Origin of the sequence: Nonomuraea sp. NPDC049750, assembly GCF_040659625.1 — a bacterium.
GTDB lineage: Bacteria > Actinomycetota > Actinomycetes > Streptosporangiales > Streptosporangiaceae > Nonomuraea.
On the sequence record NZ_JBFANB010000001.1, the window covers coordinates 405573 to 520621 of the forward strand.

102 protein-coding genes, 2 tRNA genes and 2 riboswitches (1 of these 106 only partly in view) are annotated in these 115049 nt (G+C 68.7%); of the genes, 32 read left to right on the forward strand and 72 right to left on the reverse strand.

Annotated elements, in window-relative coordinates; translation table 11 throughout:
* Positions 1-107: 107 nt before the first annotated feature.
* Together AB0J16_RS01920 and AB0J16_RS01925 are read right to left on the reverse strand one after the other, a co-directional pair.
* Entirely contained in the window at positions 108-857 is a 750-nt protein-coding gene (locus AB0J16_RS01920) for a class I SAM-dependent methyltransferase (RefSeq protein ID WP_358533511.1), read from the reverse strand.
* Between the two features lie 11 nt (positions 858-868).
* Entirely contained in the window at positions 869-1678 is an 810-nt protein-coding gene (locus tag AB0J16_RS01925) for a sugar phosphate isomerase/epimerase (RefSeq protein WP_357938832.1), read from the reverse strand.
* Positions 1679-1733: 55 nt separating this feature from the next.
* Here AB0J16_RS01925 and AB0J16_RS01930 point away from each other — a divergent pair, with 55 nt between their 5' ends.
* The 5 genes from AB0J16_RS01930 to disA all read left to right on the forward strand — a co-directional run bounded on the left by AB0J16_RS01930 (position 1734) and on the right by disA (position 6017).
* Positions 1734-2432 carry a class I SAM-dependent methyltransferase gene (locus AB0J16_RS01930; RefSeq protein WP_358533514.1) on the forward strand — a complete coding sequence of 233 codons (699 nt, stop codon included), beginning with the start codon at positions 1734-1736 and terminating at the stop codon, positions 2430-2432.
* Positions 2433-2684: 252 nt separating this feature from the next.
* Positions 2685-3059: a MerR family transcriptional regulator gene (locus AB0J16_RS01935; RefSeq protein ID WP_358533517.1), complete on the forward strand. Its 375-nt coding sequence runs from the start codon at positions 2685-2687 to the stop codon at positions 3057-3059.
* The gene (gene trxA / locus AB0J16_RS01940; RefSeq protein ID WP_357653951.1) at positions 3056-3361 is read left to right on the forward strand and encodes a thioredoxin; all 306 of its coding nucleotides are present in this window, start codon (positions 3056-3058) and stop codon (positions 3359-3361) included. The genes AB0J16_RS01935 and trxA overlap by 4 nt, the downstream gene beginning before the upstream one ends.
* Positions 3362-3474: 113 nt before the next feature.
* Entirely contained in the window at positions 3475-4893 is a 1419-nt protein-coding gene (gene radA, locus AB0J16_RS01945) for a DNA repair protein RadA (RefSeq protein WP_358533520.1), read from the forward strand.
* Positions 4894-4934: 41 nt separating this feature from the next.
* A complete protein-coding gene (disA, locus tag AB0J16_RS01950; protein WP_357938822.1) occupies positions 4935-6017 on the forward strand; it encodes a DNA integrity scanning diadenylate cyclase DisA in 1083 nt (360 codons plus the stop codon).
* Positions 6018-6179: 162 nt separating this feature from the next.
* Here disA and AB0J16_RS01955 read toward each other — a convergent pair whose 3' ends face one another.
* On the reverse strand, positions 6180-6875 hold the full coding sequence (locus tag AB0J16_RS01955) for a hypothetical protein (RefSeq protein WP_358533522.1): 696 nt from the start codon (positions 6873-6875) through the stop codon (positions 6180-6182).
* Between the two features lie 78 nt (positions 6876-6953).
* On the opposite strand from AB0J16_RS01955, the gene AB0J16_RS01960 reads away from it, so the two are divergent.
* Positions 6954-7829: an A/G-specific adenine glycosylase gene (locus AB0J16_RS01960; protein ID WP_358533525.1), complete on the forward strand. Its 876-nt coding sequence runs from the start codon at positions 6954-6956 to the stop codon at positions 7827-7829.
* 253 nt (positions 7830-8082) lie between these two features.
* On the opposite strand, the gene AB0J16_RS01965 is transcribed toward AB0J16_RS01960, so the two are convergent.
* The 5 genes from AB0J16_RS01965 to AB0J16_RS01985 all read right to left on the reverse strand — a co-directional run bounded on the left by AB0J16_RS01965 (position 8083) and on the right by AB0J16_RS01985 (position 14609).
* Positions 8083-9021 carry a TIM barrel protein gene (locus AB0J16_RS01965; RefSeq protein ID WP_358533527.1) on the reverse strand — a complete coding sequence of 313 codons (939 nt, stop codon included), beginning with the start codon at positions 9019-9021 and terminating at the stop codon, positions 8083-8085.
* A gap of 317 nt (positions 9022-9338) precedes the next feature.
* Positions 9339-11846 carry an ATP-dependent Clp protease ATP-binding subunit gene (locus AB0J16_RS01970; protein ID WP_358533530.1) on the reverse strand — a complete coding sequence of 836 codons (2508 nt, stop codon included), beginning with the start codon at positions 11844-11846 and terminating at the stop codon, positions 9339-9341.
* A 790-nt stretch (positions 11847-12636) separates the two neighbouring features.
* On the reverse strand, positions 12637-12969 hold the full coding sequence (locus AB0J16_RS01975) for an Lsr2 family protein (protein ID WP_357653944.1): 333 nt from the start codon (positions 12967-12969) through the stop codon (positions 12637-12639).
* Positions 12970-13490: 521 nt separating this feature from the next.
* Positions 13491-13979 carry an RDD family protein gene (locus tag AB0J16_RS01980; RefSeq protein ID WP_358533533.1) on the reverse strand — a complete coding sequence of 163 codons (489 nt, stop codon included), beginning with the start codon at positions 13977-13979 and terminating at the stop codon, positions 13491-13493.
* A gap of 108 nt (positions 13980-14087) precedes the next feature.
* Positions 14088-14609, reverse strand: coding sequence for an RDD family protein (locus AB0J16_RS01985; protein WP_358533536.1), 522 nt, complete (start codon positions 14607-14609; stop codon positions 14088-14090).
* Between the two features lie 3 nt (positions 14610-14612).
* Between AB0J16_RS01985 and AB0J16_RS01990 the strand changes: the two genes are divergently transcribed.
* The gene (locus AB0J16_RS01990; RefSeq protein WP_358533539.1) at positions 14613-15473 is read left to right on the forward strand and encodes a hypothetical protein; all 861 of its coding nucleotides are present in this window, start codon (positions 14613-14615) and stop codon (positions 15471-15473) included.
* A 22-nt stretch (positions 15474-15495) separates the two neighbouring features.
* On the opposite strand, the gene AB0J16_RS01995 is transcribed toward AB0J16_RS01990, so the two are convergent.
* Complete coding sequence (locus tag AB0J16_RS01995; protein ID WP_357653942.1) at positions 15496-16053, reverse strand: amino-acid N-acetyltransferase; 558 nt, start codon at positions 16051-16053, stop codon at positions 15496-15498.
* Positions 16054-16342: 289 nt separating this feature from the next.
* Positions 16343-16503: riboswitch (cyclic di-AMP (ydaO/yuaA leader) on the forward strand.
* 5 nt (positions 16504-16508) lie between these two features.
* Between AB0J16_RS01995 and AB0J16_RS02000 the strand changes: the two genes are divergently transcribed.
* On the forward strand, positions 16509-17552 hold the full coding sequence (locus tag AB0J16_RS02000; protein WP_358533542.1) for a C40 family peptidase: 1044 nt from the start codon (positions 16509-16511) through the stop codon (positions 17550-17552).
* Between the two features lie 63 nt (positions 17553-17615).
* Here the strand turns inward: AB0J16_RS02000 and AB0J16_RS02005 are convergent, their stop codons facing one another.
* Together AB0J16_RS02005 and lysX are read right to left on the reverse strand one after the other, a co-directional pair.
* Positions 17616-17828 carry a LuxR C-terminal-related transcriptional regulator gene (locus AB0J16_RS02005; RefSeq protein ID WP_357653940.1) on the reverse strand — a complete coding sequence of 71 codons (213 nt, stop codon included), beginning with the start codon at positions 17826-17828 and terminating at the stop codon, positions 17616-17618.
* A 578-nt stretch (positions 17829-18406) separates the two neighbouring features.
* Positions 18407-19888, reverse strand: a complete 1482-nt coding sequence (gene lysX, locus AB0J16_RS02010) for a bifunctional lysylphosphatidylglycerol synthetase/lysine--tRNA ligase LysX (RefSeq protein ID WP_358533545.1) — start codon at positions 19886-19888, stop codon at positions 18407-18409.
* A 147-nt stretch (positions 19889-20035) separates the two neighbouring features.
* On the opposite strand from lysX, the gene AB0J16_RS02015 reads away from it, so the two are divergent.
* Positions 20036-20506 carry a hypothetical protein gene (locus AB0J16_RS02015; protein WP_358533548.1) on the forward strand — a complete coding sequence of 157 codons (471 nt, stop codon included), beginning with the start codon at positions 20036-20038 and terminating at the stop codon, positions 20504-20506.
* Between the two features lie 64 nt (positions 20507-20570).
* Here AB0J16_RS02015 and AB0J16_RS02020 read toward each other — a convergent pair whose 3' ends face one another.
* The 4 genes from AB0J16_RS02020 to AB0J16_RS02035 all read right to left on the reverse strand — a co-directional run bounded on the left by AB0J16_RS02020 (position 20571) and on the right by AB0J16_RS02035 (position 25743).
* Entirely contained in the window at positions 20571-21353 is a 783-nt protein-coding gene (locus AB0J16_RS02020) for a type III pantothenate kinase (RefSeq protein ID WP_357938804.1), read from the reverse strand.
* Positions 21354-21356: 3 nt separating this feature from the next.
* The gene (locus AB0J16_RS02025) at positions 21357-23879 is read right to left on the reverse strand and encodes an L-aspartate oxidase (protein ID WP_358533551.1); all 2523 of its coding nucleotides are present in this window, start codon (positions 23877-23879) and stop codon (positions 21357-21359) included.
* A 116-nt stretch (positions 23880-23995) separates the two neighbouring features.
* On the reverse strand, positions 23996-24862 hold the full coding sequence (panC, locus tag AB0J16_RS02030) for a pantoate--beta-alanine ligase (protein ID WP_358533554.1): 867 nt from the start codon (positions 24860-24862) through the stop codon (positions 23996-23998).
* Complete coding sequence (locus tag AB0J16_RS02035; RefSeq protein WP_358533556.1) at positions 24853-25743, reverse strand: DUF2520 domain-containing protein; 891 nt, start codon at positions 25741-25743, stop codon at positions 24853-24855. The genes panC and AB0J16_RS02035 overlap by 10 nt, the downstream gene beginning before the upstream one ends.
* A 246-nt stretch (positions 25744-25989) precedes the next feature.
* Between AB0J16_RS02035 and AB0J16_RS02040 the strand changes: the two genes are divergently transcribed.
* Entirely contained in the window at positions 25990-26958 is a 969-nt protein-coding gene (locus AB0J16_RS02040; RefSeq protein ID WP_358533559.1) for an SAM-dependent methyltransferase, read from the forward strand.
* Positions 26959-27182: 224 nt separating this feature from the next.
* On the opposite strand, the gene AB0J16_RS02045 is transcribed toward AB0J16_RS02040, so the two are convergent.
* Both AB0J16_RS02045 and AB0J16_RS02050 read right to left on the reverse strand, forming a co-directional pair.
* Positions 27183-28373, reverse strand: coding sequence for a cytochrome P450 (locus AB0J16_RS02045; RefSeq protein ID WP_358533562.1), 1191 nt, complete (start codon positions 28371-28373; stop codon positions 27183-27185).
* A 9-nt stretch (positions 28374-28382) separates the two neighbouring features.
* A complete protein-coding gene (locus AB0J16_RS02050) occupies positions 28383-29108 on the reverse strand; it encodes a TerC family protein (RefSeq protein WP_358533565.1) in 726 nt (241 codons plus the stop codon).
* A gap of 102 nt (positions 29109-29210) precedes the next feature.
* Positions 29211-29326: riboswitch (SAM riboswitch) on the forward strand.
* A 69-nt stretch (positions 29327-29395) separates the two neighbouring features.
* Between AB0J16_RS02050 and AB0J16_RS02055 the strand changes: the two genes are divergently transcribed.
* Positions 29396-30655: an aminotransferase class V-fold PLP-dependent enzyme gene (locus AB0J16_RS02055; RefSeq protein ID WP_358534812.1), complete on the forward strand. Its 1260-nt coding sequence runs from the start codon at positions 29396-29398 to the stop codon at positions 30653-30655.
* Positions 30656-30743: 88 nt separating this feature from the next.
* Here the strand turns inward: AB0J16_RS02055 and AB0J16_RS02060 are convergent, their stop codons facing one another.
* Entirely contained in the window at positions 30744-31328 is a 585-nt protein-coding gene (locus AB0J16_RS02060; RefSeq protein WP_358533568.1) for a DoxX family protein, read from the reverse strand.
* Positions 31329-31448: 120 nt separating this feature from the next.
* Here AB0J16_RS02060 and AB0J16_RS02065 point away from each other — a divergent pair, with 120 nt between their 5' ends.
* Positions 31449-32594, forward strand: coding sequence for an NADH-quinone oxidoreductase subunit D (locus AB0J16_RS02065; RefSeq protein WP_357938789.1), 1146 nt, complete (start codon positions 31449-31451; stop codon positions 32592-32594).
* A complete protein-coding gene (locus AB0J16_RS02070) occupies positions 32591-33697 on the forward strand; it encodes an acyltransferase (RefSeq protein WP_358533571.1) in 1107 nt (368 codons plus the stop codon). Before AB0J16_RS02065 ends, AB0J16_RS02070 begins: the two co-directional genes overlap by 4 nt.
* Positions 33698-33776: 79 nt before the next feature.
* On the opposite strand, the gene AB0J16_RS02075 is transcribed toward AB0J16_RS02070, so the two are convergent.
* From AB0J16_RS02075 to dacB, 11 genes are all read right to left on the reverse strand, one after another.
* A complete protein-coding gene (locus AB0J16_RS02075) occupies positions 33777-34232 on the reverse strand; it encodes a DUF3180 domain-containing protein (RefSeq protein ID WP_358533573.1) in 456 nt (151 codons plus the stop codon).
* Entirely contained in the window at positions 34229-34732 is a 504-nt protein-coding gene (gene folK, locus AB0J16_RS02080; protein ID WP_358533576.1) for a 2-amino-4-hydroxy-6-hydroxymethyldihydropteridine diphosphokinase, read from the reverse strand. The genes AB0J16_RS02075 and folK overlap by 4 nt, the downstream gene beginning before the upstream one ends.
* Before the next feature lie 22 nt (positions 34733-34754).
* Positions 34755-35120: a dihydroneopterin aldolase gene (folB, locus tag AB0J16_RS02085; protein ID WP_358533578.1), complete on the reverse strand. Its 366-nt coding sequence runs from the start codon at positions 35118-35120 to the stop codon at positions 34755-34757.
* Positions 35110-35553 carry a nuclear transport factor 2 family protein gene (locus AB0J16_RS02090; protein ID WP_214641971.1) on the reverse strand — a complete coding sequence of 148 codons (444 nt, stop codon included), beginning with the start codon at positions 35551-35553 and terminating at the stop codon, positions 35110-35112. Before AB0J16_RS02090 ends, folB begins: the two co-directional genes overlap by 11 nt.
* Complete coding sequence (gene folP, locus AB0J16_RS02095) at positions 35550-36356, reverse strand: dihydropteroate synthase (protein WP_358534814.1); 807 nt, start codon at positions 36354-36356, stop codon at positions 35550-35552. Before folP ends, AB0J16_RS02090 begins: the two co-directional genes overlap by 4 nt.
* 213 nt (positions 36357-36569) lie before the next feature.
* Complete coding sequence (gene folE, locus AB0J16_RS02100; protein ID WP_358533581.1) at positions 36570-37148, reverse strand: GTP cyclohydrolase I FolE; 579 nt, start codon at positions 37146-37148, stop codon at positions 36570-36572.
* Positions 37145-39142, reverse strand: a complete 1998-nt coding sequence (ftsH, locus tag AB0J16_RS02105) for an ATP-dependent zinc metalloprotease FtsH (RefSeq protein WP_358533583.1) — start codon at positions 39140-39142, stop codon at positions 37145-37147. The genes folE and ftsH overlap by 4 nt, the downstream gene beginning before the upstream one ends.
* Positions 39143-39367: 225 nt before the next feature.
* Positions 39368-39919: a hypoxanthine phosphoribosyltransferase gene (hpt, locus tag AB0J16_RS02110; protein WP_225293318.1), complete on the reverse strand. Its 552-nt coding sequence runs from the start codon at positions 39917-39919 to the stop codon at positions 39368-39370.
* A gap of 10 nt (positions 39920-39929) precedes the next feature.
* Positions 39930-40922 (reverse strand): tRNA lysidine(34) synthetase TilS, encoded by a 993-nt coding sequence (gene tilS / locus AB0J16_RS02115; protein WP_358533586.1) that lies wholly within the window; start codon positions 40920-40922, stop codon positions 39930-39932.
* Between the two features lie 6 nt (positions 40923-40928).
* On the reverse strand, positions 40929-42005 hold the full coding sequence (locus AB0J16_RS02120) for a zinc-dependent metalloprotease (protein WP_358533589.1): 1077 nt from the start codon (positions 42003-42005) through the stop codon (positions 40929-40931).
* A 173-nt stretch (positions 42006-42178) separates the two neighbouring features.
* A complete protein-coding gene (gene dacB / locus AB0J16_RS02125; RefSeq protein ID WP_358533592.1) occupies positions 42179-43600 on the reverse strand; it encodes a D-alanyl-D-alanine carboxypeptidase/D-alanyl-D-alanine-endopeptidase in 1422 nt (473 codons plus the stop codon).
* A gap of 72 nt (positions 43601-43672) precedes the next feature.
* On the opposite strand from dacB, the gene AB0J16_RS02130 reads away from it, so the two are divergent.
* Positions 43673-44164, forward strand: coding sequence for an inorganic diphosphatase (locus AB0J16_RS02130; protein WP_225293326.1), 492 nt, complete (start codon positions 43673-43675; stop codon positions 44162-44164).
* Between the two features lie 9 nt (positions 44165-44173).
* On the opposite strand, the gene AB0J16_RS02135 is transcribed toward AB0J16_RS02130, so the two are convergent.
* The 5 genes from AB0J16_RS02135 to AB0J16_RS02155 all read right to left on the reverse strand — a co-directional run bounded on the left by AB0J16_RS02135 (position 44174) and on the right by AB0J16_RS02155 (position 50132).
* On the reverse strand, positions 44174-45295 hold the full coding sequence (locus AB0J16_RS02135) for an NlpC/P60 family protein (RefSeq protein WP_358533594.1): 1122 nt from the start codon (positions 45293-45295) through the stop codon (positions 44174-44176).
* Between the two features lie 57 nt (positions 45296-45352).
* Entirely contained in the window at positions 45353-46021 is a 669-nt protein-coding gene (locus tag AB0J16_RS02140; RefSeq protein ID WP_357938768.1) for a hypothetical protein, read from the reverse strand.
* Positions 46022-46030: 9 nt separating this feature from the next.
* The gene (locus AB0J16_RS02145) at positions 46031-47467 is read right to left on the reverse strand and encodes a hypothetical protein (protein WP_358533596.1); all 1437 of its coding nucleotides are present in this window, start codon (positions 47465-47467) and stop codon (positions 46031-46033) included.
* 168 nt (positions 47468-47635) lie between these two features.
* A complete protein-coding gene (locus AB0J16_RS02150) occupies positions 47636-48436 on the reverse strand; it encodes a hypothetical protein (RefSeq protein WP_358533599.1) in 801 nt (266 codons plus the stop codon).
* Positions 48437-48521: 85 nt separating this feature from the next.
* Entirely contained in the window at positions 48522-50132 is a 1611-nt protein-coding gene (locus tag AB0J16_RS02155) for an ATP-binding cassette domain-containing protein (protein ID WP_358533601.1), read from the reverse strand.
* A 322-nt stretch (positions 50133-50454) separates the two neighbouring features.
* On the opposite strand from AB0J16_RS02155, the gene AB0J16_RS02160 reads away from it, so the two are divergent.
* Positions 50455-50910 carry a hypothetical protein gene (locus tag AB0J16_RS02160; RefSeq protein WP_358533603.1) on the forward strand — a complete coding sequence of 152 codons (456 nt, stop codon included), beginning with the start codon at positions 50455-50457 and terminating at the stop codon, positions 50908-50910.
* A gap of 116 nt (positions 50911-51026) precedes the next feature.
* Positions 51027-51488 (forward strand): hypothetical protein, encoded by a 462-nt coding sequence (locus tag AB0J16_RS02165; protein ID WP_358533606.1) that lies wholly within the window; start codon positions 51027-51029, stop codon positions 51486-51488.
* Between the two features lie 362 nt (positions 51489-51850).
* On the opposite strand, the gene AB0J16_RS02170 is transcribed toward AB0J16_RS02165, so the two are convergent.
* Positions 51851-53584, reverse strand: a complete 1734-nt coding sequence (locus AB0J16_RS02170) for a serine/threonine-protein kinase (protein WP_358533609.1) — start codon at positions 53582-53584, stop codon at positions 51851-51853.
* Between the two features lie 174 nt (positions 53585-53758).
* Here AB0J16_RS02170 and AB0J16_RS02175 point away from each other — a divergent pair, with 174 nt between their 5' ends.
* The 3 genes from AB0J16_RS02175 to AB0J16_RS02185 are packed head-to-tail and all read left to right on the forward strand — an operon-like array spanning position 53759 to position 56711.
* On the forward strand, positions 53759-54928 hold the full coding sequence (locus AB0J16_RS02175; RefSeq protein ID WP_358533612.1) for a DUF4185 domain-containing protein: 1170 nt from the start codon (positions 53759-53761) through the stop codon (positions 54926-54928).
* The gene (locus AB0J16_RS02180) at positions 54925-55938 is read left to right on the forward strand and encodes a DUF4432 family protein (RefSeq protein ID WP_358533614.1); all 1014 of its coding nucleotides are present in this window, start codon (positions 54925-54927) and stop codon (positions 55936-55938) included. The genes AB0J16_RS02175 and AB0J16_RS02180 overlap by 4 nt, the downstream gene beginning before the upstream one ends.
* Complete coding sequence (locus AB0J16_RS02185) at positions 55935-56711, forward strand: SDR family oxidoreductase (protein ID WP_358533616.1); 777 nt, start codon at positions 55935-55937, stop codon at positions 56709-56711. Before AB0J16_RS02180 ends, AB0J16_RS02185 begins: the two co-directional genes overlap by 4 nt.
* A gap of 237 nt (positions 56712-56948) precedes the next feature.
* Here the strand turns inward: AB0J16_RS02185 and AB0J16_RS02190 are convergent, their stop codons facing one another.
* From AB0J16_RS02190 to AB0J16_RS02205, 4 genes are read right to left on the reverse strand one after another with little or no spacing between them, the layout of a single operon-like run.
* Positions 56949-57332 carry a DUF6069 family protein gene (locus tag AB0J16_RS02190; protein ID WP_358533619.1) on the reverse strand — a complete coding sequence of 128 codons (384 nt, stop codon included), beginning with the start codon at positions 57330-57332 and terminating at the stop codon, positions 56949-56951.
* Between the two features lie 23 nt (positions 57333-57355).
* Entirely contained in the window at positions 57356-58030 is a 675-nt protein-coding gene (locus AB0J16_RS02195) for a VC0807 family protein (RefSeq protein WP_358533622.1), read from the reverse strand.
* Positions 58027-58638 carry a TetR/AcrR family transcriptional regulator gene (locus tag AB0J16_RS02200; RefSeq protein ID WP_358533625.1) on the reverse strand — a complete coding sequence of 204 codons (612 nt, stop codon included), beginning with the start codon at positions 58636-58638 and terminating at the stop codon, positions 58027-58029. The genes AB0J16_RS02195 and AB0J16_RS02200 overlap by 4 nt, the downstream gene beginning before the upstream one ends.
* A 55-nt stretch (positions 58639-58693) precedes the next feature.
* A complete protein-coding gene (locus AB0J16_RS02205; RefSeq protein ID WP_358533628.1) occupies positions 58694-59557 on the reverse strand; it encodes an oxidoreductase in 864 nt (287 codons plus the stop codon).
* A 110-nt stretch (positions 59558-59667) separates the two neighbouring features.
* Here AB0J16_RS02205 and AB0J16_RS02210 point away from each other — a divergent pair, with 110 nt between their 5' ends.
* A complete protein-coding gene (locus tag AB0J16_RS02210; RefSeq protein WP_358533630.1) occupies positions 59668-60273 on the forward strand; it encodes a TetR family transcriptional regulator in 606 nt (201 codons plus the stop codon).
* A gap of 3 nt (positions 60274-60276) precedes the next feature.
* Here the strand turns inward: AB0J16_RS02210 and AB0J16_RS02215 are convergent, their stop codons facing one another.
* The 11 genes from AB0J16_RS02215 to AB0J16_RS02265 form a co-directional block, all read right to left on the reverse strand.
* Positions 60277-61257, reverse strand: coding sequence for a hypothetical protein (locus AB0J16_RS02215; protein WP_358533633.1), 981 nt, complete (start codon positions 61255-61257; stop codon positions 60277-60279).
* A 2-nt stretch (positions 61258-61259) separates the two neighbouring features.
* Positions 61260-61649 carry a peptidase inhibitor family I36 protein gene (locus AB0J16_RS02220; protein WP_358533636.1) on the reverse strand — a complete coding sequence of 130 codons (390 nt, stop codon included), beginning with the start codon at positions 61647-61649 and terminating at the stop codon, positions 61260-61262.
* Between the two features lie 98 nt (positions 61650-61747).
* Positions 61748-62980 carry an enolase C-terminal domain-like protein gene (locus AB0J16_RS02225; protein ID WP_358533638.1) on the reverse strand — a complete coding sequence of 411 codons (1233 nt, stop codon included), beginning with the start codon at positions 62978-62980 and terminating at the stop codon, positions 61748-61750.
* Positions 62977-66024, reverse strand: coding sequence for a hypothetical protein (locus AB0J16_RS02230; RefSeq protein WP_358533641.1), 3048 nt, complete (start codon positions 66022-66024; stop codon positions 62977-62979). Before AB0J16_RS02230 ends, AB0J16_RS02225 begins: the two co-directional genes overlap by 4 nt.
* A complete protein-coding gene (locus AB0J16_RS02235; RefSeq protein WP_358533646.1) occupies positions 66024-66833 on the reverse strand; it encodes a carbohydrate ABC transporter permease in 810 nt (269 codons plus the stop codon). The genes AB0J16_RS02230 and AB0J16_RS02235 overlap by 1 nt, the downstream gene beginning before the upstream one ends.
* Positions 66830-67657 carry a sugar ABC transporter permease gene (locus AB0J16_RS02240; RefSeq protein ID WP_357653893.1) on the reverse strand — a complete coding sequence of 276 codons (828 nt, stop codon included), beginning with the start codon at positions 67655-67657 and terminating at the stop codon, positions 66830-66832. The genes AB0J16_RS02235 and AB0J16_RS02240 overlap by 4 nt, the downstream gene beginning before the upstream one ends.
* Before the next feature lie 11 nt (positions 67658-67668).
* Positions 67669-68916, reverse strand: coding sequence for an extracellular solute-binding protein (locus tag AB0J16_RS02245; RefSeq protein ID WP_358533650.1), 1248 nt, complete (start codon positions 68914-68916; stop codon positions 67669-67671).
* Between the two features lie 17 nt (positions 68917-68933).
* A complete protein-coding gene (locus AB0J16_RS02250; RefSeq protein WP_358533653.1) occupies positions 68934-69635 on the reverse strand; it encodes an FCD domain-containing protein in 702 nt (233 codons plus the stop codon).
* A 113-nt stretch (positions 69636-69748) separates the two neighbouring features.
* On the reverse strand, positions 69749-70765 hold the full coding sequence (locus AB0J16_RS02255; RefSeq protein WP_358533656.1) for a T3SS effector HopA1 family protein: 1017 nt from the start codon (positions 70763-70765) through the stop codon (positions 69749-69751).
* Between the two features lie 16 nt (positions 70766-70781).
* A complete protein-coding gene (locus AB0J16_RS02260; protein ID WP_358533658.1) occupies positions 70782-71141 on the reverse strand; it encodes a hypothetical protein in 360 nt (119 codons plus the stop codon).
* 9 nt (positions 71142-71150) lie between these two features.
* Positions 71151-84161: a hemopexin repeat-containing protein gene (locus AB0J16_RS02265; protein WP_358533661.1), complete on the reverse strand. Its 13011-nt coding sequence runs from the start codon at positions 84159-84161 to the stop codon at positions 71151-71153.
* A 132-nt stretch (positions 84162-84293) separates the two neighbouring features.
* Between AB0J16_RS02265 and AB0J16_RS02270 the strand changes: the two genes are divergently transcribed.
* From AB0J16_RS02270 to AB0J16_RS02285, 4 genes are all read left to right on the forward strand, one after another.
* On the forward strand, positions 84294-85283 hold the full coding sequence (locus AB0J16_RS02270; protein WP_358533664.1) for an LLM class flavin-dependent oxidoreductase: 990 nt from the start codon (positions 84294-84296) through the stop codon (positions 85281-85283).
* 230 nt (positions 85284-85513) lie between these two features.
* The gene (locus AB0J16_RS02275; protein ID WP_358533666.1) at positions 85514-86440 is read left to right on the forward strand and encodes an ATP-binding cassette domain-containing protein; all 927 of its coding nucleotides are present in this window, start codon (positions 85514-85516) and stop codon (positions 86438-86440) included.
* The gene (locus AB0J16_RS02280; protein WP_358533668.1) at positions 86437-87219 is read left to right on the forward strand and encodes an ABC-2 family transporter protein; all 783 of its coding nucleotides are present in this window, start codon (positions 86437-86439) and stop codon (positions 87217-87219) included. Before AB0J16_RS02275 ends, AB0J16_RS02280 begins: the two co-directional genes overlap by 4 nt.
* Positions 87212-88012, forward strand: a complete 801-nt coding sequence (locus tag AB0J16_RS02285; protein WP_358533670.1) for an ABC-2 family transporter protein — start codon at positions 87212-87214, stop codon at positions 88010-88012. The genes AB0J16_RS02280 and AB0J16_RS02285 overlap by 8 nt, the downstream gene beginning before the upstream one ends.
* Before the next feature lie 5 nt (positions 88013-88017).
* Here AB0J16_RS02285 and AB0J16_RS02290 read toward each other — a convergent pair whose 3' ends face one another.
* Positions 88018-88797: a DeoR/GlpR family DNA-binding transcription regulator gene (locus AB0J16_RS02290; protein ID WP_358533672.1), complete on the reverse strand. Its 780-nt coding sequence runs from the start codon at positions 88795-88797 to the stop codon at positions 88018-88020.
* 452 nt (positions 88798-89249) lie between these two features.
* Here AB0J16_RS02290 and AB0J16_RS02295 point away from each other — a divergent pair, with 452 nt between their 5' ends.
* Entirely contained in the window at positions 89250-90248 is a 999-nt protein-coding gene (locus AB0J16_RS02295) for a tagatose 1,6-diphosphate aldolase (RefSeq protein ID WP_358533674.1), read from the forward strand.
* A 15-nt stretch (positions 90249-90263) separates the two neighbouring features.
* Positions 90264-91307 (forward strand): class I mannose-6-phosphate isomerase, encoded by a 1044-nt coding sequence (locus AB0J16_RS02300; RefSeq protein WP_358533676.1) that lies wholly within the window; start codon positions 90264-90266, stop codon positions 91305-91307.
* Positions 91308-91317: 10 nt separating this feature from the next.
* Here the strand turns inward: AB0J16_RS02300 and AB0J16_RS02305 are convergent, their stop codons facing one another.
* On the reverse strand, positions 91318-92358 hold the full coding sequence (locus AB0J16_RS02305) for an NAD(P)-dependent alcohol dehydrogenase (RefSeq protein WP_358533678.1): 1041 nt from the start codon (positions 92356-92358) through the stop codon (positions 91318-91320).
* A gap of 101 nt (positions 92359-92459) precedes the next feature.
* On the opposite strand from AB0J16_RS02305, the gene AB0J16_RS02310 reads away from it, so the two are divergent.
* Entirely contained in the window at positions 92460-93092 is a 633-nt protein-coding gene (locus tag AB0J16_RS02310) for a TetR family transcriptional regulator (RefSeq protein ID WP_358533680.1), read from the forward strand.
* A gap of 92 nt (positions 93093-93184) precedes the next feature.
* Here AB0J16_RS02310 and AB0J16_RS02315 read toward each other — a convergent pair.
* The 5 genes from AB0J16_RS02315 to AB0J16_RS02335 all read right to left on the reverse strand — a co-directional run bounded on the left by AB0J16_RS02315 (position 93185) and on the right by AB0J16_RS02335 (position 95774).
* Positions 93185-93321, reverse strand: a tRNA-OTHER gene (locus AB0J16_RS02315).
* Between the two features lie 108 nt (positions 93322-93429).
* Positions 93430-94161 carry a hypothetical protein gene (locus AB0J16_RS02320; RefSeq protein ID WP_358533682.1) on the reverse strand — a complete coding sequence of 244 codons (732 nt, stop codon included), beginning with the start codon at positions 94159-94161 and terminating at the stop codon, positions 93430-93432.
* 156 nt (positions 94162-94317) lie between these two features.
* Entirely contained in the window at positions 94318-94725 is a 408-nt protein-coding gene (locus AB0J16_RS02325; RefSeq protein ID WP_358533684.1) for a PIN domain-containing protein, read from the reverse strand.
* Positions 94710-94961: a type II toxin-antitoxin system prevent-host-death family antitoxin gene (locus tag AB0J16_RS02330; RefSeq protein WP_358533687.1), complete on the reverse strand. Its 252-nt coding sequence runs from the start codon at positions 94959-94961 to the stop codon at positions 94710-94712. The genes AB0J16_RS02325 and AB0J16_RS02330 overlap by 16 nt, the downstream gene beginning before the upstream one ends.
* A 30-nt stretch (positions 94962-94991) precedes the next feature.
* Entirely contained in the window at positions 94992-95774 is a 783-nt protein-coding gene (locus AB0J16_RS02335) for an SDR family oxidoreductase (protein WP_358533690.1), read from the reverse strand.
* 51 nt (positions 95775-95825) lie between these two features.
* On the opposite strand from AB0J16_RS02335, the gene AB0J16_RS02340 reads away from it, so the two are divergent.
* On the forward strand, positions 95826-96416 hold the full coding sequence (locus tag AB0J16_RS02340; protein ID WP_358533693.1) for a TetR family transcriptional regulator: 591 nt from the start codon (positions 95826-95828) through the stop codon (positions 96414-96416).
* A 536-nt stretch (positions 96417-96952) separates the two neighbouring features.
* Here the strand turns inward: AB0J16_RS02340 and AB0J16_RS02345 are convergent.
* From AB0J16_RS02345 to AB0J16_RS02355, 3 genes are all read right to left on the reverse strand, one after another.
* A complete protein-coding gene (locus AB0J16_RS02345) occupies positions 96953-97414 on the reverse strand; it encodes a hypothetical protein (RefSeq protein ID WP_358533696.1) in 462 nt (153 codons plus the stop codon).
* Positions 97415-97812: 398 nt separating this feature from the next.
* Positions 97813-98568 carry a DinB family protein gene (locus tag AB0J16_RS02350; protein WP_358533699.1) on the reverse strand — a complete coding sequence of 252 codons (756 nt, stop codon included), beginning with the start codon at positions 98566-98568 and terminating at the stop codon, positions 97813-97815.
* Positions 98569-99118: 550 nt separating this feature from the next.
* The gene (locus AB0J16_RS02355; protein ID WP_358533702.1) at positions 99119-99532 is read right to left on the reverse strand and encodes a winged helix-turn-helix domain-containing protein; all 414 of its coding nucleotides are present in this window, start codon (positions 99530-99532) and stop codon (positions 99119-99121) included.
* 102 nt (positions 99533-99634) lie between these two features.
* Between AB0J16_RS02355 and AB0J16_RS02360 the strand changes: the two genes are divergently transcribed.
* From AB0J16_RS02360 to AB0J16_RS02370, 3 genes are all read left to right on the forward strand, one after another.
* The gene (locus AB0J16_RS02360; protein WP_358533704.1) at positions 99635-99874 is read left to right on the forward strand and encodes a hypothetical protein; all 240 of its coding nucleotides are present in this window, start codon (positions 99635-99637) and stop codon (positions 99872-99874) included.
* Positions 99871-100167 (forward strand): hypothetical protein, encoded by a 297-nt coding sequence (locus AB0J16_RS02365; RefSeq protein WP_358533707.1) that lies wholly within the window; start codon positions 99871-99873, stop codon positions 100165-100167. Before AB0J16_RS02360 ends, AB0J16_RS02365 begins: the two co-directional genes overlap by 4 nt.
* Positions 100168-100307: 140 nt before the next feature.
* Complete coding sequence (locus tag AB0J16_RS02370; RefSeq protein WP_358533710.1) at positions 100308-100502, forward strand: tyrosine-type recombinase/integrase; 195 nt, start codon at positions 100308-100310, stop codon at positions 100500-100502.
* A gap of 59 nt (positions 100503-100561) precedes the next feature.
* Here AB0J16_RS02370 and AB0J16_RS02375 read toward each other — a convergent pair whose 3' ends face one another.
* The 11 genes from AB0J16_RS02375 to topA all read right to left on the reverse strand — a co-directional run bounded on the left by AB0J16_RS02375 (position 100562) and on the right by topA (position 113858).
* Positions 100562-101080 carry a pyridoxamine 5'-phosphate oxidase family protein gene (locus AB0J16_RS02375; RefSeq protein WP_358533713.1) on the reverse strand — a complete coding sequence of 173 codons (519 nt, stop codon included), beginning with the start codon at positions 101078-101080 and terminating at the stop codon, positions 100562-100564.
* Positions 101081-101182: 102 nt separating this feature from the next.
* A tRNA-Thr gene (locus AB0J16_RS02380) sits at positions 101183-101259 on the reverse strand.
* Between the two features lie 55 nt (positions 101260-101314).
* Positions 101315-102766 (reverse strand): alpha/beta hydrolase, encoded by a 1452-nt coding sequence (locus AB0J16_RS02385; protein ID WP_358533716.1) that lies wholly within the window; start codon positions 102764-102766, stop codon positions 101315-101317.
* 290 nt (positions 102767-103056) lie between these two features.
* The gene (gene ricT / locus AB0J16_RS02390) at positions 103057-103902 is read right to left on the reverse strand and encodes a regulatory iron-sulfur-containing complex subunit RicT (RefSeq protein WP_358534816.1); all 846 of its coding nucleotides are present in this window, start codon (positions 103900-103902) and stop codon (positions 103057-103059) included.
* A 140-nt stretch (positions 103903-104042) separates the two neighbouring features.
* Entirely contained in the window at positions 104043-105104 is a 1062-nt protein-coding gene (locus AB0J16_RS02395) for a permease-like cell division protein FtsX (protein WP_358533718.1), read from the reverse strand.
* Positions 105101-105628, reverse strand: coding sequence for a SigE family RNA polymerase sigma factor (locus tag AB0J16_RS02400; RefSeq protein ID WP_357653870.1), 528 nt, complete (start codon positions 105626-105628; stop codon positions 105101-105103). Before AB0J16_RS02400 ends, AB0J16_RS02395 begins: the two co-directional genes overlap by 4 nt.
* A gap of 84 nt (positions 105629-105712) precedes the next feature.
* Positions 105713-106891, reverse strand: coding sequence for a DNA polymerase III subunit delta' (locus tag AB0J16_RS02405; RefSeq protein WP_358533721.1), 1179 nt, complete (start codon positions 106889-106891; stop codon positions 105713-105715).
* 9 nt (positions 106892-106900) lie between these two features.
* Positions 106901-108943 (reverse strand): dTMP kinase, encoded by a 2043-nt coding sequence (tmk, locus tag AB0J16_RS02410; RefSeq protein WP_358533725.1) that lies wholly within the window; start codon positions 108941-108943, stop codon positions 106901-106903.
* Between the two features lie 161 nt (positions 108944-109104).
* Positions 109105-109698: a helix-turn-helix transcriptional regulator gene (locus tag AB0J16_RS02415; RefSeq protein ID WP_358533728.1), complete on the reverse strand. Its 594-nt coding sequence runs from the start codon at positions 109696-109698 to the stop codon at positions 109105-109107.
* 199 nt (positions 109699-109897) lie between these two features.
* Positions 109898-111157 (reverse strand): metallophosphoesterase, encoded by a 1260-nt coding sequence (locus AB0J16_RS02420; RefSeq protein WP_358533731.1) that lies wholly within the window; start codon positions 111155-111157, stop codon positions 109898-109900.
* 13 nt (positions 111158-111170) lie between these two features.
* Positions 111171-113858, reverse strand: coding sequence for a type I DNA topoisomerase (topA, locus tag AB0J16_RS02425; RefSeq protein WP_358533734.1), 2688 nt, complete (start codon positions 113856-113858; stop codon positions 111171-111173).
* A 191-nt stretch (positions 113859-114049) separates the two neighbouring features.
* Here topA and AB0J16_RS02430 point away from each other — a divergent pair, with 191 nt between their 5' ends.
* Entirely contained in the window at positions 114050-114235 is a 186-nt protein-coding gene (locus tag AB0J16_RS02430; RefSeq protein ID WP_175590066.1) for a DUF5703 family protein, read from the forward strand.
* Between the two features lie 98 nt (positions 114236-114333).
* Here AB0J16_RS02430 and AB0J16_RS02435 read toward each other — a convergent pair whose 3' ends face one another.
* A protein-coding gene (locus AB0J16_RS02435; protein ID WP_358533737.1) for a chaplin family protein crosses the window boundary here: on the reverse strand, positions 114334-115049 show its 3' portion. It continues 1261 nt past the right edge of the window; the window shows 716 of its 1977 coding nt (coding positions 1262-1977); its start codon lies beyond the right edge, outside the window; it ends in the stop codon at positions 114334-114336.

Sequence of the window (115049 nt, forward strand, 5' to 3'; positions counted from 1 at the left end):
CTCGGCGGGCTCGGTCGCCTCACGCCGCCGTCTTCCCCCGTCGCTCTGGTCGCTTCGCTCCCGACGCTCCTCCTCCAGACGACGGCGCTCCCTCGCCGGCTCGGTGGTCACCTGCCGACCACCAGATAGACGCGCATCGGCACGTGCATGACGCCCTCTGCGAAGACCTTGCGCAGCTCCGTCCGCTGGCGCGCGACGAGTTCGTCGGCGGCCTCCGGGGACAGCGCCGCCATGTAGGAATGCGAGCGGAGATCCAGCAGGAAGTCCTCGATGCCGATCAGCCTGGTCCAGGCGATCCAGCGCTCCTCGACCACGTCCAGGGCGGCGGCGATGGGCGGCACGGACCACTCCTCCAGCGCCTGGCCCCAGTAGGTCGGGCACGCCTCCGCCAGACGTACCTCATAGGCGGCCAGCCAGTCGGCCTGGGCGGCGTGGGCGAAGTTCCAGCAGCCCACGATGGCCCCTTCGGGCCGCAGCACCCGCCTGGCCTCGGCGATCGAGACCACCGGGTCGAGCCAGTGCCAGGACTGGGCGTAGGTCACCAGATCGGCCACCCCGTCCGTCAGCGGCAGCGCGTTGCCATCGGCCAGCACCGCGACCGTGCCGCCGTCCTCGACCTTCGAGTGCAGGCGGGCCAGCATCTCCGCGCCCGCGTCCACCGCGATCACCCGTGAGCCCCGGGCCCGCAGCGCGCGCGTCAGGATGCCGGTGCCGGCGCCCACGTCGACCGCCATCGCACCGGCGAACTCGACGCCGGACACCTCCGACAGCGCGTGGTACATCTCGTCCGGGTATGTCGGCCGGGCCGCGTCGTAGGCGTCGGCGACGCTGTCGAACACCTTGCCCAGTTTCCTCATCGGTCCGACGCTCATCGGGCGGCTGCCAGGTAGAGGCGGGCGAAGGCGAGGGCCTCGGCCAGATCGTCGATCCGCTCCGTACGGCTGGCCGCCTTGCGGGTGTTGATCTCCAGCACGACCAGACCGCCGTAGCCGGACTTGGCCAGCCGTTCCAGCATGGGCGCGCACGGCTGGTTGCCCCGGCCGGGTACGAGGTGCTCGTCCTTGTTCGTCACGCCGAGGCCGTCGGCCAGGTGCAGATGCGCGAGACGGTCGCCGAGCTTGGTGGCCATCTCCATGGCGTCGGTGCCCGAGACGGCCGTGTGCGACAGGTCGAGCGTGACGTGCGGGAAGTCGTAGTCGGTCGGGTTCCAGTCGGGCGAGTAGGGGACCACGTCGTTGCCCCTGGCCTTGAGCGGGAACATGTTCTCCACCGCGAACGTGACCCCGGTCTCCTCACGCATGCGGGCCAGCCCGGCCTCGAAGTCGCGCGCGTATTCGCGCTGCCAGCGAAACGGTGGATGCACCACGACCGTCGAGGCGCCCAATCGTTCGGCCGCCTTCTGGGCCTTGACCAGCTTGGCCCAGGGATCGCGGCCCCAGACGCGCTGCGTGACGAGCAGACAGGGGGCGTGGATGGCCAGCACGGGGAGTTCGTAATGCTCCGAGAGCCGCTCGATCACGTCGATGTCCTGGCTCACGGGATCGGCGCCGACCATGATCTCGACCCCGTCGTAACCCAGGCGCGCGGCCAGCTCGAACGCGTCGGGGGTGCGTTCTGGATATACCGAAGCGGTGGACAATGCGATCTTCGCACTGGGCACTCGGATGACGTCAGCCACGTTGCCAGCCTAAGCCGGTGACGCCGATCTGGCGCGCGAGCCCTACGGTTGGACCATGCCACGGATCGCCAAAGGCGCCATCCCCAGCCCCAACATCTGGAACTCTCCCCAGGTCTACGAGCTGGAGAATCGCGCCGTCGACCCTGACGGCGCCGCCAACGCGGCGATGCGCGCCCTGCGCTCCTGGGACGGCGCCACGGTGCTCGACATCGGCTGCGGCACCGGCTACCACCTACCGGTCTTCGCGGCCGAGGCGGCGAAGGTGATCGGCGTCGAGCCCCACGGCGACCTGGTCGCGCTCGCCCGCCGCCGCTGCGCCACGCTCCCCTCCGTCGAGATCCACGCCGCCACCGCGCAGGCCCTGCCGCTGCCCGAGGCGTCCGTGGACGTCGCGGTGGCGCGGTGGGCCTACTTCTTCGGCCCCGGCTGCGAGCCCGGCTTACGGGAGCTCTCCAGGGTCGTACGGCGGGGCGGCACGGCCTTCGTCATCGACCTGGACGCCACCCGTGGGGCCTTCGGCAGGTGGTTCCAGCGCACGGTGCCCACCTACTCCGCCAGAGCGGTGGAGTCCTTCTGGGACCGCCACGGGTGGCAGCGGCAGCCACTCGACCTACGGATGGCCTTCTCCCGCCGCGCCGACCTGGAGGCGGTGCTACGCATCGAGTTCACCCCCGAGGTGGCCGCCCAGGCGATCGCGGAGACACCCGGCCTCGAACTGCCCTACCCGAACGTGCTGCGCTGGCGCTCGTACTGATCAGTGCGGCGCCCACGAACCTCCGCCGGGTGCCCGTCCTTCCGCTCCCCGGAGGGGGCGTCCCTCCCCCAGGGACCTCAGCCACCACCGGCCGCCCGCTTCCGCTCCCCCGGAGGGGGTATCCCTCCAAAAGGACACCAACCACCACAGACCGCCACAGGGACCAGGGCGGTCGTGTGACGAACCCACCTGGGGGTCACCGCACCACGACCGCTTGACATTGACGTCAGTGTCAACGTTTACCGTGGAGGCATGCGCATCGGAGAGCTGGCCGAACGGACCGGGGTGAGCACCCGATCACTCCGCTACTACGAGGAGCACGGCCTGCTCACGGCCAGACGCGGTTCCAACGGCTACCGCGACTACGCGGAGGAGGACATCAAGCTGGTGTCCGAGATCCGGGCGCTGCTGTCCGTGGGATTCACGCTGGAGGACACGCGGCCCTTCGTCGACTGCCTGCGCTCCGGCCACAGCACGGGCGGCTCCTGCAGCGAGTCGGTCGCCGTCTATCATCGCAAGCTGGCCCAGATCGACGACGAGATCCGCGTCCTGCTCGCCCGCCGCGCCGAGGTCGCCGCCCAGTTGGGCGCGGCGTGCCCTGGTTGCGTTCTTAGAGGAGAGAAATGATCGAGCTGAACACCGCGAACTTCGAGGAGAAGGTCCTCAAGAGCGACCAGCCGGTGCTCGTCGACTTCTGGGCCGAATGGTGCGGACCATGCCGCATGGTCGCCCCCGTACTCGCGGAGATCGAGGCCGAGCACGGTCTGACCATCGGCAAGCTCAACAGCGATGAGAACCCTGAGATCTCGGCCCGCTACGGCGTCATGGGCCTGCCCACGATGCTGCTGTTCGAGAACGGGCAGCCGGTCAAGCAGGTCGTCGGGGCCAAGCCGAAGCGCATGATCGAGGCCGAACTGGGCCTGGCCTGACCGCCCGCACCTGGTGAAGGGCCGCCCGCGCTTGGCGAGGGACCGCCCGCACCTAGTGAAAGACCGCCCGTACCTCGTGAAGATTGTCGGCGCGGCCCGCTAGCCTGCTCCGCATGGTCAAGTCTGCGCAGAAGCCCGGATACCGCTGCGCCGAGTGCGGGTGGCGCACCACGAAGTGGGTGGGCCGGTGCGGCGAGTGCCAGGCGTGGGGCACGGTCGATGAAGAGGGCGCGCGCGCCGGGGTGCACGTCGTCCAGGCCGGCGCGACGACCGCGCCGGCGATACCGATCGGCCAGGTCAAGGCCGAGATGGCGGCCGCGCGCACGACCGGGGTGAGCGAGCTCGACCGGGTGCTCGGCGGTGGGCTGGTGCCCGGGGCGGTGGTGCTGCTGGCCGGCGAGCCCGGCATCGGCAAGTCGACGCTGCTGCTCGAAGCGGCCGCCCGGATCGCCGAGCGCGACACCGTGCTGTACGTCACGGGCGAGGAGTCGGCGGCCCAGGTCCGCTTGCGGGCCGACCGCATCGGCGCCATCCGCGACCACCTCTATCTCGCGGCGGAGACCGAGCTGTCGGCGCTGGTCGCGCACGTCGACAAGGTCCAGCCCAAGCTGCTGGTCGTCGACTCGGTGCAGACGGTCGGCTCCGCGCAGGCCACCGGCGTGCCGGGCGGGGTGACGCAGGTGCGTGAGGTGGCCGCCAATCTCGTACGGCTGGCCAAGGAGCGCAACATGGCCACCGTGCTCGTCGGCCACGTCACCAAGGAAGGCTCGATCGCCGGTCCGCGCACCCTTGAGCACCTGGTCGACGTCGTGCTCAACTTCGAGGGCGACCGCCACTCCCGGCTGCGGATGGTCCGCGCGATCAAGAACCGGTTCGGCCCCACCGAGGAGGTCGGCTGCTTCGACCTGCACGAGCGCGGCATCGAGGGCATCACCGACCCGAGCGGGCTGTTCGTCTCGCGGCGCAGCCAGCCGGTGCCGGGCACCTGCGTGACGGTCACGGTCGAGGGCACCCGGCCGCTGCCGGCCGAGGTGCAGGCCCTGGTCGCCCGCACCGAGGCGCAGCAGCCCAGACGCAGCTCCTCGGGGCTCGACACCTATCGGGTGCAGATGATCCTGGCCGTCCTCGAACGCCGGCTCAACGCCAAGCTGGGGGGCTGCGACGTGTTCACCGCGACCGTCGGCGGCATCAAGCTGTCCGACCCGGCCATCGATCTGTCGGTGATGCTGGCGGTGGCCAGCGCGGCCGGTGACAAGCCGCTGCCGGCCGGTCTGGTGGCCATGGGTGAGGTGGGGCTGTCCGGCGAGTTGCGCCCGGTGAAGGACGTCCGGCGACGGCTGAGCGAGGCCGCCAGGCTGGGGTTCAAGCGCGGGCTGGTGCCCGCCGGCTCCCTTGATCAAGGCACCGGCCGCCGCAACGGGCAACGGGATGGGCAGCGGTCACTGGTGCCCGTCGGACCAGTGGCGTTCGCGGCGGGCTTCGAGGTGGTCGAGGTGGAGAACGTCTGGGACGCACTCACGCACGTCACATAGCGCGGCTAAGCTTGGCTTGACTATTTCGACACGGGGGTCAGGTGCCAAACGACAGGAGTCTCGACGACCGCCGTCGCGAAGCCCTGGCCTCCGTGGCCCCGGGCACACCACTGCGCGACGGCTTGGAGCGGATCCTGCGCGGTCAGACCGGCGGCCTGATCGTGCTCGGCTACAACAAAGTGGTCGAAGAGGTGTCCAGCGGCGGATTCGAGCTCGACGTCGAGTTCTCCGCCACGCGGCTGCGCGAGCTGGCCAAGATGGACGGCGCGATCGTCGTGGGCAACGGCCAGCGGATCGTCCGCGCCGCCGTGCACCTGGTGCCCGACCCCGGCATCCCGACCGACGAGTCGGGCACCCGCCACCGCACCGCGCAGCGGGTCGCCCGCCAGACCGGCCTGCCGATCATCGCGATCAGCAAGTCGATGCGGATCATCGCCCTCTACCTCGACGGCATCCGCTACGTGCTGGAGGAGTCGGCGGCCATCCTGTCGAAGGCCAACCAGGCCCTCGCCACGCTCGAACGCTACAAGCACCGCCTCGACGAGGTCTCCGGCACGCTGTCGGCCCTGGAGATCGAAGACCTGGTGACGGTCCGTGACGTGGCCGCCGTCGCCCAGCGCCTGGAGATGGTCAGGCGCATCTCCGACGAGATCAAGGGCTACGTGGTCGAGCTCGGCACCGACGGTCGGCTCCTGTCGCTGCAGCTCGACGAGCTGGTGGCGGGCGTCGACTCCGAGCGCGAGCTGGTCGTCCGCGACTACCTCCCGGCCCCCGCCGGCCGCCGACACCGGCGCCTCGCGGAGGCCATGCACGACCTCGACCAGCTCTCGGGCGAGGAGCTGCTCGACCTCTCGACGGTCGCCCACGTGCTGGGACACAGCGGTGACGAGACGCTCGACAGCCCGGTCAGCCCGCGCGGGTTCCGCCTCCTGGCCAAGGTGCCCCGCCTGCCCGCCACCGTGGTCGATCGGCTGGTCAACCACTTCGGCGGGCTGCAGAAGCTGCTGGCGGCCAGCATCGACGACCTCCAGGCGGTGGGCGGCGTCGGCGAGTCCCGGGCACGCAGCGTCCGCGAGGGCCTCTCCCGCCTCGCGGAATCCTCCATCCTCGAGCGCTACGTCTGACACGCCCGGCGCACGACATCAGACGCGCCCGGAACGCAACGCCCGTACATCAGACGCGTCCAGAACGCAACGCCCGTATGTCCCACACGCCCGCAGCGCAACGTCCGTACGTCTGACGCGTCTGGAGCGATCCCCGTGCGGCCGTGCTCGGTGGGGCACTCCTCAGCGGAGGTGGAAGACGCCCATCTGGCTTTTGAGCTTGCCCATGCGCACCACGGCCACGTAGGTCCCCGGCAGGGCGGCCGGCGGGTCCGTACGGCAGTCGCTGCTGGAGCGGCGCCGGTTCCAGTCGAGCGAGCGCACCCACGGAACCCCGCGCTGCAACTGCTTGATCTCGGTCGCCTCACCACTCACACAGTCGGAGGTCGACCAGATCCGATCCTCCCCGGAGGTGATGCGCACCTCCATGGAGCGCGGACCCACATCGGCCAAGCACATGACGGGGCCGGTGTTGACCAGGCTGATGAGGAAGCTGGGCTGGGCGCCCGCCGCGTAGACGTCCTGCTTGCCCTGCATGCTGAGCACCAGGTCGGCCTCGGTGCAGGGCTCGCCAGGCCGCTTGGGCCGGGTCATGGGCGTGAGCGTGACCTTGCTGGGGCTGGGTGCGGGCGACACCGACACCGACGCCGTGGGGGTGGCCGTGCCCATGGTGAGGGTGCGCAGGCCGTCGAGCAGCGGATCCGTCGAGGGCGACGCGCTCGTGGAGGTCTGCGCGCTGGAGGAACGCTGCGGCCCACTCCCCCCGCTGGAACACGCCCAAGCGACAACCGCCACCACGACGAGAACCGCTACCAGCACGCTCATGCGCCGTCGCCAGTAGACGTCTCCGCTGCCGTCACCCATCGTATCCGGATCCATACTCACAGCATGGTAATCCATTGGCCACGGAGGGTGACGACACGCCGCTGGTCGCCATCTCGGCATAGCCTAGGGCGCGTGGTTGAGCCGAACCTCCTACACGTCCCCGTTCTGGAGTGGTACGAGGACAACGCCCGAGACCTCCCGTGGCGTACCCCCGACGCGACACCCTGGGGTGTGCTCGTCAGCGAGATCATGCTGCAGCAGACCCCGGTCGTCCGCGTCCTGCCCATCTGGCACGAGTGGATGGACCGCTGGCCCACCCCGAAGGCCCTGGCGGCCGAGCTCCCCGGCGAGGCCGTACGCCACTGGGGCAGGCTCGGCTACCCGCGCCGGGCGTTGCGGCTGCACGCGTGCGCTAAGGCCATCACCGAGGAGCACGGCGGCGAGGTGCCGTCAGACCACGCGACCCTGCTGGCGCTGCCCGGCATCGGTGAGTACACCGCCGCCGCGGTCGCCAGCTTCGCGTACGGCGGGCGGCACGCGGTCCTCGACACCAACGTCCGGCGCGTGTTCGCGAGGGCGGTACGGGCCGAGGAGTACCCGCCGACGGCCACCTCCGCCGCCGAGCGCCGTCTGGCCGAGACCCTCCTGCCCGAACTCGGCGCCGCCCGCTGGGGCGTGGCCGTCATGGAGCTCGGCGCCCTGGTCTGTACGGCTCGCACGCCGCGCTGCGCCGACTGCCCGATCGCCCAGCTGTGCGCGTGGCGCCTGGCCGGCAAACCACCGCATGCCGGGCCCGCTCGCAAGGGTCAGACGTACGCGGGGACGGACCGGCAGTGCCGGGGCCGCCTGCTGGCCGTACTGCGCGCCGCCCACGGCCCGGTGCCCAAGGCGGCGCTCGACGTGGTGTGGGACGACCCGGTGCAACGGGAGCGCGCCCTGGACGGCCTGATCACGGACGGCCTCGCCGAACACCTCGACGACGGCACCTACCGCCTGCCCCACTCCTGACCGGCCCATCCGGCCCCGCCGCCTGGGGGGGATCGGACCGCCGGACCACGAGACGGTGGCGCGCCTCTGGCAACGGTTCCATCGGCGCCACGAACCAGGGCGCATAGGGCCCGCGTGCGGTCCAGCGGTCCACAGGTCACATGCGTTGCGCATAGGGCCCGCGTGCGGCGCAGCGGTCCACGGGTCACATGCCGGAGGCGTGGACAGCGAACCCACGGCGGGACCATGCCGTCGGCGGGCACCCGGCCGGGGGCTACGCGGCGAGTTGCAGGCCCAGACCGGTCAGGCTGGTGCGGGCCCAGTCGAGCTGTTCGGCCAGCAGGGACACCAGCGCCCCCGGCCCCTTGGCGCGGCCCGGCACCGCCAGGTTGTGCGTCTCGACCTCGATGTGGGCGCTCCCGCTCACGGCCCCCGATAGCATCGCCGCCATCGTGTCGTACAGCACCGCGCCCGTGCTGGGCGTATCCCCCGTGTGGTTGTGCACGTGCCCCAGCTTGACCACCGGCGCGCCCGCGGCGGCCAGGCCCCGCAGTGCCGCGCCGGGCTCCTCGTCGCCGCAGGTCAGGTGGCAGGCGTCGAGGCAGACGCCCAGGTGCTCGGAGTCGATCCCGCACACCCGCTCCAGCGCCTGCTCCGTCGTCTCCAGCACGCAGCCGGGCCAGGGCTCGAAGCCGACACGGATGGTCTTGCCGGTGACGCTGTAGATGCCGCGCAGCTCCCTGGCCAGCCGTTCGAGCCGCCGGGTGGCGATGGCGTGCAGGTCGGCGGGCCAGTCGTGGCGCCAGCCGATCGGGATGGTGGAGATGCTGCCGAAGCGTACGTCGTCGGGCAGCAGGAACGCGAGGATCTTGGCCAGCGCCATCGTGTAGCGGTAGCGCTCCGGCTTGGCCCAGTCGGGGCCGGGCACCTCCAGGTTGCGCCCGCCGGTGCCGTTGAGGCTCACCACCTCCAGGCCGCGCTCCTCCAGCGACCTGCGCAGCCGTACGAGCTCGATGCGGTCGGCCGTCAGGTGGTCGGCCACGCCGGGCGAGAGCCACAGCCCGACGCCCATGCGCTCGACCCCGAGCCGCTTGCGCACCGGCACCGCGTAGCGGGTCAGGTGGGCGATCAGGTTCTCCAGGTCCTCCGCCGGGTGTACGCCTGCGTTGTAGGCGAGGTGCACCAGCGTTCCGTCTTGGTGACGCAGACGCATTTAATCCTCCACGGCTTGCATGGTCGTTCCCGTCGCCCGCCTTGGGGATCATGCGGACCTGTCGAGCATGCCTGCTGCCGGGGGGCGCACGCGTCCGCCCTGAGTTGATTCCGTAGTACTCCCCAGGGAGCAGCCCTCACCCTGAAAACGCCGCCTTGGGGACGACTTGGGCGAGACTTGGCATTGCTCTACGCAGTGTAGTACTACTCCCGGTGGCGGTGTACCCAGGTTTCCAAAAATTCGGCAACGACGCAGAAAACGACGTAACCCCCGTGTGATCCCTCACACGGGGGTTACTGGGTCGTACTTGGACGCCGTCAGTTCTTGATCGGCGCCGCGATCGCCGCGGCCGAGTCGGGGACCTGGCTGGACGACGCGTCCTCACCGGTGAAGATGAACTTCGCGTTGTCGCCTTCGCCCTCGATGGTGACCTTGACGATCTGCCCCGGGCGGAGCTCGCCGTACAGGATCTTCTCCGACAGCGAGTCCTCGAGCTCGCGCTGGATGGTCCGGCGCAGCGGCCGGGCACCCATGACCGGGTCGTAACCACGGTCGGCCAGCAGCTGCTTGGCCTCGGGCGAGACGTCGAGCCCCATGTCGCGGTCCTTCATCCGGGCGTCGACCTGAGCGAGCATCAGGTCCACGATCAGGATGATCTCCGCCGGCGTCAGCTGGTGGAAGACCACGATGTCGTCGACACGGTTGAGGAACTCGGGCCGGAAGTGCTGCTTGAGCTCCTCCTGGACCTTGGCCTTCATCCGCTCGTAGTTGGAGTCGGCGTCGTTGGACTTGGCGAACCCGACCCCGATGCCCTTGGAGATGTCGCGGGTGCCGAGGTTGGTGGTCATGATGATGACCGTGTTCTTGAAGTCGACCACCCGGCCCTGGGCGTCGGTCAGGCGACCGTCTTCCAGGATCTGCAGCAGCGAGTTGAAGATGTCGGGGTGGGCCTTCTCGATCTCGTCGAACAGGACCACCGAGAACGGCTTGCGCCGCACCTTCTCGGTGAGCTGGCCGCCCTCCTCGTAGCCGACGTAGCCGGGAGGCGAGCCGAACAGCCGGGAGACGGTGTGCTTCTCCATGAACTCCGACATGTCCAGGCTGATCAGCGCGTCTTCGTCACCGAAGAGGAACTCCGCCAGCGCCTTGGACAGCTCGGTCTTACCAACACCGGACGGGCCGGCGAAGATGAACGAGCCGCCGGGACGGCGCGGGTCCTTCAGCCCGGCGCGGGTGCGCCGGATCGACCTGGACAGGCCCTTGATGGCGTCGTCCTGACCGATGATCCGCTTGTGCAGCTCGTCCTCCATGCGGAGCAGGCGCTGCGACTCCTCCTCGGTCAGCTTGAAGACCGGGATGCCGGTGGCCGTCGCCAGGACCTCGGCGATGAGCTCCTCGGTGACCTCGGCCACGACGTCCATGTCGCCGGCCTTCCACTCCTTCTCGCGCCGCTCGCGCTTGAGCTGGAGCTGCTTCTCCTGGTCACGGAGCGCGGCCGCCTTCTCGAAGTCCTGCGCGTCGATCGCGGACTCCTTGTCCCTGCGGACGTTGGCGATCTTCTCGTCGTACTCGCGCAGGTCCGGCGGAGCGGTCATCCGGCGGATGCGCATCCGCGAACCGGCCTCGTCGATGAGGTCGATCGCCTTGTCGGGCAGGTAGCGGTCGCTGATGTAGCGATCGGCCAGCTGCGCGGCGGCCACCAGCGCGCCATCGGTAATGGACACCCGGTGGTGCGCCTCGTAGCGGTCGCGCAGGCCCTTGAGGATCTCGATCGTGTGGCTGAGCGAGGGCTCGGCCACCTGGATCGGCTGGAAGCGCCGCTCCAGAGCGGCGTCCTTCTCCAGGTATTTGCGGTATTCGTCGAGGGTCGTGGCACCGATGGTCTGCAGCTCGCCACGCGCCAGCATCGGCTTGAGGATGCTGGCGGCGTCGATCGCGCCCTCGGCCGCGCCCGCGCCGACGAGCGTGTGCAGCTCGTCGATGAACAGGATGATGTCGCCGCGCGTGCGGATCTCCTTGAGCACCTTCTTCAGGCGCTCTTCGAAGTCGCCGCGGTAGCGCGAGCCCGCCACCAGAGCGCCGAGGTCAAGCGTGTAGAGCTGCTTGTCCTTCAGCGTCTCGGGCACCTCGCCCCTGACGATCTTCTGTGACAGGCCCTCGACGACGGCGGTCTTGCCGACGCCGGGCTCGCCGATCAGAACCGGGTTGTTCTTGGTCCTCCGGGAGAGGACCTGCATGACCCGCTCGATCTCCTTCTCACGGCCGATGACCGGATCCAGCTTGCCCTCGCGGGCGGCCTGGGTCAGGTTGCGGCCGAACTGGTCGAGCACCAGGGAGGTCGACGGGGCCGACTCCTGCGGGCCGCCCGCGGCGGCCGGCTCCTTGCCCTGGTAACCGTGGAGCAACTGGATGACCTGCTGCCTGACACGGTTGAGATCGGCTCCAAGCTTGACCAGCACCTGGGCGGCCACACCCTCACCCTCACGGATGAGCCCGAGCAGGATGTGCTCGGTGCCGATGTAGTTGTGACCCAGCTGCAAAGCCTCACGGAGCGACAGCTCAAGAACCTTCTTGGCCCGCGGGGTGAACGGAATGTGCCCCGACGGAGCCGACTGGCCCTGGCCGATGATCTCCTCGACCTGCTGACGCACTCCTTCAAGGCTGATGCCCAGGCTCTCCAGAGCCTTGGCGGCTACGCCCTCACCTTCATGGATCAAACCAAGAAGAATGTGCTCAGTGCCGATGTAGTTGTGGTTGAGCATCCTGGCCTCTTCTTGGGCCAAGACGACAACCCGCCTTGCTCGGTCGGTGAACCTCTCGAACATCTCGTCGCTCCTCACAGAGCGGTCAGTCAGGCCGGTAAATCCGGTCCCGTCATCCCGCATGCTAGCCCTGGCTCGGCGAACCGTGCCCACTGCCACTGACACGCTCTATAGCAGAGACGTTCCCCGGGAGCAGGGCGTTCACCCTCTATCCAACTACCGATCGGGGGTTACGTGTTCCCGATACGCCGCAAGCGAACGATGTTTAGGTGGCTTCCGTGAAGCGCCTGGAATTGGCCGCCACGGCGCCGGCAGATCAACATGGATCGGCTTGCGGGCAGTGCCGGGGAGAGGGCTCGCCCGTGCATCGCCGATGCCTCATCCGCGAGCCATACGCAAACATCCTATGTAAGGAAGCGCGCCCGCCGCCAATCGATCGTGGTACGGCACCCGCGGGTCGCGGAATCTCGGTCGTGCCACGGCACCCGGCAGGCCGCGAAAATCTCGATCCCCGGCACGGCGCGCGGGCCGCGAAATCCCGATCCCGGCACGGCACGCGCGCGCCGCGAAATCGCCGGTCCGGTCAGCGAGGTTACCGATCCGGGCCGTGGCGGTTACCGATCCAGACCGTCGCCGCACCGGGTTGCTCACACCGGGGCTGGAACGCACCATGCCAGAAAACCGCCCGGAATCGACCGAGCGGGCAGCCCAAAATGATCACATATGGGCGATTAGAAGATCGCCGTCACGAACCGTCCACCATTTGAGAGGCGGCTATAAATGATCATGCGCTTATGGCGTTCGCCGGGGTTCTTAGGCGAGCGGCATAAGCGCATGGTCAGGAGATGGCTCTCTAGTGAGCTTGTTCGTACTTCTCCACCACGGTAGAGGCGATTCGGCCACGCTCGCTCACCGGCAGACCGTGAGCCTTGGCCCACTGCCGGATCTCCGAGCTCTTCTCGCGGCTCATCGCACGCTGCCCGCCGCGACCGCGCCGACGCGTGGTCACGGCACCGGACCGACGAGCGTGCTGTACGAAAGGCGTGAGCGCGTCCCTCAGCTTCTTGGCGTTAAGGTCGCTCAGGTCAATCTCATAGGAGGAGCCGTCAATAGCGAAGCTGACCGTCTCATTGGCCTCGCCCCCATCGAGGTCATCGATGAGAATCTCCTGGATCTGCTTGGCCATCTACGCAATCCTTTCGCGGAGCATTGTTTCATTCGCCAGGGCAAACATATACCCGGAAAGGCGCGGAGACAATTCAGCGCTACAGAGATTCTGCTGAGCGGCGGCTCAGTTGCGGCTCAGTTGTGGTTCTCGGCCTGATCCTGGGGGTTTGGACGGCGTCCGGCGGCCTCGGATCGGACCAACTTCACTACGCCAAAGATGAAGGCGGCGCCCACCACCACCGGCGGGATCAGCGCTGACAATACGTCGGTAAGGGCCTGCATTCGTCCTCGCCTCCACAGCGGACGGGGGTTTCGATGGGCGCTTTATCCACAAGCGGCCTGGGCATGAGCGCCCCTCATGCCTCACGAGGTGGACAACCGCCCGCACCCGACCATAGTGGTACATGGATGCCGTCCATGTGCCATGTGCGCCAACATCCGGCAACCCGGACGCCCCATAGCCTAATGCCAGTCTCTCCAGGCTCCTTACCGGATCAAGCGAAAATTTTGCGGAAAGACTTCTGTCCAGGCCCACAAGGCTCAGCGGAGATCTTTGATCACCCGCGTTCCGGCGAGCCGGTCGTGCGGCCCACGCTGCAGCGGCTTGTCGATCAAGATGAGGATCCCGACGCCGAAGACGAAGATTCCAGCCAGCACATTGAGCACCGGAATGCCCATGACCATCGCCGCTCCCGGATAGACCAGGGCCCGTTTCAGCAGAGCACCGCGCCGAAGGCCGCTCGGTTCGAGGCGAATCTTCATGATCGCCTTGCCGAACGTACGGCCGCTCATGGAATGCGCGGCCCAGTCATAGACCGTATATCCCAGCCCACCGAGCAGCCAGGCGAACACGCCGGGCAGCCGGCCGTCGAACGTCTCCAGCAACCCGACAGTTCGGAAGCCGCCCCACAGCGCGACGAACAGAATGTAATAGAAGACACCGAAGACGAGGGCTTCAATGAGCCGGGCGGCCAGGCGTTCCCACCATTCCGCGGGGACGGCGTCACTCCACGGCGGCAACCCGGTCATAACCCACCTCGCCCCTTCGGCGAACCGACCGCTACCCATTTTGCTGCCGCCCGCACATACAAAACAGAGGCCGACCGGTGGCCAGCCTCTGTTTCGCGTCCGCGAAGACTACTTGATCTTCACTACCACCGTGTTGCTGAACTTGTCGGCGAACGTCTGCTGCAGCGGCTTGTCCCAGAGCTGGGAGGCGCCGTTCAGCGCGACGACGATCCCGCCGAGCAGCGCCCCGACCCACGGGATGAAGCCGAGGATGTATCCGCCCCACGTGCCACCGGCCCGCTTGAGCGCCACGTCGTTCGGCAGGCCGCCCGGAGGCAGCATGGTGCCCGTCGGCACGATCTTGATCCCCATGACCATCTTGCCGACCGTCTGGCCGCTCATCTTGGTCATGAAGAACTCGTAGGCGACATACACCGCCGTCATCACGATGGCCACCACGATGCCGTAGGCGGTCGGCCCCAGCAGACCGGTCGTCGTGCCGGTCGCGGAGTTGTAGCCGGCGAGCAGGATGGCCCCGAAAACGAGACCGATCACCCAGTTCGCGATGCCGAAGATGACACCGTCGATGATCCTCGCCACGAGCCGCTGCCACCACTCGGCGAGCGGGGCCGGGGCGCCGGGCGGTTGCACCCCATGTGGCTGCGGCTGCCCGTAGCCGGGCTGTTGGCCGTACTGGGGCTGCTGACCGTAGCCAGGCTGACCGTACTGCTGCTGCTGACCGTAGTCCGGCTGGCCGTACTGCTGCTGGCCGTAGCCGGGTTGCGACGGCTGCTGCTGGCCATAGCCCGGCTGGGACGGCTGCTGCTGCCCGTAACCGGGTTGCTGCCCATAGCCGGGCTGCTGGCCCGACGGGGGCTGCTGGCCGTACTGCTGCTGGCCGTAGCCGGGTTGCGACGGCTGCTGCTGACCGTAGCCCGGCTGGGACGGCTGCTGCCCGTAACCGGGCTGCTGGCCGTAACCAGGCTGGGATTGCGGTTGCTGACCGTAACCGGGTTGCGATTGCGGCTGCTGACCGTAGTTGGGCTGGCCGTACTCGGGTTGCTGACCCGAAGCCTGCTGCTGACCGTATCCGGGTTGCTGACCGTATCCGGGCTGCTGCTGGCCGTATTCCGGTTGCTGGCCGTAGCCGGGCTGCTGCCCGTACTGCGGCTGCTGTCCGTACTGCGGTTGCTGCGGCTGCTGGCCGTAGCCCGGCTGCTGCTGCTGACCGTACTGCGGCTGTTGGCCGTAGCCCGGCTGCTGTTGCCCGTAGTTGGGTTGCTGACCGTAGGCGTCGTCCGCCCGGTAGCCAACGACCGTCGCATCCGGGTCGGGCTCGCCATAGGGACGGCCCGCGTTGTGATGTCCGTATTCAGATCCGCCAGGCGCAGAGTTCTCGCCGGATTCGTCCTGTGGATACGGCGGCTGTCCGGTGCTCACCGTGTCACCTCGCTTCGAGTGCGCATGTGGCACGTGTCAGGACACATGCCTGTGCTGCCCAACGTATCGACATAGGTATCAACAATCACCTTTCCCATTAGTCAAGGTCCGCGTCACCCGATGTCAGGTGGAGAAGCATGCGGGTGTTCCCCAGGGTGTTGGGCTTGACGTGTTCGAGGTCGAGGAACTCGGCGACACCCTCGTCGTACGAGGCCAGCAGCTCCGCATAGACCTCGGGTGAGACCGGGGTGCCCTGTACGGGGCGGAATCCATGCCTCGCGAAAAAATCCACCTCAAAAGTCAGACAGAAAACCCGGCGCAGGCCGAGTTCCCGGGCCGTTTTGATCAAGGAAGAGACGATCCGGTGCCCGATTCCGAAGCCTCGGAACTCCGGATCAACGGCCACCGTGCGAATCTCCGCGAGATCCTCCCAAAGCACGTGCAGCGCGCCGCAGCCGACCACTTGGCCGCCGCGCTCGGCGATCCAGAACTCCTGCACGTCCTCGTACAGAGTGACGGTGGCCTTCTCCAGAAGCCGGGGCCCGGCGCCCGCGTAGGTGTCGACCAGGAGACGGATCGTCCTGACATCCGGCGTGCGGGCACGCCGGACGACGACTTCCGTGTCCGGGACTGTCACTTCGGCGACCTGCTCCATGGGTCTCCAGCGTACAGATCCGATTACGGCCTCCCCCTAACTCTGACGTCTCTCCCATCTCATGACATCTCGTGGTTGATCGAGCACGATGCGGGATGCCCTTGGCCGATAGGCTTCCATGCCTTGACGAACTTGGTGCAAAAAGGACATAAAGTTTGTTCAGCACCGACAGGCACGAGACCACCTCGTGACCCTTCGGTTGCGAAACCTCTACAGACTTGGCAGTTCTGGTTGAGCACGAACCCGGAGTGCACTAGTGTCCAGCGACGATGTCACCCACGCGAGCCAGCGTGGAGACGCGCCCAATCCCCGTAAGGGGAGCCGGGGACCCGCCGGTGGCGACCTCATCCCGACGCCACCACCCATGGGGTGAATCCGAGCGAGTCGTTCGGTAGGGCTGCTCCGGCCCGAACCCGTCAGCTAACCCGGTAGGCGCCGATGAGAGGAGCTGGTTGGTGAAGCAGACCCGCGATCGCGAGGGGACGCCGGTGGGCGCTCACGCCCGCGCTCCGGAGCTCCGGAAGGTCCCCACCCGGTTGGGTGTCATCGCGGCGACCATCGCCACCCTCCTCTTCGCCGTACCCGTCGGCTCCGCCGTCGCCGATCCCAAGCCCTCGCTGAAGGACCTGTCCGAGCAGGCCGAGGAGCTCCACACCCAGATCGAGACGCTGAGCGAGGAGTTCAACGGCCAGCGGGAGAAGCTCAAGAAAGCCAGGAAGTCGGCTGAGGCGGCCCAGAAGACGCTGTCCACCAGTGAGGCCGATCTGGCCGCCAAACACGCCAAGGCCGCGCTGCTGGCCCAGAACGCCTACATCAGCGGCGGCTTCGGTCAGGCGCTGGCATTCGGCACCTCCGACGACCCTGAGAGCTTCCTCGACCGGGCGGCCACCACCTACGCGCTGGAGCAGCAGCAGGGCTTCGAGGTCAACCAGGTGACCACGGCCAGGCAGGCCGCCGAGCAGGCCAGGGCCAGCGCCAAGACGCGCATCGACGAGGTCGAGAAGATCGTCGAGGGCCTCGGCACCAAGCGCGACAAGATCACCAAGCTCGTCGCCAAAGTCGAGAGCAGCCTCTTCAAGCGGGCGATCGGCGAGGCGGGCCGTCCCGGCACCCGGGCCACGCGGGTCGACCTGCCGGTCATCGGCGCCGGCAAGGCGGCCACGGCTGCCAGGTGGGCGCTCACGCAGCAGCTCAAGCCGTACGTCTGGGGCGCCGAGGGGCCGACCTCGTACGACTGCTCCGGCCTCGTGATGGCGGCCTACCAGCGGGTGGGCATCTCACTGCCGCACTACACCGGCGACCAGTGGACGGCCGGACGGCACATCTCCAAGGAGGAGCTGCGCGCCGGCGACCTGGTCTTCTTCTATGGCGACCTGCACCACGTCGGCATCTACATCGGCGGCGGCATGATGGTCCACGCGCCGCAGACCGGCGACGTCGTACGTATCGCGTCCATCGCCCGCCGTCCGTTCGCGGGCGCCGTACGCATCGCCGACTGACCTCCGGACACCACGACAAGCACTCTGACAGCTGGGGCCCGGGCGGCTGGGCCGGTCGAGCGGTCAGATGAGCTGGCGACGGGCGGCCCAGGCCACGGCCTCGATCGCGGTGGCGACGCCGATGCGGTCGCAGATACCCCGAAGTCTCCGGCGTACCGTGCGCCCGCTGATATCCAGTCGTCTGCCAACCCGATCAACCGTGACCCCCTTGGCAAGCTCCGCCAGCAACGCCAGATCCGCGTGGCTAAGCTCGACGCTCTCAGTGAGCACATACATCGGGAGCCCTCCCCCCAACAGCAGAACTCGAGACGTCTATGTCCGAGCAGAGCTGCAGCTCGTCTCGCAGACGGTAAACGCATTCTGGAAAGGTCGTCAAGCCAGCGAATACCGCCCTCTGACCATCGCCATTGACATGATCGGCGGTATGTGAAGTACTCGCCATATGTCGGCACACTTCGGGGCCCGATGAGGGATCACAGCCGTCCTTACAACGGCTCCAGCCCCGCTCCCCACGAGCACCGCGGACCTGCTGGGCGCCGAATCCAGGGAACGCGAATATTCTTCGCATTCAATATGCGAAATATCGGAAATGTAGCTGCTTGGGGCACCCATTTGTACCCTTGCGCGGCCGAGTCGGCAGCGCCCGCCAAAGACCATGAACGGTTCATGCGCCAGAGGGAGAAGCCACTCGGCGCAGGCGGCCAGGAGATGTCCGCTCCCCGCGTTTAGGGGCCGGCGAACTTCGCCGCCCGCGTTCTCCTACTCGCCGCAGGAGATCGGGCCGCTGTCAACCCGACAGCGGCCGGTACGGCCCGGCGTGGGAGCCGGGCCGACACCCTTCGGCGGCAGGCGGGTCAGTTGGTCGGCTTGACCAGCGGGAACAAGATCGTTTCCCGGATGCTCTTGCCGGTGAAGGCCATGATCATCCGGTCGATCCCGGCTCCCATGCCACCCGTGGGCGGCATGGCGTACTCCAGCGCCTGCAGGAAGTCCTCGTCGAGCTGCATGGCCTCCGGGTCGCCCCCGGCGGCCAGCAGCGACTGCTCCACCAGGCGCCGGCGCTGCTCGACCGGGTCGACGAGTTCGGAGTAGGCGGTGCCCAGCTCCGTGCCGAACCCGATGAGGTCCCACTTCTCGGTCAGCAGCGGGTTGTCGCGGTGCTGGCGGGTCAGCGGGGAGGTCTCCAGCGGATAGTCCATGACGAACGTCGGCTGGATGAGCGTGTGCTCGACGAGGGCCTCGAAGATCTCCTGGACGAGCTTGCCCTGGCCCCACTTCGGGTCCCAGTGGATCTCGCGGCCGTCGGCGAGTTTCCGGACCTGCTCCAGCGGGGTCTCGGTGGTGATCTCCTCGCCGAGCGCCTCGGACACCGCCCCGTACAGGGTGATGCGCGGCCACTCGGGGATGCCCAGGTCCACCTCGACGCCGTCATGGACGACCACAGAGGTGCCCAGGGCGGCCACGACGGCCTTCTGGTACATCCGCTGGGTCAGGTCGGCCATGTCGTTGTAGTCGAGGTAGGTGCCGTACGCCTCGATCATGGTGAACTCGGGGTTGTGCGTGGAGTCCGCGCCCTCGTTGCGGAAGTTGCGGTTGATCTCGAAGACCTTCTCGATGCCGCCGACCACGAGCCGCTTCAGGTAGAGCTCGATCGCGATGCGAAGGTAGAGCTCCATGTTGTACGCGTTGATGTGGGTCTTGAACGGCCGGGCCGCCGCGCCACCGTGGATCGGCTGCAGCATGGGCGTCTCGACCTCGAGGTAGCCCTCCTCGTGCCAGAAGTCGCGCACCGCGCGCACCGTGGCGCTGCGGACGCGGGCCATCTCCCGGGCCTCGTCGTTGACGATGAGGTCGACGTAGCGCTGGCGTACGCGGGCCTCGGGGTCGGTGAGGCCGACGTGCTTCTCCGGCAGCGGGCGCAGGCACTTGGCGGTGATCTGCCAGCGGTCGGCCAGGATCGACAGCTCGCCCCGGCGGGAGGTGATGACCTCGCCCTCCACGCCCACGTGGTCACCCAGGTCGACGTCGCGCTTCCAGGCCGCCAGCGACTCCTCGCCGACCTTGTCGAGCGAGATCATCACCTGCAGGTCGCCGCTGCCGTCGCGGAGTGTGGCGAAGCAGAGTTTGCCGCCCACACGGTTGAGCATGACGCGGCCCGCGACGCCGACCTTGTCACCGGTCGCGGTGTCCGGGTCGAGGGCCTGGTATTTCTCCCTGACCTCCGCGTTGGTCGCCGTGCGGGGAAAGGTCACCGGGTAAGGATCGACGCCCTCACTGCGAAGGCGGTCGAGCTTCTCCCTCCGGATGCGCATCTGCTCGGGAAGTTCGTCGCTCACAGCATCAAAGAGTAGGGGATATGGCGAACTGCAAGGGCTCGTCACCTCTCTGCAGGGTGGCTGCAAGAGCTCTCCCGTACCAATGACACATCGAGCTCAGGGGGGAACCGGCAAGGCGCCGGCCCAGGGGGAGCTCAAGGAGAGATCATGATGAAGAAGCTCGCGACCGGCCTCGCCGCCGTCGCCGCCACGAGCGCGCTGGCCTTAGCGCTGCCCTCGGCCGCCAGCGCCAGCACCGCGGACTCCGACTCCTGGGGTCCGGCCTACTCGCAGCACTACCAGGCCAAGGCCTCCGGCTGGGTCAGCGTGGATTGGGCCGACGACGACCACGAGTCGAACACGATCACCGTCAAGGGCAAGCTCTGGGACCTGGACAACCGCAGCTACGACGAGGGCGGCAAGTGCGCGTACGTGAAGTTCCAGGCCAGCGACTTCGACGACAACTGGTCGACGGTCTACACCAAGAAGTACTGCGGCTACCCGGCCTTCAAGCGCTTCTCCTTCGACAGCGACGACGTCTCCAGCCTCCGCGTGAAGGTCTGCCAGATCGACCTGCACGGCTCCTACCCGCGCAACTGCGGCAGCTGGGGCTACCTGTACACCGGCGAGTCCGAGTAACCGGCCAGGTAGAGACAGTCCACGAACGCAAGCGGCCCCCTCACCCGAGCGGGGGGCCGCTTGTTCATGTGGTGTTCCGGTTGTAGATCAGCCGCAGGCCGATCAGCGTCAGCCACGGCTCGTGCACGTCGATCGAGCGCGACTCGCCCACCACCAGCGCCGCGTGCCCGCCGGTGGCCACCACGGTCACCTCGTCGGGGTCGTCGGCCAGTTCGGCCGTCATCCGCTCGACGATGCCGTCGACCTGGCCCGCGAAGCCGTAGATGATGCCGGCCTGGAGCGCCTCGACGGTGTTCTTCGCGATGACCGAGCGTGGCCTGACCAGCTCCACCTTGTGCAGCTGGGCGCCCGCCGCCGCCAGGGCGTCGACGGAGATCTCGATGCCGGGCGCGGTGACCGCGCCGATGTACTCGCCCTTGGCCGACACCGCGTCGAACGAGGTCGCGGTGCCGAAGTCGACGATGACGCAGGGGCCGCCGTACTGGTCGATGGCCGCCAGCGCGTTGACGATGCGGTCGCTGCCGACCTCCTTGGGGTTGTCCATGCGGACGGGCACGCCGGTACGTATGCCCGGCTCCACGATCACCGCGGTGACGTCGCCGTAGTAGCGGCGGCACATCTCGCGCATCTCGTTGAGCACGCTCGGCACGGTCGAGCAGATCGCTATGCCGCTGACATCGGCTCCCTTGAGCAATGGAGACTGGGCGAGCAGCCCTTGGAGCACGACCGCGATCTCGTCGGCGGTGCGGCGGGCGTCCGTGGCCAGCCGCCAGTGCTCGATGACTTCCTCGCCCTCGAACAGGCCGAGCACCGTGTGCGTGTTGCCGACGTCGATCGTTAGCAGCATCGATTACCCCCGTAGATCCAGTGCGATGTCGAGGGCCGGCGCCGAGTGCGTGAGCGCTCCCACCGCAAGGTAGTCAACGCCAGTTTCGGCCACAGCACGGGCCGATTCCAAGGTCAACCCTCCACTAGCCTCAAGCTTCGCCCGATTTCTCACGATGTGGACGGCTTGGGCGGTCTCCTCGACCGTGAAGTTGTCGAGAAGGATCTCCTCGGCGCCTTCTTCGAGCACCGGGCCGAGCTGGTCGATCCGGTCCACCTCCACCTCGATCGGCAGCTCCGGATAGCGCTCTCTCACCGCGCGGAACGCCTCGGCCACGCCGCCGGCGGCCACCACGTGATTGTCCTTGATCAGCGCCGCGTCCGACAGGGACATCCGGTGGTTGACGCCGCCGCCGCGGCGCACCGCGTACTTCTCCAGCGCCCGCAGTCCGGGCAGCGTCTTACGGCTGTCACGTACCCTCGCCCGGGTGCCACTGACCGCCTCGACCCACCTGCCGGTCAATGTCGCGATGCCGGACAGGTGCGTGAGCAGGTTGAGCGCGGTGCGCTCCGCCGTCAGCAGGCCCCTGACCGGGCCCTCCACGGTCATCAGTACGTCGCCCGCCCGGACGCGCTCGCCGTCCTTGGCCCGCCGCTCCGTACGGGCCGCGCCCAGCCGGACGAACACCGCCTCGGCCACGGCCAGCCCGGCGACGATGCCGTCCTTGCGGGCCACCACGTCCGCGACCGCGCGCTGCTCCGCCGGAATGGTGGCCAGGCTCGTCACGTCGCCCGCCTCCTGCAGGTCCTCGGCGAGCGCCCGGTCGATCAGCGCGTCGATCTCCGCCGGATCCAGCCCGGCGGCGGCGAGCTCCTGCGCCAGTCGCGGCGGCGTGGTGTCGCCGTGCGGCGTGTACGTCACCTGGGGCCCCTCCTCGGTCAGGGTCACGTCCAGGTGACCCAGCCAGTCATTGTCGTCTCGGTCGGGGAAGTCCTCGCGCCAGTGCGAGCCGCGGGTCTCCAACCGGGCCCGGGCCGCGCCGACCAGCACGGTGGCGACGGTCAGCAGGTTCGTGGCCTCCCACGACTCGGTGCACGGCTGGACCTGGACCGGGGTCCAGCGGGCGTCGCGGAGCGCCCGCGCGGTCTCCGCGAGCGACTCGCGGCCGCGCAGCACGCTCGCTCCCCCGCTCATGCGGGCCTGGACCTTGGCACGGATCCTCGGGTCGGCCAGGCCCGTGGCCGCCTGGCTCGCGACCACCTCGCCCGGCACCTCTTTCGGCCGCACCGACGCGTGGATGTCCGCGGCGATGCGTTCGGCGAAGACCAGGCCCTCCAGCAGCGAGTTGGACGCGAGCCTGTTCGCGCCGTGCACGCCCGTGCAGGCGACCTCGCCGCACGCGTAAAGGCCCTCGATGGAGGTACGGCCGTGCAGATCGGTCCTGACCCCGCCGCTGGCGTAGTGCGCGGCCGGGGCGACGGGGATGGGCTCGGTGGCCGGGTCGATGCCGTGCTCGCGACAGACCGCGTAGATCGTGGGGAAGCGGGTCTTCCACCGCTGCGCGCCGAAATGGCGGCCGTCGAGGAAGACGTGGCTCTGCCCGCTCTCGCGCATCGTCCGCATGATGGCCTTGGCGACGACGTCGCGCGGCGCCAGGTCGGCCAGCTCGTGCACGCCGTTCATGAACGCGCGGCCCTCATGGTCGATCAGGAAGGCGCCCTCGCCCCTGACCGCCTCGGAGATCAGCGGCTGCTGCCCGGTCGACTCCTCGCCGAGCCACAGCACCGTGGGATGGAACTGGACGAACTCGATGTCACGCACCACGGCCCCCGCCCTGAGCGCGAGCGCGACGCCGTCACCGGTGGAGACGACGGGATTCGTGGTGGACGCGTACACCTGCCCCATGCCGCCGGTGGCCAGCACGACCGCCCGCGCGTGCACCGCGCCCACGCCGTCGCGGGCGCCCTCGCCCATGACGTGCAGCGTCACGCCCCTGGCCCGGCCGCGCGCGTCCGTCAGGAGGTCGAGGACCAGCGCGTGCTCGATGACCTCCACCGCGCCCGCCCTGACCGCCTCGGCCAGCGCCCGCTGCACTTCGGCTCCGGTGGCGTCGCCGCCCGCGTGCACGATCCTGTCGCGCCGGTGACCGCCTTCCCGGGTGAGCTGGAGCTCGCCGTCGGGGGTCCGGTCGAACCGGGCGCCGCGCTCCATCAGCCGCCGCAGCGCGCCCGGTCCCTCGGTCACCAGCGTCCGTACGGCCCGCACGTCGCACAGGCCCACTCCGGCGATCAGCGTGTCGCTCAGATGCTCGTCGGGACTGTCGCGCGGGTCGAGCACGGCCGCGATCCCGCCCTGGGCCCACCGGGTCGACCCGGACGAGAGCACGTCCTTGGTGACGACGAGGACCTTGGCCGCGGGATCCAGCTCGGCATAGCGCAGGGCCACGGTCAGCCCCGCGATGCCGGAGCCCACGACGACCACGTCCGCCTCGGCGATCCAGCCGGGATCGGGGGCCGTCAGTCGGAGGGGAATCGCCGGTGCACTCATGGAGTCTCCTCATTGAGGCGATTTCGTCAATATGACGATAACCCACGGGCGAAGGTGGCGCCTCCGGGGGGTGGCTCAGTCCTCCAGGTATGCGTAGAGCTGTGGCGATACCTCTGTCAGGCCGGATCGAGCGACAGGACGGCGTTGTCGATCAGCCGGGTGGTGCCGACTTTGGCGGCCACCGCCAGCACCGCCTCGCCCCGGTATGACTCGCTCACTTCGGCGAACGTGGCCGGATCGACGAGCACCAGGTAGTCGAGCGCGAGCCGGGGAGCCGCGCCCTTTAGCACGGCCAGCGCCGCCGCGCGAATCCTGGCCGGGACGGACTCCGCCGCCCCCTCCGGAAGGGCCACGGCCTGCGCCGCGCCCGCCTGTAGGGCCCTGGAGAGCGTCAGGGCGACCTGCCGCTCGTCGGCGGACAGGTAGCGGTTGCGGCTCGACAGCGCCAGGCCGTCGGGCTCGCGGACGGTCGGCGCGCCGACGATGTCGATCGGCAGGTCGAGGTCGGCGACCATCCTGCGGATCATGGCGAGCTGCTGGGCGTCCTTCTGCCCGAAGACCGCCACGTCGGGCTGGACGAGGTTGAACAGCTTGAGCACCACCGTGAGCACACCGTCGAAGTGGCCGGGCCGGACGGCGCCCTCGACGATCGTGCCCATCTCGCCCGACTGGACGCTGACCTGGCGGCCGGCGGGGTACATGTCATCGGCCGACGGGGCGAAGACGACGTCCACGCCTTCGGCCCGGCACGCCTCCAGGTCCGCGTCGAATGTCCGCGGATAGCGGGAAAAATCCTCGTTTGGCGAAAATTGCAGAGGATTGACGAAGATGCTGACCACGACGTGGTCGGCGCGTACGCGGGCCTCGCGGATCAGGGAGCGGTGACCCTCGTGCAGCGCACCCATGGTGGGCACCAGCGCGACGCTCCCCTCGCCGCGCGCTTTGACCAGGTCGGTGCGGTTCTTGGCGACGATCAGGTCCATATGTTGCCTCCGAGCGCGTCGAGCAGGCGCTCGGCCTCTTCGGGCTTCAGCAGCCCCGCGGCGAGCGCGCGGTCCGCCGTGAGCCTAGCGAGGGCGATGTAGGCGTCGGCCGCCTCGGGTGCCGCCAGGATCAGGGCGTCGACATGCTTGCGTACGGTGCCCGCGTCGCCCCGCACCACGGGACCGGTCAGCCCGGCGATGCCGAGCCGCAGCACGTTGTCGAGCGCCGCGCCGAGCAGCGGACCGAGCATGATGCCCGGATGCTCCACGCCGATGCCCCGCAGGAGCTCCTGCGACTCGGCGATGAGCGTGACCATGTGGTTGGCGGCCCCGGCCAGGGCCGCGTGGTAGAGGGCACGGTCGGAGTCGGCGATCCAGACCGGCTCGCCGCCCATCTCGATCACCAGCGCCTCGGCGATGGGCCTGAGCGTGTCGGGCGCCGTCACGCCGAACGAGATGCCGGTGATGCGGTTGAGGTCGTCGTCCCGCCCGGTGAACGTCATCACCGGATGGAGCGCGAGCGGCAGCGCGCCCGCCCTGGCGGCCGGCTCCAGCACCGACAGCCCGTACGCGCCGCTGGTGTGCACGAGCAGCTTGCCCTGCAGGTCCGCGCCGGTCGACGCCAGACCGTTGACCAGATCGGGCAGCGCGTCGTCGGGCACGGTGAGCAGGATCAGCCCAGCCGTCCTGACGACCTCCTCAGGCCGTGTCGGCCGCACGCCGAGTCGCTCCGCCGCCCACCGGTGCGAGGCGTCGGAGACCCCGCTGGCGGCGACCACGTGGTGTCCGGCCTGCGCCAGTGCGGCACCGAGCACCGAACCCACCTTGCCCGCGCCCAGCACGCCCACGGCCAGCCGCGCCGGCCGATCCCCTGCGTCCATGACGTCCACCCCTGTCGACCCTGATGGCACTGCCGCCCAGAGTAACGGCCGTTCGCGACTACGTACGTGACCAGGCTTTTGCCGCATGTTGAGTTACCCATAAAAGGGACAAGGGCATACAAAACATGCACCCCCTGTCGGAAGAGATGAGAGAGGGGTTCATCTCGTGGTGGCGGGCGCCGAGTTGACGACCCGACGCCCGCGTTGATCTACGGGGGGGGCTTACTTCGTGAGATAGTCCAGGGCATGTGGCTCACCTGGCGCGCCGCGATGCAGCACGCGCTGTACGGCGAGGACGGTTTCTACCTCCGCGAGCGCCCTTCAGGCCACTTCCGTACGTCGGTCAGCGCCTCGGCCGCCTTCGCCGACGCGGTACTGGCCCTGCTCACCCAGGTCGACGCCGACCTCGGCGCCCCTGACACCATCGACCTGGTCGACATCGGCGCCGGTGAGGGCGCCCTGGTGGCCCGCGTGCTCGAGGCCGCCGAGCCCGGACTGCGCGCCAGGCTCAACATCACCGCCGTCGACCTCTCACCCAGACCCGACGACCTGCCCAAGAGCATCGACTGGCGCCCCCGGATCCCCTCCGTCATCACCGGGCTGGCGATCGCCAACGAGTGGCTGGACAACGTCCCGCTCGACGTGGCCGAGCAGACGGCCGACGGGCCGCGGCTGGTTCTGGTCGACACCGAGACGGGCGAGGAACGGCTGGGCGACCCGGTGCCCGACTCCGACCGCGCCTGGCTCGACCGGTGGTGGCCGTCGCTGGGCCGCATCGGCTCGCGCGGGGAGATCGGGTGCCCACGCGACGCCGCGTGGGCGGCCGTGGTGAACCGGCTCAGGAGGGGTCGCGCGGTGGCCATCGATTATGCACACCCTGTGGATAACCGTCCGTGCCATGGCACACTCACCGGCTACCGAGATGGTGCGGTCGTCGCGCCCATCCCCGACGGCACCTGCGACATCACCGCTCACGTGGCGCTCGACGCGTGCGCGGAGGCCGGTCGGCGGGCCGGTGCGATATCCACAGGCTTGTCCACACAGCGCGATGCGCTAAGGGCTTTGGGGGTCACCGGCACGCGTCCGCCCATCGACCTCGCCCACGCCGATCCGACGGCTTATCTCCGGGCCCTGGCCCGCGCCTCGGAGGAGGGCGAACTGATCGACCCGAGGGGTCTCGGCGGCTTCGGCTGGCTCGTCCAGGAGCGCCGGTGACCCGTCGGCGAAGGACCGGCTACTTCCTCCCCAGGGACCCCAGCCACGACGCACCGGCTACTTCCGCTCCCCCGGAGGGGGTTCCTGCCCAGGGACGCCAGCCACGACGGACCGTCACAGAGACCGAGACAGCCTTCCCAGGGATCGGAAGCGGATCGTCCGTCAGGGCAGAGGTCCGTTGGAAGAAACCCACTCCCGGAGGGCGGACGGTCGTCGTGGCCGCGCTAACCCGTCGTCAGGTCGAGAGACTTCAGGCCGCGGATGACGTAGCCCGGCTTCCATTCCGGCTCGCTGACGAGTTCCAGCTTCGGCGCCCGCTCCAGCAGGGCGCCGAACGACTCGATCAGCTCGATGCGGGCCAACGGCGCGCCCAGGCAGAAGTGGATCCCCGCCCCGAAGGAGATGTGCGGGTTGTCCGGCCGTCCCACGTCGAGCCGGTCAGGGTCGGCGAACACCGTCTCGTCGCGGTTGGCCGAGCCGAACAGCAGCGCGACCTCGGCCCCGCGCGGGATCTCGACCCCGTGCACCTCGATGTCCTCCAGCACCCACCGCTCGAACATCTGTAGCGGCGTGTCCCAGCGCATCAGCTCCTCGACGGCCGTGGGCAGCAGGCTCCGGTCCTCGCGCAGGCGTACCAGCTCGGCGGGGTTCCTGAACAGGGACCACCAGCCGTTGCCCGTCACGTTCACGGTCGCCTCGTGACCGGCGTTGAGCAGCAGCACGCACGTACCGATCAGCTCGTCCTCGGTGAGCTCCTCGATCGCCGCGAGCGCGCTGATCAGGTCGTCGCCCGGCCGGACGGCCCGCGCGCGGGCCAGGTCCGCGAGGTAGGCGGCGAACTCCGCCGCCGCATTGGCGGCCACGTGCTGCGACTCCACGCTCGGGTTCAGCTCGTACATCCGGCAGATGTCGGCCGACCAGGGGCGCAGCAGGTGCCGGTCCGCCTCGGGCACGCCGAGCATCTCCGCGATGACGGTCACCGGCAGCGGCTCGGCCACCTCGGCGATCAGGTCGCCGCCGCCCTTCTCGACGAACGCCTCGACCAGCCCTTCGGCGATGGCCCTGACCCGGGGGCGCAGCGACTCGACCATGCGCGGCGTGAACGCCTTGGAGACCAGCCGGCGCAGCCTGGTGTGCACCGGTGGCTCGACGTCGAGCATGCCAGCCCTGGTCACCCGCCAGAACGGCTCCTGGAACGCCGGCTCCTCCGGCCTGCCGAACTCCTCGTGCGTGGCCACGTGGAGGTAGGAGCGGCCCAGGCGACGGTCTCTGAGCAGCGCGTTCACGTCCGCGTGCCGGGAGATGAGCCACTGCCCCGTCGGCTCGAAGTAGCTGACGGGGGCCTCACGCCTCAGCTCCGCGTACGCGCCGTAGGGATAGGCAACAAAATCCGGATTCCAGGGATCGAATCGCACTTTTTCATCTTATGAGGAGGCTTGCTTGGCGTGCCTGCTCCGCATCCGGATGTTGAGCAGCTCCACGATCACCGAGAAGGCCATCGCGAAGTAGATGTAACCCTTGGCGATGTGCTGGCCGAGTCCCTCGGCGATAAGCACCACCCCGATCAGCACCAGGAACGCCAGAGCCAGCATCTTGATGCTCGGATGCTTGTCCACGAACCTGCTGATCGGCCCGGACGCGAACAGCATCACCAGCACCGCCACGATCACCGCGGCGATCATCACGCCGAGCTCGTCCACCATGCCCACCGCGGTGATCACCGAGTCGAGCGAGAACACCACGTCCAGGATCATGATCTGCACGATCACCGACGCGAACGAGGTGACGGCCCGTCCCTTGCCGCCCTCCTCCTTCAGCTCCATGCTGTGCCCGATCTCGGTGACGCTCTTGGCCAGCAGGAACAGGCCGCCCAGCAGCAGGATCAGGTCACGCCCTGATATCCCGTGCCCGAAGACCTCGAACAATGGCGTGGTCAGCCGGACCACCCACGACAGTGCCAGCAGCAGGAGCAGCCGGCTGATCAGCGCCGCGCCCAGGCCCATGACGCGGGCCCGGTCGCGCTGCTCCGGCGGCAGCTTCCCGGCCAGGATGGAGATGAAGATGATGTTGTCGATACCGAGGACGATCTCTAGTGCGACCAGGGTGAAAAACCCGATCCAGATCTGAGGGTCGGCCACCCAGTCCAGCATTAGGTACTCCTCACAGCAGGGGTTTCAGTTACCAACGAGGCAGAGGCCGCATAAGTTCGCGGTTGCGATTCATGGCCGGGTGTCGGTTATAGTGCGGATGTAGGTCATGAGTGCCAGCGCACAGCCCCGGCTTGCTGGCCGGCAACCCTCGCGTCCGCGGCGGGGTGCCCCGGGTGAAGACCTGGTCCGCCACGAGGTGTGGTGGGCAAGCGCGGGCTCGCTGGGTGTTCCGGGGGTCCGATGGCCCCAGGAGGTTCGCCGTGTCCACGTTGACGATCTTCAGCTCCCTGCCCGCCCAGGCCACCGACGCGCCGGCTGCCGAGCGCGCCCATCCGATCCCCGCCGTGCTGGGCGCCGATCTGGAAGTGCCGGTCAAGGGTGGCAGGCTGGTGACGTACGCCAACCTCGACTACGCGGCGAGCGCCCCCTGTCTGGAGCCGGTCAGTGCCGCCGTCACCGCCGCGCTCCCGGCCTACTCCAGCGTGCATCGCGGCGCGGGCTACGCCTCCCAGCTCACCACCGCCCGCTACGAGCAGGCCCGCCACACGGTCAGGGCCTTCGTCGGCGCCCGCCCCGACGACGCCGTGATCTTCACCCGCAACACCACCGACGCGACCAACCTGCTGGCCCGCTGCCTGCCCGAGGGCACGACCGCGGTCGTCTTCGACACCGAGCACCACGCCTCGCTGCTGCCCTGGAAGCGGTCCGTACGCCTGGCGCCGCCCGCCTTCCCCGGCGAAGCCGTCCGCGCCGCCGACGAGGCGCTGGCCGGGATCGACGGCCCCAAGCTGCTCGTGGTCACCGCCGCCTCGAACGTCACCGGCGAACTCTGGCCCATCGCCGCCCTGGCGCACATCGCGCACCGCCACGGAGCCCGCATCCTGGTGGACGCCGCCCAGCTGGTGCCGCACCGGCGGCTCAACCTGACCGCGCTCGACCTCGACTACGTCGCCTTCTCCGGGCACAAGCTCTACGCGCCCTTCGGGGCCGGGGTGCTGGTCGGCCGCCGCGACTGGCTCTCCTCGGGCGAGCCGTACCTCAAGGGCGGCGGCGCCGTACGCTCCGTCGACGAGGACATCGAGTGGCACGAGGACGCCGAGCCTCGTCACGAGGCGGGCACCCCGAACGTCCTGGGCGCCATCGCCGTGGCCGCCGCCTGCGACGCGCTCAGCGCGACCGGCTGGACCGCTCTGGTACGCGAGGAGGAGCGGCTCATCGCCCGGCTCCGGTCCGGACTGGCCGCGATCGAGGGCGTGCGCGAGCTGTCGCTTTGGGGGCCGGACCAGCCGCGCGTGGGCATCGTCTCGTTCGTCGTCGACGGGCACTCGGCGCGCGAGGTGGCCGAGGTGCTGTCGGGCGAGTACGGGATCGGCGTACGTGACGGCAAGTTCTGCGCGCACCCGTTCGTCCGGCACCTGCTCGGCACCGCGGACGGCGGCTGTGAGGACGACACGGCGTCCGCGGTCCGCGCCTCGATCGGCATCGGCACCACGGAGGAGCACGTGGACCGCCTCGTAGACGCCCTCCGCGACCTCGCCGCCCGCTGAGGTCACGGAGGCGGCACGAGGCGGCACGACAGTCGCCGCGTCGCCGCCCGCTGAGGTCGCACGATGGCCTTCTCGCGGCCCGCTGAGGTCAGGCGCTCGGCGAACGTCCGCGCGACGGCTCGTCGATGTTCCTCATGTCATCGTCCCGGGCGGCCGGTTGCACCGGCATGGGGGCGGTGCCCGCCTCCGATGGGGCCTCCGGCCTGATGGAGGTGGCCGGCGCGTGGCCGGCGAGATCCTGCTCGGCCGCGCGGCGCTCGGCGCGCCGCCGGTAGCTGTTGTGCAGGATGCCGTCGATGCCGAGCCGGCCACCGCCCACCGCCACGAGCAGCAGGCAGGCCACGGCCAGCGCGCCGGCGAGCTCCCAGCCGCCGTTCTGCACCAGTACGCCGTGGGCGCCGTGGACGAAGATGATCGCGCCCAGCATGTCGACCACCAGCCCGAGGGCCGCCAGCCGGACCAGCAGGCCGATGATGAGCAGGATCCCGCCGACGGTCTCGACGAGGATGGCGAACCCGGCCGAGAGCTGCGGCAGCGGAATCCCCATCTGGTTGAAGGCGGCGGCCGTGACCGGTATCCCGATCTGCATCTTCTGCCACCCGTGGATCACGAAGATCACGCCGATCGCCACCCGCGAGATCAGAGCGGCAAGATCGAAAAGAATTCTTTGCACGGTTTTCTCCCCCCGTTCCCGACGTTCCTCCCCTGTCCAGTGGGCGGAATGCACCGATATAGGATTCCTTGACCTCTTCCTGTGCTGGATCACCACGACTGCCGGTGGCAGCATTGCCATATGACGGAACGCGTGGTCGGGATCGGCGTCGGGGCGAAAGAGCTGGCCACCGAGGACATGATCCTCAACATCGGCCCGCAGCACCCGTCGACGCACGGGGTGCTCAGGCTGCGGCTCACCCTCGACGGTGAGCGCATCGCCACGGCCGAGCCGATCATCGGCTATATGCACCGGGGCGCGGAGAAGCTGTTCGAGGTCCGCGACTACCGGCAGATCATCATGCTGGCCAACAGGCACGACTGGCTGGCCGGGTTCGCCAACGAGCTGGGCGTGGTGCTGGCCGCCGAGCGCATGCTGGGCATGGAGGTGCCGGTACGGGCCGTGTGGGCGCGTACGCTGCTGGCCGAGCTCAACCGGGTGCTGAGCCACCTGATGTTCCTCGGCTCGTACCCGCTGGAGCTGGGCGCGATCACGCCCATCTTCTACGCCTTCAACGAGCGCGAGCGCATCCAGGCCGTGATGGAGGAGATCTCCGGTGGCCGGATGCACTACATGTTCAACCGGGTCGGCGGGCTGAAGGAGGACCTGCCGTACGGCTGGCTGGACCGGGTGTCGGAGACCGTCGCCGAGACCCGGCGCCGGGTGCCCGACATCGAGAATCTCATTCTCAACAACGAGATCTTCCTGGCCCGTACCAAAGGCGTCGGCGTCCTGACCCGCGAGCAGATCCTGCAGTACGGCGTGAGCGGCCCCATCGCCCGCGCTTCCGGTGTCGACCTCGACCTGCGGCGCGACCAGCCGTACCTGGCCTATCCCGAGCTGCCGGTGAAGGTGGTCACGCGCGGCGCGGGCGACTGCCACGCCCGCTTCGAGATCCTGCTCGACCAGCTCAGAGTCTCGCTGGACCTGGCCGACGCGTGCGTCGACCGGCTGCGCTCGCTGCCGCCGGGCCCCATCAACCAGCGGCTGCCCAAGGTGCTCAAGGTGCCGGAGGGCCACACGTACGCCTGGACCGAGAACCCGCTCGGCATCAACGGCTACTACCTCGTGTCCAAGGGGGACAAGACTCCATGGCGGCTCAAGCTGCGCTCCGCGTCTTACAGCAACATCCAGGTGCTGCGGGAGATGCTGCCCGGCCATCTGGTGGCCGACATGGTGGCGATCCTCGGCTCGATGTTCTTCGTCGTGGGTGACATCGACAAGTGACCGACGTCGCGACTCCGCAGCGGGACAAATACGTCGACTGGCTGCGCGCTCTCAGTCTGATCGTGGTGGTGGTGTGGCACTGGGCGTTCACCATCCTGCAGTGGAAGCCCGAGGGGCCCGAACCGACCAGCCCGCTCGGCTTCACCTCGGGGCTGTGGATACTCACCTGGCTGCTTCAGGTGCTGCCGCTCTTCTTCTACGTCGGCGGCCACGTGCACCTGCTGTCGTGGAGCCGCGCCCAGGCCCGCGGCATCGGCATCGGCCGGTTCGTCTGGCGGCGCATCCGCGCGCTGGCCGCCCCCGCGCTCGTGCTGTCGGGCGTGTGGCTCACCATCGGCGCGGTCGTGACCTGGGTGTTCCATGTCGAGTGGATGTGGCGGGTGGTGCTGCTCGTGCTCAGCCCGCTCTGGTTCCTCGGCGTCTACCTGGTGCTGATCGCGCTGCTGCCCGTGGCGTTGTGGCTGCACCGCCACTACGACGTGCTGGCGCTCATCTGGCTGGGCGGCGCCGCCCTGGTGATCGATGTGCTCCGCTTCCGGTACGGCGTCGAGTGGGTCGGCTGGCTGAACATGATCATCGTCTGGGGACTGGCCCACCAGGCCGGCTTCTTCTACGACCGGATCGTCATCCTGCCCAGACGCTATGACGTGGGAGTCCTGTGGACCGGGCTGTTCGCCCTGTTCGGCCTGGTCTACTCGGGCATCTATCCGGGCTCGATGGTCGGGGTGCCCGGCGACAAGTGGTCGAACATGGCGCCGCCCACCTTCGTCATCGTGGCGCTGCTGCTCTTCCAGATCGGCCTGGTGGAGGTGTTGCGGCCGTCGATGGAGCGCGTCCTGGAGAAGCCTGGCTGGCGCCGGGTCAACGGCACCATCAACCGCTATGCCCTGCCGCTGTTCCTCTTCCACACCACGGGGATGGCGATCGCGCTGGGCCTGCTGTGGTGGTTCTTCGGCACGCTCGGCGGCGAGGTGCCACCGGACCTCAGATGGTGGCTGGAACGCCCGCTCGCCATCCTGGGCCCGCTGATCTGCACCCTCCCGGTCATCTACCTCTTCGGCCGCAAACGAGCCCCTGTCGAACGAGTGCCTGACAAGAGTTGACCATGGCCGCTAGCTTGGGGCCATTACGGCCGACATCGGGTTCCTGGCTACCTGGCCGCCTGGTGATTCGCGGCGCCGTCTACCTGGGCCGCTGATCCTCCGGGTCCTTCGGGATGCGGCAGGCGTGTTCCAGGAAGAGGGCGGCGGCGATCAGCACCACGAACGCCAGCAGCGAGCCCACCGCGATGAAGAACTCGAACCTCGGCGTCTCCCTGGTGAACAGCTGGACCGTGTGCAGGACGAACCCACCGAAGACGCCCGCGAACACCGCGCCCACATAGGCCGACGCCTTGCCCAAGGCCGCCAGCCGGGCCACCGCCAGCGGCTCGACCGGCTTGGTGTCAGGTTTGCGGTCGATCCGGGCCTTCGTCACCCACCCGCTGTAGGCCTCCCCGAGGGCCAGCAGCAGGACGGTGGGGATGGCGGTCCACGGCACGATGGGCAGGTCGGCGTAGAACTCCCTGACCACCATCCAGGCGACCAGCGCCACGACGACGATGATGCCGACCAGCAGGCCGGGGCGAGTGGGCCTCAATCCGGACTCTGGAGCTTGAGGTCAGCACGCAGCCGTACGCCGCTCTGGTCGAGGTCCGTGAGCAGGTCGGCGACCTGACCCTGGCCGGGCAGCACGCCGGCGGGGTCCACGTCCGCCCACGGGACGAGGACGAAGGCCCGCTCGTGCGCGAGCGGGTGCGGCAGCGTCAGGTCGGGGTCGTCGGAGACCGTGTCACCCACGACGATCAGGTCGATGTCGAGCGTGCGCGGGCCCCAGCGTTCGTTGCGCTCCCGCCCGAAGGCGTTCTCGACGCCCTGCGCCCGCTCCAGCAACGCCTGCGGCTGGAGCGAGGTCTCGGCGATGACGATCGCGTTGAGGTAGGGGCGCTGCCCGGCGGGGCCGCCGACCGGGTCGGTCTCATAGACGGGCGAGCTCGCGACGAACTCCAGCCCCGGTGCGTCGAAAAGGGTGTCGATGGCGTCCTGCAAGGTCTGGAAGCGCCGTCCGAGATTGCTACCGAGAGACAGTACGACGTTCACGTGCTACTCCTCTCGCTCACGTTCATTCGCGACTCCGTTGAATGGTGACGACCACGTCGTCGAACGGCAGCGGGATCGGTGCCGCGGGCTTGTGCACACTCACCTCGACCGACTTCACCAGGCCGGCGGCCAGGCACACGTCGGCGAGGCGCTGCGCGAGCGTCTCGATCAGCTCGACCGGCTCGCCTTCCACCACGGCGACCAGCGCCTGGGCGAGCTCGCCGTAGTGGACCGTCTTGCCGAGGTCGTCGGAGGCGGCGGCGGGGGCGGTGTCGAGGAACAGCGTCGCGTCGACCACGAACTCCTGCCCGAGCTCACGCTCGGCCGCCAGCACGCCGTGCCGGCCCCGGGCCCGCAGGCCCTTCAGCGCGATGCGATCAGACCTCAAGCTCGCCTTCCTCCTCGTCGTCGTCACCCTGGAGCACCGGCGAACCGTGATGCATCCACAGCCGCCAGCCCTGCGCCGTGCGCACGTAGACGTTACTGGCCACCACCTTGCCGGCGGCGAAGCTGGATTCGCCCTCCTCGCCGGCGGTGAGGATGTTCTCGACGCAGGTGAGCACGGCCACGTCACCCAGCACGGTGGTGTTGACGTCGGTCAGCACGAACTGGATGTAGGTGGTGTTGGCCATGATGAGCGCCCAGGAGCGCAGCACCTCGGACCGCCCCGAGAGCAGGGTCCAGCCCGGATGTACGCAGCTGACCTGCTCGTCGGCGGAGTCCTCGGCCCAGATCTCGGTCATCTTGTCGAGGTTGGCGTCCTCGATCGCGAGATAGAAGTCCTGGTTGACCGTCTCGATCGCGGCGGTGTCGACACTCATGTGTTGGCTCCGGGTCTCTTCCATGCGGCGGCCACGCGCACGGCATCGGCATTGGGACCTACTTCGTGCACTCGTACGCACCAGGCACCGGCGTGCGCGGCCAGCGCTGTCACGGCCACCGTGGCGTCGTCACTGCCGCTGAACGGGCGCGGCGTGCCGTCGGCGTCGGCGAGCAGCCGCCCCAGGAACCGCTTGCGCGAGGCCCCGATCAGCAGCGGATAGCCGAGCTCGGCCAGCTCCCCCATCCCGGCGAGCAGCTCCCAGTTGTGCGCGGGGTTCTTCGCGAAACCCAGCCCGGGGTCGAGCACAATCTGCTCCTCGGACACGCCCTCGGCCAGCACCAGGTCGACCCGCTTGGCGAGCTCCTCACGCACCTCGGTCACGACGTCGTGGTAGACGGCCCGGCGGTCCATGTCATGGCTGTGGCCGCGCCAGTGCATCACCACGTAATCGACGCCGGTGGCGGCCACCACGCGCGGCATCTCGGGATCGGCCAGGCCGCCGCTCACGTCGTTGACCAGCCTCGCCCCCGCCTCCACCGCCGCCTTGGCGACCTCGGCCCGCATGGTGTCGACGCTGACCGCCACTCCCTCGGCGCTGAGCGCGCTGATCACCGGCACGACGCGGGCCAGCTCCTCGTCGAGCGGCACTCTGGCGGCGCCGGGGCGGGTGGACTCGCCACCCACGTCGACGATGTCGGCCCCCTCACCGACCAGCTCCAGTCCGTGCCGGATAGCGGCCGCCTCGTCGAACCACAGGCCCCCGTCGGAGAACGAGTCCGGCGTGACGTTGACCACGCCCATGACGAGGCACCGCGCCTCTGCTCCGACAACCATGCCCCAAGCCTAGGCGGTCATGGTTGATGGGGTCTGTGGAGGGTGCCCACACGCAAATAACAATCCGATCAGTGCCATAGGCTCGTTGACTGGTGCTTATCAGGGCAGGGTCAACATCATCGGCTCGCTGACTCCTGCCTGTCAGTGCAGGATCAGCGCCCTGGGCTTACCGGCTGGTGCTTATCGGTGCAGGATCAGCGCCATCGCCTCGGCGCGGGTCTTGTCACTCGTACGGAAATCGCCGCGCACCGCCGAGGTCACCGTCTTCGCGCCCGGCTTGCGAACACCGCGCATGGTCATGCAGAGGTGCTCACACTCCACCACCACGATCACCCCGCGCGGCTCCAGCACGCGCATCAGCGCGTCGGCGATCTGCGAGGTCATCCGCTCCTGCACCTGCGGGCGGCGGGCGAAGACGTCCACCAGGCGGGCCAGCTTGGACAGCCCGGTCACCTGGCCGCGCTCGTTGGGGATGTAGCCCACGTGGGCCACCCCGTGGAAGGGCACCAGGTGGTGCTCGCAGGTGGAGTAGACCTCGATGTCCCTGACGAGCACCATCTCGTCGTGGTCGACGTCGAAGACCTTGTTGAGCACGCTCTCCGGCGTCTGTCCGAGGCCGGAGAACTGCTCGGCGTAGGCCCGGGCCACCCGAGAGGGCGTGTCGAGCAGGCCGTCACGGTCGGGATCCTCGCCGATGGCGTAAAGGATCTCGCGGACGGCCTTCTCGATCCGGCCCAGGTCTACGTCTTGCGAACTCACGCACTGTCTCCAGAGGGCAGGGCGTCCTGGTGACTGGCAGCGGCGAGCGAGCCGTTGGCCGACTGCTCCTTCGGGGTCAGGATCGGCGGGCGGTCCGAGGGGAGCCGCTTGCCGTAGCCCGCGTAGGACGGGCGGTGCTCCTTGACCACGACTGAGGCGAAGACCTCCAGCACCTGGTCGCGGGAGAGCGTCTCCTTCTCCATGAGCTGCAGCACCAGGTTGTCGAGCACGTCGCGGTATTCGACCAGGATGTCCCACGCCTGGTCGTGCGCCGTCTCGATCATCCGGCGGACCTCCTCGTCGATCGTCGAAGCGATCTTCTCGGAGTAGTCGCGCTCGTGGCCCATCTCCCGGCCCAGGAAGACCTCGGCCTGGCCGGAGCCGAACTTACGGGCGCCGAGCTGCTCGCTCATGCCGTATTCGGTCACCATGCGACGGGCGACCGCCGTGGCCTTCTCGATGTCGTTGGAGGCGCCGGTGGTGGGCTCGTGGAAGACGAGCTCCTCCGCCGCGCGACCGCCGATCAGCATCGCGAGCTGGTCCATCATCTCGGACCTGGTGGCCAGGAACTTGTCCTCCATCGGCAGCGTCATGGTGTAACCCAGGGCGCGGCCACGGGACAGGATCGTGATCTTGTGGACCGGGTCGGAGTTGGGCAGCGCGTGCGCCACCAGCGCGTGACCGCCCTCGTGGTAGGCGATCATCTTCTTTTCCTTGTCGGACATGACCCGCGACTTGCGCTCGGGTCCTGCCATGACGCGGTCGATCGACTCCTCGAGGATGTCCATCGAGATCAGCTTCTTGTCGGCGCGCGCGGTGAGCAGCGCCGCCTCGTTGATCACGTTGGCCAGGTCGGCACCGGTGAAGCCGGGCGTGCGACGGGCGATGACGTCGAGGTCCACCGCCGGCTCGAACGGCTTGCCGCGACCGTGGACCCTGAGGATGCCCTTGCGGCCCTCCAGGTCGGGGCGGTCGACGGTGACCTGGCGGTCGAATCGGCCCGGACGCAGCAGCGCCGGGTCGAGGATGTCGGGCCGGTTGGTCGCGGCGATGAGGATCACGCCGCCCTTGACGTCGAAGCCGTCCATCTCGACGAGCAGCTGGTTGAGTGTCTGCTCGCGCTCGTCGTGACCGCCGCCCAGGCCCGCGCCGCGGTGCCGGCCGACGGCGTCGATCTCGTCGATGAAGATGATCGCCGGTGCGTTGGCCTTGGCCTGCTCGAACAGGTCGCGGACTCGCGAGGCGCCGACGCCGACGAACATCTCGACGAAGTCGGAGCCGGAGATCGAGTAGAACGGCACGCCGGCCTCACCCGCGACCGCGCGGGCGAGCAGCGTCTTGCCGGTGCCGGGCGGGCCGTACAGCAGCACGCCCTTGGGGATCTTCGCCCCGATCGCCTGGAACTTGGCCGGGGCCTGCAGGAACTCCTTGATCTCCTGGAGCTCCTCGATGGCCTCATCGGCGCCCGCGACGTCGGAGAAGGTGGTCTTGGGAGTGTCCTTGGTGATCAGCTTCGCCTTGGACTTGCCGAAGCTCATGACCCGCGAGCCGCCGCCCTGCATCTGGTTCATGATGAACAGGAAGATGAGGACGATGAAGACGATCGGCAGGAAGCTCACCAGGATGCTGACCAGGAAGTTCTCCTGGGGCACCTCGGTGGTGAAGCTCTTGGTCGTGCCCGCCTGAACCTGCGCCTGCAGCTCTTCGGTCAGCTTCGGCCCGTAGCCGGCGACCCAGTCAGACTGGATCATGTTGGTCGCCGTGTCACCCGGCTTGACCGAGATCGGCTTGATCAGCGTCAGCTCGATGCGCTGATCCTTGTCGACAATCTTGGCGTTGCTTACATTGCCGGTGCGAATCTGCTGGAGGACTGTGGACGTGTCGGCCTGCTTGAAGTTGCCGCCGCCGCTCCAGAGCTGGGTGACGAGCAGGAGCAGCACGACGATGCCCAGGATCCACAGCAGTGGCCCACGTGTAAATCGCTTGAGATCCATCCGATGCGGAACCCCTTGCGGGCCCGTCCCTTCCTGACCATGGCCTGGAACCCCGGGAATTCCCGGGGCCGCGGCATCCGACGCCGCGACTTCTGACTACCCGAAGGGGACGCTTGGTCACCCTCCCGGAGTCAGAAGGTACACCGGGGAAGCGCGCGGAGGGACCGCCCGCTACACCGGTCTTGCCCTACCAACGTACGTCAGGTGGCGCGGTGTTCCCGGCGGCTACTTGTAAACATGGGGAGCCAAGGTGCCGATGAAGGGGAGATTGCGGTAACGCTCCGCGTAGTCGAGGCCGTAGCCGATGACGAACTCGTTGGGGATGTCGAAGCCGACGTACTTGACGTCGATCGGCACCTTGACCGCGTCGGGCTTGCGCAGGGCGGCGCAGATCTCCAGCGAGGCCGGGTTGCGCGACTTGAGGTTTTCCAGCAGCCAGTGGAGGGTCAGCCCCGAGTCGATGATGTCCTCGACGATCAGCACGTGGCGGCCCATGATGTCGGTGTCGAGGTCCTTCAGCACCCGCACGACACCGGACGACTTGGTGCCCGCGCCGTAGGACGACACGGCCATCCAGTCCATCTGAACGGGCACGTGCAACGCTCTGGCCAGGTCGGCCATCACCATGACCGCGCCCTTCAACACGCCCACGAGCAGGAGCTCCGTGCCCGCGTAGTCGGCGTCGATCCGCCCGGCAAGCTCTTTCACCTTGGCCTGGAGCTCGTCCTGGGGAATCAGGACTTTCTCGAGGTCCTTGCCCATATCGGCAGCGTCCACCTGTGGTTCCTTACGGGATGGGACTGATGGCGAGTATCAGGGTGTCATACCGCCGCACAGCGGCCAGACCCCCGGGTAGATCCACGGCCTTCTGCCCGCGCCACGCCGTGATGAGCCGGTCGACGGCGCGCACGTGGGTCGCGGAGAGGGCTCCGGACGGCGTTCCCGCCGCGATGGCCGCCCGCCGGAGGACCCGCCGCCTGACGGCGTCTGGGAGGCGTTCCAGCTCGGGTACGGACAGCGTCACCGAACCGGTGATATCGCTTAGAGCGCAATTCTGATAGGCCGTGTCGGCCCATTCGTCAAGGGCGTCGGCGTCGTCCCGGGCGAGATCGGCGGTCCTGGCGAGCGCGTCGGCCACGCCGGGCCCCAGCTCCGACTCCAGCAGCGGGAGCACCCTGGTCCGTACCCGTACGCGGGTGTAGCGGGGATCCTCGTTGTGCGGATCGTCCCAAGGGCTGAGGCCGAGCGCCGCGCACGCGGCGACGGTGGTGGCACGGGAGAGGGACAGCAGCGGCCTGCGGTAGCGGCCGGTCACCGGGGCCATGCCGGACAGCGATCTGAGCCCGCTCCCCCTGGCCAGGCCGAGCAGCACTGTCTCGGCCTGGTCGTCCCTGGTGTGGCCGAGCAGCACGGTCGCGGCCTGGAGCCGGTCGGCCGCCTCGGCGAGCGCGGCGTAGCGGGCGTCTCTGGCCGCCGCCTCCGGGCCGCCGGATGTGCCGACGTCGACGGTGAGAATCTCGGCCTGGTCGAGCCCCAGGGCCGGGGCCAGCGCGGCCACCGTCTCGGCGCGGGCGGCGGAACCCTCCTGGAGCTGGTGATCCACCGTCAGCAGCCCGGCCTTCAGGCCCGCGCGCGGCGCGACGAAGCCGAGCGCGGCGGCGAGTGCGAGGGAGTCGGCTCCCCCGCTGCACGCCGCCAGCACGAGCGCGCCGTCACCGACGTCGGCCAGCGCCTCACGGACGGCCCTTCGGACGTCCGCGACGGCCGGGTGCGGGCCCATGACGAGTCAGGCGGGCAGGGCGTTGCTGCCGATGACGCGGCGTACCCAGGCGCTGGGGTCGGTGATCTCGGGTGTCGTCGGCAGGGTCTCGGGCGAGGTCCAGACGCGGTTGAAGCCGTCCATGCCGACCTGGTCCACCACCGCGCGGACGAAGGCCGAGCCCTCGGCGTACTGCTTCATCTTGACCTCGATGCCCAGCAGCCGCCGGACCGTGCGGTCGAGGCGCGAGCCGCCTTCGCGGCGATGGGCGAACTTGGCGCGGATGTCGGCCACCGACGGCACCACCGAGGGGCCGACGGCGTCCATGACGTAGTCGCCGTGCCCTTCGACCAGCGTCATCACGGCCGTGAGCCGGTCGAGGATCTCCTTCTGGCCGGGCGACTGGATGGCGTCGATGAGGTTGCCCTCGCCGCCGCGCACCACGTCGGCCACCGTGTCGGCGGCGGTGCGCAGCCGCTCCAGCAGCGTGCCCAGATCGAGGTCGGAGGCCAGCAGGAACTCGGTCATCTGCGAACGGATGTATTCGCGCAGCCACGGCACCCCGGTGAACTGCACGCGGTGCGTCTCCTCATGCAGGCACACCCAGAGGCGGAAGTCATGCGGGTCGACGTTCATCTCGCGCTCGGCGTGCACGATGTTGGGCGCGACGAGGGTCAGACGCCCCGCCGGCTCGCGGCCCGTCGGGTCCGGCGGCAGGAACAGCTCATATTGGCCGAGCACCCGCGAGGCGAGGAAGGCGAGCACGGCGCCCACCTCGACGCCGGTGATGCGGGAGCCCACTGCCGTGACGATCGCCGGCGGCGGGTTGGCTCCGCCGCCGACCCGCTCGGTGAGCGGTTCGAGCACCACGCGGAAGCCCTCGACGTTGGCCTTGATCCAGCCGGGACGGTCGACGATGGTCGCCGCCTGCGGCGCGGTCTCAGTGTGAATCTTGGTGAACTCGCGTACGTGCCCCTCGGCCTCACGCGACAGCGCGCGGAGCTCGGTGACGGCCTGCCTGGCCTCCTCCCGGCTCACCTGAGGACCGGGGCGCACCAGGCGCGTGCCGGTCGTGACGGCCAGATCCCAGTCGATCACCTGCATACCGTCCACCGTACGTGGTTCTTGTCCGGCCCGCGAAGAAGCGCCGGTGTCTGGAGTGAGGAGGAAGGGAGCGCAGCGACTGACCGACGATCGGAAGACACCGGACCCCAGCGCCTGAGCCGCGATCCGCAGGATCGCCATCAACACAGCGAAGACCCGCCATCAACACAGCGTTAGGAACGCGCGACGATGGCGGCGAGTCGGTCCAGCACCGGCTCGGCGGTGCTCGGGACGCGGTCGGCCAGGAAGGCGAAAGTGACCAGGCGCCCTTCCTTGGTGGTGGCCATGCCGGCCAACGTGTTGACGTTGTTGAGGGTGCCGGTCTTGGCGCGTACGAGGCCGACCTGGCCCTTGCTGTCGCCGCCGGTGAAGCGTTTGCCGTTGCCCAGGGTGCCGGAGAACCCGGCGATCGGCATGCCGGAGGCGATCGGGTGCAGGTCGGGGTGGGCAGCGGCGGAGGCGACCGCGATGACTCGGGCCATCGCGTCGGCGCTGATGCGGTTGCGCGCGGACAGGCCGCTGCCGTCGAAGACCTGTACGCCCTTGGCCGCGCCGAGCCGTTGCAGCACCCCGACCACGGCCTTGGACACGCCCTCGAAGGACGCCGGCTGTCCTTCCTTGATGGCGACGTGCCTGGCCAGCGCCTCGGCCAGGTCGTTGTCGCTCAACGTCAGCGTGTGCTCGACCAGCGCGTAGAGCGGCGCCGAGTCGACCCGGCCGAGCTCGGCGGCCCCGGCGGGCGCCTTGCCCGGTCGTACGGACTTGGCGACGCCCACGCCGTACTTGGTCAGGAGCCGGGCGAACGCGGCGGCGGCGTACTGCGGCGGGTTGGACACGCGCGGCTGCCTCGCGGCGGGGTCGCGCCGCCCCTCGTCGATCGCCAGCGCGTAGACCGGCGCCACCTCGCCGTCGGGCACGTAGCCCGGCTTCCATCCGGGCGCCAGCGTGGAACCGGTGAACAGGGAGGCGTCGTAGGAGAGCGTGACCTTGGTGACGCCCTTGGCCTTCAGGGCGGCGGCGGTGCGTGAGGCGAGCGTGGCGAGCGACGCCTGCTTGGGATAGTCCTGGGACTTGGCCGACGGCCCGGCGAGCGTCGGATCTCCGCCGCCCACCAGCACGATCGAGTTGGCCGACTGGCCCTGCGTCACCCGGGTGGACAGACGGGTGTCGGGGCCGAGCGCGGCCAGCGCGGCCGTGCAGGTGACCAACTTTGTGGTGGAGGCGGGAGTGATGCCGACGTCGGGATTGGCGGCGAATACCTGCTCGCCGGTGGCGGCGTCGAGGACCACCGCGCCCACCCGAGCGCCCAGCGCTTCGTCACCCAGGGCGCGGGTGAGCTGCTGGGTCAAAGTACGCTTAGTAGTGAGAGGTCCGTCTCCGGCCCTCACCTGGAGTTGGGCCAGCACCGGCCCCGCGGTGACCACGGAGACGGGGGGAGACCCTTGAGGAGACGGTGTCGGCTCGGTCGGTGACGATCCCCTCGTCAGCGCGCCCAGGCTGAAGTCGTTGGTCATCGCATAGAGGCCGATGACGATGGTCAGCACCTGGAGCATGGCGAGAGTGGTCAGCATCACCCACCGCTCGTGCCGCGCCACGTCGCCTGACCTCTCTCCTGGTGTTCGCCTACGAGACATTAACGCCCACTCGGCGTGAGCGGAGGAACCGCGGTGGAGTTCGACGTTGTCGTTGAGATTCCCAAGGGACAACGGAACAAGTATGAAGTGGACCACGAAACCGGTCGCATCAGGCTTGACCGGCTGCTGTTCACCTCTACGCAGTACCCCGCCGACTACGGCTTCATCGAGCACACCCTCGGCGAGGACGGCGACCCGCTCGACGCGCTGGTGCTGCTCCAGGAGCCGACCTTCCCGGGCTGTTACATCAGCTGCCGCGCGGTGGGGATGTTCCGGATGACGGACGAGAAGGGCGGCGACGACAAGGTCCTGTGCGTCCCGGCCACCGACCCGCGGATGGAGCACATTCGCGACATTCACCACGTGCCGGAGTTCGACCGGCTGGAGATCCAGCACTTCTTCGAGGTCTACAAGGACCTGGAGCCCGGCAAGTCCGTCGAGGGCGCCAACTGGGTGGGCCGGATGGAGGCCGAGGTCGAGATCAAGCGCTCCTTCCAGCGCGCCAAGGATGAAGGCCACAGCTGACTGAGTAGGTCACTGAGGCCGGGTGGCACCCACCAAGTCCCCTCGCCACATTGAGGCGACCCGCACCACGTCGCCGGTCTGTGGCGCGTGCACCATCAGCCCGTTGCCCACGTACATGCCGACGTGGTGGATCGTGCTCGGGTCGCTGGTGACGTAGCCGAAGAACAGCAGGTCGCCGCGGCGCAACTGGTCGAGCGGCACGTGCGGACCCGAGGTCCACTGCGTGCCGGTCCAGTGGTCCATGCCGACGCCCGCCTGCTCCCATGCTCGCATGGTCAGGCCCGAGCAGTCGAAGCTGTCCGGGCCATCGGCCGCCCACACGTACGGCTTGCCGAGCTGGGTCAGCGCCCAGTTGGCCGCGACGTCGCCCATGAGCGAGCCGGACGCGAGCAGCCCGTGGCTGAGGCGCGCCTGCGCCAGCGCCGCCTCCCGCCGCCTGGCCAGCAGGTTCGCGTGGGTGCGCGCGGCGTCGACCCGCCGCTGCCACGCGACGCGCTCGGCCTCCAGCCCTCTGGTCTCACGCCTCTGCGCGGCGACGGCCGCCTCCGCGGCGACCTTCGCCTGCCTGGCCCGCTCGGACACGGCCTCGTGCTCGGCGTACGCGTCGGCCGCCGCGCTCCGCAGGATGGCGGAGACCTCCTGGGCGTCGCGCATCCGGTCGAGCACCGCGCCCTGCTCGCCGCTGAGCTGTTCCAGGACGCTCGCCCGGTGCAGGAATCCGTCGGTGTCGCCGATGTCGGTCATCATGCCGAGCATCGGCGTGATCATGTCGAGCCCGCTGTAGCCCTGCGCCGCAAGCAGCGCGACGGGCGCGCGGGCCTTCTCCACCTCGGCGTCGGCCAGCGCCAGCCGGGCCTGGGCCTGGTCGCGGGCCCGCCTGGCGCGTTCGAGGTGGACGAGCTCCCCGTTGTACGCCTCCACCAGCCGCTCCGCCCCGGCCGCCAGGTCGTCGAGCCGTGACTGGGCCTCGGCGAGCCGCGCGCTCGCGGTGCCCAGTTGCCGCGTACGATCCCGTACGGCGTGGCGGGCCTGCATCACCTTCCGGCGGGACGGCCCGGGAGCCGCGTCGGCCGGCGGGCACAGGGTGACGACCAGGCAGACTGCCATGAGTCCGGCTCTGATGGCGTGCATAGTGCACACAGTTCCCGCCTGTCACTCTGTGTAATCCTGGTCACTTTCGTAACATCGTCAACGCAGGCGGAACAGGCGCTCTATCCACGGCCGCACACCCACCGGGATCGGGCTCGTACCCCGGGGATAGGTGAAGACCGGCGTCTGCGTCCCGTAGGCGGCGTGCAACTCGGCCGCCCGGCACCAGTCGGCGCCCGCCCGAGCCGCGGCCCAGGCGGCCGCGATGGCCGGGCGGGACTCCGGATGGCGGTCGAAGGTCTGGTAGAGGGTCATCGTGGCGGCGGCGGCCACCGACCCGTCGCCGGGGTAGGCGGTGCCCGCCAGGTAGGGGGCGGCGACCCGGCCGCCGTGGCAGGTGCCGAGTGCCCAGGTCCAGTTGGCGAGCACGAGGCCGAGCACGGGCTCCGGCACCGCGGCGGCGGCCGCGTACAGGCGCTCCTGGCGCTGACCTGTCAGGCGGCGCGAGGACCAGAGCCAGCCGAGCTCGGCGGGCGGGCCGCCGGGCGGCTCGCTCCCGGAGAGCCAGGACAGGACGGCCAGGCCGCGGGCGGTGCGCAGGCGGCACAGTTCGAGGACGTCCCGGAGCATGCGGGGGCCCTGATCGAGCCAGGTAGGCCAGGCGACGTGATGGCTCCTGGCCATCAGCTCGGCCCGCTCCTCGCTGACCGGCAGGGGGCAGACCCGGCAGCCCAGTTGAGGGTCCTCGCGCAGTTGGTACGCCTCCATGCAGGGGCCTCAGCCGGCCGGGACGGTGGCGGGCGGCGTCGCGGTCGGCGTCTGGCCGGGTGTCTGGGCCGGCGTCTGTGCCGGTGTGATGACCGGCGGAGCGACCGGCGTCTGGGTCGGTGTCGCGGCGGGCGTCGGAAGGTCGTTGGGGCGAGGTGTGCGGGAGTGCTTGTGCGGGTGTCTGCCGGGCTGCTTGTCCGGCTCCCTGCCCGGGTGCGCGTCCGGCTCCCCGGGCTCGGCGGACTGGTGGTCGGGGGTGGGGGTGACCTGGTCGGACTGGGGCTCGGGTGTCTCCGGGGCCCTGGACGGGGCGGAGCTCGCCGGGTCGCCGATAGTGGGCACGGTGCCCGTTGACGGCGTCGCCGTCGGGGGCAGGGCGCCCAGCGGGACAGTGGCTGTGCTGTCCAGGATGGGCTCGACGCTGATCCGCGGGTCCTGGGGCTCGGGCTGCCAGGGCAGCCTGATGCCCGGCGGCTCGCCCGGCGCGGGGAAGGCGGCGGACGCGACGCCCGGCACTCCACCCTCGATCCGGCCGAACTGCTGGAAGATCATCATTATCGCCACCACGGTCGCGGCCGCCGCCATCGCGCCAGCCAGCGCCTGAGGCCACCTGCGAGCGTTCTTGCGCGGGGCAACGGGAAACCCGGCGGCGTCCAGCGCCCCCGAGCGCCGGGCCACGTAGCGGCGGTAGGGCTGGAGCTCGGGGTCGGCGAAGCAGCTCATCACCCTGACCGCGAGCGACTCCGGCAGCGGGATCCGGGGCAGCAGTTCGAAGACCTTGGCCGCCGACACCTGGCGCGTGCGGTGGGGAGAGCAGGTCAGACAGCCCGCGAGGTGCCCCACCAGCCGCGCGCGCGTCTCTGGCGTCAGCCTGCCGGAGAAGCCCTTGAGGATGCCGGCCCGTGCCGCGCAGTCGTAGGGGCTCTTCCTGGCCAGCAGCTCCGCCGTGATCGCGTCACGCAGTCGTTCGCGCGCCTCCTCCTGGGCCGCCTCGACATGGCGCGCCGCGACCCCCAGCACCGCGGCGAGCTCCGGGGTGGGCAGCTCGTGCCTGGCCGACAGCTCCAGCACCTCACGGTCGTCGTGGGACAGGCTCTGGATCGCGTTCCAGGCCACGACGCGCAGGTCGGCGTCGGCCGGATTGTCCGGAGGCGGGGCCTGCGCCAGGGCCTCGTCGGCGTTCGGCGGCTCGGCCATCCGCCGTCGCAGGCATTCGGCGCGGGCCAGGGCGTACAGCCATGGGCGCAGGCGGCCGGGATCGGCCAGGGAGCCGGCGTGGGCCTCCGCCGCGATCATCGTGTCGCGGAGCGCCACCTGGGCGCCGTCGGAGCTGAGGAGAAGGGACCAGCAGTATCTGTGGATGCCCTCGGCGTAGGCGTCGTAGAGCGCGGCGAGGGCACCCGGGTCACGGGCGCGGAGTGACTCGACCAGGGCGTGGTCATTCATATGACTGAAGGTAATGGATTAGTAACTAGTAGTTCCACTCCTTCTGTGGGAATGAATGCCTTGCCGACGGCGCTCCGCTGAACGAATTTGTGGCGCTCGGCCTGGTTTGCAGCGAATGGCCGCTCCGCCCGATTTATCGGCTTATTTGATTGATATTTGATGAGCCATTCACTGCTGGTGCTCGGTCATGGCCTGACTGCCGCGGTCTATCGCGAACGGCTCGGTGGTCGGCTTGATCGTGTGCAGCGGCACCGCGCCGCCCAGCGCCAGATCCTCGAAGGGGCGGCCGGTCGAACCCCAGGTCCGGGCGGTCACATCGGTCTTGGCCACCACGCTGCCCGCAGGCAGGCCGCCCACGGTCAGGATGAAGCGCGGTGGGCTGCCCGCCTTCACGTCGTCGACGAACGTACTGCCACCGCCGAGCAGTTTGCCCGCCTTGTCGCGCAGCAACACGTTCACCACCAGGCTGCTGGCGGGCAGCTGATAGGGATTGTCGACATAGCCGGTAATAAGATAAGAACGGTCCTTTTGCCGGAGCGTCTGCACCCGCGAAACGGGAAACTCCTTGAACGCCGACGCGATGCGAGCGGCCGGCCGCCACTGGGCGGGGCGATAGTCGATGGTCACCTTGGCCGGCTTCTGGGGCGCGTTGACCTGGCCGGTGAAGGCCAGCGAACCGCCCGGCGGCACGGCGTCGAGCGACTGGTCCATCCGGACCACCTCGGTGCCGGCGACGTCACGCCCGACGATCGTCGCCACCACGTGCTCGCCGAAGTGCCACGGGTTGGCGTTGGTGAGGATCCCCGCCCAGTTCACGGCGTAGCCGTCGGACGACTTGACGACGTTCGACACCTGCTCCTTGAGGACGAGGGGCTTGAGCTGCTGTTTGGACGGTTCCTCGCTGGAGCACCCGGCTAGGCAGATCGCCCCGAGTGCGAGGAGGCTGACGGTTCGGCTACGCGGGATCACTTTGCCGTGATAGCCGGTCTATGGGCACGGCAGGGGCGGGACACGCGCCTGCCGTACCAACTCTTTATGGAGCTCTTTAACGCGTTCAGCGGGGACGGACGACCCTGGCCTCATCCCAGACCGGTTCGGAAGCCTCGTAAACGGTGCCATCCGCGCCGAAGACCAGGAAGCGATCGAAATCCGCCGCGAACCAGCGGTCGTGCGTGACCGCCACCACCGTGCCCGCGAACGCGTCCAGACCCGCTTGGAGCGCTTCGGCGCTGGCCAGGTCGAGGTTGTCGGTCGGCTCGTCGAGCAGCAGCAGCGTCGCGCCGGACAGCTCCAGCAGCAGGATCTGCAGCCGCGCCTGCTGACCGCCCGAGAGCGTGTCGAACCGCTGCTCCGCGATCTGCCCGGCCAGCTCGTAGCGGGCCAGGACCTTCATCGCTTCGTTCTTCAGCCTGGCGTGCTCGGTCATGACGATCTCCACCGGAGAGCGACCCAGCAGGTCGGGCCGGGCGTGCGTCTGGGCGAAGTGACCCGGGACCACGCGGGCGCCGAGTCTGGCGACGCCGGAGTGGCCGATCTGCTCGCCCGCGAGCAGCCGCAGGAAGTGGGACTTGCCCGAGCCGTTAGAGCCGAGCACGGCGATGCGCTCGGCGTACCAGACCTCCAGGTCGAACGGCCGCATCAGGCCGGTCAGCTCCAGCCCCTCGCAGATGACCGCGCGCTTGCCCGTGCGACCGCCTTTGAGGCGCATTTTGATGTTCTGGTCGGCGGGGGCCTCCTCGGGCGGCCCCGCCTCCTCGAACCTGCGCAGCCGTGTCTGAGCCGCGTGGTAGGCGGGGGCCATGCCGTCGTTGTACCTGGCCTTGTTCTTCAGCATGATGACCAGGGCCTTGAGCTTGGCGTGCTCCTCGTCCCAGCGCCTGCGCAGCTCGTCCAGGCGCTCGTTGCGGGCCTTGCGGGCCTCCGCGTACGTGGCGAACCCACCACCATGGATCCAGATATTTCCGGACTCGACGGTGACGATCCGGTCGGCCGCGTTGGCCAGCAACTGCCGGTCGTGACTGACCAGCAGGACCGTCTTGGGAGTCTCCCTGAGCGCCTGCTCCAGCCATTCCTTGCCCGGCACGTCGAGGTAGTTGTCGGGCTCGTCGAGCAGCAGCGTCTGGTCCGGTCCGCGGAGCAGCGCTTCGAGCACGAGCCGCTTCTGCTCGCCGCCGGACAACGTCGCCACATCCCGATATTTCACGTTGTCGTACGGCACACCGAGCGCCGCAACCGTACACGTGTCCCAGAGCACCTCGATGTCGTAGCCACCGGCGTCGGTGTAGTCGGTGATGGCCTGCGCGTAGCGCATCTGCGCCTTCTCATCGTCGCGCTCCATCATCACCAGCTCGGCCCGCTCCAGGCGCTCGGCCGCCTCCCGCACGGCCGGCGGAGCGACGCTGAGCAGCAGATCATGCACCGTGCTCCCATCACGCACGCTGCCGATGAACTGCCGCATCACCCCCAGCCCACCAGAACTGGCCACACTCCCCGCCACGGGCTGCAGATCCCCGGCGACGAGCCGCATCAACGTGGTCTTGCCCGCCCCGTTGGGCCCGACCAGCGCGGCCTTGACGCCTTCGCCGATCCGGAAGGACACGTCGTTGAGCAACGGCCGCCCGTCGGGCAGTACGTATGTCAGATGTCCTACTTCGACGTGCGCCACGGCGATTCCCTTCGCAATTCCCCCGCGCAGGGTACCTACCGAGAACTCTGCACAGCACCTCCTTTTCCTCCCCGGCCTGGCGGCGCTTCGCGCGGGACATCTAGGCTCTTCGGAGGTGACGGCATGAGCTGTGTTGATCGCATAGAGTGATGGACTTGCTATAGATGCATAGTACTATGCATCTATGAGGCCAATCCCGCCTTTGCTGTTGCCTCTCCTTCGCTCTAACGCTGTCGGTGAGCTGCTCGCCTGGTTGTACCTCCACCCGGAGAAGGAGTACTCAACCACCGATCTCGCCGCATGTACCGGAACGTCGCAGTCGATGGTGAGCCGAGAAGCGGACCGGTTCGCCGCGGCCGGCCTGATCCGGGAAAGGCGGCATGGCAACCTTCGCCTCATCCGCGCCGACACGGACACGATCATCGCGAAACCCCTCACCGATCTGCTGATCGTGACCTTCGGTCCGGCCGCCGTACTGCCCCCACTGCTCCGGCCCATCTCCGGTATCGACGAGGCGTACATCTACGGCTCCTGGGCCGCTCGACACGCCAACCAGCCGGGACCACCGCCCCAAGACGTCGATGTCCTCATCGTGGGGTCAGCCGACGAGGACGAGCTCTATGACGCGGCGCGAACAGCCGAGCGGACCCTCGGCCGCGAAGTGAACATCACCCGGATCTCATCGACGTCATGGACGAGCGACACGCCCGACCCGTTCATGGCATCTCTACGGGGCAAGCCCCTTCATCCCCTGATCCAGAAAGAGGACGGTCCATGAGATGGATGCAAGGCCGCCCGGCGCGGCGGGCGGGAACGGCGTTTCACGCCAGGGCGATAAAGCACCTCAGCAGGGCCAGCACGCCATATCTGAACTACTTCAGATATACTGAACCCATGGAGACGAAGAGGTTTTCGTACAGCGCATTTCTTCGCGGCCCATCGAAGATCCTCCCCTCGCTGGACAACGCCGACGTCATCCTTGAGCGGCGCGACGACGAGGACCTCATCTTGATGCGGGCGGAGCGTTTCGAGGCGGGAACCGCCAGCTTGCGCGTCGCCGCACGTGCGCTGGCCATCGTCGCTCGCCGTAACGTCGGCCTGGCCGAGGAGGTTCTTGCCGAGGAACTTCCCTGGGTCACCTGGCTGCCCGACGCCGAGCGCAGTGAATGCGTACGTGAACTGCTGGACCACCTGATCGCGGGAGCGGACACCGGCGAACTGCTGCCGTTCGGCCGCGCGCTGGCCTCCTGGCGATCTACGGCCGTCGTCTGGAGCGATCCGCAACTCGCCCGCGAACTCCAAGGCCCCTTCCCCGGCGATGGGCCAGAAGTCCCCCGCCCGACCAGCGAGTCATGATGGCAGGCCGAGGTGACGATGTTCCCCGGCCTCACCCATGGCGAGTACGGTTCGCCGACCGACGCGCAGCCGAAGGTTGGGGTCATCTACTCGCCCAAGCCCGGGAGAACCTCGACCGAGCCTGGGTTGCCATCACCAGTGATCCACGACATGTTGACAGTCGCCAGCACCCCCTCAAAGGCGCTCTGGGCATCGTGAAGGTGGGCGGCGACTCACTGGAGCAATGGCAGTACGAAGCCACATCGGGGGGTCGCGTATGGTACGCGATCGACGACGAGGGCCGCACCTTGTGGATCACCCGCGCGGGGACCGGGCACCCGAAGCAGACTGACTCACGGCGCGGCTGACCGGAGCCAGGCCGGTTAATGCTTGTTGCCGTGGGTCTTACCGAGCTTGGCCGCCTGCTTGGCTGCCTTCTTCGCCGCCTTCTGAGCTGCTTTCTTGGCTGCCTTCTCCGCCTTCTTCAGCGCGGTGGCGGTCTTGCTGGAGGAGGTGGCCGGGGCCGGGTTGGGGCGGATGTCGGCTCGTACGCGGCCGTCGGATGTCTCCGTGAGTCGCTGGCGGGACACGGCGTGGGCTTGCGGGATGCTGGTCAGCTCGAATGCCAGGTCCGGTGCGATGTCGGCAGGGGTGCTTTGAGCGGGGGTGCTTTGAGCGGGGCTGCCGGGGACGGCGTTCCACCAGGAGCCGGTGGCTATCACGCTGGCGATCAAGGCGGCGATCAAGGCCGTCTCGCGCCAGCGCTCGGTGATCAGACGCCGCATCGCCTCTGACCGCCGCAGCGCGGCCGATCGCCGCGCTGCTTCCGACTGTCGGACCACGCCTGACCGCCGGACCATGCCGGACCGCCACATCACGCCCGACTGTGGCATCGCCACCCACCCCGGCGTCGAGCCTGACAGTGACATCGTCCCTGACCGGGGCATCGTCCCTAAACGTGGCATCGTCCCTGAACGTGGTCCCGACCATCGCACCAGCCCTCGCGCCGTCTTCAGCGAGCGCGGGCCCGGCCGCGGGCGAAGGTGGGGGTGGGGGTGAGGGTGGGGGTGGGGGTGGGGGTGGGGGTGCGAGCGCCGGTCCGCACGCGGGTCCCGGTCCGCACGCGGATCCCGGTCCAGGTCCAGGTGCGAGGCCGGGCCCAGGTTCTGGTCCGGGCCCGGGTAGTGGTGCGGGGCCGGGCCCAGGTGCTGGTGCGAGGCCGGGTCCGCGTGGTGGGGCTCATCCGGCAAGTACGAAGCACGGCCCCCGGAGTACGACAGCCCCGCGAGGCCAAGCTCGCCTCGGGTGGCCACTCGCAGGAGTTGGTCGTGGGCGCGGGCCACATCGCTGCGCTGGTCGGGGTCCTTGTCCAGCAGGCCGGCGATGACCGGAGCGAGCGGGCCGGCCAGGTTGAACGGATAGGCGGTGGTGGTCAGTATCGCGGTCAGCGTGGCCGTCTCGGTGCTGCGGCCGAAGGGTGAGTGGCCCTCCACAGCCGTGTACAAGGTGGCGCCCAGCGACCACAGGTCGGCCTGTGGTGTGGACGGGTCGCCGCCGGCCCGTTCGGGAGCGATGTAGGCAGGGGTGCCGACGACCATGCTCGTCCGGGCGACCCGGGACTCGTCGTCCACGGTGGTGGCCAGGCCGAAGTCGGTCAGGACCGCGTGCCCGTCGTCGGTGAGCAGGATGTTGGCGGGCTTGATGTCGCGATGCAGCACCCCGACGGCGTGCGCGGCGCGCAGGGCGTCCAGGAGTTCCAGGCCGATGCGGGTGACGGTGGCCACGGGCAGCGGGCCCTGCTCGGCGATCACCTGGGCGAGGCTGCGGGCGGGGACGAGCTGCATGACGATCCACGGGCGCTCGTCGACCAGTACCACGTCATAGATGGCCGCAATGTGCGGATGGCTCAGCCGGGCGGCGATGCGGGCCTCCCGCATCGTCCGGCCGATCAGCTCCTCGTGCTGCGGGCCGACGATGGTGACCTCTTTGACCGCGACCTGGCGATCCAGGAGCTCGTCATGAGCCCGCCAGACCCTGCCCATGCCGCCCCGGCCCAGCTCGGACAGCAACCGGTAGCGCCCGGCCAGCAGCCATCCCTCGTAGCGCGCAAAGGACATGGGGGCGGGTTACCCGATCATCCTCACGTCATGCCCGGAAAAAGCCACAAGATGGCTACGAATCCCCGGAAACCACGCCTTCCACAACATTTGGATCATTGCCCCGTGAGGCCCTAGACACAAAGTGATCAAATGACTAGAACTGTAGGGAACCCCCCTCCCTTAGGACGTGTGATGACGCGATTCCGGTCCGCCCTCATCCCCCTCGCCATCGGATTGCTGAGCCTCGCGGCCGTGCCCCAGCAGGCGCTGGCCGCACCGCCCAAGCCGGTGCCGTCCGTCTCCGCCGCCACGACGCAGCAGGCCACCACCCGTGCGACATGCGGGCCGACGGTGCGGGGCGCGTCCGTGGACGCGAGGCTGACCAGCCTGTTCACCGCGTACGGCAACGACAACAGCCGCCTGGACGACTGGACCGGCGCCGACGGCACCTACTCGCTGAAGCTGCCCAGCGGGAAAGAGGTGTGGGTCTTCTCCGACACCTTCCTGGGCAAGATCAACCCTGACGGCAGCCGCCCGCCGGTGGTCGAAGAGGGCGGCACGACCGTCTTCCTGAACAACTCCTTCGCCGTGGAGCGCGACGGCAGGCTCTCCACGATCCACGCCGGCACCGCCGCGAAGCCGACCGCGGTGATGCCCCCGCGCGACCAGAACCACTGGTACTGGGCCGGCGACGCCACCCTGGCGGGCGGCATCGTGGAGGTGACCTACCAGGAGTACGAGCGCTACGGCACCGGCGCGTGGGACTGGCGCTGGCACCGGAACGTGGTGGCCAGGTTCGCGCAGAGCCGGCTCGACCAGCCGATCAGCGTGACCGACCTGCCGTCGTCGGCCGGCGTGTCCTGGGCCTCCGGGATCCTCAAGGACGGCGGCTACACCTACGTTTACGGGGTGGAGGATCTCGGCTCGCCCAAGTACATGCACATCGCCAGGGTGCCCGGCCAGAGCCTGCTCGGACAGTGGCAGTACCTCAAGGCCGACGGCACCTGGTCGAGCAACGAGGCCGACTCGGCCCGGATCATGAGCGGCGTGGCCAACGAGTACAGCGTCACCAAGGTGGGCAACGGCTACGTACTGATCACCCATGACACGACCGAGGTCCTGAGCTCGCACATCGTGGCGTACACCTCGTGCTCGCCGTTCGGCCCGTTCACCGGCAAGCAGGCCGTCTACACCACCCCCGAGACGAACGGGAACATCTTCACCTACAACGCCCACGCGCACCCCGACGTGGCGGGCAACGGACTCGTCGTCTCCTACAACGTCAACAGCTTCGTCAACACCGACCACTACCGGGACTCCTCGATCTACCGGCCGCGCTTCATCGATGTGACTTTCGGGTGAGTACCCGGAACTGGGCGGCTCGCCTGCGGCACGTCGTGATCGACGGGCTGCGGGCGGTCGTGCTGGAGAACGAACGGCTCCGCGTGACCGTCGTGCCCGACAAGGGCGGCGATGTCATCGAATTTCTGCACAAGCCAACCGACACTGACTTCGTCTGGCTCTCGCCGCAGGGGCTGCGCGACCCGCACGACCACCTCCAGGGCGCCGCCGACGACGTCGCCCAGTTCATCGACCACTACGAGGGCGGCTGGCAGGAGATCTTCCCCAACGGCGGCGCGCCCAGCGAATATCGCGGCGCCCGGCTGGCGCAGCACGGGGAGGTCGCCGGGCTCCCGTGGCAGGCCGAGGTCGTGGCCGACTCCGAGCAGGAGGTCGCGGTACGGCTCAGCGTGCGCACCCGGCGCCTGCCGTACCGGATCGAGAAGACGTTCCGGCTGGCGGCGGGGACGGCCGCGCTGGAGATCGAGGGGCGCGCGACCAACGAGTCCGGCGTCGAGCTGCACGCCATGTGGGGACAGCACATCGTGTACGGCCGGCCATTCCTCAAGCCGGGCGCCCGCGTACGGCTGCCGGCCGGCGTGACGGTCATCCCGCACGAGAGCGCCATCAATGCCCACGGCCGCCGAGTCAAGGCGGGCGGCCCGTGGAAGTGGCCCGTGGTGCCCGCCGACGACGGCGGCGAGACGGATCTGAGCGTGGTGCCGGAGCCCGGGTCGCCGAGCGAGATCGTCTACCTAACCGGATTTACCGAGGGCTGGTACGAAATTTCTGGGGATGTAGGTATTCGTGTGGAGTGGGATGCGACGCTCCTGCCGTACCTGTGGATGTGGCAGGAGGTCGGTGCGACCACCGACTATCCCTGGTGGGGGCGGGCTTACACGGTCGGGCTCGAACCGTTCTCCAGCATGCCCACCAACGGGCTGGCCGAGGCGGTGGCGAACGGCACGGCGCTCACCCTGGGCCCACACGAGACGAAGGTGCTGAGGTTGCGCGCGGAGGTTGTGACGTGAGTGAGTTCGACGGGAAAGTCGCCCTGGTGACGGGCGGTTCGATGGGTATCGGGCGGGCGGTGGTCGACCGGCTGGCCGACGGCGGGGCGTCCGTGGTGTTCTGCGGGGCCGACAAGGGGGCGGAGCTCGACAGCGAGCACGTGACCGGGCGGGTCGCGGACGTACGGCGGGCGGGCGACATGCGTGACCTGGTCGACCTGGCCGTGGCCAAGTACGGCGGGCTCGACATCGTGGTGACGTGCGCGGGCGTGCAGCGCTACGGCACGGTCGAGGACACGCCGGAGGACGTCTGGGACGAGGTGCTCGACATCAACCTCAAGGGCGTCTATCTGGCCTGCAAGGCCGCTATCCCCAGGATGCGGGCGCGCGGCGGCGGCTCGATCGTGGTGATGTCGTCGGTGCAGGCGTTCGCCTCGCAGGCGCAGGTGGCCGCCTACACCGCCAGCAAGGCCGCGCTGAACGGCCTGACCAGGGCGATGGCGCTCGACCACGCGGCCGACGGCATCCGGGTGAACGTGGTCTGCCCCGGCTCGGTCGACACACCGATGCTGCGCTGGGCGGCCGATCTGTGGCGTGGCGGGCTGTCGCAGGAGGAGCAGGTGGCGGAGTGGGGCCGGGCGCACCCCCTCGGCCGGGTGGGCAGGCCGGAGGAGGTGGCTGAGCTGGTGGCGTTCCTGGCCGGGCCGCGGTCGTCGTTCATCACCGGGGCCGAGCACCGGGTGGATGGTGGGCTGCTTGCCCGCAATCCGGCCGCGCTGCCTGAGCAGGCCTAGCTTCCGGAGGAGGTTCGTCACACGACCGTCTTGGTCCGTGTGACGGTCCATGGTGGCTGGGGTCCCTTGGAGGGAACCCCCCTTCGGGGAAGCAAGAAATGACGGTCCGTCCTAGCTGGAGTCCCTAGGGCGGATCCGAGGGAGCGGGAAATGACGGTCCGTCGTGACTGGGTCCCTAGGAGGGATACCCCCTCCGGGGGAGCGGAAGAAGGGTCCTCCGGAGGAGCGGGAGTACGCCTAGCGCGTACGTCGGCGCGGTAGGAGGACGATGAGGACGGCCGCGGTGACCACGTGCAGCGCGGCCAGTGATGCCTTGGCCGCACCGGTGGTGCCCATCGTGAGTGGGCCGGCCAGGGACATGATGAGGAACACGGCGGCGATCCACGTCCAGATCGCGCGCGACCGTTCCGTGACGCGTTCGAGCACGGCCAGGAGGCCCCAGCCGGCCAGACCGGCGACCAGGGCGGCGACGATCACGGAGACCGCGGTCACCTCTCCGGAGGTCGAGGCCAGCTCGACGCCGGCGAGGACGTGGACAGCCGCCCAGACGGCCAGAGCGGCGGCGGCCGCGCCTAGCACGGCCAGGATGCGGGGGACGGCCAGGGAGCGGGGGGCGGTCACGCGGGTCTCTCCTTGGGCGGGAATCACGCGGGGGCCTCCTTGAGCGGTAAGTAGAGCGCGGACCAGCGGTTGTACAGGCCGGTGGGGACGAGGTAGCACGCCATCACGACCTGCATCAGCACCATGAAGACGCCGTACTGCAGACCGCCCAGGCCCGGGACGACGTCGGGCGGCAGGGTGTAGGCCATGGTCACGCGGACGGCGGCGTCGGCCAGCAGGCCGATGCCCCAGATGACCGTCGCCACCCGCCAGATCCGGCGGAAGGCGGGCAGCCGCTCCCACAGGACGTCCCAGGACTCGCGGCCCGAGCCGTCTTCCCCCTTGAGGGGACCGATGCGGCCTTCCAGGACGAAGCGGGTGAAGGCAAAGGCCAGCGGCTGCCGGCCTCGGACGCTGGCCAGGAACCACAGGCCCGAGATGGCGGTGATCCAGCCGTCCTTGGCCAGCAGGAAGCGGGGGTCGTGGACGAGCAGGGAGACGGCCGCGCTGCCGACCATCATGGCCGTCATGAACAGGCCGAGCCCGTCGGGCCGGCGGCGGCGCACCAGGCTGGCGACCACGCTCAGGCCGGGGAGCAGGGAGCTGATCAGCAGCGCGGAGTGATAGCTCACGTCCATCGCGCGCAGTACGTAATAGAGGCCGATGGGCAGGGCCATGTCGACGAGGACGAGCAGCGACGTCTTGGCGCGAGAGCTCACGGCGTGGCCCGGGTCGCCAGGCGGAAGAGCTCGACCAGCTCGTCCGCGTACACGTCGAGGTCCGCGCCGGGGTCGCCCTCCAGCAGGAACGGCAGGCCGTCCATGGCCCGCTGGATGGCCATCGCCATCACGCGGGTGTTGAACCGGCGGAACTCGCCCGACTCCTGCCCCCAGAACAGCAATCGCTCGATGTGCCCCAGCGAGGCCGGATCCACGGCCGCCTCCTGCGCGGTGGTCCCCTTCTCCGGCCGGAAGTTCAGGAAGATCTCGGTGGCCGCGCGCATCTCACGGCGATGGTCCCGGATGAACCCGATCAGCGAGCGGATGTAGGTGTCCAGCGCGGCGCCGGGGCTGGTCTGGGCGCTGACCCGCTCGGTCATGAACGTGGCGATCCCCTCGTAGATCGTGACAATCGCCTGGCCCATCAGGTCGTCCTTGCCATCGAAGTGGTACGAGATCAGCCGCGTACTGCTGAGCCCGGCCCGCTCCGCGATGCGGGCGAAGGACGCCTGGTGGTAGCCCAGGTCAGCGATCGTCTCGATCGTGGCCGCCACGATCTGCGCCCGGCGGGCGGAGGTCGTGACGGAGTCTTCCTTCCTTACTTGCATGAGTAATTTTTAACTCACGCGAGTAATTCTGGCAAGTCCTCCTCCTCCAATAGCGTCAGCCTCCGATGGCGTCGAGCTCCTCGATCGCGTCGGCCGGGAGGACCAGGCTCGCCGCGGCGATGTTCTCGCGGAGGTGGGCCACGGACGAGGTCCCGGGGATGAGGACCATCGTGGGCGAGCGCCGCAGCAGCCAGGCCAGGGCGACCTGCTGCGGCGAGGCGTCCAGCCGGGCGGCCACGTTCGTGAGCGCCTCGGACTGGAGCGGGGTGAAGCCGCCCAGGGGGAAGAACGCTGCGTAGGCGATGTTCTCGGCCGCGCATCGGTCGACGAGAGCGTCGTCCTGCCGGTTGGCGAGGTTGTAGAGGTTCTGAACGGTGACGACGGGTGCGATGGCCTGCGCCTCGGTGAGCTGGGCCTCGGAGGCGGCGCTGAGACCGAGGTGGCGGATCAGGCCCTCCCGCTGCAACTCGGCCAGGGCGCCGAACGGCTCCGCGAGCGACTCCTCGCCCGCGCCTCCCTCGGCTAGGCGCAGGTTGACGACGTCGAGGGTGTCCAGGGCGAGGCGCTGGAGGTTCTCGCGGACCTGGGCCTTGAGGTCCTCGGGCTCCAGTGCGTGATTCCAGCTGCCGTCCGGGCCACGGCGAGCGCCGACCTTGGTGACGATGCGCAGGTCCGCCGGGTAGGGGTGCAGGGCCTCCTTGATGATCTCGTTGACGACGAAGGGTCCGTAGAAGTCGCTGGTGTCGATGTGGGTGATGCCCAGCTCGACGGCCTCGCGCAGCACCGCGACGGCCGCGTCGCGGTCCTTGGGCGGCCCGAAGACGCCGGGCCCGGCCAGCTGCATGGCGCCGTAGCCCATGCGGGTGATGGTGAGGTCGTCGGCGAGTGTGAGAGTCCCACCGGGAAGGCCGTCTGCCATGTCCATACCTTTCATCTGGATCGCATCTCCAACGGTGCGGTTGCTTTTGATGCTAGCGGCGGAAAACTCCAACCGCAACGTTGCAGATGGGATGGCGCTAGGATGTCGCCATGGCGTGGGATACCGAGGGGACGCGGCGGCGGCTCAAGGAAGCGGCGACAGTCGAGTTCGCCGAGCGCGGACCGGACGGCACGACCATGGCGCGCATCGCCGAGCGGGCCGGGATCAACAAGGAACGCCTGTACAAGTACTTCGGCGACAAGCAGGCCCTGTTCGAGACGGTGCTGACCGACGAGCTCAAGAAACTCGCCGAGACGGTGGGGCCACCCCCGGGTGACTTCGAGAACATCGGCGAGTTCGTCGGGCGCAACTTCGACTACCACGTGGCGCATCCCCATCTCGTCCGCCTGATGCTGTGGGAGGGCCTGGCCGGTGGCGCCGTGGCCGACGAGGCGCAGCGCGCCGCCTTCTACCAGGACAAGACGCGGGCCTACGCTGCCGCCCAGCGCGCCGGGATCCTCGACGACGACCTCGACCCCGATCATCTGGCGTTCATGGTCATCGGGCTGTCCGCATGGTGGGTTTCGGCGCCCCAACTCGCCCGCATGCTCACCGGTGCCGACGACGAGGATGCGACAGAGCACGCCCGGCGTCGCGCCAGCGTGGTGCGCGCGGTACAACGGCTGGCCCGACCGCCAGGCGTCGACAGGCGGTAGTGGTCAGCGGGTCTCCTGGAAGACCTTGGACGCGCGCGCCAGGCGGCTGCCGAGGTTGGCGCGGAGGGCGGCGAAGCGGTCCGGATTGCCGGCGACGATCTGCCGCTGAAGGGCGGAGTCGGCGGCGAACCACACCGCCACCAGCCCCGACTCCCACTTGCACCTGGTGTCGGCCGTGGCGGTGCGCTTCTCCTCGGCGGTGACCGTGGGCTGGTCCAGGTTCCAGCGGGCGTCGGCGATGGCGGCCTCGGCGGTGGGGTAGGCGTGTCCGGCCCTGACCATGCAGGCTCGCCAGCTGGTGGCCGCCTGGACGACGGCCGGATCGGTGGCGGCCTTCTCCAGGGTCTCGGCGTCCTGGACGGCGAGCCAGGGCCAGTCGGCCGGCTCGGCGCCTCGGGTCAGGACGGCTGCGGCGCGGCTTATGCAGCCGGAGTCGGCGGTGTCACCGTACAAGTGGGTTCTGGCGGTTTTGGAGAGGTTGGCCGCCCACTGGGGTGGTCTGCTGTGCGGGTCCGAGCGGGACAGGTGGTAGCCGGTGAGCGCGGCCTGCGCCGGGTCGGCGACGCCGTAGCGGCGGGCGTTGCCCGGATCGCCGGCCTTGACGGCGGCCACCGCGACCATGGGCGGGGCCGCCGAGACGCCGTGGCGGCGCATGCACCGCGCGACCAGCTTGGTCTGGGCGTTGGCCAGCAGGACGCGCTGCTCCGGGGTGGGCTTGTAGGCGTCGAACGGAAGCACGAGATCGGCCACCGACGCCACAGATACAGACACGAAGTCCGGGCGCGGCGCGGCCGCGCAGGCCGTGACGACCAGCAGCAACGATGCCCCGGCCCAGAGAGCGGCGGCGGGTGAGGATGACAGCGCTCTCCGGCGGCCGGTCTCCGGTCGCCCCAGAGCGCCGCCGCGGCCGGTCTCCGGTCGCCCCAGAGCGCCGCCGCGGCCGGTCGCCGGGCGCCCGCTCCGAAGCCCGGCTTCGCCGTCCATGGTCAGCGACACCAGATGTCGACGGAGCTGACGCTGTCGTCGGCGAAGTAGTCGTCGCTCTCGGTCGCGATGAACGTGCTGTGCGCCCCGGTGAAGTAGGGGTGCTGCCACAGCGTGGTGCCGCAGCCGATCCGGTTCCTGAACGAGCTCGTCTCGTCGGCGATGCTGTGCCGGGTGCCGCCGTGGTCCCGGTCGAGCCAGGTGTCGTCGCTCAGGTCGGAGTCGTCGGCGACGAAGTCGCGCCAGTAGTCCTCGGTCCCCCGGTTGTAGTCGGAGCCCGCGTACAGGCAGACCCGGCCACCGGCGCACCTGCCGCTCGGTGTCGCGGACGCGCTCATGGCCGGGACGACCACGGTGCAGAGGGCCGCCACGACGCCGCTGATGAGCCGCACGATGCCTCCTTGCTCGCGTGAGTACGTGAGTACCCCCACCCTGATTCAGGGCACGGGGCAGCAGAAGCAGACTCACACGAGCAAGGACGATTCTTTTCCTATGTGCTGACTTCCAGGGATACGGTCGGGTCGGCGAAGCGTTCGTTCGGCACCTGGGCGTACCAGCCGGGCCGCCCCGGGTCCCGGTCGTAGGGGTATCCGCCCAGCTCCTGGTAGAGCTCGGCGTAGTGGGCGACCCGGTCCTTGTCGAGCCGGACGCCCAGCCCCGGCCCGGTCGGCACCGCTATGGCCCCGTCTGCGTACGAAAGCTTGCCGCCCTCGATCACGTCGTCGCGCAGCTGGTGGTAGTGGGCGTCGGCCGCGTACGTGAGGTTGGGCAGGACCGCGCCGAGATGCAGCATGGTCGCCAGCTGGATGCCCAGCTCCCCGGAGGAGTGCACGGCCACCCCGAGCTGGAAGGTCTCGCACACCCCTGCCGCCTTGACGCACGGCCGGATCCCGCCCCAGAACGTGGTGTCCAGCAGCACCACGTCGGCCGCCCGGCGCAGCACGTTGGAGGCGAGCTGCTCGAAGTTGACGACGACGGTGTTCGTCGCCAGCGGCACCCGGACCTGCTCGCGGATGGCCCTGAGCCCTTCGAGCCCCCAGACCGGATCCTCCAGGTATTCGTTGTTCAGTTCCTCGATGGCCCGCCCGAACCGCAGGCCCTCGGCCACCGACAGCACCGCGTTCGGGTCGTAGCGGAGCCGGTCGTCGGGGAAGGCCGCCGCCAGCGCCCGGTAGCACTCCAGCTCGAAGTCGGGCGGGAACACCCCGCCCTTGAGCTTGTGCACGGTGAACCCGTGGTCCGCCTTGAGCTGCCTGGTGTGCTCGACGAGCTGGTCCGGCGTGCGTACCTCGGCGTATCCCTCCGCCGCGTAGCGGAAGAACAGGTAGGAGGCGAACGGCACGGTATCGCGCAGCCGCCCGCCGAGCAGGTCGCTGGCGGGCACGCCGAGATGCTGCCCGATCAGGTCGATGCAGGCGAACTCGATGGCCGCAAGGAGCTGGGTGCGGTTGTTGTAGAGCGACGCGGTCGGGTTGGCGATCTTGAACCGCAGCGCCTCCAGCTGGAACGGATCATGCCCCTTCAGGTACGGCATGAACGCCCGGAACGCCGCCTCGGCGCTCTCCCCGCCCCCGCCCATCTCCCCCAGGCCGATCAGCCCGTTGTCGGCCTCGACCTCGACGATCGTGCGGACGAACCGGCCCCAGTGGGCGCCGTTGCTGTGCCGGAGTGGCGCCTCCAGCGGAACGGCGACCGTGGTGGCCCGGATGTCAACGATCTTCACTCGCACGTCCCCCAAATAGCGGCCACACCGCACGCGGGCAGCCGTACCTTCACCGATTCCGCCGAGACCTCCAAAGGCCGCAGCTCCCGCTCCAGACCGGCGCTCACCAGAGCGCGCCGCAGCCTCGGCAGCCGGACCGTCGCCTCGACCGGCTCGGCGGCCAGCGACTGCAGCCGGACCACGATCTCGTTGTCGCCGTTCTGCCCGAGCGAGGTGACCAGCACGTCGGGGTGGTCGACCGAGACGAACGACTTGACCGCGTCGGGCGCGCTGGTGAGCAGCGCGCCGACGAACTGGTCCGTCAGCCCGGCCGCCGCCCGCGCGCCCAGCCGTCTGCCCTCGATGCCCGGAGCCGACATGATCGAGTAGCGGAACGTGGTCTCCCCCTGCTGTTGGGCGGGGAAGTTCGTGTCCCAGATGTTGTTCAGCGCCCAGGAGTAGACCGTGCCCGGCTCCTCGTCCAGCGTCGGCGGGAACGGCGCGTACGGCATGTGGATGGTGCCCAGCTGCACCAGCGGCGCCTCCAGCGTGGCCCAGGCGACGGTCAGCTCGGGGTCCTCGAAGGCGATCCAGTGCCTGATCGGCAGCATGTACTCGGCCGAGCCCGGCACCCGAGGCACGTCCGGCCCGCCGACGCCGCCGGTCAGCTCCCAGGCCGTCGCGGGGCCCGAGGCGAACGGGAAGGCCAGGAAGACCGCCTCCTTGGCGGGCGTGCCCTGCTTGGCCAGCTGGTAGGTCAGGTCGAGCCGGGCGACGCCGTTGTGCAGCTCGATCGTGGTGCGCAGCCAGTCGACGCCCTTGCCCTGCAGCTCGACGACCAGCTTCTCGCCCACGGCGGTCCGCTGCGCCTTGACGATGGTGGCGTTCCTGCCGATCGCCCGGTCGCCGAGCAGGGTGCGGTCGTGCGCCCCGACGTGCCCGGACAGGTGGTTGAAGTGCGGGGCGGTGGCGTAGCGGTCGTAGACGTACTGGCCGAACCCGGCGGCGGCGTTGTCGTTGACCAGCTCCCGACCGGCCGCCTTGTCGAAGATCGAGCGGATGACGCCTTCGCGGACGTCGTAGCCGACCCGGTAGAACTCGTTCTCGATCACGCCGCCCAGGTCGAGCTCGACCGGCTCGGCCGCCCGGACCTCACCCCTGACGACGTCGATCCGCGCGTAGCCGTAGCCGGGAACCTCCGGCACCACGGCGTGCAGGTGCCGCCCGATCGGCCGGGTCGGCCAGTCGGCCGGGTCCACGAGCTCCTCGTGGTGCGGGATCGTCTCGCCGGTGCGCGCGTCCACGAGGGCGATCGGCACGTCCGCCGGGACCACGTCCCGGGGGAGGAAGGCGCGGACGACATCGGTCCTGCTCGCCGTACCGGGATTGAAGACGGCGAAGGACGTGAGCGCCGACGCATCGGCCACACCACTGTCGGAGAGCGCGCCGCCCCCCGAAAGCACACCGCCGTCGGAGAGCGCCGCGCCGAACCGGCGGGCGGCGGCGTGCAGCAGGTCGGCCGCGTCGTCCTGGGCGTCGTAGGCGCCCGACGACTTGCGGGTCCACTGCAGGCCGCCCGAGTCGCCCGCCTCCTCGGCGTCCTCCCAGGGGTTGGCCGCGCCCCAGGTGTGCTCGTTGAACAGCGCCACCTTGTCGTAGGCCTCGTCGATCTGCTCGGTCGCGTCGGCGCCGGCGATCGTGTGCAGCGTCTCGGCGATGCGCAGCGCGGACTGCGCCCGCCGTACGTATCCGAGGGGCCGCGCGCCGGAGCCGAGCCCGTCGGCCCACCAGTCGGTCCAGTCGCCCTCCTGTACGGCCAGGCGGTCGTGGTAGCGCTCTTCCACGTGCTCGAAGAAGTCGCTGTTGACCGCGGAGCGCAGCCGGGGGAAGGCCCACTGCTCGTTCCACCTACGCGCGATGGAGGCGGGCACGATCGAGGGTCCGGCGTTGTCGGCGTGCGCGCCCTGGACCCGCAGGTGCAGCACGTCCAGCTCGTACGGCTCACGCGGCGCGTCAGGACCTTGCCACCCGAACGTGCCGGGCCCGTAGGGGTAGCCGCGCGAGGCCAGCGCCGACAGGTAGCGCGGCAGCAGGTCGTCGGCCAGCTCGTAGGAGTCGGTGAGCCCGACCGTGTTGCCCTCCATGTACGCCATGCCGTGGGGGGTGTCGGTGAACCAGACGATCACCTCCTTGCCGCTCGGCGCCCGCCACCGGAACGGCCGGGTCAGCTTGTCGCCCCCGTGCAGGTACGGCACGGACCGCCCGGCCCAGTTGTGCGCCGCGGCGAGATAGCGCACCCCGGCGGCGTTCAGCGCGTCGATCACGCCGACGACCGCGCCGGGCACGTCGGTGTGCATGGCCGACTTGGTGGCGAAGCCGTACTTCTCCTGGAGCCGCGTGGTGAAGCGGAGCTGCCGGTAGAGCTCCTCGGTCGAGCAGGCTTCGGTGTGCAGCTGGAACGGCAGCGCGGTCACCTCGATGACGCCGGCGCGGGCCAGCGCGGCGAACTTGGCGACCTGGTCGGCGGGCCGGGCGTCGAGCCACTTCAGCGCCGGCATCGACGACTCGACCGACCACCTGAACCTGGCGTCGTCCGGCCAGGAGGCGGTCTCCTCGGCCAGCCGGAGGGCCGCGTCGAGGTAGTCGAGGTGGTGGCGGAGCACCGTGCCCTGCGGGTCGGTGTAGCCGATGTCGAGGTGGGAGTGGTGAACGACGAACACGCTCCACTTGCGCTGCGGGGTGATCGTGATCTCCGCGGAGCCGATGAGCCCGGCGTCGTCGCGCGACTCCAGGGTCAGCACGCGAGGCGCGGTCACCTCGGGCACGAGCAGCGTGACGTCGGTGCCGGAGGCGCTGTCCTCGCCCACCAGCACGTGCGTCAACGGCACGGTGCTCGTCACCCTGACCGCCTGCCGGCCGTCGTGGGTGAACAGCGGCAGCACCGCGACACGCACCTCCACGCCGCGCACGCCGATCACCGCGGTCGAGGTGTCGTTGCGCAGCGCCTGCCTGATCCCGTCGTAGTCCGGCGAGCCGAGGCTCCGCTGCAGCAACCGGCTGGTCATCAAACACTCCCTAGAGACAGGCCACGGGCGAACAGCCGCTGGGTGGCGAGGAACAGCAGGACCGTCGGCAGCGAGACCGTGAGCCCCGCCGCGAGGCCCACGGGCACCGGGGTGCCCGCGTAGACGTCGGTCATCAGTCCGGCCAGCGCGGTCATCACCGGCCGTACGTCCTCGGTCTGCGTGAGTGTCAGGCCGAAGATGAGGTCGTTCCAGATGAAGGTGAACTCGAGGATGAACACGGCCGCCAGCGCGCTGACCGACAACGGCAGGTAGATGCGCCAGAAGATCCGCCAGGTGGTGGCACCGTCCATGCGGGCCGCCTCGAAGATCGAGAACGCCACTCCACTGTAGAAGTTACGCAGCACGAAAGCGGCCAACGGCACGTTGATCGCCGTGTAGACCAGGAGCAGGCCGCCCCTGGTGTCGTACAGGCCGAGATCGCTGTAACCCACGAACAGCGGCACGAGCAGCATCTGCGACGGGAAGATCGTGCCGCCGAAGATGAGCAGGAACCACCAGAAGCCGTGCCGCAGCCGGAGCACCACGATCGTGTAGCCGGCCAGCGCCCCGATGAGCACGCCGAGCGTGGGCGAGACGATGCTGTAGAGCGCGGTGCTGGCCAGGCTGTCCGACAGGTTCGCGCTGTCGAAGGCCCGGGCGATGTTGTCGAACAGCGCGAAGCTGCCGGACGGCTGCCACGCCTTCGACGGGTCGTACGACGCCGCGGGCCGCGCGGCGTTGACGAGCAGCAGGTAGGTCGGGCCCAGCCAGATCAGGCCGAGCACGATGAGTACGGCACGCCGGATCATCGCACCTGCCTCCTGAGGTAGAGGTAGGACGCCAGCCCCGTGACCACGGTGAGCATCACCGCGACCGAGGCGCCGTAGCCGTAGTCGCTGGCCACGAACGTGTCCTTGTACATGGTCACCGCGAGCGTCTCGGAGTTGCGCCCAGGGCCACCCTGCGTCAGCACCCAGACGATGTCGAACGTCTTCAGGCTCGCCACCAGCGCCAGCCCCACCACGACCGCGGTGAGGGGCGCCATCAGCGGCCAGATGACATGCCGGAACAGCTGCCACCCGGAGGCCCCGTCGAGCCGCGCGGCCTCGATCGGCGCCTTGGGGATGGACTGCAGTCCCACCACGAACAGCAGCGTGTTGACGCCGAGCTGCTGCCAGGTCCAGACCAGCAGCATGGCGATCGTGTTGTGCGGCGCCTTCTGCAGGAAGGCGGTGTCGACGCCGAGCAGGATGTTCGCGATGCCGTCGTGCGAGAGGATCGGGCTCCAGACCATGGCCAGCCCGGCGCCGCTGAGCGCATAGGGCAGCATGAACGGCACCCGGTACCAGACGCCGCCCTTGAGGTCGTACGACAGCACCGCCACCAGCAGGCCGAGACCGACCGGCAGCGCCATCGTGCCGACCACCCAGATGAGCGTGTTGCCCAGGGCGGTGAGCAGCGCCGGGTCGTCGAGCAGCTTGCCGAAGTTACGCAGGCCGACCCACTCGGGCGGCGCGAGCCCGTCGTATTTGGTGAAGCTGAGGTACGCAGTCCACAGGAAGGGCACGTAGAGCAGCCCAGCGACCAGCAGTGCGGCAGGAGCGACATAGCCGTACCGGAAACGGCCAAGCATAGGCGCGCGCATCACTGATGCGTGCTCCAGTACTCGTCAGCGGCCTTCTGAATGGTCTCGAGCACTTCCTTGTAGGTGCCGGGCTCGGTCACGAACTTGCTGAAGCCGTCGAGCGCGGCCGTCAGGATCGGCGGTGGCGTGGCCTCGAAATAGCGGTTGACCAGGCGGTACTTGCCGCCGCCCGCGTCCTTGGTGACCTGGCCGAGCGCCTCGTCCTTGATCGTCACCTTGGGGTTGGCGCTGACGTCGCCGCGGGTCGTGGCCCACTTGTCCTGGGCGGGCTGCGTGGTCCACCACTTGAGGTATTTCTGGCCGGCCTCGGGGTCGGCCGCCTTGGTCAGCGAGCAGAGCGGGCCGCTCTCGAAGATCATCGAGGTCTTGGGGAGCGAGGCGTTCACGTTCGGGATGGCGAAGAAGCCGTAGTCGGTGCCGGCCTTCAGGTCGCGCTGGGTCATGCTGGTGTTGAACCAGGTGCCGAAGGAGACCATCGCCGCCTTGCCGTTCTTCAGCACATCGCCCGGGTCGGTTTTATCGCCTGGATTGATGAAATATCCAGCGTCGATGAGCTGCTTCCACTTCTCCATCACCTGGACCACGCCGGGGTCGGTGTACTTGGCCTTGCCCGTGGAGAGGCGGTCGTACAGGTCGGGGTCCATGCCCGCCATGAGCTGCTCGAACCAGACGAAGGAGAACAGCACGCTGGTGTGGTAGAAGGCTTTGACGTTGTTCTTCTTGAGGGTTTCGGCCACCTTGACCAGCTCGTCCCACGTGGTGGGTGGCTGCAGGCCGTACTTGTCGAAGACCTTCTTGTTGTAGAACATCCCCCAGTAGGCGACGTTCATCGGCACGCAGTACTGCTTGCCGTCCACCGTGTAATAGGGGGCCAGGTCCTGCGACAGGTCGCCGGCCTTGATCGCCTCCTGCCAGATGGCCGAGGTGTCGGCCACCTGCTTCTGCTTGACGATCTCTTCCAGCATCCCGCCGGTCTGCCAGGTGAAGAGGTCGGGTTTGACGTTCGTACGGAACGACGCCTTGATGAAGGCCTGATACTGGGCCGAATCGGTGTAGCCGACCGGCTTCATGCCTAAGCTGATCTGCTGCTTCGACAGAGCGCCCATCTCGTCGAAGTATTTGCTCCAGGCGCCCTTGTCGTTGTAGAGCGACAGTTCGGACTTCTTCTGCGGCGCCTCGGTATTGCCGCCACAGGCGGCGAGAAAGAGAGCTGCCACGCCGAGCGTGACAACGCGTGACCGGATCATGCCCCGGCCTCCTTGTTTCATTTGGGGGGGTCTTGCAACCTCTGCTCTATTACGGTCTTGACGTCCACCAGGTGAGCTCGCATGCGCTCCTCGGCCGCCGCTGCGTCACGCGCCTCGATGGCCTCCAGGATCGCCACGTGCTCGTCGTAGTCACGGCGCCGGTCGTCGAAGAGCTGCAGGATCTCCCGCTGCTCGGGACCGTGGACGGTCAGCAGCGAGTCGACCACCTCGTGCAGCACGCTGTTGCCCGCCAGCCGGGCCGTCGCCCGGTGGAAGGTCATGTTGGTGTCGTGCAGCTCGGCGTCCTGGCCGCGCAGGTGCCTGGCGGCGGCCTCGAGCACGCGCTGGAGCGCGACCAGCTCCTCGCCGGTCGCGCGGGCCGCGGCCATCGCGGCCAGCGGCGGCTCGATGACGATGCGCGCGCCGAGCAACTCAAGCAGCTGGGCGGCGTGCATCTCCCGCATGTTGGGGTTGGGGAGCACGAGCCGCTCGATGTCGGCGCCGACGTAGATGCCGGACCCGTGCCGCATCTCGATGGCCCCGGTGGCCTCGAGTCTGCGCAGCGCCTCACGCAGCGTCGGGGTGGTGACGGCGAAGCGCTGGGAGAGCTCCCGCGTCGAGGGCAGCCTGTCTCCCGGTCGGTGCCCACCTGTACGGATGAGCTCCAGCATGCGCTCGGTCAGAGCGTCGGAAAGGCTGGGCCGCGTTACCTCGGACATATCAAGTCATCTAATCACTTTTCCTCATGGTCGTCTATGAGGAGATTAGCTTTGAGTAAAAAACCTCAGGTCGCCGCCTGGCGAGGTACTCGCACAGGCGGCGACCAGCGGCCTCAGGGCGTCTTGGCCACGACGTGCCGGTGCGGCTTCGCGGGATCTATACGCTCACGCTGGAACGCGTTGTCCACCAGCGTGGCGAACGCGGCCTCATTGGGCACCGCGTCGTTGTTCTTTATGACGTCATCGATGACGTTCGCCCGGGTCTCGGTGAAGCTGTTGTCCAATTTCTGAACGAAGTACTTCGGCTCCTCCGACCAGGCGACTCCGGGGGTGACGAAGGAGTAGAAGGGGGCGAACTTCGAGTCCCGCTCCCCCTCGGGGACCGCCGTCTCGATGGCCGAGACGAGCTGCTTACCGACGTCGTCGTCGGCGGCATTCGGGTCCTTGAGCGCGTAATAGACGACCAGCTTGTCGTATTTGACGGATTTTTGGGTGTCCGCTCTGCTGGACAGGAACACCTTGAACGACCTGAAGAACGGGCCGACGTTGCCGTCCTTGAACAACGGGACGAGACCGCGCACCGCCTTCAGCGCGGCCGCCTGGTTCTTCACGTTGACGATGAGACGCCGGGCGCGGTTCCCCAGGGTTTGCGCCTTCTGTGCGCTGGGCAGCGGGTGAGCCTCGTTGATCAGGTGGAAGTAGTCGCCGGCCCGTAGTCCCCTCCAGTTGTCCGACGCGCTCTGCGCCTCCACCTTGTAGTCGCCCTGCCGCTCACCGTCGAGCAGACTTTGGAAGTCCCGGTTGCCGATCGGCGTGTTCAGGTAGCCGGGCGGGCCCTCACCCATGAAGGAGTACATGCGCTTGACCACGTGCTGAGGGCGTCTGCGGCCGGCGCTGTTGTAGTACTCCCGGTAGGCCTTGGCGAGGAAGTTCCGGTTGATGACGGCGTCACTCGGGCGGCGGGCCGGGGCCGGGGCCGAGTGCGCGGGCTGGGATCCGGCATTCGCGATCACCGCCGCGCGCTTGGTCTTGCTCACCGACTTGACGACGCCGTGCGAGGCACCGGAAACGCCCGGAGTGGTAGAACGCTTGTTCTTCTTCTTCTTTTTCTTGAGCGTGTTCTTCGGCATCGACCGTCTCCGGGGGTCAGGGCGTCTTGACGAGGTGGGTGTGCGGCGCGGCCGGGTTCACGCCCTCGTCCGTGAAGGCCGCGTTCACCAGGTCGATGAACGCCTCCGCGCTGCCCACCTTGTCGTTGTGCTCTATGACGTCCGCGATGATGTCGCGGCGGTTGCTGGTGAAGCTGCCTGGCTGCTGCTTCTCCGACGGCGGATTCACCGGCGCCTTGGGCTGCGGGGCGAGGGGCGAGAGCTCGACCAGCGAGTCCGACCGCTTGGGCTTGGTCAGCACGATCGTGCCGGCCAGCCCTTTCGCGGTGGCGACCGGCGGCGACTGGCGCGTCTTCTTCCGGGTCGTTGCCTTCTTGAGCTTGCTCCATAGCGACATGCCCGCCCCCTACTGAACGCTCGCCCGGTACGTGAGCACCAGGCCGAGGTTGGTGAGAGCCGCCTTGTCACCCTCCAGGACCAGCACCCACGGGTTCCCGCCGACGCTGAGACCGGGGGTGCGCAGGAGCTTGCCGTCAGCGAGCGCGAGCCTCTTGTCGCCGTTGAGCAGGAAGCGCACCGAACCGCGCCCGGCCAGCTCGTACCTGGGATAGACGCCGGTGATCTGGCGCCCGCTCATGGCGGGGAACAGCGCCGGCGTGAACGGCAGGACGAGCTGGTCGTCCTCGCCCTCCTGGAACTGCGCCCACTCGTCGGGGAACTCGCTCGCCACGTCGAAGTAGCGGGCCGACGCGTACGGCTTGAGCATGCCCTTGACCGCGTTGGCGAATACCTCCCCGCCCTGGTCCGCGCTGTACTTGACGGTCACGACCACGTCGCTCAGACCGGCCGGAGCCGGGCCAGACAGCTGCAGCCGCCACCGCGAGACCGCCCCCGTGCCCTCGAACGGCAGGTAACGGTCGTCGTCCAGGCGCAGCTCGAACAGCCCGTTGTTCTCCTTGTACTCCTCGATGTCCGACAGCGCGATCTGCTGGCCGGAGCGCCAGTCCGGGCGCAGCGTGTCGGGCGGCGCGCCCTTCGGATCGAGCAGGAACTTGACCGCCTTCGGGTCGGCCGCCAGGACGGTCTTGCTGTCGAGCTGCGTCAGCGTCGCGTAGACGCCGAGCGGCCCGTCCGCACCCAGGAAGGAGACCGACAGCGTCCGGATCCGGCGCCGGAAGTGCCCGGGGAAGTCCCGGTCGAACAGCGCCTCAGTCAGCGCGAACTCGCAGCGCCTCTCGCCACGCAGGGCCAGCAGGGCGAGCGGGTCCAGGCCCAGCAGCGAGACCTTCTTGGTGATCTCCATCCCGCGGCTGTCGGTGTCGACGTACGCCTTGCCCAGCCGTTCCAGGTCGAAGCCGAGGCTGTCGCCGGCCAGCAGACCGTTGCGCCGGCTCTCCCAGTACCTCGGCTGGATGTAGCCGCCGTCGCCGTTGCTCTCGCCCCGCTCGAACTGGTAGGCCCGCTCGGCGGACCGCGCCATCTCGTACGCCAGGTTGTAGGTCTGGAAGTACAGCCCGGACATCCGCCCGGCCATCCAGTGGTAGAGCTCGGCGCCCGCGAACTTGTCCTTCATGAACGCGGCCACCGCCTCCTGGTTGGCGATGTCCTGCGTGACGACGGCGAGCTCGCGCTGGGCGATCGTCAGCTGGTGCTGGGCGCTGGTCAGCTGGTGGCCGAGCTGGGTCACGTCGCTCTTGGCCATGTTGAGCTGGAGATCCCAGTCCTGCGCCGTGCGCTCCTGCTCCGACCGCACGCCGATCAGCTCGCCGAGGGTGCTGTATCCCTCGGCCAGCGTGGAGGAGACGTCGGCCACCTTGTCGAGGGCGTTGCCGACCTGCTCGCCGCCGAAGCCCGTACCGAAGATGAACGGGCCGAGCAGTGCCTGCGGCACGCCCAGGGCGATCGAGGCGGCGATCTTCAGGCCGCCCGCGACGAAGTGCGCGTCGGAGCCGCTCTTCATCCGGGCCAGCTGCTCGACCTGGAGCGCGGAGAGCCCGTCGGCGATCAGCTTCTCGTAGTGCTGGACCCGCGCCGTCGCGCCGTCCCTGCTCGCCTCCAGCTCGGCCAGGTTCTCCTCGGCGACCTTGATCTGCGCCTCCTTGATGCCGCGCGTCAGGGCGAGGATCGTGCCCTCCTGCCGGTTCTGCAGCAGGGCGAGCTCCTCCACGTCGCGCCGCTCCAGCACGTTGAGCAGGTCGTTGCCGAACTGCCGTACCTTGTCGGCGAGGTCCTGGGCCTTCCTGAAGACGAAGGCGAACCGGTAGTACGGCACCGGAGCCGCCATCCCCTGCGTGAGCTGGTCGAGCGAGGCACCGGACGCGGCGCCCTTGACCAGCGCCATGACATCGGCGGGCGGCTCGAACAGCGGCAGCGGCCGGCTGACGCCCATGATGTCGAGCGACTGCCGGATCTTGCGCAGCCGGTCCTCGACGCGGGACCAGTACTCAAAGAAGACGCTGTTCTCGGGCACGTAGAAGTACGGGCTCGCGACGCTCCTGTGCACCTCCCCGGGTCCCTCCAGCAGCGCTCCCCCGGCGGTCAGCGCCTTCAGCTCGTCGTCCAGCTCGTCCAGCTCCGCCAGCGGGAGGTACCGGAGGTCCTCGTAGGTCAGCGCGGCCGACAGCGGGCGCGGGCCGAGGACGTCCGGCCGCTCCCCCAGCAGGTCGTAGGCGAAGATGTAGAGCATCCTGGCCTCGTCGACGCTCTCGGCCGTGTACTGGCGGAAGAGTAGGTCACCCCAGTCGAGCAGGTTGTCGATGTAGGCCATCACCACGGCCCGGCGGTAGGCGGACGGGCGCAGCTCGGCGATCGCGTGCGGGTCGAACGGATCGTCCATGTACGCCTTGATCAACTTCCCACGGTCGCCCATGAGGTCGTACTGCCGCCGGAGCCAGGCGATCATTGCGATCCGCTCCCGCAGGCCGGACGTCCCCGGCAGGGCCTTCAGCGTGGTCTCGATGTCCTTCAGCCCCATGTCCTTAAGCTCGGTGCCCGCGAGGCCGGCCAGGAAGTCCTTGTCCTCCTGGGAGAGCTCGCCGGCCTGCTCGAACGCCGGGGCCAGCGTCGCCAGCCGGGCAAGGATCGGTTCGAGTGCGGTCGCGACGTCCGAGCCGTCGAGGCCCAGCCCGGCCAGGTCGGCGCGGCAGCTGTCGACCAGCGCTCGCAGGTCGACCGCCAGGAACGGCAGGAACCGCCAGTACCTCACCCGCTCCGTCGGGTCGAAGACGTACTCGTACCAGATCCGCGCGTCCTCGAAGCGCTGGGCGTTGTTCAGCGCCTGCGCGATGAGCAGCGGGGCGTGGAAGAAGATCTCCCAGTAGTAGATGCCGTTGGCGCTCTGGAAGTCCAGGTGCGAGCTGGACGGCGTCCCGGCCACCTGCGGCCGCACCTTGATCGTGGTCGCGTCGGAGTCGTCGAAGCTGAAGGCGGGCAGCTCGTCGGTCTCCTGCGTCTCGGGGGCCAGCAGCGCCGCGACGCCGCCGGTCAGCAGCTCCTTGTTCAGCCGGTAGGCCGTGCTCGACGTCAGCCGGACGATCTCGTGCGGCAGCCCGGCGAACTCGTACGGCCGCTGGGCCGTCGGCTCCGAGGAGTAGACGACGTAGTCGGCGCCGAGGAACAGGTAGAGCTTGGCGCCGTCGAGCACGCCGGTGAACTCGGTTTGGAAGCCTTCGGGCAGGCCGCCCCAGTTGCCGGCGACCGGCCGGTAGGCCAGCTGTCCCGTCGGCTCCTGCCCCGCCTCCAGGAGCGCGTACTCGCTCGTGCCGAGCACGTAGCGCTGCCGGTTGCGCTGGATCACGGCCTTGACCTGGCTCTTCAGCTGCTTGGGGTAGCCGTCGTCGACGTAGTCGGGGACGGTTCCGTCCTTGGGGAGCGTGTAGCGGACCAGCTCCATGCCGCTGGTCAGGTAGAGCTTGTCGCCGTCCACGTACGCGGCGTCGACGGCCTCGGTCGTGCCTATGGTCGTGGGTATGCGGCCCAGCTCCCTGGTCGGGGAGGTCCGGCCGTCCGGGGTGAGGTAGGTGCCCGCCGTGTTGTCGAAGAAGTAGGGGCCGTCGTCGTAGGAGAACGCCGCGTCTACAGGACCGCTCTGGGGCAGGCCCTCGGTGTTCTCGCTCAACGGCTGCGGGCCGTCGTCGGGCGTCTTGCCGCTGAAGCGGATGTAGGTGTCACCCGCGAAGAAGTAGACGCGGTCGCGGTGGGCGAGGGCCGAGTCCGCCACGAAGTCCTTGGGCAGCTCCCAGCGAGAGCTGATCGGCTTCAGTTCGGTCGGGTTTGTGGAGTCGACATACCGCTTCGCCGCGAAGGAGAGGAAGTACTCCGTGCCGTCGAGCGTGAACGCGGCATCCACCTTGGTCCAATGCGGCAGATTGTCGGGGTTGGTGTTGAGCGGCTTCGGGTATCCGGTGTCGGGCGCCCCGAACGGTGGGCCCGAATAGCGGTAGTACTCGGCGCCGGAGAAGACGTAGATGTGTCCGCCTCGCACCAGCACGGCGTCGACGACGCCGGACCTGAGCAGGCCAGTGCCGACGATCCCCCACCGCTCCTTGATGGAGGCCAGCTTCTCGGTGCCGAGCTTGAAGCGCTTGCCCGCGTTGTCGAAGAAGCATCGTCTGCCGTCGGGCAGCTCGAACGCGGCGTCGATCCGCTTCCACTTCGGCAGCCCGTCCGGGTTGCTCCCCAGCGGGAGCAGCGGCTCCGCCCCACTCGGCGCGGTGACCGGCCGGCACAGGAAGCTGCCGCCCTTGTGGTCGACGCTCAGCCACGGCCGGTCCAGGGTCCCGGCCGGCATGTTGAACCGGACGGCACCGGGCTCGTCCACGGGGCTGGTGTCGGGCTCGGCGAAGATCTTGTCCAGCCGGATGGCGCGCGGGGGCTCCGCCACGCCTTCGGCGTTGACCGCGTACAGCTCGGGCGTGAGCGCGAACGCCGACCTGACCCCGGCGGCGTCGGAGCAGGTGACGATGATCGAGTCGTGCAGGCCGTCCGGCCCGCCGGGGACGGTCCTCGACGCCTGCACGTAGAGCCGGACGCCGGTGATCTGCTTCGCCTGGGCGCCGTCGGCGGCCAGCAACTGCGCGGCACCCCATTCCCCGTTCAGGTTGAGGAAGGAGTAGTAGATCTTGACGCGGTACATCGGCGGCGGGGTCTTGACGTTCTGGGTGTCGCCGGTCCTCGTGGCATCGATGGTCGTGTCGGACGTGACCACGACCGGGACCGTCTCCACGACCGTCCAGAACACGAACACGCGGCCGAAGGCGTGCACGGGGTAGACCCGGTCGGCGTCGATCTGGACGTCCACCTTGAGCCACGGCTCCCAGGTGGCGGAGAGGTTCACGCCGTCCCTGAACTCCGCGCCCCGGTAGTAGTAGCGGCGCGGCGCGGTCCGCGTCCGGCCGAACAGGACCAGGCGCCGGGTGCCCTCGTCGGCCCCGTCCTCGGGGTAGACGTACCCACCGGCGATGGCCAGCCGGGAGACCTCCGTGTACTCGTCCAGATACCTCTTGTAGACCCGTTGTACGGTCTCCGGTGTGATCTCGCCCTGCAGCAGGTCGCTCTCCAACGCCTGGAACGCGGGCGTCTTGTCGGAGCGCAGCTCGGGGCGCAGGTAGTTCTCGGGATAGAGGAAGACCTTCCTGTTGGCCTCCCAGAGCCGGTAGTTCTTCAGCCAGCCCCACCAGGTCTTCAGCCGCCGTCTGACCTCGTCCTCGTCGCGGCCCGGCGGGAGCGCGACCTCCTCCAGGTCGAGGAGGTAGCGGTGCACGAAGAGCTGCGTGGCCGCGATGGCCTCCCTGACGCGCGAGGTCCGGCCGGCGGCGCCCATGTCCGCGTCGATCAGGAACTTCTCGTACAGGTCGCGGGTGGACCTGAAGCCGTCCAGCCGGATGATCGCCGACGGGGCGAGGGCGTCGCGCTTGAGCAGGTTCAGCTCGTCGTGGATCTGGCCCGACAGGGTGACCCAGTCCGCTGGACCGCACGTCCGTTCGAGCAGGCCGGACAGGGCGGTGTTGGCGGCCTCGGGGGCCGGGGTCGCGCCGAAGACGCGGGACCAGACGTCGGTGTAGATCGTCGACGGCCCCGCGTCGAACTTGTCGGCGGCCGCGAACACGTCGACCAGCTTCAGCACGAACTCGATCTCGAAGCGGTCCTCCTCCGGCGTGCCGGGCGTCAGCAGGGCGGCGTTGCGCTTGGCCCACCGCAGCTCGTCGGCGTCCCAGCCGAACAGGTCCGCCAGGTAGCGGTACGGATCCTCGACGGCCGCCGGTCCGTTCAGCAGGAACGCGGCCAGGCCGTCGGGACGCGACCGGGCCAGTTCGACGAACCTGACGATGGTGTGCAGATCGCTCAGCCGGTAGTCGGCGCTGTCCGACCACCGGTGCTTGATCGGCTGCGGGAAGGTACGGTCCACGGTGTCGTAGGCGCCCGAGTAACGGACGTACTCGTCGTCCCTGAGCAGGTACGTCCGGCCCTCGAAGACGAAGGCGCCGTCGGGCCCCGTCTCCTCGAAGGCGGCAGGCAGGTCGCCCCAGTCGTCTTTGACGGTCCGGGGATAGCCGGTGGCGACGTATTCGAGGTCGTTGGGCTGGTATCGGATGTACTGCCCCTGCTTGAAGGCGTACAGCTCGCCAGTCGGCGCGGCGAAGGCGGCCTCGATGCCCGGCCCGTCGGCGAACGCGTTGCGCACCTTGCCCCACAGGCTGTTGACCGGCTGATCCGGCTCGGCCCGGTCGGCACGCAGGTATCGGGGGCCCTTGAACAGGTATGTCCCGCCGTCGAGCCCCCGGAAGGCAGCGTCGAGCCCGTCGGCGAACGCGTCGGGCAGGTTCGGCAGGTCCAGGTCCTGGCTGAGCGAGCCGTCGATCGTGCGCGGGTAGCCGTCGTCCACGTAGCGATAATCCGTGTTGGTGTAGCGGACGTACTGGTCACCGGAGAACAGGAACGTGTGCGGGCCCCTGACCAGCGCCGCGTCGACCTTCTGCCGCTCCACGAGCGTGTTGCGCACGCCGCCGAGCAGCCCGAGGTCGTAGTCGGCCTCGGCCGTCACGGAGACGACGTGGCAGGCGCCGCCCACGAACAGGTACAGGTTGCGCCGGTTGGCGAGCACCGCGTCCAGCGGCCGGTCCGTCACCGCGTCCTCGAACGCCTCGGGCAGGCGGGCGAACGCCTCCTCCTGACGCAGGTTCCCGATGATCTTCTTCGGGTAGCCGGGGTCCACGTAGCGGTAATCAACGTTGGTGTAGCGGACGTACTGATCGCCCGAGAACAGGAACGTGGTCTGGCCCCCGTACACGCAGGCGGCGTCGACCGTGGTGAAGGGGTGCAGCGCGCGGCCCCACCGCTCGCGGATCGGGGCGAGCGGCGAGAAGGCGTGGTCGGCGTAGCGGGCGTAGCTCTCCCGGAAGAAGAAGTACGTCGCGCCGTCGGGCGCGGTGAACGCGGTCCTGAGGGCGTCGCCCGGCTCCAGGCCGCGGCCGAAGTCCCGCCAGATCCGCTCGGTCGGCCGCGGGTAGGACCACCGCCCGGTCGCCTCGTCGAACTGGACGCACCGCTCGCCGTACAGCAGGAGCATGGTGCCGCCCTCGAACAGCACCGCGTCGGGCACCGCGGCGCTCTCTTCGCCGGGAACCTCCCAGAAGCCGGCGTCCGTGACCATGGGGTAGCCGTCGTCGGGCTGCCGGTAGTCCTCCCCCGAATAGAGGAGGTAGCGCAGCATGCCGTCGTCGTCCGGGTGCTCGAAGACGTAGGTCCTGCCGTCGCGCACGTAGGCGAGCGCCACCCCGGTCAGCCCGGCCCAGTGGTCGGCGATGGGCAGCGGGTCCCCGTCGATCGTGTCGCTGGTGCCGGTGTAGGTGACGAACTGATCGCCGCTGAACAGGTAGGTCTTCCCGTCCACCCCGGTGAACGCCGCATCCACCGCGTTGTCCTGATAAATCGTGTTACGGGGTCGGCCCCACTCCTCCGTGAGCGGGTACGCCCGGTTCAGCCGGGTGTTGAAGCAGTTCGGCCCCTTGAACAGGTACGTGGTGCCGTCGGCGCCCTCCAGGACGGCGTCCAGGCCGGTCCTGAACTCCTCCGGGACCGGGCGCAGCGTCCGCGGCCGGACCGGCGTCGCCGAGACGGTCGTCCCCTCGATCGCCGACAGCCGCCGCCACCCGTGCGGCCCCTCGACCAGCACCGCGCCGTCCTCCACGAAGGCGCAGCTCACCGGCGCGAGATCGTCGTAGCTCCGGTACAGCTCGCTGGAGACGACGTGGCACCGCGCCCCTCTGAACAGGTAGACGTTGCGCCGATCGGCGAAGGCCGCGTCCACCCCGTCGAGCGTGACGCTCAGGTTGCCCAGCCGCGGCTCCCGGTGCAGGTCCGCGAGGGCACGCGGGTAACCCTCCTGCACGGTGGTGTAGTCGTACCCCTCGTAGCGCACGTACTGGTTCCCGGAGAACAGGTACGTGTACGTACGCGTCACCTCGACGCCCTCGACCAGCTCCGTCGCGTCCATGACCAGCGTGGCGTCGACCCGCCCGGTCCTGGCCAGGTTGCTGATCACGTTGCCCCAGAACGCCGGGACACTCGCGGGATAGCGGTCGTCGACCCTGGTGTAGTCGCGGGTGGAGTAGCGGGCGTACTGGTCGCCCGAGAACACGTACGTCCGGCCGTCCTTGCCGATGAAGGCGGCGTCGACCCTGGTGAAGGGGATGCTGTCCCAGTGCTCCCGCAGCGTGCGGGGCTCGGACCACCAGCGGTGCCGGTGGTCGAAGACCACGAAACGCTCGCCCGAGAAAAGGTACGTCTGACCGTCCCCGGCGCTGAAGACCGCGTCGATCGTGGTGAAGGCGGGGTCGTCCGCCAGCGCGGCGGGCAGATTCCACCAGTTGTCGGCGACCGGCTTGGGGTAGCCGACGTCCGGCGTGGCGTAGTCCCTGGTCGAGTAGCGGACGTAGAAGTGGCCCGCGTCGGCCTGCACCCGGATCCGCTTGGCCTCGCGGACGAGGGTGACGTCGATCCGCTGCTCGGTGACGACATGCCAGTCGGTGGTCGTGCCACTGACACTCACGCCTTCCGCGAAGGTCAGTCCGTGCTCCATGAACCGCCGCCGCAGCGCGGGCGACAGGCGGCCGGCGTTCAGCTCGTTCTCCTGCTCCAGCGGCACGTCGAAGAGCTCGCCGCCCGCGCCGAACAGGTACGTCTTGCCGTCCATGACGAACGAGGCGCCCACCTCGCGCAGCCCGCCCCAGTCGGCGGAGATCGCGCGCGGGTAACCGAGGTCCACGACGGAGTAGTCGGCGCCGGAGTATCTGAGGTATCTCCCGCCGCTGAACAGGTAGGTCTTCCCGTCCAGCCCAGTGAACGCGGCGTCGACCGTACCGCTGGGCAGTACGGGGGCCTGCACGCCCCAGCGCTCGGCCGTCGGGACGGCGGCGCCGTCTCCCTTGGCCGTCCGGCCGTCCTTGAACAGGTGGACGGCCCCGTCCCAGTCGGCCAAGGCCGCCTCGACGCCCGACTCGAACTGCCCGGGGATGCTGGGATAGTCCGACTCGATGCGCCGCGGGTAGCCGTCGTCCACGCGAACGCCGTCGTTCTCGATGCTGCCGGAGTAGCGGATCACCTGGTTGCCGGCGAAGAGGTGGACGCCGCTCGCGTCGGCGTAGGCCGCGTCCACGCGTTCGGCGCCGTCGAAGACGTTGCGGACCCGGCCCCACCGGTCGGCGATCGCCTCCTCCGTGCCCCCTACCGCTAGGTAACGCTGTCCTGTGAAGAGGTGGATCCCGCCGTCGCGGTCCTGGAAGGAGGCGTCGACCGACTTCTTGAACGCCTTGGGCAGCGGGGTGTCGTGGCCCTCCCCCTGCCACCATTCGTCGATGCCGCGCGGGTAGCCCTCGTCGACCACCGTGTAATCGGGGGTGGTGTAGCGGATGTACTGGTCGCCGGAGAAGAGGTAGGTCTTGCCGTCTTCATCCACGAACGCGCTGTCGATCCGCTGGGGGTCGTCGAAGTTGTTCCTGACCTTGCCCCAGACCTGCTCCTTCGCCGCCCAGCGGGTGCCGCCGCGCTCCCTGACGAAGGCGTGTGAGACGCCGTCGCCGCCGTGGCCGATGATCCACTCGCTGCCGTCGGGGTGCGCGAACGCGGCGTCCACACCGGTCATTCCGGTGAACCGGGTCGACAGCTCGATGAGCTGTTTCGGCCGCGGGTCGGCCAGCGCGTACGTGGCCTTCGCGTAAGTCCAGTAGCCGCCCTCGCCGAACAGGTAGATGTTGCCGTCGGAGCTGTCCAGCACGGCGTCGAACCGGTCGAGCCCCGGCGGGAGCGCCAGCGGCTCGGGGTACTTGCCGACCAGGTCCTGGTCCTGGAAGGACACGGTGACCTCGGTGGGGTCCAGGCCGAGCTTGGCCGCGAGCAGCGCGAAGCGCCGGATCCGCCGGTAGGCCTGCCGGAAGTGCGGATCCGGCGGCACGGCCGTGACCTCGCCGCTCTCCTCGGCCGCTATGAGGGCCGGCGCGGCCAGCACGTCGAGCGCCTCCTGGACGCCGCCGGTCACCGCGCCGCAGATCGCCTCGACGGTCGCCGCGGGCACGCCGAACGCGTCGGCGAGCACCGACCATAACGCCGCCCGCTGCTGCTCGGCCCGCCGCTCCAGCGTGTCCGTGATCTCGTCCACCGCTGCGGCGAGCTCCTTGGCCACGGGGTGCAGCAGGAAGAACAGCTCCTTGGCGTAGTCCTCCACGCCGGGCACCGTGAAGTCGAGCGCGTTGGTCGCGGCGCGGAAGTAGTCGAGCCGGTCCTCGGGCACGGCCAGCGCCTCGTCGAGATGCCCGGCCGCGACGAGCACGCTCACCAGGTCGGCCCGCTCCCCGTCGTCGAAGCCCAGCTCGGTGACCGCCTGAAGGTCGAGCCGGTACGGCTGCTCGTCCTTCAGGACCTCCGCGATCCGGCCGGCGACGATCACCTGCTCGGCGGGCCGGAACCCGTCCCCCAGGTCCACCTCAACGCTCTCGTCGAGCACCCGGCCCTCTCGGAGGTAGGGGCCTTCGAGGGCGTCGATCACCCGCTGGGCGATCGCGTCGTCGGCGACGTCCACGAAGTCGTCGGGCGTGAAGGCGTACGTCTCCTTCTGGAACGCCGCGATCTGCTCCTTCATCGCGTCGAGAATGGCCCGGCGGCGCGGATAGAACTCCAGCGCCAGCCCGAAGTCATCCAGCCGCAGCCCGGCCAGCGCGACCTTGTCGAGGTAGCCGCCGTCCTCGTCGAGGTAGCCGTTGAAGCGCAGGCCGGCCAGCAGCGCCGCCTCGTCCACCCCCAGCTCGGCGAAGATCTCGGGGTCGAGCGTGAGCGGCTCCCGCCTGAACCGGTCGACCCGGTCGAGCAGCTCGGCCAGTACGCCCGGCGCGACGTCGTCGAGATCCGCGTTGACCATGAACCGCCCGGCGTTCGCCTCGTCCGCGAAGAAGCCGGGGTCGATGACGTCGCCCTCGCTGTCGAGGTAGCCGTTGAAGACGAGGTTGTCGTACAGCTCGGCCTGCTGCTCCTCCCGCAGGTTGCCGAGGGAGGCCAGGTCGGAGGGGAAGAAGGACGCGGTGCCGTTGCCGAGACTGTTGATCAGCTTGAACAGCGGCTCGGCGAACGAGCCGTAGTCCCTCGCCAGCCGCAGCTCCGCCACCGTCTTCGGCAGCCCGTCGGCGACGAGCGCGCCGTCACTCTGAAGGCGGCCGGCGAAGACCAGGTTGGCGAAGATCTTCGCCGTCAGCCGCTCGTCCAGCCCCAGGTCGACGAAGTCCTCCTTGACGATCAGCCCGAGGTCGGTGACGGCGTCGTAGGCCGCCTGCCGCGCCTTGGTCCGGTCGAGGCGGAGCAGGCGCTCGTCCCGGGCGGAGACCACGCCGTCGTCGTAGGCGGTCAGGACGTCGTGGAGCACCTGGGACGCCCGTTCGCCGAACCGGCGCGACACGAACAGCTCGGGGCTCATCGCGACCGACTCGAACCGCCGGTTGACCCCGTCGAGCACGGCCACCTGGTCGTCGTCGGCCGGTGTCCCCCCGCCGAGGATGTCGGCCAGCTCCTGTGCGCTGAACCCGCCGTCCTGCATCCAGCGCCCGACGGCGAGCAGCGTCTGCGCCAGCCACAGGCTCGACGCCACGTCCGAGCCCTCAAGGATCCGGTAGCAGTCGCGGGTCCGCGGCTCCGTACCGCCGAGAATCGGGAAGGTCGTGTACCGCTGCAGCGACGGATCGCTCTCCAGCACCTCCAGCAGGTCGAACAGCTCGCCGACGGACAGGCCGAGCGCCGCGACGAGCCGCCCGGCCCGTTGCAGCAGCGCGATCGCGGACAGCCCGATCTCTCCCCGGTCGAACGGGCTCGGCTCCAGCGCGGCGTACCTGTCGCGGTAGCGCAGGACGATGTCGACGATGTCGTTCTCGGCCGTCTCGATGGAACGTGCCAAACGGCGACGGTACTCCTTGTTATGTGTTGCCAGGATGTCCCCGGACACCTCGGGCAGATCCTCGAGCTCGGCCGGTTCGATCGGCACGGCCAGGCCGCACACCCCGTCGACGGTCAGCTCGTAGCCCTTCTGGAGGAACACGATCACGGCGATGGTGCGCAGCGCGGCCGCGTCCAGCTGGTTGTCGCAGCAGGTGGTGAGCACCCGGTCGAGGTCGGTCATGCTCAGACCGGTCTTGCGGGCCAGCCGGACGAACCTGTTGACCCGCTCGAACCACACGAACCCGGCACCGACCAGTCGCCGGCCGTCTATGGCCGTAGGGGCCTCATTTCCCCCATTGACGAAGAACTTGGCGGGCGGCCGTTGCGGATCATCGCCCTGGTAGACCAGCTCGCGTACCTCGACCGTGGTCAGCCCGGTCGCCCGCCTGAACCGCTCGACGTCCTCGAGCGCGCTGAGCGGCTCCTCCGCGCCGAGCCCGTAGTCGGCTCTGAGCTGCTCTTCAGAGGTGACCGGTACGGTCACGACCTGGACATCCTCGGCCGAGAGCGCGAGAGACAGCCGCGCGACCACGTCGGGATCCACGTCGGGGGCGAAGAGCCGGTAGAACTCCTCGGGCGCGACCTTGAGCTGGCGCAGGTACATCTTGAACTGCTCGGCCAGCAGGGAGAACGGCATCCCGAACGGGTGGCGGGCCGCGCGCAGCGTCTCGTACGGGTCGCTCCCGACGACCGTCTCCAGCACCTCGTTGACGATGTCGAGGTAGGGCGACTCGGTGAACGTGTGCTCGGCGTCGAGCGGGATCCTGGCCAGATCGGGCCGCCGCGCCAGCAGGTCGGGGTCCCGGAAGACGCCTTCCAGGAGCCGGAGCAGGTCTACGAGATAGGCGGCCGGTGAGTAGACCGACCGGGCCTCGTCGCCCTCGTAGAAGTCGAGTTCGCCGAAGAGCTGCTCATAGCTGGGTAACGCGTCGTCCCTGCGCAATGTGATCCCCCCTAATTGGATCCCCGTGTGTGCCGACTCATGTTCGCCTAGCCACGGGGAGAGGAATACTGGCCGCCGGGGTAACTGTTCGGTCGCCGAAATAACCATGACTCGTCCGCGGTTGCACCGTTCATGGCTTTCCCGCTCTCCATCCTTGACCTTGCACATATCGGCGACGGAGAGACGGCTGGCGACAGCTTCCGCGCCAGCGTGACCATGGCCCAGCGCGCGGAGGAGTGGGGCTACCAGCGGATCTGGTACGCGGAGCACCACAACATGCCCTCCATCGCCTCATCCGCGACCAGTGTCCTCATAGCCCACGTAGCCTCACAGACCCAAACGATTCGCCTCGGGGCCGGCGGCATCATGCTGCCCAACCACGCCCCGCTGACCATCGCCGAGCAGTTCGGCACGCTCGAAACCCTGCACCCCGGGCGCATCGACCTCGGCCTCGGCCGGGCGCCGGGCAGCGACCAGCAGACCATGCGCGCCCTGCGCCGCAACCCGGCCTCCGCCGACGACTTCCCGCAGGACGTACTGGAGCTCCAGGGCTACCTGACGGGCGAATCCCGCATCCCGGGCATCGACGCGACCCCGGGCAAGGGCACTGACGTGCCGCTCTACATCCTCGGCTCGTCCCTGTTCGGCGCCAAGCTCGCCGCCATGCTCGGCCTCCCGTACGCCTTCGCCTCCCACTTCGCCCCGACCGCGCTGGAGGACGCCGTCGCGCTCTACCGGCGCGAGTTCCAGCCGTCCAGGCAGCTGGCGGAGCCGTACGTCATCGCCGGAGTCAACGTCGTCGCGGCGGACACCACGGAAGAGGCGGAGGCGCAGTTCCTGGACGCCAAGCGCAGCAGGGTGACTCGGTTCCTCGGGCGTGGCCAGACGTTCACCCCGGAGGAGGCCGACGTCATCCTCGCCTCACCGGCCGGGCAGCAGCTCCTGCAGATGGCCAAGTACTCCGGCGTCGGAACCGCCGCCGAGGTGCGCGACTACCTCGACCGCTTCGCCAAGCAGGCCCAGGCGGACGAGCTGATCGTCGTCTCCATGGCCCCCGACCGGAAAGCCTGGCTGCGCTCCCTCGAATTGTTGGCCCCAGTCACGGGAATGTCTGGCGGCTGACTTCGGTTACATAACTCGTGGCCGGTGTGCCCAGTGTCCCCGGGCCTCACCTATTGCCTTCGCGGAATACCGTTCGGCTGGAGCCGCGTTGTGCCTTTCGCCGAGAGGCGACACGCACACCGGTACGCACCTCGTAGGGCCGAGGCCCCGCCAGAACACTGGCGGGGCCTCAGCTGTTTCTCGGCCGGAAATCAATTGCCACACCGCATCCTTCACTGAAGGATGTCTTCATGATCAAGGTCGAGTCACTGACGAAGGTCTTCCGCCGGCCTCGAACCTTCTCCGGCCCCATGGGCGCCCTGCGTACCCTCCTCACCCGCCAGTACGACGAGCGGATCGCCGTCGACGACGTCAGCTTCGAGATCCCCGAAGGCGAGGTCGTCGGCTACCTCGGCCCCAACGGCGCGGGCAAATCCACCACCGTGAAAATGCTGACCGGCATCCTCACCCCCACCAGCGGCCTGATCGAAGTGGCCGGACGGGTGCCCTGGCGGGACCGCAAGGCCAACGCCAAATCCGTCGGCGTGGTGTTCGGCCAGCGCAGCCAGCTCTGGTGGGACCTGCCGCTGATCGAGTCGTTACGCCTGGTCGGCGACCTGTACGACGTACCCGCCGACCGTTACACCACCTCGCTGCGCCGCATGCGCGACCTGCTCGGCCTCGACGACTTCCTGGACACCCCGGTCCGCCAGCTCAGCCTCGGCCAGCGGATGCGCGGCGACCTGGCGGCCGCGATGCTCTACGACCCGCCCATCCTGTATCTGGACGAACCGACCGTCGGCCTCGACGTCCTGGCCAAGCAGGCGGTACGCGAGTTCATCTCCGACACCAACCAGGCCGGGCGCACCACGGTCGTCCTGACCACCCACGACCTGGCCGACGTCGAGGCGCTGTGCAAGCGCATCATCGTGATCGACAAGGGCCGGGTGCTCTATGACGGCGGCATCGACGCGCTCGTCACCGCCTACGCCCCGCCCCGGCGGCTGGCGATCCACCTGGCCGACGGCCAGACCCGCACCTTCGACATCGCCGGCGGCGCCTCCGTCCCCGAGTTGATCGGCCAGGTCGCCGCCGAACAGACCATCCGCGACCTGTCCATCCAGGAGCCCGACCTGGAGGGCGTGATCAAGCAGCTGTACGTCGAGGGCGCGCGATGATCCGCCCGCTGATCGGGACTGCCCGCATCGGCCTGCGCTTCCAGCTCGCGTACCGCAGCAGCGTGATCATGACCGTGCTGACGCTGATCGCGCAGGTCTTCCTGCTGCGCATGGTCTGGACCTCGGTGTACGGCGCGCAGCAGCAAGCCCAGGGCATGACGCTCCCGCAGCTCCTGGCCTACCTGAGCCTGGCCAACCTCCAGGCGTTCGCCACCACGCCGGTCATCTCGTACATCGCCCTGTTCAGGATCCGTACCGGCATGGTGTTCTTCGACCTGTCCCGGCCGACCGGCTACCTGCCGCAGCTGGCCGCCTTCCAGGCCGGGCACACCGCCGGCGGCCTCCTCCTGCTAGCACCTGCCATCCCGGTGGTCCTGCTGGTCGGCTCGATCACCCCCACCGGCCAGCCGCTCGCCTACGCCGGGACGCTGCTGCTCGGCTACGCCATCTCGGTGCAGTTGTCGCTGCTCATCTGCTTGATCGGCTTCTGGACGCTGGAGACCAGCGCGATCGCGCTGCTGTACCGGCTGACCAGCCAGTTCTTCGCCGGGACGCTGGTCCCGCTGTCGTTCTTCCCCGGCGCGCTGGGCACCCTGGCCGAGGCGCTGCCGTTCAAGTACCTGGGCTACGTGCCCGCGGCCGTCTACGTGGGCCACCTGTCGGGCGCCTCTGTCCGGCAAGCGCTGGCCGCCGAGGTCGCATGGGTCGCCGGGCTCACGGTCCTGCTGTGGGCGATCTGGCAGCGGGCCCACCGCAGGGTGGTGATCAACGGTGGCTGAGCTCGCCCGCACCCTGCGCCTGTACTGGCGACTCCAGCGTGCCACCATGCGCGGCGCCCTGCGGTATCGGCTCAACGCGCTGATCGGCATCGCGACCGGGGCGGTCTACCAGGGCAGCGGCTTCGCCTTCGTGTGGGTCGTCATGCACACCTTCCCCTCCATGGCCGGCTGGACCCTACGGGAGGTCGCCTTCCTGTACGGCCTGCGCCTGACCGCCCACGCGCTCTGCATGCTGCCACTGAGCAGCCTCATCTTCATGGAGTGGCTGGTCCGCGAGGGCGAACTGGACCGCGTCCTGCTCCGCCCGCTCAACCCGCTCCTCCAGATCATGACCAAACGCATGGGCGTCGGCCAGGTAGGCGACCTGCTGACCGGCCTGGTCCTGTTGCTGGTGGCGGCCCCCGCCTGGAGCCCGTCCATGGCGGCTCTCTGCCTGCTGGCCGTCATAGGCGGCGCGCTGGTGGAGGCCTCGGTACACCTGTCGCTGGCGTCCCTGTCGATGCGCATGCTGGACACCGCCGCTCTGCGCGGGTTCCTGGATGACGTGTTCAGCAAGTTCGGCTCGTACCCGATGAGTGTGTTCGGCGGGGTTACGCAGTGGTTGCTGACGTTCGTGCTGCCGGTCGCGTTCGTGGCGTACGTACCGGCGAGCGTGCTGCTGGGCAAGGCGGCGTCGCTGAACGTGCCCGCCTTCGTGGCGTACGGCAGCCCGCTCCTGGGCATCGCCCTGTTCACCCTCGCCTATCGCTTCTGGTGCCACCAACTCCGGCATTACCAGAGCGTGGGCAGCTAGGACGTTCATCCCACGGTGACCAGCTCCACCTCGGCGTCCTTCAACGCCACGGCGAGGTCCTCGGGCGGCGGCGCGTCGGTGACCAGGATCGATACCCGGTCGAGGCCGCAGATGTGCACGAAAGCGCTCCTGCCGAACTTCGACGCGTCGGCCACGACGACGACCCGCGTGCCCGCGTCGATCATCTGGCGCATCATCTGGGCCTCTTGCAGGTTGCTGGTGGACAGCCCGCCACTGGCCGAGATGCCGCCGACGCCGATCACCGCGGTGTCGGCGCTGATGCCCTGGGTGTCGGCGAAAGTCACCGGACCGATGGTGACATTCGACGAGATACGGCAGCTGCCGCCGATGACGTAGAGGTCGCGCACGGCGTCCTGCGGGATCTCGGGGGGCAGGCGCAGATTGTTCGTCACCACCGTGAGGTCACGCTTGCCGGCGAGCGCCCGGACCACTTCGAGCGTGGTCGTGCCGCCGTTGACGATCAGAGTCTCGCCGCTGGAGATGAGCTGCGCCGCGGCGATGCCGATGGCCTGCTTGGCCTGGTGGTGCACGGCCGCGCGACTGTCGAACGGGGTATCGGCCGTGGCCAGTTCGTCCGTGCGCATCGCGCCGCCGTGAGTGCGGGCGATCAACTGCCGCTCCGCGAGGTGGTCGAGGTCACGACGGACGGTGTCCATCGACACGGCGAAACGTTCTGCCAGCTCGGCCACGGTGGCGTGACCGCGTTCGCGGACGTGCCGCACGAGTTCGGCGCGACGCTTGGCGGGCAGTGCCGTGTCCTGCATGATCGACTCCTGAGGTGCGACTTATTGCGGTTAATTTCAGGTTTCTGCGACCTCACCATTGACCAATTCGCGAAAACAAGCATATTATCGCAGATATAGGCAGGTATGCCTAGCAAATACGGCAGGAACCCGCAATCTCGTCATCCCCCGGACCACTGTGTTCAGACTCCTGCGTCTTAGGAGAAGCGATGACAGCCAGCAGTCCTCGGTCCCTCGGGCGGCGCGCCGCATCGCGACTTGGCGCCGCAGCGGCCACGACGCCGCTGCCGGCCTGCTGTGGTTCCCGTCAGGCGGGCCGATGCCGTACCTGGCCCATCCGGGCCCACCACGATCGGGCTCGACGACACGTTCGTCGCCGGCGTGCTGCTCTCCGACCGCCCGCACGATGAGCGGGCGAGCCGAAGCAGGCCACCGCTTGAGCCCTACGTTCAAGTAACACCTGGAGACACCCAGTGAACTCGATCATCGATCCTGGCAAGATCCGTGGTCTGCAGCGCGTCACCAGCGCCGATGGTTACTTCCTCATCTGCGCCCTCGACCACCTGTCCGACTTCGCCGAACTGCTCGCGCCCGACCCGGCGAGCGTCACCTTCGCCGATGTCGTCGCCGCGAAGGACGCGGTGGTCCGCGCCGTGGCCCCGTCGATCTCGGCCGTGCTGCTCGACCCGTTGTACGCCCTCGGCCACCTCGTGGCCTCCGGCGCGGTGCCCGGCACAGTCGGGCTGATGTCGAGCATCGAGGACGAGGACTACCGGCACGCGGACGGACCGCGCCGTACCCGGCTGCGCGCGAACTGGAGCGCCACCCAGATCAAGATGACCGGCGCCGACATGTGCAAGTTGCTGTGGTTCTACCGCCCCGACGGCGGTCGAGTCGTCGCCGAGCAGCAGCGGCAGCTCGTGGCCGGCCTCGTCGCCGAATGCGCCGAGCTCAGCCTGCCCCTGGTGGTCGAGCCGATCTGGTATCCGCTGCCGGGCGAGGACCCGACCACCGCCGAGTGGAAGGCCGCCCGGGTGCGTGGCATCATCGCCTCCGCCGCGACCGCCGACAAGCTCGGCGTCGACACGCTCAAGGTGGAGTTCCCCGGCTACGTCGACACGGAAGAAGGACGCGCGCAGGCGGCCGCCGCCTGCGCGGAGCTGGACTCGATGGTGAGCGTACCGTGGGTCATCCTGTCCGCCGGGGTGGAATATGCCGACTTCAAGACGCAGGTCGAGATCGCCTGCCAGGCCGGCGCCGCCGGCTACCTCGCCGGCCGGTCGATCTGGCGCGACGCCGTGTCCACCCACGACCCCGCCGCCCGCGAGGAAGCCACCGCGGCGGCCAGGGCGCGACTCGAGGAGCTCAACGAGGTGACGCGGCGGTATGGGCGCCCCTTCACACCGGCCCGGCCACTCGACGTAGTGGTCAAGGAACTACCCAGCGAATGGTACCGATCATGGAACGCCTGACCTCGGAGCACATGCATGCCCAGCTTCCTTCTGCCCGCGAACACTCCGCGCTCGTTCTACCGGGGTGCCGGGCGTATCGGCCGGTTCCGCGGGATTCCGTCCGCCGATGATCCCTACTACCCGGAGGATTGGGTCGCCTCGACCACCAGCCGGCACGGAGCGGCGCCCGCTGGACTGACCACGCTGCCCGACGGCCGGTCACTCGCCGAGGCGATCGCCGGCGATCCCGTGTGGTGGCTGGGCGAACAACACCTCGCGGAACACGGCGCCGACCCCGCGATCCTGGTGAAACTGCTGGACGCGGGGGAACGGCTACCACTGCACGTGCACCCCGATCGGCGATTCGCCGCCGACCACCTGGCCTCGCCGTACGGGAAGACCGAGGCATGGGTGATCGTCTCGGCCGAGCCGGAGGCGGCGGTGCATCTCGGCTTCGCCAGGGATGTCGAGCCGGACAAACTCGCCCGCTGGGTCGCGGACCAGCGAATCGATCAAATGCTCGACGCCACGAACCGCGTGCCGGTGCGGGCCGGCGACGCCATCGTGTGCCCCGCGGGTCTGCCGCACGCCATCGGGGCCGGGATCCTCATGGTGGAGGTACAGGAGCCGACCGACTTCTCCGTGCTGCTCGAATGGGAGGGCTTCGCCGTCGACGGCCCCGCCGTCGGGCACCTGGGCCTCGGCTACGACCAGGCGCTCGGCTGCGTCGACAGGAGCGGCTGGGGCGCGGACCGGCTGAACGAGCTACGCCGCGCCCGCCAAGCGGCGGATGACGCCCGGCCCGGGGGCCGCCGCCTCTTCGCCGAGCTCGCCGACGAGTTCTTCGCCGCCGAGAGGCTGCGTCCCGATCCCGTCAGCGTGCTGGAGCCGGCGTACTCGATCGTCGCGGTCACCGATGGCGCCGGGAGCCTCACGACCGAACATGCCGCTCCGGTCCCGGTCAAGGCCGGAGACACGCTGCTCCTCCCGTACGCGGCCGGGTGGTGCACTCTGCGCGGCGACACCGCGGCGGTGCGCTGCAAACCGGCCCAGAAGTCCACCGAAGACTTGACCGATTGAGACGTCCTGTTCAGGACAGGTCAGACATGTCGAGCACGAACCGGTAGCGGACGTCGTTGCGCTGGAGACGGCTGAGGGCTTCGTTCACGCGTGCCGAGGGAAGCAGCTCGATGTCGGCGGTGATACCGCGCTCGGCGCAGAACGCCAGCATGGCGGCGGTCGCGGGCCGCCCGCCGCTACCCGCGGAGCTGAGCCTCTTACGTCCGACGAGCAGATCGGTGGTCTGTACGGTGACCGGTCCGAGGTGCCCGAGGTGGCTGAGCGTCCCGTCCATGGCGACCAGCCGCAGGTACGGGCCGAGGTCGTGGGGGGCGGAGATGGTGTCGATGACGACGTCGAACCGGTCCCGGGCCGCGGCCATCTGTCCCGGATCCGTGGAGTCGATGAGGCCATGGGCGCCCAGGCGACGGGCGTCGTCGATTTTGTCCGCCGACCGGCTGATGACCGTGGTGTCGGCACCGAGCGCCACGGCGAGTTTTACCGCGAGATGGCCCAGGCCGCCAAGTCCCGCCACGGCGACGCGGGCACCCGGTCCCACGCCGATTGTGTGCAGCGGCTCCCAGACGGTGACCCCGGCGCAGAGCAGAGGGGCCGCGGCGGCGGGGTCGAGGCCGGCGGGCAGGGGGTAGGCGAAATGGTCGCGGACGACGTATTCGCGGGAGTAGCCGCCCAGTGTGGTGGACCCGTCGCGGCGGTCGGTGCCACCGTAGGTCAGGGTCGGGAACTCATGGCAGAAGTTCTCCTGATCGGCCCGGCACATGGCGCACACGCCACACGAGTCGACGATGTTTCCGACCGCGACCGGGTCACCGACGCCGAATCGGGTGACTTCGGGCCCGACCTCGGTCACCACCCCCGTGAACTCGTGGCCCGGCACAAGAGGGACGCTCGTGTCGCCGGGATGAGCACTGACGGCATGCAGATCGGAGTGGCAGACACCGCAGTAGTCCACGCGTACCGCGATGTCGTCGGGCCACAGGTCGCGCCGTTCAAGTGAGACCCGCCGCAGTGTCGCGGAACCGTCCGCCTGCCATCCCACTGTGCTCCTCATATAGGCCAACTCCTTCGCAAACAGACTGTTCGGTCTATCGCAGACTAACCGGCCGTCGGCCACAAAACAAACCGACTGTTCTGTTTGATAGAGTGGACGGCATGGCCGATCAGCCCATGACCTCCCGTGGCGCGGCGACCCGCAGTCGCATGCTCGACGTGGCGACTCAGGAGTTCGCCGAATACGGGATCGCCGGGGCGCGCATCGAGCGGATCGTGGCCGCCGCCCGCACCAACAAGGCGCAGCTCTATGCCTACTTCGGCAGCAAGGAAGGGCTGTTCGACGCCATCTTCGCCGATTCGCTGGAGCGGATCGTGAACGTCGTCCCGATCGACGCCACCGACCTCGCGGACTGGGCCGTACGCCTCTACGACGAATATCTCCGCCGCCCCGACCTCATCCGGCTGGCCACCTGGGCCCGCCTGGAACGACGTCCCGCCGGCCACCTCGTCGAGGAGGCCGACCGCCTCGACGACCACAAGCTGCGCGCCATCGCCGAGGCGCAGGCCGCGGGCATCGTGAGACCGGGCGACCCCTTCGACGTGATGGCCCTGGTCATCGCGATGTCCATGGCGTGGTCGCCCGTCAGCAACGTCTACGCCGCGACTGCCCAGGAGCCGCCGGAGCTGCATGAGCAGCGCCGTACCCTGCTCCGCGAGACCGTCCGGCGCGCCGTGACGACCGCGCCCTTGAATGGCAGCGGCCCCCCGGACTACCCAAGCCGGGGGGCCTGATGTGTGCCGCCACGTGTGGCGCCAGCGGCGTTTAAGAGAACGGATCAGTCATGACGACGTGCGCTCTGCCATTGAGCCATCGGGGCACGAAGAGCCCCGAGCCGGATTCGAACCGGCATCTCAACAATCACAGTCCATCCTCGGTTGATCTGGCGCTCGACGGCGATGCTGAGGCTAGAGCGAGAATCTGAGTTTGATCGGCCGCCTCTACCATTTGGGCCACCGAGGCGCGTACCCCGGGGAGGACTCGAACCTCCACTTGAGCCGTTCGTCAGCTTCAGCTTGAGCTTCAGCTTTGCGCTTACGCGCACCCCGCGCTCAACGGGGAGTCATTGGGTCAGGCGAACAGATACCCGAACACGGCGTCGCCGACCTCCTGCTCATCGACGGCGGTCGCGTTGGCCTCTTCGCGGGCGTACTTGACGGCGTCCTGCAGCTTCTGCACGCGGGCCAGCAGCTCGTTGACGCGCTTGGCCGGCAGGGCTCCGGAGAAAGCGGTCTTCGTCCAGTAGCCGACCACGATGTCCTCGGTGAACACCTGCACCTGGGCGGGGTGCTTGTCCGTCGCCTCGGCGAGCACGTGGTTACGCGGAACCTTCTTGGTGCGGGTGGTCTTGACCGGTTCGGTGCGCCATGTCTCGGCGTTGTCGTCGAACGACCACGTCTCGGCCGGGTCGAGCGTCGGCAACTTCGACACGAACGTGTGCAGGTCGACGAGCTGCTTCTCCAGGAACAGCAGGTACGTGACCGGGGCGCCGGAAATGAGGGTCTCGCCGTCGACCACGACGTCCGCCTTGGCGGTGGCGTTGGTCCAGTCCTTGGTCGCGGTCACGTCGAACAGCCGCGTCAGCGCCTTCGCGACGTCGGCGATGATCGCCTCGGTCTTCACCTGGACGCGCGTCGACTCCGGCGGCAACTGCTCGCCCTCGTCGTCGATCGGCTGATAAGTGCGCGACAGGCCCGACAGGAGCGGCGCCTTCTGAATGGCGTGATAGGCGTCGGACACCGCGCGCTGCGTGCTGGCCTTCACGCCCTTCTCTACGGCGAGGATCTGGTTCAGCTTCGCCACGGAGGGTTTCCGTTCGTTGGGGGTCGGCGGGATAGGGCAGAGCGTACAGCGATGGCGCGATGGGTACGCAACTCATATAGCTCGCCGCACGGATCGCATGGAGGATGCCTACACTGCCTCGCGTACGACCGCGGCCATGGACGTTGCCGTCAGCGATCAGCGGGGAACGACTTGCGCCCGCACGCCGGGAAGATCATCGAAAGCGGCCGACGAGTCCATCGTGACGATGGTTCTCGCCGTGGTCGCGGCGGTGGCGGCGATCAGCAGGTCATACGCTCCCCTCGCCTTCCCCTCCCGCCGGACATGCGCCAGAAGGCGAGCATGCACCCTGGCGACGTCCGTGGTGTACTCCTCAACTGGGATCAACGCCAGGACCTCATCCACGAACGCCTGCCGGGCGGGACGGCGTACGTCGTCGGCCAGCTCCACCCCGACGAGCAACTCCGCCACAGTAATCGCGGCGATGGCCACATCGTCAGCGTCACCGATGACTTCGTCCACAGACGCCTTGCCACGCTCCGCGGCGATGAGCACACCCGTGTCCAGGATCAGGCGTCGGGCCACGTGCCCCTCATCTCGTCATCGACCGTCTCCCGAGCCGCCACGACATCGGCCTCGAAATCAGCGTCCAGCGTTCCCGCGCTCCTGGCGAGAAACGCCTTGACCATACGACCAGGCGCCGTGGGAGCAGGACCGATCACCGCGATCCGCTTCCCACCGCGAGTGACCAGGATGGTCTCGCCATGCTCAGCCTCATCGAGAACCGCTGCGAAGCTTCGTGAGGCCTCAGTGGCAGTCATCACCTTCATGCAATCAGATTATCTGATTGCCTATGCGGCTGACGTGGCCAGCGCTACCCGAGCCCCGAGATGGAGCCCGCCGCTGGCGTCCAGCACCTGGCCGGTCACCCAGCGGGCATCGTCGGAGGCGACGAGTGCCACCACGTCGGCGACGTCCTCGGCCCGGCCGACCCGCCCCAGCGCGGCCTGCCCGGCGAGGAACGCCGCCGCCTCAGGGGGGAACAGCGACGTGTTCGCCTCGGTCATGGTCGCGCCCGGTGCGACCACGTTCACGGTGATGCCGCGGTCGCCCAGCGCCAGGGCGAGGGTGCGACTCATGGTCTCCACCGCGCCCTTTGTCATGGCGAAGGAGGTCTGCGCGGGGTTGGCGATCCGGGTGACGGCCGAGGAGACGCTGATGATGCGCCCGCCATCGGCCAGCAGTGGGAGCGCGCGCTGAATGATGAAGTACGGCGCCTTGACGTTCACCGCGAAGAGCCGGTCGAACCGCTCGGCCGTGTCGGTCTCGATCGGCCCGGCCGGGGCGGCCGCGGCGTTGTTGACCAGGATGTCCAGGCGCCGCCCGGCCAGACCGGCCTCCAACTCGGTGAACAACGCGTCGACAGCCCCCGCCTCCGCCAGGTCCGCGCCGATCGGGAACGCACGCCCGCCGACCCGTTCGATCCGCTCGACCGTCTCCTGTGCAGCTGCCGCGTCCTTTCCGTAGTGGACGGCGACGATGGCCCCGTCGGCGGCGAGACGTTCGGCGACCGCCCGCCCGATCCCGCGTGAGGCCCCGGTCACCAGTGCCGTCTTCTCTGCCAGCTGTCCCATTGCGTACCCCGCAAACTTGTTAGTAACTATCAGCATGGTAGGTTCTATCAGGTGACAGGAGAGACGGCAAGCCTGCGTGAGCGGCGCCGGGCAGAGACCCGGCGCACGCTCCAGGCGCACGCAGTACGTCTGTTCATGGCGCGGGGCTACGACGCGACCACGATCAACGACGTCGCGCAGGCGGCCGGGATATCCGCGATGACCTTGTACCGGCACTTCGCCACCAAAGAGGACCTGGTGCTCTACGACGAGTTCGACCGGGAGACCGCGGCGGCGCTGGCGGCACAACAGCAGGAGGAGCCACTACGTCAGCGGATCGGCCGGGCCCTGGTGCAGACCGCCGCCATGGCCGTCAACGCCGACCGGGACCTCCTGCTCGCCCGCCTCAACCTGATGATCTCCACACCTGCCCTACAGGCCCGTCATCTGGACAGCCAGTACGCCACGGAGATCGCCGTCGTCGACGCACTCTGCGCCGGCACCACCGACCCTGACCTGGAATTCCGTATCCGCAGCACGACTGCCGCATGTTTGGCGGTCATCCATGTCGCGCTTATCCGCTGGGCGGAAGGAGACGGCCAGCAGGACCTCCCCACCCTCATGCGCCAGGCCCTGACCTCAGCCTTCGACACCGCATTCTGAAGGGGTGCGCTCACCACGGTGGTCGGGTCCTCTTCGATTGACGCGCACCCCGGGCTGTGCCACCGCAGCCGGTGGCCTCGGCTCCTACATGAGCGCTTCGTTTAACGCCGCCTGGAGGGGACGAATGAGAGCCGGGCCTTCAAAGCGGCGGCGGCCCGACGTAGTGGATAGCCTTTTGCGCGACGTCAGGCGTTACTCGACCGGCCCAGTCGAATGCCGCGTTCTGATCATCAGTGGGGATGTCCGTGGTGAAGTACACGGCAGGGCCGATCTCCCCTTCCGGCCGGAGCGCCCAACCATCGGCTTCCCTGCTCAACACCCATTGATCCGCCGTCGGCGCCGTGTCGATACGGGGACGCCATATTTCGACGACGGCCCGCGGCAGCGACTTCCATCTGGACGCGTACAGGGCCAGACCACCTCGCCCTGTTCCGCTGGGTGCGTAGCCGAGGACGCCCTTACGGGCTCGGCCGAGCAGGCATAGTCGCAGCACGTCAACCGCATGCCGCAGTGCTGCCGTTCGAGATCCGCACGGTTCAGTGGCGTTCGCAGTCATTGGCGCTCACCAATCGTTCGGGGCTGTCTTTCTGCGCGGGTTCGAACTCCTTCACTCTGCCATCGGCACCCCTTGTCGCGCCGACGGCTGTACCTCTTGCACGCCATAGACCTGGAAAGCAGAGCGCGGTCGCAGTCAGCGTCTTCGGCGTCGCCGGCGGAACCGTGCGGTCCCCCCGTTCGTCCATGGTCACCCATCGGCCGTTGGTATCCCGGAGCTGTATCCGGACGGATATCCGGTGTCGAATGGGCGGCACTTCGCACCAGTACTTCAGGGTCGCGCCGATCCCAGCTGACGAGATGCTCATCCCTTCATGCAAAATCTCCATAAAGCACTGCGGATCCGACGCCCGGCCCTTCTCGCCGCCGATCCGTCCGGCACAGGCGGTTAAGGCGGCGAACGACAGCGTGGCGAGAACGCATACGCGCAACGGCCATCGCATCGTCAAGCCTCCTCGCCCTTGGCATACCGTCACAGACAGTAGTCGTACGATCACGATCGAGCAATACGAGCGGCGGTAAGACCCACGTCCCGGCAAGACGGCAAGGCCAGCCTGCCAGTCCACACCGAACCGCTCTGTGGGGGCGTTCCTCCGCCCATATCGAAGACGTGGACGCTACGGCGAGATCCCAGGACGTCGCTGCCGCGCTAACCCGGACACGCTCTCCGACTGGCCCGAGAAGCCACCGTTGGTCTCACCTTCCGCTGGATCGCGTGGCCGCGAACCGGCTGTATGAGCGGCTTGGCTTCCGAATCAGAGAATTGCTGGCGATGAATGATAAACAGCCGCCGCGCAGCCAAATGGGGTTGGAAGTCATTTCCGGCCGGGTCGGCGCCAGTTCAGGCACCGGCCTCGAGCACGGCGAGGTCACGCACCGCATAACGGTGATGCTCGGCCTCTTCCTTCAGCACCACCTTGAGGCAGCGGCGCACGACGTACTCCTGGTCGGGATACGGGTCCGCCGGCCTGCGACCGCATACCCGATCGAGCTCGGCCTCGGTGAGCCCGTCGACGACACGCCGCATCGTGGCCATGCGGGCAAGCCGCGGCGCGAGCACTTCGTCGAGCGTCGGAGTGGCTTCGAGGGTGAGACCGAGCTTCGCCGTCGCGTCGGGCGGCATCCCGCCGTGAGGAAGGCCCAACGGGTGGTACGGCGCATCCTCCTCGAGCACGGCATTACCAAGCCAGGCATCGCCGGCCATCAGCAGGTGCCGTTGGGTCTGGACGAACGACCACTCGCCGTTGACCTGCTCGTGCAGCTTGGCCTCGGGCAGGAGCCTGGCGCGGTCGAGCGTCGCCTCCCATTGCGTCTCGATGGCATCCCAAGCAGCCCGGTAGTCGACGCAGGACGCGGCGTCACGCGCCAGCACCCGCGTGGGGTGCCGCCGGTCGAGCTCGGCCTCGACGTAGGCGGTCACGTCGACGTCGTTGACGACGAGACGCTCGAAGTCGCCACCGAGGTAGACGTCGCTCCCATAGCAGTCGACGATCTTCAGACCGCTGACCTCGCAATCGCGGATCTCGAGACCGGCAAGGTCGCACAGGTGGATGCGGGCACCACGGAACTGGTCACTCTGGGCGTACTCAGCAGCCATCGTGGCAGTCTTCCGCACCCGTCCCGCCCCCGCCACCTTTGGCAATGTCGATCACGTAGACCGACCTCCGCGCCATCATCGCCATCCTCCGGAACCCCGTTGAAGGGATCAACAGCAGGATCATGGACGCGGATGACCAATTCCAGGCGATACGCACACGTCGTGACCTGGCTCAACAGCGGTCGAGCCCTACGGGAGTGGCCCAATAGCCTGCTCAGCCAAGCCTCAATCTGGCTCAATAACCTGATCGCTAACCGTCGTGCGCCTGTTGTCGGGATGAGCGGACCGCAGCGCCGCCGGTGGCGCTGGTTCAGCCTGCCGTACGTCTCTCGTGCGCCGTTCCGATGTGCGGCGGCGGTCGCGGGCGGGACCGGCCCGGAGAGGCCGCACGCCCGGGCGCGTACCGCCGACCGCCCGCCGCCCAACGGGCGGCGGCTTGAATACCGTGAAGAAAGTACTCATCCGATCATGGTCATAACGTCCCGACCTGCGCGATTGCTGCCCGCCTCGGTGTCTCGGACAACGCCTGATGATCGAACGGCCTTGAGGTTTACGCTTCGTCGCCGGCCTTGACGATGGTCCGGTCTGCGGGGAGTAGGCGGGATTCTCCGTCTGGGTCGGTGATGACCAGGATGGGCACGCCTTCGGCTACGCCGAGTTGCTTGCGTTCGGGCTCGGTGGGCATGCGCGCCGTGACGTGGGTTCCTGGGGTTATCTGGACGGTGACGGCTTCGCCTGCGTCTCGGACGCGTGAGCCGCGTAGCTCGGTGATGATGAGTCCCTCTCCCCTGAGTACGGCCATGGCTCGACGGACCGAGTCGCGGGAGATGCCGAACTCGGCCACGTAGTCGCTCTCGGCGGGGAGTCTCTGCCCGGGGCGCAGGTCTCCTCCTTCGATGCGTGCCCGGATCAGGTCGGCGAGTTGCTTGTAGACCGGGCGGTCGGCGCTGGGGTCAATGGCCATGACCTCGAAGCTACGTAGCACTGTACGCACCTTCGATTGCGCCTACGTACGTATGTAGCTACATTCGGATGTACGTTGACCCTACCTTGATCGGCTGGCCTCATGACGCTTCAGGATCTGGCAACCCAATACCCGAACTGGGTGATCTGGCGCGGTGCGACCGACACGGGCCCCGGAAGCTGGTATGCCACGCGACGTGGGATGGCCCTGAGTGATGACCAGATCGGTGCCGGGATGGCCCAGACAGTGAGCGGTGACGACGACGCCGCGCTCGTCCGAGAGCTGCAATGGCAACACGAGATCGCTTTTCAGCTTTCTCGGAACACGAGGGTGAACCCGTGACGGACCTTGGCGATCTCGACGATCCGTACCACGGGGTCCATCCGGCCGTACCTCAAGCAGGCTATGAGCGGCTCACCTGGCAGGAGCCCGATCCCCGTTGCGATCGGGTACGAGTGCGCGATCACACCTGCGAGTGCCAGCACATCGTGTACGAGCTGTGCCAGGCAGGCGGCCTGCACTTCATCCGGCGCCTCTACCGCTCGGACTGCGTGGTCGAGCACCAATCCGACTGGCTGCGCGCCCCCGAGGCTGAACGGCTGTGGCTTCGCATCCTGCTAGGCCAGGCCCGATGAAGGAACAACAGAACGGGTGCCCGGCTCACGAGGAGCATGCTCCGTGAGAATGCACGGCTTCCGCCAGGCGATCGAAAACCGGCATGATCTCGTGCGCCACCGCATGCATACTCTGAAGGTACCGCCCCCGACCACTACCGATGATCCGTCTGCGCGACCTACGCCATGTCCACACGACCGTGTTGGTCCTGGCCGGCGTTCCCGTACACGTCGTCGCGGCCCGCCTCGGCCATGCCGACCCCGCGATCACCCTCCGGGTCTATGCCCGCATGATCCGCTCCGCGGAAGCAGCCGCTGCCGATATCTTCGCCAACTCCCTCGAAACCGCAGATTAGGAGCAACGGCAGCCGTAGGAGGTCCCTCGTAGATCACATGAGCCTTCTCGCTATCAGCCTCAGTCCGCCTGCCGCTTCCAGAGCTGACGCGGTGCATACCCGCTTCGTCGAAGCCAGTGTTCTGTATAGACAATCCGATCAGCTTCGACAACGGTCAGCGGGCCGGACGGCGGTTCGTCGAGCGGGCGCGAACGCTCCACATGATCCGACTGCCACCTGAACGCGGGCCAGTAGTGCGAGAACTCCGGATCATCGATCCCAAGAACGCGGGCTCGTCCGAAGACCTGGGCGCCTCGGCTGCTGGCCTGTCCCACCAGCGGGGCGAATATACCGATCGAGACCCTGGGGTCTGCGGCTACGTTCCGCATCTTGGGAGACGTGGGCACCGCCGTGAACATGAGCGCGAAGCCCAGGTGGAAGTAACGCACGGGGGTCGCCAGCGGCCCGTCAGCCCCAGACGTCGCCAGGACACACATGTTCTGCGATGAGAGCAGGTTCAGGATGCGCTCTTCCAGCAGTTCTCTATCCAGGCGCTTGGTTGGTGACGGACCAGCCAGCCATTCATTGGTTACAGGCATGGCAGAGGATCTCATAGGCCATACAAGGGCCCGGCACGATGCTCCTGTTAGCAGGAGTGTTAGCAAAAGGCCCCCCGCGATCATCGCGAGGGGCCTTTGACCTGGAGCCGCCTTCGGGATTCGAACCCGAGACCCCTTCATTACGAGTGAAGTGCTCTGGCCGACTGAGCTAAGGCGGCGTGCCGTACAGCGTGAACGAGTCTACAGGAGCCCAAGGGGTTCTTGCTCCCCCGATCAGCCGATGCCCGGACAGACTGTTCCGTCCTCTGGTGGTGTGCCCGTCAGCAGGTAGTGGTCCACCGCGTCGTCCACACATGTCGAGCCGTTGAAGTACGCCGTGTGACCGTCACCGTCATAGCCGAGGAACACGCCCGAGTTCAGTTCGCTCGCCAGGGCCTGCGCCCATGAGTACGGGGTGGCCGGGTCGCGTTCGGTGCCGATGACCAGGATCGGGGCGGCGCCTTTGGCAGTGAGTGAGCGGTTTGTGAGTGTCGGCTTGGCGGGCCAGAAGGCGCAGGGGAGCGAGCTCCACATGAGGTAGGAGCCGAACCTGGGTGCCTGGCGTTCCGCCTCCGTCGCCGCGGCCGCGTAGGTGGAGACGTCCTTGGGATAGGCGCCGTCTACGCAGTTGATGGCCATGTTGGCCTCGGTCTGGTTGGAGTAGACGCCGTTGGCGTGCCTGTCGATCAGCTGGTCGGCGTTACGGAGGAGCAATCTGCCGTCGCCGTTCAGGGCCTGGCGGAACGTTTCGGTTAGTTCCGGCCAGGAGCCGCGGTCGTAGAGCGGCGTCAGGGCGCCGAGGGTGGCGAGCGACTCTCCGGCCTGGCGCCCGTCGGCCGGCAATGGGCGGGCGTCTGTACGGCGAAGGAGCTCGGTCACCTCGGCCAGAGCGCCGTCGACGGTACGGCTGCGGAACGGGCAGTCGCCCTCCGCCAGGCAGGACTCCAGGTAGGCGCGGAGGGCGCGTTCGAAGCCCATGGCCTGGTCGGCGTTGAGCTTCAGCCGGGAGGTGGCCGGGTCGAGAGCGCCGTCGAGCACGAGGGCTCGGACCTTGCTGGGGAACATGTCCGCATAAACAGCGCCCAGGAAGGTGCCATAGGACTTGCCGAGATAGGTCAGTTTCTGGTCGCCGAGTGCCTGGCGCAGCCCGTCCATGTCCCGCGCGGCGTCGACGGTGCCCACATGCGGCAGCAGTCGGCCTGACCCGGCCTCGCAGCCCTTCGCGAACTCGCGCGAGCCCTGCTCGAGCGCGGCCCGTTCCTGCGACGTGTCGGGGGTGGTGTCCAGGGCGATGAACGCGTCGAGCCGCGAGTCACTCAGACACTCGACCGGCGACGACTCACCCACACCGCGTGGATCGAACCCTACGACGTCGAACCGTTCGCGCACCTCCTCGCTCACGATCGATCGGGCGGCTCGCGCATACGTGACCCCGGAACTTCCTGGACCGCCTGGATTGACCACGAGAGACCCGATTCGGTCGCCGGTGGCCGGCAGCCGGACCACGCTGATCTTGATGTGCTCGCCGTTCGGCTGACCGTAGTCGATCGGCACCGACAGCTTCGCGCAGTCGAACCCGTCACCACAGTCAGACCAGCTCAGCCCGTCCGCCGGCGCCCTCGTCCCGGCACAGGCGGAGGCGAACAACACAGTCGCGGCGACGACGGTCAGTGCTCGAACCCACACGCTCCGAATCTTACGCGTGCCCCATCTCCCTCCAGCCTGCGGATGGCATCAGCCCGCGCCGCATACGGGCCAGACCAGCCCCGGCGCCGCATACGTGCCAGGCGCCGCGCCGCATACGGGTCGGGCGTGCCTCTCCGCATACGGGTCAGGTTTGCCTCTCCGACCCCCGTGCCCGAAACGCGGCCCAGTCAAGGAGCACAGCTGAGGAGCACAAGGGCGCGGCAGACGGGCACGAAGTTCACGAGCACCGCCCGTGAACTTCCCGCGTCGTGCCCGCCGGCTACCCGCCGCTATCCGCCAGGAGACGACGTGCCGCCCTCCTCGCCGTACATCTTGTCGTGCTGCTGCCGTGGCGAGCACACCGAGGCGGAAGGGCACGCACAGCGCCGTCCACCATCGTCCAGACGCACCGTCACCGTGTCCGCCGGGACGTTATGCCCCAGGACACTCCCCTCCCCCTGCGGCGTGCTCACCCGACTGCCCGTACGCGGCATCCGGTTGCGGGTCTCGACATAGAGCGGATGCTCGTACTTGAGACAGCACATCAGCCGCCCACACGCCCCGGCGATGCGCAAGGGATTGACCGGGAGGTCCTGGTCCTTGGCCATGCGCACGGAGACCGGCTCGAAGTCCTTGAGGAACGTGGCGCAGCACAGGTCGCGGCCGCATGGGCCGATGCCACCCTGTAGGCGCGCCTCGTCACGCGGGCCGATCTGCCGCAGCTCCACCCGGGCCCGCAGGTTGCGGGCCAGGTCTCGGACCAGCGCGCGGAAGTCGACCCGATGCGGAGCGGAGAAGTAAACCGTGTAGACGTTGTCCTGGTCGAGGTAGTCGACGCCCACCACCTTCATCGGCAACTCGTGCCGTTTGATCAACCGCTTGGACACGCTGCGGGCCTCGGCCCTGCGGCGCTTGTTGGTCTCGTCGCGGGAGAGGTGTTCCTCTCCTGCTATGCCCGCGCACACCGGCATTCCGTCGATGTCTTCACTCGAATATTGCGGCGCCCACACGCACTCCGCCACCTCAGGACCCGAGTCGGTCGGGACCAGCACCTTGTCGCCCACCTTGGGGGTGTGGCCACCGGGATCGAGGTAGTAGAGCCGCCCGTAGCGGGTGAAGCTCACGGCCATGATCATTCCCATGGGCTCGTGCTCGCCTCCTGACGGCCTCGGGGGTTCTTACGGCCTTCGGTTGCCACATTACGTGTGTCTACGCGTACGGCGTGAGGACCCCATCACCAGATCCCTGCGGCACCCTCAGGCGCCCCGGAACGGCACTACCGCGTCTTTGTAGCGCACATCTTGCTGCCTCCAGGCTGTGAGATCCCATAACGCGTATAGATCTCCAGCTGTTCGCTCATGCACCTCTGGTCGACGACTTGCGCGACGCCGGGCATGCGGCGCAGCTTGTCGATCATCGCGTCCCCATGGGAAGCCGGCTTCATCGCAAGACGGAACGAGATGGGCATGTCGGATGGCTTCGTTGCCTGGACGAGAGCCTTGTTGCCGGCATAGGAACGGCGGAAGTTTTCGTACGCCTCTTGCTGATCTTCGAAATGTACTGATGCGACGTCTGGCATCCGGTCGATCGCCGTCGCAACGGCTCTCTGCTGGGCCGGCGTGATCCTTTTTCCCTCTCTGCTGATCATCTGAACTTTCTTTGACGGTCCCCGAGTGACGACGGCGCCGCACGCTGGCATGGACGAATGATCCCCACATAGGAAGACCGTAACCTCCATCTTCGGCGGCTCGGCGGCCCCCGTCAGGGCGTTCAGCGATGTACGTGAGGCGCTGACCACCCCGCCTGTCGCCTTCGCCTTTTGGATCAGCGCATCCACGTCGGCTCCGGGCTTGAGCTTGACCCGGAACGACGCGAACATGTCGCTCATCTCGACCCCGTCTAGAACCGCGTTGTTGCCTGCGTAGTGCTGACGAAAACTCTTGTAGGCCGTCGCCTGATCTTCGAAAGACAACCACTCTACGTCCGGCCGCTCGCTCAGAGTCGCCTGTAGTGCCGCCACCTGCTCGGCAGTGGCGCTGCCCGCGCAATCGGGGCTCTTCGACCCGGTGGAGCACAGGAAGAGACGGACCTCCTGCGGCCCCTTCTCGCTGATCGGCGGGTTGGCCGCCACCGCGCGCTGCTCGTCGCCGGCAGACGTGAGTGCGGCCACGGTCGCCGCCCCCGCGAGCACCACCGTAACCCCAGCCACAGCAAGCAGGCGGAAATCGACGCGACGGCGCCGGTCGAGTGATTTGAGCGGCCGCAGCGTGCTGGGATCGACCGTGGCACCCGCCTCAGTGAGGGCCGCACGTAGACGTTCTTCCACAGGGCTGTTCATGAACCCTCCTCAAGTGCTCGGCCGAGAGCAGCGAGCCCTCGTGCGATCGTTGATCTGGCGGTGCCCCCGCTGATGCCCATGGTCTCGGCGATCTCCTGGTCGGACAGATCTAGGTAGTAACGCAACGTCAGCGCCTCGCGCTGCCTGCTCGGCAGCTCGCGCAGGGCCAGCAGCACCTCGCGGCGCTCCTCGCTCACCAGGACGGCGCTCTCCGCGGACCAGACAGGCGGTTCGTACGGCACGGCGCGGCGGAACGCGATCGCCCGCCTCCGCATCACGGACCGGCAGCCGTTGAACACCGCGGAACGCACATAGGCCAGCGCCTTGTCCGGATCTCGCAGCCTCCAGCGGCTGGCGTGGGTGCGTGTGAACGCCTCCTGGACGACGTCTTCGGCGGTCGCCTGGTCACCGACCATGACGAGCGCCAGCCGCACGAGACCCACGTGATGCTCAGCGAAGATCGCCGCGACATCGACGCGTTCTCGTATCAAGGGCTCTGGTGGGGAAAGCTGCTCGACTTTCACATTACAGAGACGCTCAAGGGCCTCATCTGCTGCTCCTGCCACATGACCAACTTCCGCGAGGGTCACCCGGCGGGAAAGAACCCGCTACGCGGCGGACCGGAGGGAGAGCATCATCGCCTCGACCGCGATCTGCGGGTTGACGTTGGCGTCGAGGCGTTCGCGGCATCGCATGATCGCATCGATCCGCCGCAACGTCTCCTCCGGCGTCGACAGCTTGGCCAGCTGGTCGAGCTCGAAGCGGAGGTCGTCGTTGGCCAGCTCCACCCCGGCCGCGAACTGCATGGCCAGGACGTCCCGATAGAACGACACCAGCTCCAGCAGCGCCGCGTCGAGCGAGTCGCGTTTGATGCGCGTGGCCCGCGACTTCTGCCGGTCCTCCAGCTCCTTCAACGCCCCCGCGCCGCCTCGCACCAACCCACGGTTGAGGCCCTTGCCCGTGGACCCCTCGCCGTAGATCTTGCGCAGCTCGGTGGTCTCGGTCTCGTTGAGCGCGGCCGTCGCCGCCGCGGCCTCTTCTTCGGCCGTTTTGACCAGGCGTTCGGCCGCCGAGACGCAATCGCCGACCCCGGACAGCGAGCGAGGGATGGCCAGGACGGCCTCCCGGCGCCGCCGTACGTTCTCGTCCAGGGCCAGTGCCCGAGCCCGGCTGATGTGCCCCTGAGAGGCGCGGGCGGCGAAGCGGGCGGTCTCCCAGGGCACGCTGTCGCGGGTGGCCAGCACGTGGGCGACCGCCTCCGTGGCGGGGGTGGCCAGGGTGATCACCCGGCAGCGCGATCGGATGGTGATCATCATGTCGTCGGCGGCGGGCGCGCACAGCAGCCAGACCGTACGGGGAGGCGGCTCCTCGATGGCCTTGAGCAGGGCGTTCGCCGCCGACTCCGTGGCCCGGTCGGCGTCCTCGAACAGGATGACCCGCCAGCGGCCCTGCGTGGGCGCGCCCGCCGCCCGCAGGATGAGCTCGCGCGTCTGCTTGACGCTGTAGGACAGGCCCTGGGGGCGTACCGTCTCGAGGTCGGGGTGTGAGCCGATCAGCACCTGGTGGCACTGGTCGCAGTGACCACAGCCGCCGTCCGGGCAGAGCAGCGCCGCCGCGAACGCCCGCGCGGTCTCCTCCCGGCCCGACCCGGGCGGGCCGGTGAACAGCCAGGCGTGCGTCATGCCCGCGCCGCGACCACCCCGCACGGCATCGCCTGCCGCCGCGGCCGCGCGGGACAGCACGGCCACCGCCTGGTCCTGACCGACGAGGTCATCGAAGACGCTCACCCGACAAGGCTAGTCGCGGATGGCGGGCATCGTGCCCGTGATGTCCTCGGACTCCTGCGGCACCGGATCGGGTAGGAGCTCGTGCACCCGGTCCTGGATCAGCCGGGTGATCTGCTCGGGCGGCAGCATCCCGTCGACCACCAGGTAGCGGTCGGGGTCGGCGGCGGCCAGCGCCCTGAACTCCTTGCGCACCCGCTCGTGGAACTCCAGCGGCTCGGACTCGATCCGGTCCGCCGCGCCGCCCAGTCTGGTCAGCCCCACCTGGGGCGGCGTGTCGATCAGCACCGTGAGATGCGGGACCAGCCCACCCGTGGCCCAGGCGTTGACCTTGGAGACGTCCTCGGGGTCGAGCGCCCGTCCCGCTCCCTGGTAGGCCAGCGACGAGTCCACGTAGCGGTCGGAGATCACCAGCGAGCCGCGGTAGAGGGCCGGTCTGATGACCTTCTCGACGTGTTCGGCCCGGTCTGCGGCGTACAGCAGCGCCTCTGCGCGCGCCGAGAGCCCGCGTTCGGCCGCGTCGAGGAGGATCGCGCGCAGCCGCATGCCGACCTTGGTCGAGCCGGGCTCACGGGTCTGTACGACGTCGAAGCCCTGATCGCGCAGCCAGATGGCGAGCAGTCGCGACTGGGTCGTCTTACCCGACCCCTCACCGCCCTCGAACGCCACGAACAGCCCCGGCACCTGCTCCGCCGTCTCCGACTTCGGCCGCTCGCCGCGCACCGCCGCGATCAGGTCCTCGGAGAGCGAGACACCCTTCCTGTCGTCCATGTGGCGCAGCGCCAGCAGGCCGACGACCGTCGCGAGCACGCCACCGACCACCAGCACCAGGTTGGTGCCGTCGAACCGGTAGACCACCTCGCCCAGCCTCAGCGGGTGCGCGCCGACGAGCGCGGCCAGCGGGTTGGCCACCGCCACCACGAACAGCAGCGTCACCCGCGCGGTCGACTGCAGGAACGAGAACGTCCGCCCCCGCATCGAGTCTTCGACCTCGAGGCCGATGAGCGTGTAGCCGATGATCCACGCGATGCCCGCGCACGCCCCGAGCAGCACGGTCAGCATGACCACGATCACCAGGTTGTGGATGATCGCGATCGCGATCAGCACCACGCCCGCCACGGTGATCGCCAGACCGAACAACCGGCGCCGCGACAGCTCGCGCAGCAGCCGGAGGCCGAAGAACATGCCCAGCGCCATGCCGACGAAGACCGCGGCGAACACCACGCCGTAGGCCGCGTCGCCGCCGCCGAGCGCGCCCACGTAGATCTTCGCGACGCCCACGACCGCGCCGCCCGCCGCGAACGCCCCCAGCATGCCGATGATCAGACCGCGCACCAACCGGTTGGCGCCCACGAACCGCCAGCCTTCGACGATCTGCTTGAGCACCGACGGGGTGGAGATGGCGCCGTCACGCTTGGGGATGCCGCGCAGCGTGAAGATCAGGAACGCGGACACCAGGTACGCGCAGGCGTTGACGATCAGCGCCGGCCCGGTGGGGTCCATGCCGGACAGGAACGGCACGGCGTTCTTCAGTACGTCGCCCACCACGGACAGCGCCGTGAACAGGATCGCGGCGACCGGCGCGCTGCCGTAGGTGACCAGCAGGTTGAGCTGGTTGGCCGATTCGAGCTGCTCCTTCGGCACCAGGTTGGGGACCGTGGCGTCCTTGGCCGGGACCCAGAACAGGTTGACGCACTCGACCAGGATCGTCGCGACGATGATCCATTGATAGCTGCCGACCAGCGGGATCGACAGCACCACGGCGAACCGGGCCAGGTCGGAGGTGAACATCGTCACCCGCCGGTCGAAGCGGTCGGCGAACGCTCCCGCGAGGGGTCCGAGCAGGACGGCGGGCAGCATCTTGGCGATGAAGACACCGCCGATGGCCAGCGCCTGCGTGCGGTAGTCGCCCTGGGTCAGGTTTCCTGCCAGGGCGGTCAGTGCCAGGATGTTCAGCCAGTCGCCGAGGCTGCACACCGACATCGCCGTCCAGAGCCGGCGGAAAGATGCGTTAGCCAGCACATGTGTCGGTTGGCGTCGGCCACGGGCGGTCATAATGTCAGCGTATCCAGGTGCTCGCCGGAAATGGGAAGACAGGAGACGAGCCGGATATACCCGGCTGCTCGTCGCTGAGAGTATTACGTATACGGGCCGTCGCGCATGATACACAGCTCGAATAGGCCCCCGAAAACACCAGACAGATCCTTCTTGTCTCGCTAGTCCCTTTTGTACGGCCGGGCGAGCTCCACCAACGGCTGCCACCCGGCCCGTACGGGCTCAGGAAGCACCAGCTCATCCCAGAGCTCCACCAGCAGCAGCCCGTCGAGATGCTCGAGCAGCTCCCGCTGAGTCCCTTCCCGCAACAGCACGACGTAGGCGTCCCGGCGATCCCCGCGATCGGCCAGGTCATAGGCCCTGTCGCCAAGGCGGATGGCAGCCAGGGCCCGCAATGCCGGCAGGCGCGGCAGCCGGTTGGGCACGTGGAACGGGCGGCCGTCGGCCCCCTGGCAGGTGGTGAACTCGACCTTGGCCTCCAGCACCAGCCGGAACCCGGCGGCGTCGAGGATGCGCCCGGCCGTTTCGAGCGTGGGCGACTTCCGGCCGTGCTCGTAGGCCGACAACGTCGTCCGCGACGTGCCGCTCATGCCGGCCAGCGCCTTCTGGTTCATGTTGGCCGCGTGTCTGGCCTGTTTGAGCAGCAGGCCGCCACGCTCCGCCCAGAACGTGACGTCGGGCGTCGGCCCCTCGGGCACCGCACCCTGCTCGGGCAGCAGGTCGCCGAACGCTCCCTCCACCGGGGAAGAGATCATCCCACCTCCAACGTATCCGCTTGGATACTACCCCCTCGCGGCTTGAGTGACCAGCGGATCGCGGAAAGTCAGCAGCCCACTTCAAACCCCACGGAAGCCGGGAGCACGGCGGGTCTCGGGCAGCGCGCCCACAACGACAAGCAGCGCGGTTTCGGGCGGCGCGCCCACAGAGTCGCCCGCAAACTCGCGCCTCGCGAAGTCAGGAGCGCAGCTCAAGCAGCGTGATCTCGGGCGGCGCGCCCACCCGGACCGGCGGCCCCCAGAACCCGGCGCCGCGCGTGACGTACACCCGCACCCCGTCAACCGTCGCCAGCCCCGACACGACCGGCTGCTGCAGCGGCACCACGAGGTTGAACGGCGCCAGTTGCCCGCCATGCGTGTGCCCCGACAACTGCAGGTCCACGCCATAACGAGCGGCCTGCGAGACCTGAACCGGCTGATGGGCCAGCAGGACCGTGGAGCGGCTCGTATCGCGACCGCCGAGCGCCCTGTCGAAGTCGGGCCCGTCGTTCGCGGTGGCGCCGTTGAGGTCGTTCACCCCGGCCAGGTCCAGCACGCCGCCCTGGTGCCGGATCTCCACCCGTTCGTTCCGCAACGAGCGAACGCCGAGCCGGTCCAGCTCCTCGATCCACTCACCAGGGCCGTTTCTCGTGTAGTACTCGTGATTACCTGTCACGAAATAGGCGCCATAGCGGGATTCGAGGCTCCGCAGCGGCCTGGCCAGCGGGCCCAGCTCGGCCACCGAGCCGTCGACCAGGTCGCCGACGATCGCCACCACGTCGGCCCGCAGACCATTGATCATCCGCACGATGCGTTCGGTGTGCGCCTTGCCCGTGAGCGGCCCCAGGTGGATGTCGCTGACCACGGCGAACCGCAGGCCGCTCAGCCTGGCGTCGAGCCCGGGCAGCGTGACCTTGACCGGTTCGATCACCGGATCACCCAGCGCGGCGCTGATGCCGTACCCGACCGTGCCGAGCGCACCCACGCCCGCGACGGCGGCGGTGCTCCGTCCGAGGAAGAGCCGCCTGCTCATCGCGTCGCCGCCCGGCGACGGCTCCACCCCCGAAACCTGCCCAAAACCCGAAATATCCGAAACATCGGGAGAACCAGAGGCAGGCACCGTCACCGGTCGCACCACCTCAACCGGCGACGGCGGCGACCCGGCCACCCGCCCCCGGACCAGCGCTAACCACGCCACCAACCGCGGAATCTCCAGCAGGACCAGAGCGATCACCAGATAGAACATGATCGCGATCCAGAGATAGCCCGGCCACGCCAGCCACTGGAACATCTCCAGCCGCATCCCCGCGAACGTCACGACGACCAGCGCGAGGAGCCCCACCAGCCCCCAGGTCAGGCCGGTGCGCACCCGCCCGCGCCTAGTGGTCGAGCGCACCATCCGATGCCACAGATAGAGATGCGCCACGAACACCAGGCCCACGAAGATCAAGACCACCACGCGGCAATGCTACTTACGACTTGGCCGCCGGCTTCTTCGCGGGTGCCTTCTTGGCCGGCGCCTTCCGGGTCGTCGTCTTCTTCGGCGCCGGGGCCCGCTCACGCCGCTCGGCCAGCAGTTCCGCCGCCCGCTCGATCGTGATCTCCTCGACCGTGTCGCCCTTGCGCAGCGACGCGTTCGTCTCGCCATCGGTCACGTAGGGACCGAATCGCCCCTCCTTGACCACGACGGGCTTCTTGGAGTTGGGGTCTTCACCCAGCTCGCGCAGCGGCGGCGCGGCCGCCGCCCGGCCCCTGCCCCGCGGCTTGGGCTGGGAGAACAGCTCCTTGGCCTGCTCGATCGTGACCGTGAACAGCTCTTCCTCCGCGGCCAGCGACCGCGTTTCGGCGGCCTTCTTCAGGTAGGGGCCGAACTTCCCGTTGTACGCGACGACCTCCTCGCCCTCCAGCTCGCCGACGACCCGGGGGATCGACAGCAGCTTGAGCGCGTCCTCGAGCGTCACGGTGTCGAGCGACATCGACTTGAACAGCGAGCTCGTCCGCGGCTTCGCCGCGTCGGCCTTCTTGGTGCGCCGCTTCGGGGTCTCCTCCTCCTGCGTGGGCAGGATCTCGGTGACGTACGGCCCGAATCGCCCGTCCTTGGCGACGATCATGTGCCCGGTCACCGGATCGGTCCCCATCTCGCGGTCGCCAGTGGGCCGCGAGAAGAGCTCCTCCGCCTTCTCGGCGGTCAGTTCGTCGGGTGTCATGTCCTCGGGCACGTTCACCCGAGCGCCGCCTCTGTCAAGGTATGGGCCGTATCGCCCGACCCTGATGACGATGTCGGTGCCCTTGATCGGGAAGGAGCTGATCTCCTTGGCGTCGATGTCGCCGAGGTCGGTGACCATCTCCTTCAGGCCCTCGTCGCCGTCCTCGCCGTAGTAGAAGCGCTGCAGCTCCGGCACCCGCTCCGCCCGGTCGTTGGCGATGTCGTCGAGCACCTTCTCCATCTCGGCGGTGAAGTCATAGTCGACCAGGTTGCCGAAATGCTGCTCCAGCAGGTTGACCACGGCGAATGCCAGGAAGGACGGCACCAGCGCGGTGCCCTTCTTGAACACGTAGCCACGGTCGAGGATCGTGCCGATGATCGAGGCGTACGTCGAAGGACGCCCGATCTCCCGATCCTCCATCTCCTTGACCAGCGAAGCCTCGGTGTAGCGGGCGGGCGGCTTGGTCGAGTGGCCGGCCACGTCGAGCCGCGACACGCTCAGCGCGTCGCCCTCGGCCAGGTTCGGCAGCCGCTTCTCGGAGTCGTCGCGGTCGGTCGACGGATCGTCGGCACCCTCGACGTACGCCTTGAGGAAGCCGTAGAACGTGATCGTCCGGCCCGAGGCGCTGAACTCGACGTCCTCGCCGGTGGCCGACGCGCCGCGCACCTTGACCGTGACGGACTCGCCGACCGCGTCCTTCATCTGGGACGAGACGGTCCGCTGCCAGATCAGCTCGTAGAGGCGGAACTGGTCACCGTTCAGCCCGGTCTCACCGGGAGTGCGGAACTCCTCCCCGGAAGGCCGGATCGCCTCGTGCGCCTCCTGCGCGCTCTTGACCTTGCTGGTGTAAACACGCGGCTTGTCGGGAACGTACGCAGAGCCGTACAGCTTGATCGCCTGGGAGCGCGCGGCCGCCACCGCCGTCTCCGACAGCGTGATGCTGTCGGTACGCATGTAGGTGATAAAGCCGTTTTCGTAGAGCCGCTGCGCCACCTGCATCGTGTACTTGGCGGAGAAGCCCAGTTTGCGGCTCGCCTCCTGCTGCAAAGTGGTCGTCCGGAAGGGAGCGTACGGCTTACGGGTGTACGGCTTGCGCTCGACGGACTTGACCGCGAACGACGAACCCTGGAGCCGGCCAGCCAGCTCACCGGCGGCGGCCTCCGACAGGTGGAGCACGTCGTTCGTCTTCAGCAGGCCGGTGGTGGCGAAGTCGCGCCCCTGGGCGACCCGCTTGCCGTCGACCGAGGTCAGCGTCGCGGTGAAGTCACGCGGACGCTCCTCGGCCTTGCCCGTGTCGAACAGCGCCTGCAGGTCCCAGTAATGGGCGGACGTGAACGCCATGCGCTCCCGCTCGCGCTCCACCACCAGCCTGGTCGCCACCGACTGCACCCGGCCCGCCGACAGCCGCGGCTTGACCTTCTTCCACAGGACCGGGCTGACCTCATAGCCATAGAGCCGGTCGAGGATGCGCCTGGTCTCCTGGGCGTCGACGAGGCGCAGGTTCAGGTCGCGCGGATTGGCCACCGCGTCCCGGATGGCCTGCGGGGTGATCTCGTGGAAGACCATGCGGTGCACCGGCACCTTGGGCTTGAGCACCTCGCGCAGGTGCCATGCGATGGCTTCGCCCTCGCGGTCCTCGTCAGTGGCCAGGTAGAGTTCGTCGGCATCCTTCAGCAGCTGCTTCAGCTTGCTGACCTGCGACCTCTTGTCGGCGTTGACGACATACAGCGGCTCGAACTCATGCTCGACATTGACCCCGAGGCGCGCCCAAGCCTCCCCCTTGTACTTCTCGGGGATGTCATCGGCCCGCTCCGGCAGATCGCGGATGTGGCCAATGCTGGACTCGACCATGTAGCCGGCACCGAGGTAGTCCTTGATCGTCTTCGCCTTGGCGGGCGACTCGACGATCACCAGACGGCGGGTTCCACCGGTGCTGCCGTTGTTGGCTGGCACGCTGCTTCCTACCTCACTGTTCGCTTGCAATTCCCCCTGCCGGGAGCCGGCACTGATCTGAAAGGTAACCCGACTCGCGGAATTTTCCTTCCCCCGGGACTACCCACTAGCTTCCGGACGCACCCACAAGCACGCAGAATAAGCCCCATCGAGCGGCATCGCGCCCTGACTCACCCTGGAGACTAATCGTTGTGCTCGACTACTCCTACATGGATATCTTCATTCCGCGCGATCTGTCCCGCGAAGCAGCACGTCAGCTGCTCACCGAACACGCGGAGTACGGTCAGTGGGAGCTCTCGCGTGTGCGCCTGCACCCTGACGGAAGCCGTCATGTACGGTTGCGCCGCAAGGTCATGCGCGTCCGCAGCACCCTGTGATCAGACATGGCTTTGCCCGCCCCGGGCCGCGCCCCCGGAACGGGCAAAGCGTCTTTCGCTACTCGCTCACCGGCTGTGAGCGGTAGACGTTCTTGTCATTACTTCCGGCCGAGCCGGAAGCGGCGGGTGGCCGCGAACAGCGTGGCCGAGGCGGCGAACATCGCGCCCAGGACCAGCGCGAACAGCGAGCCGGTGGTCATCCCGGTGACGCCCGCGGGCTGAGCCGCGCTCATCAGCCCCAGGTCGCCGGTGGGCAGGCTGCTGGTCGCGAGCTTCACCGCACCACCGACAGGCGTGCCGGCGATCAGCGCGGTGGCCGGGGCCAGCGGCGACTGCGTGTCCTCGGCGCGGGCGGCGTGGGTGACCGGAGCCTTGCCGTTCTTGACGTGCTTGGCCGGCGTGACGTGCCTGACCGGGGTGGCGGGCTGGCCAGGCAGACCGGGCAGCTCGGGCAGACCGAACAGCTCGTGCAGGTCACCGACCAGGGGCATGTCGCCGACGACCGGCAGCTCGGGCGAGCCGCCGCCACGCATCGGAGTGATGTTGCCCACGCCCCGCAGGCTGCCCAGGACCGGGACCGGGGGAAGCGCGGGAAGCACGCCACCGGCCTTGGAGTCGGCGGCCTGGTGGGAGCTGTAGTGTCCGTAGGGGTGGTAGCCCTCGTGTCCCGGCTTGCCGACACTCGAGCCACCGAGGCACCCGGCCGCGGCGTCGCCGAGCACCGCCACGGCGTTGCCGCAGACGTTGACCGGCGCGGTGATCGGCGCGATCACCTGGTTGCCGCCGAGCACGGAGCCCTTGCCGGACGTGGTGT

Bases quoted from the DNA above. Each gene is read 5' to 3' on its own strand.
- AB0J16_RS01920 (WP_358533511.1), bottom strand. From the start codon at position 857: ATGAGGAAACTGGGCAAGGTGTTCGACAGCGTCGCCGACGCCTACGAC.
- AB0J16_RS01930 (WP_358533514.1), top strand. From the start codon at position 1,734: ATGCCACGGATCGCCAAAGGCGCCATCCCCAGCCCCAACATCTGGAAC.
- AB0J16_RS01935 (WP_358533517.1), top strand. From the start codon at position 2,685: ATGCGCATCGGAGAGCTGGCCGAACGGACCGGGGTGAGCACCCGATCA.
- trxA (WP_357653951.1), top strand. From the start codon at position 3,056: ATGATCGAGCTGAACACCGCGAACTTCGAGGAGAAGGTCCTCAAGAGC.
- radA (WP_358533520.1), top strand. From the start codon at position 3,475: ATGGTCAAGTCTGCGCAGAAGCCCGGATACCGCTGCGCCGAGTGCGGG.
- AB0J16_RS01955 (WP_358533522.1), bottom strand. From the start codon at position 6,875: ATGGATCCGGATACGATGGGTGACGGCAGCGGAGACGTCTACTGGCGA.
- AB0J16_RS01965 (WP_358533527.1), bottom strand. From the start codon at position 9,021: ATGCGTCTGCGTCACCAAGACGGAACGCTGGTGCACCTCGCCTACAAC.
- AB0J16_RS01970 (WP_358533530.1), bottom strand. From the start codon at position 11,846: ATGTTCGAGAGGTTCACCGACCGAGCAAGGCGGGTTGTCGTCTTGGCC.
- AB0J16_RS01975 (WP_357653944.1), bottom strand. From the start codon at position 12,969: ATGGCCAAGCAGATCCAGGAGATTCTCATCGATGACCTCGATGGGGGC.
- AB0J16_RS01980 (WP_358533533.1), bottom strand. From the start codon at position 13,979: ATGACCGGGTTGCCGCCGTGGAGTGACGCCGTCCCCGCGGAATGGTGG.
- AB0J16_RS01990 (WP_358533539.1), top strand. From the start codon at position 14,613: ATGTGGCTGCGGCTGCCCGTAGCCGGGCTGTTGGCCGTACTGGGGCTG.
- AB0J16_RS01995 (WP_357653942.1), bottom strand. From the start codon at position 16,053: ATGGAGCAGGTCGCCGAAGTGACAGTCCCGGACACGGAAGTCGTCGTC.
- AB0J16_RS02005 (WP_357653940.1), bottom strand. From the start codon at position 17,828: ATGTATGTGCTCACTGAGAGCGTCGAGCTTAGCCACGCGGATCTGGCG.
- AB0J16_RS02015 (WP_358533548.1), top strand. From the start codon at position 20,036: ATGATGAAGAAGCTCGCGACCGGCCTCGCCGCCGTCGCCGCCACGAGC.
- AB0J16_RS02020 (WP_357938804.1), bottom strand. From the start codon at position 21,353: ATGCTGCTAACGATCGACGTCGGCAACACGCACACGGTGCTCGGCCTG.
- AB0J16_RS02025 (WP_358533551.1), bottom strand. From the start codon at position 23,879: ATGAGTGCACCGGCGATTCCCCTCCGACTGACGGCCCCCGATCCCGGC.
- panC (WP_358533554.1), bottom strand. From the start codon at position 24,862: ATGGACCTGATCGTCGCCAAGAACCGCACCGACCTGGTCAAAGCGCGC.
- AB0J16_RS02035 (WP_358533556.1), bottom strand. From the start codon at position 25,743: ATGGACGCAGGGGATCGGCCGGCGCGGCTGGCCGTGGGCGTGCTGGGC.
- AB0J16_RS02040 (WP_358533559.1), top strand. From the start codon at position 25,990: ATGTGGCTCACCTGGCGCGCCGCGATGCAGCACGCGCTGTACGGCGAG.
- AB0J16_RS02050 (WP_358533565.1), bottom strand. From the start codon at position 29,108: ATGCTGGACTGGGTGGCCGACCCTCAGATCTGGATCGGGTTTTTCACC.
- AB0J16_RS02065 (WP_357938789.1), top strand. From the start codon at position 31,449: ATGACGGAACGCGTGGTCGGGATCGGCGTCGGGGCGAAAGAGCTGGCC.
- AB0J16_RS02090 (WP_214641971.1), bottom strand. From the start codon at position 35,553: ATGAGTGTCGACACCGCCGCGATCGAGACGGTCAACCAGGACTTCTAT.
- folP (WP_358534814.1), bottom strand. From the start codon at position 36,356: ATGGGCGTGGTCAACGTCACGCCGGACTCGTTCTCCGACGGGGGCCTG.
- ftsH (WP_358533583.1), bottom strand. From the start codon at position 39,142: ATGGATCTCAAGCGATTTACACGTGGGCCACTGCTGTGGATCCTGGGC.
- tilS (WP_358533586.1), bottom strand. From the start codon at position 40,922: ATGGGCCCGCACCCGGCCGTCGCGGACGTCCGAAGGGCCGTCCGTGAG.
- AB0J16_RS02120 (WP_358533589.1), bottom strand. From the start codon at position 42,005: ATGCAGGTGATCGACTGGGATCTGGCCGTCACGACCGGCACGCGCCTG.
- AB0J16_RS02135 (WP_358533594.1), bottom strand. From the start codon at position 45,295: ATGCACGCCATCAGAGCCGGACTCATGGCAGTCTGCCTGGTCGTCACC.
- AB0J16_RS02140 (WP_357938768.1), bottom strand. From the start codon at position 46,021: ATGGAGGCGTACCAACTGCGCGAGGACCCTCAACTGGGCTGCCGGGTC.
- AB0J16_RS02145 (WP_358533596.1), bottom strand. From the start codon at position 47,467: ATGAATGACCACGCCCTGGTCGAGTCACTCCGCGCCCGTGACCCGGGT.
- AB0J16_RS02160 (WP_358533603.1), top strand. From the start codon at position 50,455: ATGGTGAGCCGAGAAGCGGACCGGTTCGCCGCGGCCGGCCTGATCCGG.
- AB0J16_RS02165 (WP_358533606.1), top strand. From the start codon at position 51,027: ATGGAGACGAAGAGGTTTTCGTACAGCGCATTTCTTCGCGGCCCATCG.
- AB0J16_RS02170 (WP_358533609.1), bottom strand. From the start codon at position 53,584: ATGTCCTTTGCGCGCTACGAGGGATGGCTGCTGGCCGGGCGCTACCGG.
- AB0J16_RS02175 (WP_358533612.1), top strand. From the start codon at position 53,759: ATGACGCGATTCCGGTCCGCCCTCATCCCCCTCGCCATCGGATTGCTG.
- AB0J16_RS02200 (WP_358533625.1), bottom strand. From the start codon at position 58,638: ATGCAAGTAAGGAAGGAAGACTCCGTCACGACCTCCGCCCGCCGGGCG.
- AB0J16_RS02205 (WP_358533628.1), bottom strand. From the start codon at position 59,557: ATGGCAGACGGCCTTCCCGGTGGGACTCTCACACTCGCCGACGACCTC.
- AB0J16_RS02210 (WP_358533630.1), top strand. From the start codon at position 59,668: ATGGCGTGGGATACCGAGGGGACGCGGCGGCGGCTCAAGGAAGCGGCG.
- AB0J16_RS02215 (WP_358533633.1), bottom strand. From the start codon at position 61,257: ATGGACGGCGAAGCCGGGCTTCGGAGCGGGCGCCCGGCGACCGGCCGC.
- AB0J16_RS02230 (WP_358533641.1), bottom strand. From the start codon at position 66,024: ATGACCAGCCGGTTGCTGCAGCGGAGCCTCGGCTCGCCGGACTACGAC.
- AB0J16_RS02235 (WP_358533646.1), bottom strand. From the start codon at position 66,833: ATGATCCGGCGTGCCGTACTCATCGTGCTCGGCCTGATCTGGCTGGGC.
- AB0J16_RS02240 (WP_357653893.1), bottom strand. From the start codon at position 67,657: ATGCTTGGCCGTTTCCGGTACGGCTATGTCGCTCCTGCCGCACTGCTG.
- AB0J16_RS02245 (WP_358533650.1), bottom strand. From the start codon at position 68,916: ATGATCCGGTCACGCGTTGTCACGCTCGGCGTGGCAGCTCTCTTTCTC.
- AB0J16_RS02250 (WP_358533653.1), bottom strand. From the start codon at position 69,635: ATGTCCGAGGTAACGCGGCCCAGCCTTTCCGACGCTCTGACCGAGCGC.
- AB0J16_RS02255 (WP_358533656.1), bottom strand. From the start codon at position 70,765: ATGCCGAAGAACACGCTCAAGAAAAAGAAGAAGAAGAACAAGCGTTCT.
- AB0J16_RS02260 (WP_358533658.1), bottom strand. From the start codon at position 71,141: ATGTCGCTATGGAGCAAGCTCAAGAAGGCAACGACCCGGAAGAAGACG.
- AB0J16_RS02270 (WP_358533664.1), top strand. From the start codon at position 84,294: ATGGCTTTCCCGCTCTCCATCCTTGACCTTGCACATATCGGCGACGGA.
- AB0J16_RS02275 (WP_358533666.1), top strand. From the start codon at position 85,514: ATGATCAAGGTCGAGTCACTGACGAAGGTCTTCCGCCGGCCTCGAACC.
- AB0J16_RS02280 (WP_358533668.1), top strand. From the start codon at position 86,437: ATGATCCGCCCGCTGATCGGGACTGCCCGCATCGGCCTGCGCTTCCAG.
- AB0J16_RS02290 (WP_358533672.1), bottom strand. From the start codon at position 88,797: ATGCAGGACACGGCACTGCCCGCCAAGCGTCGCGCCGAACTCGTGCGG.
- AB0J16_RS02300 (WP_358533676.1), top strand. From the start codon at position 90,264: ATGCCCAGCTTCCTTCTGCCCGCGAACACTCCGCGCTCGTTCTACCGG.
- AB0J16_RS02305 (WP_358533678.1), bottom strand. From the start codon at position 92,358: ATGAGGAGCACAGTGGGATGGCAGGCGGACGGTTCCGCGACACTGCGG.
- AB0J16_RS02310 (WP_358533680.1), top strand. From the start codon at position 92,460: ATGGCCGATCAGCCCATGACCTCCCGTGGCGCGGCGACCCGCAGTCGC.
- AB0J16_RS02330 (WP_358533687.1), bottom strand. From the start codon at position 94,961: ATGACTGCCACTGAGGCCTCACGAAGCTTCGCAGCGGTTCTCGATGAG.
- AB0J16_RS02335 (WP_358533690.1), bottom strand. From the start codon at position 95,774: ATGGGACAGCTGGCAGAGAAGACGGCACTGGTGACCGGGGCCTCACGC.
- AB0J16_RS02345 (WP_358533696.1), bottom strand. From the start codon at position 97,414: ATGCGATGGCCGTTGCGCGTATGCGTTCTCGCCACGCTGTCGTTCGCC.
- AB0J16_RS02350 (WP_358533699.1), bottom strand. From the start codon at position 98,568: ATGGCTGCTGAGTACGCCCAGAGTGACCAGTTCCGTGGTGCCCGCATC.
- AB0J16_RS02355 (WP_358533702.1), bottom strand. From the start codon at position 99,532: ATGGCCATTGACCCCAGCGCCGACCGCCCGGTCTACAAGCAACTCGCC.
- AB0J16_RS02360 (WP_358533704.1), top strand. From the start codon at position 99,635: ATGACGCTTCAGGATCTGGCAACCCAATACCCGAACTGGGTGATCTGG.
- AB0J16_RS02370 (WP_358533710.1), top strand. From the start codon at position 100,308: ATGATCCGTCTGCGCGACCTACGCCATGTCCACACGACCGTGTTGGTC.
- AB0J16_RS02375 (WP_358533713.1), bottom strand. From the start codon at position 101,080: ATGCCTGTAACCAATGAATGGCTGGCTGGTCCGTCACCAACCAAGCGC.
- ricT (WP_358534816.1), bottom strand. From the start codon at position 103,902: ATGATCATGGCCGTGAGCTTCACCCGCTACGGGCGGCTCTACTACCTC.
- AB0J16_RS02395 (WP_358533718.1), bottom strand. From the start codon at position 105,104: ATGAACAGCCCTGTGGAAGAACGTCTACGTGCGGCCCTCACTGAGGCG.
- tmk (WP_358533725.1), bottom strand. From the start codon at position 108,943: ATGACCGCCCGTGGCCGACGCCAACCGACACATGTGCTGGCTAACGCA.
- AB0J16_RS02415 (WP_358533728.1), bottom strand. From the start codon at position 109,698: ATGATCTCTTCCCCGGTGGAGGGAGCGTTCGGCGACCTGCTGCCCGAG.